Raw genomic sequence first — 102,232 nt, forward strand, 5'->3', positions numbered from 1 at the left:
GAACCCGGTGTCGCGCAGGATCTCCTGCAGGTACTCGGTCTGCGAGGCGTCGACCGTCCCGCCGCCGCCGAAGCAGCCGCAGTCGATCGAGATGCCGCGCGCCCAGGCCGAGGCGATCCCGGCGATGAAGCCGAGCAGCAGCAGCGCCGAGACGCCCGCGACCAGCCGGACACCGAGACCGATCAGCAGCAGCAGCGCGAGCGCCAGCTCCAGGAAGGGCAGGGCGTAGCCGACCGGTTTGACCAGCGATTCGGGCAGGATCTCGTAGGCGCGCACGGCCTGGGCCGCCTCGGCCGGGTCCGCGATCTTGGCCAGTCCGGCCCATCCCCAGACCACCGCCAGGCCCAGCCGGGCGGCGGTGCCGATCCATTGCGTCCAGGCCGGCCACGGGCGCCGGGCCACCGGCCCGGTCTCGCTGAGGTGCGCTGCCGGGCCGGTCATCGGGAAACCCCCCTCGGGAAACACGTTCACTTCCTGATGAACCGTAAGGGAGGAGGGGCGGTTCCTCCATATTCAGGAATTAAGCCGTATGGGTGACACCTGATGACGGTCTGCCCGAATATGTTCTAATGCCCGTTCGGATCGCAGCCCGGCGGACGCCCCGGGTCGTAGAGGTCCGGCCGGCCGTCGTGCGCCGAGCGCGTCGCCCGCACCACCGCGTCCACCCGGGCCGCCTCGGCACAGACGTACGCGTCCCGCTCGGCCCGCTCCGCGCCCCGCCTGGCCAGCGCCTGGCCGACCGCGGTGTCCGCCCCGACGGCCGCGGTCAGGGCCAGCACCGCGGCCGCCGCCCGCAGCAGGACGGCTCGCTGCAGACCCGGCACCGGCGGACCCCTTTCCGTTCGCTTCACGCCCCCGTACACGTGGTGCGTGCACTCGTCCCTCCACTCAACGCCGGTCAACCCCCCCTGATGCGTCGGGGCCGCACTGTTCACCCGTTCGGGTCCGGTCCGGGAACGCCGACGGCCCGCCGCCCCCGGGGAGGGGGCGGCGGGCCGTCACGAGCGGGTGCCTACCGGCGGCGGACCCCCTGGGCCAGCTCGCCGGCCAGGGCGCGGACGGCCGCCAGCGCGGCCGGCTCGTCCCCGTCGGCGTCCAGGATCCGCTGGACGAAGGCCGAGCCGACGATCACACCGTCCGCGAAGGCGGCCACCTCGGCGGCCTGGGCCGCGGTCGAGACGCCGAGGCCGACGCAGACCGGCAGCTCGGTGGTGGCCCTGGTCCGGGCGACCAGGTCCTCGGCGAGGTTGCCGACCCGGGCCCGGGTCCCGGTCACCCCCATCACCGCCGCCGCGTAGACGAAGCCGGAGCCCGCCGCGGTGACCTCGGCCAGGCGCTTGTCCTGGCTGCTCGGAGCGACCACGAACACGGTGTCGAGGCCGTGCTCGGCCGCCGCCTTGCGCCACTCCCCGGACTCCTCGACCGGCAGGTCCGGCAGGATGCAGCCGGCCCCGCCGGCGGCGGCCAGGTCGGCGGCGAAGCGCGCGGTGCCGTAGCGGTCGACCGGGTTCCAGTAGGTCATGACCAGCACCGCCGCCCCGGGGTGCGCGGTGGCCACCTCCTGGACGGTGCGCAGCACGTCCTTGATCTTCACGCCGGCCCGCAGCGCGATGTCGTCGGCGGTCTGGATGGTCGGGCCGTCCAGGACCGGGTCGGAGTGCGGCAGGCCGACCTCGACGATGTCGCAGCCGCCCTCGATCAGCGCGTTGACGGCGCGCACGCCGCCGTCCACGGTCGGGAAGCCGGCCGGCAGGTAGCCGATCAGCGCGGCGCGGTTCTCCGCCTTGGCCGCGGCCAGGACGTCACTGAGCTTCGAAGCCATGGTCACTTACCCCCGTTGCCGGCGCCGTCGCCCGCGTTGTCGGCAGCCTCGTGGTCGGCGGCCTTCTGGTCGGCGGCCGCGTTGCCGCCGGCCTCGTCGTACAGGCCGAAGTACTCGGCCGCGGTGTGCATGTCCTTGTCGCCGCGCCCGGAGAGCGAGACCAGGATGGTGGCCTCCGGCCCGAGCTCGCGGCCCAGCTCCAGCGCGCCGGCCAGCGCGTGGGCGCTCTCGATGGCCGGGATGATGCCCTCGGTGCGGGAGAGCAGCCGCAGGGCCTGCATGGCGGCGTCGTCGGTGACGGGGCGGTACTCGGCCCGGCCGGTGTCCTTCAGCCAGGCGTGCTCCGGGCCGACGCCCGGGTAGTCCAGACCGGCCGAGATGGAGTGCGACTCGATGGTCTGGCCGTCCTCGTCCTGCAGGACGTAGGTGCGCGAGCCGTGCAGCACGCCCGGGTCGCCCTTGGTGAGGGTGGCGGCGTGCTTCGGGGTCTCGGCGCCCTCGCCGGCCGCCTCGCAGCCGATCAGGCGCACCCCGGCGTCCGGGATGAACTCGTGGAAGATGCCCATCGCGTTGGAACCGCCGCCGACGCAGGCGACCACGGCGTCCGGCAGCCGGCCGGTCCGCTCCAGCACCTGCTCGCGGGCCTCGACGCCGATGACCCGGTGGAAGTCGCGGACCATCATCGGGAACGGGTGCGGCCCGGCCACGGTGCCGAACAGGTAGTGGGTGGAGTCCACGTTGGCGACCCAGTCGCGGAACGCCTCGTTGATGGCGTCCTTGAGGGTGCGGCTGCCGGAGGTGACGGCCACCACCTCGGCGCCGAGCATCCGCATCCGGGCGACGTTCAGCGCCTGGCGCCGGGTGTCGACCTCGCCCATGTAGATGGTGCAGTCGAAGCCGAACAGCGCGCAGGCGGTGGCGGTGGCCACGCCGTGCTGGCCGGCGCCGGTCTCGGCGATGATCCGGGTCTTGCCCATCCGGCGGGTCAGCAGCGCCTGGCCCAGCACATTGTTGATCTTGTGCGAGCCGGTGTGGTTCAGGTCCTCGCGCTTGAGCAGGACGCGCGCGCCGCCCGCCTCGGCGGAGAAGCGGTGCACATCGGTCAGCGGGCTGGGGCGGCCGGTGTAGTCCTTGAGCAGCCCGTCCAGCTCGGCCGCGAAGGCCGGGTCGGCCTTGGCCTTCTCGTACTCCTCGGCGACCTGCTCGACGGCGGCGACGAGCGCCTCCGGAATGAAGCGGCCCCCGTAGGCACCGAAGTAACCGCGGGCGTCCGGCACCTCGGCGCCGGGCAGGTAGTCCTTCTCGGACATGGTGGAGATCCTTCTCGCAGATGACGGCAGTGACGTCGGAACGGCTGGTTCAGCCGTGCGTCCCGCGCCATCGGCGACCCGGCACCTGCCCGGGCTCGCAGCCGATCACGTAGCGCACCCGCCTGCCCAGCACCCGGCGCGCGGGCGCGCGGCAGCCGCGCGGGCGGCAGCCGGGAGCGAGACGGGAGGCGAGTTTCATGGCGGCGGGGTCAGTCCTTGTGCCGGAGGGCGGGGTGGGCACCGGCCGCGACCAGGTCGGCCACGGTGGCGCGCGGGTCCCGGCCGGTCACCAGGGTCTCGCCGACCAGCACCGCGTCGGCGCCGAGGTTGGCGTAGGAGATCACGTCCAGCGGGCCGCGCACGCCGGACTCGGCGATCTTGACGATGCCGTCCGGGATCGCGTGGACCACGTTGCCGAAGGTGTTGCGGTCCACCTCAAGGGTCTTGAGGTTGCGGGCGTTGACACCGATGATCTTCGCACCGGCGTCCACCGCGCGGGCGATCTCCTCCTCGTCGTGCACCTCGACCAGCGGGGTGAGGCCGATCGACTCGGCGCGCTCGATCAGCGACACCAGGGCCGGCTGGTCGAGGGCGGCGACGATCAGCAGCGCGAGGTCGGCGCCGTGCGCGCGGGCCTCCCAGAGCTGGTAGGCGGTGACGATGAAGTCCTTGCGCAGCAGCGGGGTGTCCACCGCGGCGCGAACGGCGTCCAGGTCCGCGAGCGAGCCGCCGAAGCGGCGCTGCTCGGTCAGCACGCTGATCGCGGCGGCACCGCCGGCCGCGTAGTCGGCCGCCAGGGCGGCCGGGTCGGCGATCGCGGCCAGTGCGCCCTTGGACGGGCTGGAGCGCTTGACCTCGCAGATCACCCGCACACCGTCGCCCTTGAGCGCGGCGACGCCGTCCTTGGCGTCCGGGGCCTTGGCGGCGAGCTCCTTGAGCTCGTCCAGCGAGACCCGGGCCTGCCGCTCGGCGAGGTCCTCGCGGACCCCTTCGATGATCGTGTCGAGCACACTCACGCGAGCGCCCCCATCAGTTCTGCTAGTTCTGCTAGCGAGGAGCCGGACGGCCAATGGGCCCGCCGGCCCTTCGATGGTATCGGCACCGGGGAGCGCGGGGCGCATCCACCCGGCGCGCGTCTCGGGGTGCGGACGCCCCCACCCCGCCTCCCAACTGCGGCTTCACGGCGCCCACACGGCGCCGGGGCTCAGATCAGGGGCGGCGCCAGGCCCGCTCCGACCGGCAGATTGCGCACCACCGTGAACACCAGGAGCAACAGGCCGACCAGCACCCAGCGGCGGGCACCGAGCGCGATCCGGGGCGCCGCGCCGCCGGTCACCGCGGCCCACACCCAGCGCACCCAGAGCACGGCCAGCACCGCGAAGAGCAGCACCGCGGGCGCGTTGTCGTGCAGGGCGCCGCTGAGGTCGCCGTGGGCGAGGGCGTGCACGCAGCGCAACCCGCCGCACCCCGGGCACCACCAGCCGGTGGCGGTCAGGAACGGGCAGGCCGGGTAGTGGCCCGGGGCGTTCGGGTCCACCACCGCGAGGTACACGGTGGGGACGGTCACCGCGGCCAGGGCGGCCAGCGGCGGACCGAGCCGGCGCAGCACGGGCGGCCGGGCGGAGGCGAGGGGGGCGGCGTTCACGCCCCCGATTCTGCCGGTCCGGCGCGTCCCGTGGGCGAAACGAAACGACCCCGTCGAACGGACCGGACCGCCGGGAACGCGGAACGGCGGGCATGGCGCCCGCCGTTCGGCCGTACCAGGGGTGCGTCAGGCGGTGACGGCGGCGGCCGCGGCGACGCGCTCCTCGCGGGTCTCGACGTGCGGGCTGGGCTGCTTGCCCATGCCGGCCATCGACATGGCCTTGCCGACCACGCCGCCGATCACGACGACCGCCAGGCCGCCCCAGACCACCGGCACCGACGGGAGGATCATCGCCACGCCCGCGATCGCGAAGCCGACGAAGGAGATGGTCACGCCGGTCCAGGCGGCGGGGTTGTGGCCGTGTGCTGCTGCCGACATCTGCGGTGCTCCTTGGTTCTCCGGGGCCCTGCCGGGCCTGCGGGGCCCCTGGCGGGTTGACGTGTTCCATTGTGCCGGGCCACACACCGCCACCCCAAAGGGGGTGCTCGTCTATCGGGTCACACCGACGCGGCGGCCAGCACCGGCCGCGCGGTCGGTCCCGGTCAGACCGCGGTCGGGTCCTCACCCCGGTCCAGCGCCTTCCAGAGGTCCGCCGGGCTCTCCGCGGCCTTCACCGGCGCCTTCCGGGTCGGCGCGTCGTAGCGGCTTCCCATCGCCGGCCAGCTCCGCCCGTACCGGACGACCAGCAGCCCGGCCAGGGCCAGCAGCAGCCCGCCGGCCAGGGCCACCCAGGGCCAGCCGGTGTGGCCGACCTCCGTGGCGGTGGTGCCGGAGAGCGCCAGCTTGCGGGCCGCCTCGCTGTCCAGCGCGGCGCTGTCTCCCGCCCCGGCGGCCGCGGTCACGGCCGCCCCGAGGCCGGCCAGCAGGGTGAGCACACCGACCGCGATCCGTCCGGCGCCGCGCACCGCGAACACCGCCAGGGCCGCCGCCATCGCCACCAGGGCCAGCCCGCCGGGCAGTTCGGAGATCCGGCTGCCGGTGACGGACACCTCCAGCGTCCCGGCGGCCGAGCCGGCCACCCGGCCGTCGGCCCAGACCCGGCCGACGGCGGTGAGCACCAGCACCGCGCCCAGCAGGGTCAACAGCAGCATCAGGCCGAGCGTCCGCCGCCCGGCCTTCGCGGGGGCGGCGGAAACGGCTTCGGCACGGGACTGGCTAGGAACGCTCACCCGTCCACTATCCCCCGGCCGCCGCCCGGCTCCGCACCCGGGGTCGGCGACTCGACCGGGAAGTCGTCGGTCCGCAGCACCAGGGTCCGCCCCGCCAGCGGCAGGAAGAGATCGTTGCCGAACGGCACCCGCTCCGCCTCCCGGTAGGTGCCGCCCGGCTGCGGCGCGCTGTACACCGTGCAGGCCGCCGCCACCGGGTCCACCAGCACGTACAGCGGGATCCCGCACTCCGCGTAGAAGCGGTGCTTGCGGACGAAGTCGTCGTCCTGCTGGAACCGCGGGACGGCCTCCAGCACCGCCTCCAGGTCGCGCCACCCGAACCGGCCCCGGTCACCGGGGCGCGCGCCGGGGGCGACCAGGGCCACGTCCGGCGCGTAGCCGTACCGCGCGGACGGGAAGTCCACGACGGCCCGCGCGAGCACCGTGCCGCGCCCGGCCGACTGTTCCCCGGCCTGCGCGGCGACGGCCCGGGCAATCGCCTCCGACGCGGCCGTGCGCGGCGTCATGGTGACCTTCCCGGCGGTGATCTCCACCCGGTGGCCGGGCGGCAGCCGCACCCCCGCCAGGACGTCCCAGGCCGACCCGGTGAACTGCTGCCCGTCCGGCATCGTGGCCTCCCGGTCCCTAGAGCGTCGGCGTGCGCAGGGTGTTGGCGGTGGCCACGGCCCGCAGGACGGCGGCGGCCTTGTTGCGGCACTCGGTGTCCTCGCCGTGCGGGTCCGAGTCGGCGACCACGCCCGCACCCGCCTGGACGTAGGCGGTGCCGTCGCGCAGCACGGCGGTGCGGATGGCGATCGCGGTGTCGGAGTCCCCGGCGAAGTCCAGGTACCCGACGCAGCCGCCGTACAGACCCCGGCGGGTGGGCTCCAGCTCCTCGATGATGCGCATCGCGCGCGGCTTCGGCGCGCCGGAGAGCGTCCCGGCCGGGAAGCAGGCGGTCAGCACGTCGAAGGCCGTCCGGCCGGGCGCCACCTTGCCGGTGACCGTCGACACGATGTGCATGACGTGGCTGTACCGCTCGATCTGCATGAAGTCGACCACCTCGACGCTGCCCGGCTCGCAGACCCGCCCGAGGTCGTTGCGGCCCAGGTCCACCAGCATCAGGTGCTCGGCCCGCTCCTTCGGGTCGGCGAGCAGCTCGGCGGCCAGCTCGGCGTCCTCGTGCGGGGTGGCGCCGCGGTGCCGGGTGCCGGCGATCGGGTGCAGCATCGCCTCGCCCTCGGTGACCTTGACCAGGGCCTCGGGGCTGGAGCCGACCACGTCGAAGCCGCCCTCGGCGGCGCCGTCCGGGCCGGGGAAGCGGAACAGGTACATGTACGGGCTGGGGTTGGTGGTGCGCAGCACCCGGTAAACGTCCAGCGCGGAGGCCGGGCAGGGTGCCTCGAACCGCTGCGAGGGCACCACCTGGAAGGCCTCGCCGGCCCGGATCCGCTCCTTGATCTCCTCCACGACCGCCCGGTACGGCTCCCCGCCGAAGGGCGAGCGGACCTCCCCGGGACCGGACGGGGTGAAGGTGGCGAGCCCCGGGTCGACCGGCTTGAGCAGGTCGGCCTCCATCGTGTCGAGGCGGGCCACCGCGTCCGCGTAGGCCTCGTCGACGCCGCTGGCCAGGTCGTTGTGGTTGACCGCGTTGGCGATCAGCAGCACCGTGCCGTCGGCGTGGTCGAGCACCGCGAGGTCGGTGGCGAGCAGCATGGTGAGCTCGGGCAGCCGCAGGTCGTCCGGGTTGAGGTCGGGCAGCTTCTCCAGCCGGCGGACGACGTCGTAGCCGAGGTAGCCGACCAGGCCGCCGGTCAGCGGGGGCAGGCCGTCGTCGGTGCGGCGCGGGGTGTGCAGCGCCTCCAGAGCGGCGCGCAGCACCTGGAGCGGGTCGCCGCCGGTGGGGATGCCGACCGGCGGGGCGCCGAGCCAGTGGGCGTTGCCGTCGGCGTCGGCGGTCAGGGTGGCGGCGCTGCGCACGCCCACGAAGGAGTAGCGGGACCAGCTGCGACCCTGCTCGGCGGACTCCAGCAGGAAGGTGCCGGTGCGCTCGCCGGCGAGGCTGCGGTAGAGGCCGATCGGGGTGAGGCCGTCCGCGAGGAGCCTGCGGGTGACCGGGATGACCCGGGTGTCGACGGCAAGCTTGCGGAAGGCTGCGAGGTCCATGGCGGGCGGCACCTTCTGGTCGTGGTGAGCTGGGGAGGTCAGGCGAGCGGGAGCACGTCGGCGTCGAAGCAGGTGCGGTCGCCGGTGTGGCAGGCGGCGCCGCTCTGGTCGACCCTGACCAGCAGGGTGTCGCCGTCGCAGTCCAGCGCGACCGAGACGACCCGCTGGACGTGGCCCGAGGTGTCGCCCTTGACCCAGTACTCCTGGCGGCTGCGGCTCCAGTAGGTGCAGCGGCCGGTGGTGAGGGTGCGGTGCAGCGCCTCGTCGTCCATCCAGCCCAGCATCAGCACCTCGCCGGTGTCGTACTGCTGCGCGATGGCCGGGAGCAGACCGTCGGCGGTGCGCTTGAGCCGGGCGGCGATCCCGGGAGCCAGGGCGGTCGAGCCGGGGACGGCGGGTGTGGTGGACATGGGGCCATTGTGTCAGTCCGGCCCGGCCCGCCGGGCCGCCGTCCGGATCGCGGCCCGGCCCCCGGGGCGGCCGCGTCCGGGGGCGCGCCGGCCGGCACCGGCGGCGGGCGGGCGGCTCACGGCCGCTCGCAGCCCTCCGGCCAGATCCGGTGGACGAACAGTCCGGCCCGCCGGGCCAGTTCGGCGACCCGGGCCGGCTCGCTGCCGGGCTCGCCGTCCCAGACCGCGATCACCTCGTCGACCATGCCGACCAGGGCGCGCGCGGTGTCGTCACCGGGACCGCCGTGCTCGACGGCGGCGAGCCGGTGGATGGCGTTGGCCTCGTTCATCAGCCGCAGCCGGGTGCCCCGGTGCAGGTCGTCGGCGCGGCCCACCAGCGGTGCCCCGGCGGGGACGATCACCTCCAGCTTGCCGCCGTGGTCCAGCACGGAACGGGCGAACCAGCTCTCCGGGCCCTCGTCGGCGCAGGTGACGCCGACCAGTTCGTAGGCGCCGTAGGTGGTGATCAGCTTCCAGAGGTCCCCGCGGACCAGCATCTCGGTGATGCCCCCCGACAGGCCCCGGTGACCGGTGATTCCGACGCGCATCCGCAACTCCTGGGATCGTGTCGTGCCGGGGCGAGCCTAGCCGACCCCGGCGCGCCGACCCCGCGGCCGGCCCGCCGCACCGACCCGGTCTGCTCGTACGAGTTGTGCCAACCGGCTGCCACGGGGCCCCGGAGTGGGCCATTCTCGTGGCCATGACCTCCGAGCAGCCGCCCGAAGCCGCCGCCTCCCGTCCGTCGCGGGGCCTGGTCCTCGCCGTCTCGGCCGTGCTGGCCGTGCTGCTCGCGGTGGTGGCCACCGTGCTGCTCTGGCCGGAGAAGAAGCCCGCCGCGCTGCCGCCGCCACCCGCCCCCGCCACGACCACCGCGACACCCACGCCCACCCCGGCACCCACCCCGACGCCGACCAGGGTGGTGCCGTACACCTTCTTCCCGGTGGGCTCCTGCCTCGACCACCCGCAGCTGAACAAGACGGTCACCAAGCCGGAGGCGCGGCCCTGCGAGGGCGAGCACGACGGCGAGGCGATCGCCGACCTGCTGCTCCCGGACGGGCTGACCGGTGACAGCCAGATCAGCAAGGCGATGCGGGAGGGCTGCCAGGCGGCGCAGGCCGCCGCCGAGGCCCGCCAGGGCGGCGGCGGCCCGTACTACGGCTACCCGTTCGGCCCGTCCACGGCCTTCTACCAGCAGGGCTGGCGGGACTTCACCTGCACCCTGACGGCGAGCAACCGCCCGGGCGGCGTCCGGCTCTCCGGCCACCTGCGCTGACACCCGGCCCCGGGGCGACCGACCCCGGGGCGACCGGCCGCCCCCTAGGCTTGCCGCATGTCGAACCATGCCCTCGCCGAGCGCCACCGGCTGGCCGAACTCCTCGCCGCCGCCGGGCCGGACGCGCCCACCCTCTGCGCCGGGTGGACCACCCGGGACCTCGCCGCCCACCTGGTGCTCCGTGAACACCGCCCGGACGCCGCGGCCGGCATCCGGGTCGGCCCGCTGGCCGGCTGGACCCGCCGGGTGCAGAACGGCTACGCCGCGCGCCCGTACGAGGACCTGCTGCGCGCGTTCCGCGCCGGCCCGCCGCTGCTCTCACCGTTCGCCCTGCCGGGGGCCGACGAGGCGGCGAACACCGTGGAGTACTTCGTGCACGCCGAGGACGTCCTCCGGGCGGGCGAACCCTGGCAGGCCCGGCCGGTGCCGCCCGGGCGGGCCGAGGCGCTCTGGCGCCGCCTGCCGCTGCTCGCCCGGCTGGAGGCGGGCCGGCGCTCCCCCGCCCGCCTGGAGCTGCGCCGCCCGGACGGGCAGAGCCTGGCGGTCGGCCCCACCGGCGCGCCGACGGTGCGGATCACCGGCGAGCCGGGCGAGCTGCTGCTGTTCGTCCACGGGCGGGGCGCCCGCACCGAGCTGTCGGTGGACGGCCCGCCGGACGCCGTCGCCGCCCTGCACCACGTGCTCCCGCTGCCGCCGGTCCTCGCATAGCGCCAACGGGGAGGGCGGCCGCGGGAGCGGGCCCGCGACCGCCCCGGCTGCGGATGTCAGTGGTGGGGTGCAGACTCGCATCGGGCCGGGAAGAGGCGCGACCGCGCCTCCGGAAAGCCGCCCGGCCGTCTTTCCCGTCGAAGGAGCACCACCTCATGCTCACCACCGACTTCCCCACCGGCTCGCCCTGCTGGATCGACCTCGGCAGCCCGGACCCGGCCGCCGCCGCGGCCTTCTACGGCGCGGTGTTCGGCTGGACGTTCCAGGAGCTCGGCCCGGAGGCGGGCGGCTACGGCTTCCTCCAGGCGGACGGAAAGACCGTGGGCGCGATCGGGCCGCTCACCGAGGAGGGCGCGCGGTCCACCTGGACGACGTACTTCAAGACGCCGGACGCCGAGGCCACCACCAAGTCCGTCGAGCAGGCCGGCGGCACCGTCCGGGTCGCGCCGTTCGACGTGATGGACGCCGGGCGGATGGCCCAGCTGACCGACCCGCAGGGCGCCCGGTTCGCGATCTGGCAGGCCGGTACGACCGTCGGCCTGGACGCGGTCTCCACCGACAACGCGCTGGTCTGGTCGGAGCTGCACACCACCGACCAGGAGGCCGGCTTCGGCTTCTACCGGGCGGTGTTCGGCTGGCGCTCGGAGAAGTTCCCGGCCCCGGGGATGACCTACCTGGTGCTCTCCACCGCCGAGGGCGACCAGCAGGACACCAGCTTCGGCGGCATCGCCCCGGTCATGGGCGAGGGCCAACCGCCGTCCTGGACGCCCTACTTCGCCACCGAGCAGGTGGACGAGCTGGCGCGCCGCGCCCAGTCGGCCGGCGGCACGGTGCTGATGCCCGCCGAGGACGTCCCGGAGGTCGGCCGGATCGCCTGGCTGGCGGACCCGTTCGGCGCGCCGTTCGCGCTGATCAAGGGCGAGCCGCGGCAGGGCTCCTGAACGCCGCCGCCCGATGCCGCCCGGGACGCGGGCGGCACCGGGCGGCCGGACGTCAGCGGACCGGGTGCCCGGCCTCCCGCAGCGCGTCCTTGACCTCGCCGATCCGCAGGTCCCCGAAGTGGAAGACGCTGGCGGCCAGCACGGCGTCGGCTCCCGCCTCCACCGCCGGGGCGAAGTCGGCGAGCTTGCCGGCCCCGCCGGAGGCGATGACCGGGACGGCGACGCTCTTGCGCACGGCCCGGATCAGCTCCAGGTCGTAGCCGTCCTTGGTACCGTCCGCGTCCATCGAGTTGAGCAGGATCTCGCCCGCGCCCAGCTCGGCCGCGCGGCCCGCCCACTCGACGGCGTCCAGGCCGGTGCCCCGGCGCCCGCCGTGGGTGGTGACCTCGAAGCCCGAGGTGGTCTCGGTGCCCTCCGGGCAGCGCCGGGCGTCCACCGACAGCACCAGCACCTGGCGGCCGAAGCGCCGCGCGATCTCCCGGACCAGCTCCGGGCGGGCGATCGCCGCGGTGTTGACGCCCACCTTGTCGGCCCCGGCCCGCAGCAGCTTGTCCACGTCGTCGACGGCGCGGATGCCGCCACCGACGGTGAGCGGGATGAAGACCTGCTCGGCGGTGCGGCGGACCACGTCGTAGGTGGTCTCGCGGTCGCCGGAGGAGGCGGTGATGTCGAGGAAGGTCAGCTCGTCGGCACCCTCGGCGTCGTAGAGCTTGGCCATCTCGACCGGATCCCCGGCGTCGCGCAGGTTCTGGAAGTTGACGCCCTTCACCACCCGGCCGGCGTCGACGTCCAGGCAGGGGATGACACGTACGGCGAGGGTCACGGCTGTTTGCCTTCCAGAGTGCGTGCGAGCCCGGCGCGATAGGCGTCGAGTTCGACCTCGACCATCATCCGGGAGTCGATCAGGCCCCCGACCACCACCATGGTGGCCACCGGGCGGGCGGCGTCGAAGAGGGTGCGGTGGGCGCGGCCCACCTCCGAGGCGTCGCGGGCGTGGGTGATGTACATCCGGGTACGGACCACGTCGTCCGTCGTCAGTCCGTACGCGGCCAGGGCCTTGAGGCCGACGCCGAACGCGGCGAGGGTCTGCTGGTACGGGTCGCTCTCGTGCTCGACCTTCCCGTCCACCCAGGCGGTGGAGCCGGCCACGTGCACATGGTCTCCCGCGGCAACCGCCCGCGAGTAGCCGAACTCGTCCTCCCAGGGGGAGAACCCGGCCACCCGACCGCGTACGATCTGACGTTCCGTCATCCTGAAACCGCCTCCAGGGCCTCTTCGAGGGTGAACTTCTGCTCGTAGAGTGCCTTGCCCACGATGGCACCCTCGACACCCTCGCCGACGAGGGTGGCGATGGCGCGCAGGTCGTCCAGCGAGGAGACGCCGCCGGAGGCGACCACCGGCTTGTCGGTGGCGGCGCAGACGTCGCGCAGCAGCTGCAGGTTGGGGCCGGTCAGGGTGCCGTCCCGGTTGACGTCGGTGACCACGTAGCGGGCGCAGCCCTCGGCGTCGAGGCGGGCCAGCACCTCGAAGAGCTGGCCACCGTCGCGGGTCCAGCCGCGGCCGCGCAGGGTGGTGCCGACCACGTCCAGGCCGACGGCGATCTTGTCGCCGTGCTCGGCGATGACCTTGGCGACCCACTCGGGGCTCTCCAGGGCGGCGGTGCCGAGGTTGACCCGGGTGCAGCCGGTGGCGAGGGCCGCGGCCAGCGACTCGTCGTCGCGGATGCCGCCGGACAGCTCGACCTTGATGTCCAGCGCGGCGGTGACCTCGCGGAGCAGGTCACGGTTACTGCCGGTGCCGAACGCGGCGTCCAGGTCGACCAGGTGGAGCCACTCGGCACCGGCGTTCTGCCAGGCGAGGGCGGCGGCGAGCGGCTCGCCGAAGGAGGTCTCGGTGCCGGAGGCTCCCTTGACCAGGCGGACGGCCTGGCCGTCCCGGACGTCGACGGCGGGGAGCAGTTCGAGGCGGCTCATGATGGTGGCAACTCTCAGATCGTCAGAGGGTGTTGACCCAGTTGGTCAGCAGGGCGGCGCCGGCGTCGCCGGACTTCTCGGGGTGGAACTGGGTGGCCCAGAGCGGGCCGTTCTCGACGGCCGCGACGAACGGCTGCCCGTGCGTGGCCCAGGTGACCAGCGGGGCGTGCAGCCGCGCGCTGTGGACCTCCAGCTCCCAGCGGCGCACCCCGTAGGAGTGCACGAAGTAGAAGCGGGTGTCGGCGTCGAGACCGGCGAAGAGCCGGCTGCCCTCGGGGGCGTCGACGGTGTTCCAGCCCATGTGCGGGACGATCGGCGCGTCCAGCGGCTCGACGGTGCCCGGCCACTCGTCGCAGCCGGGGGTCTCCACGCCGTGCTCGACCCCCTTCTCGAAGAGGATCTGCATGCCGACGCAGATGCCCAGCACCGGGCGGCCCCCGGCGAGCCGGCGGCCGATGACCTGCTCGCCGCGGACGGCCTTCAGCCCGCGCATGCAGGCCTCGAAGGCCCCGACGCCGGGGACGAGCAGGCCGTCCGCGTCCAACGCGGTCTGGAAGTCCGACGTGACGGTGACGGTCGCGCCGGTGCGCTCGACGGCCCGCTGGGCCGAGCGGAGGTTGCCCGACCCGTAGTCGAGTACGACGACGTTCTTGCCCATGTTCAGGTGTCCAAGTCTCTCGGCTGTTCCGGACCGGCTCCGCACGGCGGTCTCCGTGGGGCGCTCTCCGTGCGGCGCCGGTCCGTACGACGTGCTGTCGGTACGGCGGCGCTAGAGGCGCATGAGGCCGGAGGCCAGGCAGAGCACCGAGCCGATGGCGAGCACCGCGATGACGCCCTTCGGGATCTTCTGCTTCCAGAACGAGATGACCCCGCCGGCCAGGAAGAGCCCGACGAAGAGGAGGACGATCGTGGCCTTGCTCACAGCGCACCCTTGGTCGACGGGAGGATGCCGGCCGCGCGCGGGTCGCGCTCGGCGGCGTAGCGCAGGGCCCGGGCCAGCGCCTTGAACTGGCACTCCACGATGTGGTGCGCGTTGCGTCCGTACGGCACGTGGACGTGCAGGGCGACCTGCGCCTGGGCCACGAAGGACTCCAGGATGTGCCGGGTCATGGTGGTGTCGTAGGTGCCGATCATCGGCGCCATGGTCGCCGGCTCGGTGTGCACCAGGTAGGGGCGGCCGGAGAGGTCCACGGTGACCTGGGCGAGCGACTCGTCCAGCGGCACCGTGCAGTTGCCGAAGCGGTAGATGCCGACCTTGTCGCCGAGCGCCTGCTTGAAGGCGGCGCCCAGGGCGAGGGCGGTGTCCTCGATGGTGTGGTGGGTGTCGATGTGCAGGTCGCCGTCGGTCTTCACGGTGAGGTCGAAGAGGCCGTGGCGGCCGAGCTGGTCGAGCATGTGGTCGTAGAACCCGACGCCCGTGGAGATGTCGGTCCGGCCGGTGCCGTCGAGATCGATCTCGACCAGGACCGAGGTCTCCTTGGTGGTGCGTTCAACGCGTCCGATACGGGACATACGGGGTTACAGCTCCTTGATCACGGTGGAGACGGCGTCCAGGAAGGCGTCGTTCTCGGCGGGGGTGCCGGCGGTGACGCGCAGCCACCCGGGGACGCCGTTGTCACGGACCAGGACGCCCTGGTCGAGGATGGCCTGCCAGACGGCGTGGGTGTCCGCGAAGCGGCCGAACTGGACGAAGTTGGCGTCCGAGTCGGTCACCTCCAGGCCCAGCCCGCGCAGCGCGTCGACCAGCCGGTCGCGCTCGGCCTTGAGCCGGCCGACGTACCCGAGCAGGGTGTCGGTGTGCTCCAGGCAGGCCAGCGCGGTCGCCTGGGTGACGGCCGACAGGTGGTAGGGCAGCCGGACCAGCTGGACGGCGTCCACCACGGCGGCGTCGGCCGTGAGGTAGCCCAGCCGCAGGCCGGCCGCGCCGAACGCCTTGGACATGGTGCGGGTGACCACCAGGTTGGGGCGGCCCTCCAGCAGTGGCAGCAGCGAGGCGCGGTGCGAGAACTCGACGTACGCCTCGTCCACGATCACCACGCTGGGCCCGGCGGCCTGCGCCGCCTCGTAGAGCCGCAGCACCACGTCGGCCGCGACGGCGGTCCCGGTCGGGTTGTTCGGCGAGCAGACGAACACGACGTTCGGCCGGTGCTCGGCGATGGCCTCGACGGCGGCGTCCACGTCGACCGTGAAGTCCTCGTTGCGCGGCCCCGAGATCCAGCCGGTGCCGGTGCCCCGGGAGATCAGGGCGTGCATCGAGTAGGAGGGCTCGAAGCCGAGCGCGGTGCGGCCGGGGCCGCCGAAGGTCTGGAGCAGCTGCTGCAGGATCTCGTTGGAGCCGTTGGCGGCCCAGACCTGCGCGCGGGCGCGCTCGAAACCGGTGGTCCGGGTCAGGTAGCCGGCCAGGCCGTCGCGCAGCTCGACCGCGTCCCGGTCGGGGTAGCGGTTGAGGCCGCGGGCGGCCTCGGCGACGCGCTCGGCGATCCGGGCCACCAGCTCCGCCGGCAGCGGGTACGGGTTCTCGTTGGTGTTCAGCTGGACGGGGACGTCCAGCTGCGGGGCACCGTAGGGGGACTGACCGCGCAGCTCGTCGCGGATGGGAAGGTCGTCGATCCTCATGCGCGGGGAACCGTCCAGTCGCTGTGCCAGTACTGCTCGTCTCGGACGAAACGTGCCTTGATGGCGTCACCGTGGCCGGGGAGGTCCTCGGCGTCGGCCAGGTTGACGACGTGCGCGGCGACGCCGGCCAGCGCCTCGCGGTCGTACTCGACGACCTGGACACCGCGCAGGAAGGTCTGCACGGACAGCCCGGCCGAGTGGCAGGCGCAGCCGCCGGTCGGCAGCACGTGGTTGGAGCCGGCGGCGTAGTCGCCCAGCGACACCGGCGTCCAGCGGCCGATGAAGATCGCGCCCGCGTTGCGGACCCGGGCCGACACGGCGTGGGCGTCCCGGGTCTGGATCTCCAGGTGCTCGGCGGCGTAGGCGTTGACCACCGCGAGCCCCTGCTCCAGGTCGTCGACCAGGATGATGCCGGACTGCCGGCCGCCCAGCGCCTCGGCCACCCGCGCGCTGTGCTTCGTCCGGGCGACCTGCGTCTTCAGCTCGGCCTCGACGGCCTCGGCCAGCTCGGGCGAGTCGGTGACCAGCACCGAGCCCGAGGTCGGGCCGTGCTCGGCCTGGCTGATCAGGTCGGCGGCGACGTCCACCGGGTCGGCGCTGTCGTCGGCGAGGACGGCGATCTCGGTCGGGCCGGCCTCGGAGTCGATCCCGATCCGCCCGGCGAAGTAGCGCTTGGCCGCGGCCACGTAGATGTTGCCCGGGCCGGTGACCATGGTGACCGGCTCGCACTCCTCGGTGCCGAGCGCGAACATCGCGACCGCCTGGGCGCCGCCGACCGCGTACACCTCGGTGACGCCGAGCAGCTCGCAGGCCGCCAGGATCGTCGGGTGCACCCGGCCGCCGAAGGCCTTCTGCGGCGGCGAGGTCACCGCGATGCCGGCCACCCCGGCCTCCTGCGCGGGCACCACGTTCATCACGACGGAGGACGGGTAGACGGCGAGGCCGCCCGGCACGTACAGGCCGACCCGGTCCACCGGCACCCAGCGCTGGGTGACCGTGCCGCCCGGCACGACCTGGGTGGTGTGCCCGGTACGGCGCTGGTCCGCGTGGACGAGGCGGGCGCGGCGGATCGACTCCTCCAGCGCGGCGCGGACCTTCGGGTCCAGCGCCGCCAGGGCCTCGGCGAGCTGCTCGGCGGGCACCCGGGTGGACTCCAGCCGCACGCCGTCGAAACGCTCCGTGATGTCGATCACCGCCGCGACCCCGCGATGACGCACGTCCTCGGCGATCGGGCGCACCTTCTCCAGGGCGGCCGCGACGTCGAAGTCGGCACGGGGCAGCAGGTCACGCGGGTCGTCGAGCGAGCCGCGCAGGTCGATTCGAGAGATCACGCCACCCAGTGTAAGGAGTGGCCGGAACCGGCGACCGCGCATTTCAGTCCGTGATACGAAGGGTGAGACAACCGGGGGAGACGGGGGAACGATGGCGGAGCGTGCTCCGGACGGCTGGACGCGGACCGAACAGGGTCTCTGGGAGGCGTTCCGCCAGGGCGAGGTGTACGACCTGCGGGCCGGCGCCATCGGCCCGGACAACGCCCCCTCCGCCGCCCCGCCCGACCCCCCGCGCGCCGCCGGACCGCGGTCCGGCGACCCCCTGGACGACCCCTTCGGCGGCGCGGTCTGGGGCCCCGGGCGCACGGTTCGCGCCGAGGTGCTGGCCCACCTGCTGCTGGACGGCCCGCCGGCCGCCCCCGGGCGGGTCGCCGCCCTGAAGCTGACCGGCGCCCGGGTCACCGGCCCGCTGGTGCTGGCCGGCGGCACCATCGGCCACTACGTCGAGGTGCACGACTGCCGCTTCGAGCGGAAGGTGCTGATATCCGAGGCCGACGCCGGCACCCTGCGCTTCGTCAGGTGCCTGATCCCCCGGCTGGAGGCCTCCCGCCTCACCACCTCCGGAGACCTGCACCTGGCCCGCTGCCGGATCGCGCAGGGCATCCGGCTCACCGACTCCCGGATCGGCACCGACCTGCTGCTCAACCAGGCCGTCCTGGGCGGTGACCGGTTCGGCCGGGCGCTGTCCGCCGACGGCATGGCGGTCAGCCAGGACTTCGAGGCCGACCGGCTGGAGTCCCGCGGCGAGATCAGCCTGCGGACCGTCCGGGTCGGCGGCCGGCTCTCGCTGCGCGGCGCCCAGCTGCACGCCCTCCCGCAGAACCCGGTCGCCCTCAACGCCGTCCGGCTCACCGTCGGCCACACCCTGTACCTCAGCGGCTCGATGGACGGCGGCTGGTTCTCCTCCGGTTCGTACTACGGCTCCGGCTACGGCCAGGTCGTCCCGGCCGGCACCCCCAGCACCCCGTTCCGCGCGCACGGCGCCGTCCGGCTCTCCGACAGCCGCTTCGACAGCGCCTGCCTGATCACCGACGCCGAGTTCCACCTGGGCCCGGAGGACGAGCTGGCGCTGCGCCGGATCCAGACCCCCGAGCTCCGCTTCACCTGCCGCACCCCGCCCACCGGCAAGGTCGCGCTCTCCCGCGCCCGGGTCGGCAACCTGGTCGACGCCCCCGACTCCTGGCCGCACGGCAGGCACCTCGGCCTCACCGGCTTCACCTACGAGTGCCTGCGCCCGGCCGCCCCCTTCGGCATCCGGCAGCGGATCGCCTGGCTGGAGGGGTCCGCGGTCGAGTTCCAGCCCGAGTCCTACGAGCAGCTGGCCGCCGCCCTGCGCCGCGACGGCGCCGACGACGACGCCCGGGAGGTGCTGTACGCCAAGCAGCGCCGCCGCCGGCAGACCCTGCCGCTGCCCGCCCGGCTCTGGGGCCGGATCCAGGACGTCACCGTCGGCTACGGCTTCCGCCCCGGCCGGGCCGCGCTCTGGTTACTGCTCGCCTGGGCGCTCGGCAGCGCCTACTTCGCCACCCACGAGCTCCAGCCGCTCAAGGCCGACGAGCGCCCGCACTGGAACCCGGTGCTGTACGCGCTGGGCCAGCTGCTGCCGGTCGTCGACCTCGGCCAGCAGGGCTGGAACCCCGGCGGCACCGCCCAGTGGGTCGCCTCCGGCCTGGTGGTCGTCGGCTGGGTGCTGGCCACCACCGTCGCCGCCGGGGCCAGCCGGATGCTCCAGCGGGGATAACCTCCGAGCGTACCCACCGCTCGGGGAACTACGCTGTGCGCCGTGACAGAACGGCTGCCGCTCTTCCCGCTGAACTCCGTGCTCTACCCGGGCCTGGTGATGCCCCTGAACATCTTCGAGGAGCGTTACCGCCGACTGGTCGCCGACCTGCTCGCCCTCCCCGAGGACCAGCCGCGGCGGTTCGGCGTGCTCGCCATCAAGGACGGCCGCGAGGTCGCGCCGGTCCGCCCCGAGGAGGGCCCGGCCGGGCCCTTGGACGGTCTGGGCACCGTCACCGGGGACCCTCTGGAGGCGCTGTACCACGTCGGCTGCGTGGCCGACGTGGCCTCGGCCCAGGAGCAGCCGGACGGCCGGTACGAGCTGCTGGTCACCGGCACCACCCGGTTCCGGCTGCGCTCGGTGGACACCGGCGGTCCGTACCTGAGCGGCGAGATCGAGCCGATCGAGGAGTTGCCCGGTGAGGGCGCCGGGGCGCTGGCCTCCGGCGTGGAGCGCGCCTTCCGGGCGTACCAGAAGCGGCTGGCCGGCGCCCGCGAGGCCAGCACCGTCGGCCGCCAGGAGCTGCCCGACGACCCGCAGGTGCTCTCCTACCTGGTGGCCGCCGCCTCGGTCTTCGGGACGTCGGTCAAGCAGGAGCTGCTGGCCTGCCCGGACACCACCCGGCGGCTGACCGCCGAACTGGAGCTGCTGCGCCGCGAGACGGCGGTGCTCAGCTGGCTGCCGTCGCTGCCCGCGGTGGATCTGACCCGCCAGTCGTTCAGCCCCAACTGACCCCGTCCACCGACGCGTCCGAAGAGGTCCCGATGGCCAGGAAGCCGAAGCAGGCCGGCGGGGGCACGCCCGCCACCGTCGCCCTGGAGGCCGCCGCGGTGGTGTTCACCGTGCACTCCTACCCGCACGACCCGGCCGCCGCCTCCTACGGCGGCGAGGCCGCCGAGGTCCTCGGGGTGGCGCCCGAACGGGTCTTCAAGACCCTGGTCGCCGAGGTCGACGGCGTGCTCACCGTGGGGGTCGTCCCGGTCGCCGGCCGGCTCGACCTCAAGGCGCTCGCGGCCGCCGTCGGCGGCAAGCGGGCCGCGATGGCGGACCCGGCGGCCGCCGAGCGCAGCAGCGGCTACGTCCTCGGCGGCATCTCCCCGCTCGGCCAGCGCCGCGCGCTGCGCACGGTGGTGGACGACAGCGCGCTCGGCCACGCCACGGTCTACGTCTCGGCCGGCCGGCGCGGGCTGGAGGTCGAACTGGCCCCGGCCGACCTGGTCGGCCTCACCGGCGCGGTGACCGCCCCGATCGGCCGCTGACCACCGGGGCGGCGGCCGCACCCGGAACCGCCCGCCCGGCCCGGTGCGCCGTCAGGGCGTGCGGTCCTGCGGCGGCCGGTCCGCCGGGTACGGCTGGTCCGCCGGGTACGGCCGGTCCGCCGGCTGCTCCCCGGCCGGGCGCTCCCCCGCCGGAGCCGGGTGGAACGACCCGCCCGGCAGCCCGTCCACGGGCCGCTGCACGCCGTACGGGCCCGCCCAGTACGGCGGCGGGTCCTCCTCGCGCTTGCCGAAGGCGGCCGACAGCGCCAGCAGCAGCACCATCGCGGCCATCGGCCAGGCCAGCAGCGCGCCGTAGGCCCCGAGGTCGATGTCGGCGTCGAAGTGGCCGCCGTTGCCGACCCGCCGGGCCTCGGCGACGAGGTCGCTCGCCGGGCCGAGCCGCCGGCCCAGCCCCCAGGCGCCCACCGAGGCCAGCAGACCGCCGGTCGCGAGGCCGATCGCCACCGCGATCCCGCCGCCGCGCCGCCGGGTGAACAGGAAGGCGCCGAGCGCGGTCACCAGGCCCATGCCCAGCCCGATCAGCACGAAGACGCTGTCGGCCCCGGCCCGCTGCTCGCCCTCCGGGTCGCCGTAGAGGATCTTGTTGCCGTCGACCACCAGCGGCACCTTCGGCGCCAGCCAGGCCCAGAGCACCGCCATCACCAGGCCCAGTGCCAGACAGGCCAGCACCGTGACCGCACCGACCTTCAGCTCGGGCAGCAGCCGCTCCAGCGGCGCCCGCCGGTCCGCGGCACGCAGCACGGCCTGGTCCACGGGCGGTGGCGCGTACGGGTTCGGGCCGGCGGCCGGACCAGGGGCGGCGGCGTCCGCGTCGGTGCCCTCGGCGGCACGCAGGGGATCCGGAGGTGTGTTCGGTACGGTCACGGGCCCATCGTTTCACGATCGCCGCCCGGACGGACCCGCCACCCGGACGGGGCGGGACGCCTAGCGCGTGGTGGCCCGCCGGTAGGCCCAGGTGGCCACCGCCAGCGACACCACGCCCACTCCCGCGCAGACCGCCAGGTTCGCCGCCACCGCCGCCCAGTCCGGGTCGGCCGCGAAGGTCCGGGCGAAGGCCTCCACGCCGTACGTGGAGGGCAGCAGGTCACGCAGCCAGAGCACCGGCCGCGGCAGGTGGTCCACCGGGAGCACCCCCAGCAGCAGCGCCGCCGACATGCCGAGCTGCCCCAGCATGGTGGCGATCTCCTGCTTGGGCGCCAGCAGCCCGCAGGCCGCGCCGAGCCCGGACAGCGCCGCCCCGGCCAGCGGCACCACCGCGAGCAGCACCCAGAGCTGTCCCATCGGGAGCCCGAACATCCACGCCCCGGCGACGGCCGTCACCAGGGTGCCCGGCAGCGTGAACGAGGCGTACGCGGCGGCCACGCCGAGGACCACCGAGGCCGCCGGGACGGGCAGCGTCGCGTAGTGGTCGAGACCGCCGCTGGCCCGCAGCCGGCCGAAGTACTGGGCCAGCAGGTTGAGCGCCACGAAGGCCACCACCAGGACGCTGGAGCCGGCCACCACCGACCGCGCGGCCGAGGTCTGCCCCGGGTCGACGACACCGCGCATCATCACCAGGATGCCGAGCGACTGGAAGGTCGCCACGAACAGCAGCGGGATGCGGGCCACCTTGGCCCGGGCCAGCTGCGCCCGGTAGACGGCCGCCAGCGCGGGCAGCAGTCGGGCGGCGGGGGCCAGCGGGGCGGGCCCGCCGTCGGCGACCCCGGCGGTCTGCGGCGGCACCGAGAGCAGGGTCACTTGGCCAGTCCTCCATGGCGGCCGCCCAGCTTGAGGTAGGCGTCCTCAAGGCTCGGGGTGGCCAGGGTGAAGTCGTCCAGCGCGGCGAAGGCCGGGCCGGTGGTGACGGCGGCGACCAGTTCACGGGCCCGCTCGGGGGTGGTGCGCACGGTCCAGCGCCGGCCGGTGCGCTCGGCCCGCTCGGCGAGCGCGGCGACGGCGGCGACCGCCATCGGCGCCTCGTCCCGCCAGACCAGGTCCAGCCGGACGTCGCCGTCCACCAGCGCCTTGAGCCCGCCGGGGGTGTCGCAGGCGATCACGCGGCCCTCGTCCACCACCGCGACCCGGTCCAGCACGGTCTCCGCCTCGATCACGTTGTGGGTGACCAGCAGCACCGTGGTCCGCCGCTCGGCCCGGCGGCGGTCGACGGCGCTCCAGACCGCCCGGCGGGCGACCGGGTCCATGCCGGTGGTCGGCTCGTCCAGCACCAGCAGCGGCCGCTCCCCCACCAGCGCGGCGGCGAAGCAGGCGAGCCGGCGCTGGCCGCCGGAGAGTTTGGCGAGCGGCCGGTGGGCGAGCGGTTCCAGGGCGAGTTCGGTGAGCACGTCGGCGGCCTCGGCGCGGGCGCGGGCGCGGCTGAGGCCGCGCAGCCGACCGGTGGTCTCGGCGGCCAGCGCGACGGTCAGCTCGTCCAGCGCGGTGGACTCCTGGCCGAGGTAGCCCAGCAGCCGGGCGGCCCGCTCGGGGTGGCGGACCACGTCGTGGCCGAGCAGCTCGATGGAGCCGGAGTCGGGCCGCAGCAGGCCGGTGAGCTGGCGGACCAGGGTGGACTTGCCGGCCCCGTTGGGCCCCAGCAACCCGAAGATCTCGCCCTGCCGGACGGTCAGGCTGATGCCGTCGTTGGCCCGGATGCCGGTGGCACCGGCGCCGCGCCCGGAGCGGTACGTCTTCACCAGGTCGCGTACGGCACAGCACGGCGAGGCCTCCCCGGGTACCCGCCCGGCCGTCTCGCTCATCCGCCCGCCTCGCTCCACCGAGCGGTCGCTTCGCGGACCGCGCCCCTGTCGGCGCTCCGCTCGTTGCCCTCGCTCACGAGCGAAGACTCTACGCGGTGGACACCACCAACCGGACAAGGGGGCCTGATCCCCCGAAACGGGAACGCCGCTCAGTCGTCGACGACGAGGTCCCCACCGGGCACCCGGCCCGCCAGCTCCTTCCAGAATCCCGCCCGGATGGCGTACCGGTCGTGCTCGTCGATCTGGTCGTCCTTGTGCGCGAGCAGCCCGAACCGGGCGGCGTAACGGAGCAGCTCGCCGTCGACGCGGTGCGGGATGCGCGGGTAGTCGGGCCAGAGCACGGTGAGCCGTTCGACGTCACCGAGCCGCTCCGTCCAGCGTCGGGCGAACACCTGGCCGACCTCGTGCGCGTCGCCGCCGATGGTGGTGATGTCCTCCTCGCGGTCGGCCCAGCGCTGCTCGGCGGTGGTCAGCTGGGCGAGGGTGGGCAGGCCGTCCCCGGCGGTGACGGCCGGCTCGGCGGCGGGCCGCTCGACCCAGCCCCGGTCGGAGGACCAGCGCAGCACCGGGCCGGTGGGCTGGGCCGCCGTCGCGGGCTGCGGGGCGGTGGCGCGCCCGGCGAGGTCCTTCGGCGTCGGGACGACCTTCAGCGCGGTGGCCGTCCCGGCGGAGCGCCCGTTCGCCACCGGCACCTCGACGGGCCCCGGCACGGCGGCGGGCCGGACCGCGGACGCCACCGCCGCGGGCGGGGCGGCCAGGATCTTGGCGATCTCGTGCCGCGGCCCGGGGGCGGGGAAGCCGGTGGAGGTGTCGCGCAGGCTGAACGAGCCCTCGATCCACTCCCGGTCGAGCACCCGCCGCTCGTCGGCCTCGCCGACCAGGTCCTCGGACTGGTTGAAGTCGCCGTCGGCGGCCTGCAGCGCCCACAGGTGGACGACCACGCCGTGCTCCTTGGCGGACATCATGCCGGGCAGCAGGTCCCCGTCGCCGGTGATCAGCACGACGTCGGCGCAGGCCCGGTTGCGGGCGAGTTCGGAGAGCTCGGCGTGCATCGCGGCGTCCACGCCCTTCTGCACCCAGCGGCCCTCGGCCCGGGTGAGGGCGCCGAGCCGGACGGTGACCCGCGGCAGGACCCTGAGCCGGCGGTGCTCCGGCATCGGGCGGCGGTCGGGGGCGGCGTCGAACCAGTAGATCCGCAGCAGCGGCAGCCCGGTCTCGGCCTCGGCGCGCTCGCGCAGGGCGGTGATGAGCGCGGTGTGGTCGACACTGACCCGGGAGCGGGACGGGTCACCGGCGAGCAGGCTGGCGGCGGCGCCCAGCAGGTAACCGGCGTCCACCAGGACGACACAGCGGTCCATCGCGCACCTCTTTTCGCTCGCCCTCGGGGTCCGGCGTCGCCGGTCGCGGCGCTGCCGGGTGGGCGCGGTCCGCCCGGCGCTCGGGCCCGGTGGGGTGAGGGGTGCCCGCAGCCGCCCGATCGTTGGGTCACCTTTACCCCTGGTTCGCCGACCGAATCTCGGTGGATGTCGCGGTCCGGCAACAGCCGGCGGCGGTGCGCCCGGGGCGCGGTCGGCGGGGACGGCGCCCCGGCCGGCGCCGGGGAAAGCGAAGCGGGCCCCGTCCGAGGACGGGGCCCGCCGGGTGCGACCGCGCGCTCAGCCCTTGAGCTCGGCGGCGACCAGTTCGGCCAGCTGGACGGCGTTGAGCGCGGCGCCCTTGCGCAGGTTGTCGTTGGAGACGAACAGCGACAGACCGTTCTCCACCGTCTCGTCGACGCGGATGCGGCCGACGAAGCTCGGGTCCCGGCCCGCGGCCTGGAGCGGGGTGGGGATCTCGCTCAGCTCGACGCCGGGGGCGCCGGCGAGCAGCTCGACCGCGCGCTCCGGGCTGATCGGGCGCTCGAAGCGGGCGTTGATCTGCAGCGAGTGGCCGGAGAAGACCGGGACGCGCACGCAGGTGCCGGCCACCTTCAGGTCGGGGATGCCGAGGATCTTGCGGCTCTCGTGGCGGAGCTTCTGCTCCTCGTCGGTCTCGTGGGAGCCGTCGTCGACGATGGAGCCGGCCAGCGGCAGCACGTTGAAGGCGATCGGGCGCTTGTACACCTTGGGCTCGGGGAACTCGACCGCGGAGCCGTCGTGGGCGAGCGCCGAGGCGCCGTCGACGACCTTGGCGGCCTGGTCCTGGAGCTCGGCCACACCGGCCACGCCGCTGCCCGAGACGGCCTGGTAGGTGGAGACGACCAGCGCGGCGAGGCCGGCCTCGTCGTGCAGCGGGCGCAGCACCGGCATGGCGGCCATGGTGGTGCAGTTCGGGTTGGCGATGATGCCCTTGGGGCGGTTCGCGATGGCGCCGGGGTTGACCTCGGAGACGACCAGCGGGACGTCGGGGTCGCGGCGCCAGGCCGAGGAGTTGTCGATCACGACGGCGCCGGCCGCGGCCGCCTTGGGGGCGAGGGCCTTGGAGGTGGAGCCGCCGGCCGAGAAGATCACGATGTCCAGGCCGGTGTAGTCGGCCGTGGCCGCGTCCTCGACGGTGATCTCGGTGCCCTGCCAGGGCAGCGTGCGCCCGGCCGAACGGGCCGAGGCGAACAGCCGCAGCTGCTCCACCGGGCCCACTCCTCCGGGGAGTCCTGCGCGCTCCGCCAGGATCTCGCGGACCACGCCGCCGACCTGGCCGGTGGCCCCGACAATGCCGATCTTCATTCCGACTACTCCTCTTGATGTCGCTGGTCACAGCCGCACTCCGCCCATCATGCCCTGTCACCCGGGCGGGGCGGCCGGGTATTCCACGGTGTGAGAGCTACTGGTCCAGACCAGTGGCCAGTTCGAGTGCCCGCGCCACCTCCGCCGGGCCCGCCGGCAGCAGTGGCAGCCGGACGTCCGGGGTGGGGATGCGGCCCTGTGCGTGCAGCACGCCCTTGACCACGGCGGGGTTGGGCGCGGCGAAGGCGGCCACCGTCAGCGCGGTCAGCCGGTGGCCCAGGGCGCGGGCCCGCGGCACGTCCCCGCGTTCCCAGGCGGCGGCCAGCTCGACGAACCGCGCGGTGGCCAGGTGGGCCGAGGCCAGGATGCCGCCGGCGGCGCCGAGCGCCAGCATCGGCGCGAGGAAGGCGTCCTCACCGGCCAGGACGGCGAACCCGGCGGGCGGGTCGGCCAGCAGCTCCACGGCGTCCTGGTCCAGCCCCCCGGTCGCGTACTTGACGCCCACCACGCCCGGCACGGCGGCCAGTTCGCGCAGCGCCCCGGCCGACAGCGGCTGCCCGGTCCGGTACGGGATGTGGTACACGACCAGCGGCACCGGACTCGCCCCGGCCAGCGCCCGGAAGTGCGCGACCGTACCGGCCTCGCCCGGGCGCACGAAGGCCGGCACGGTGACCAGCGCGGCCGCCACCCCCGGCACCCGCCCGACCCCGGCCAGCTCCTCGGCGGCCGCCCGGGTGCCGGCCCCGCCCGCGCCGACCACCAGCCGCGCGCCGCGGTCGGCGCAGACGGCCGCGCAGACCTCGGTCACCGCGCGCCGCTCGTCCGCGCTCAGGGTGGCCGGCTCGCCGGTGGTGCCGAGGGCGACCAGCCCGGCCGCGCCGCCGTCCAGCACCGAGCCGGCCAGCTTCTCCAGTGCGTCCAGCGCCACCGAGCCGTCCGCGGCGAACGGGGTGACCAGCGGGACGTAGATGCCCTTGAGGACCGTGTGTTCCATGCCCACGATCCTGTGCCCCCCGATCCCGCAGGTCCAGTTCACATGGGTGACGGTTCTCGTAAGCTGAGCCGATGCTCGATGTCCGACGCCTGCGTCTGCTGCGCGAACTCGCCCACCTCGGCACCATCGCCGCCGTCGCCGAAGCGCTCTCGTTCAGCCCTTCGGCGGTGTCCCAACAGCTGTCCGTCCTGGAGAAGGAGGCCGGTGTCCCGCTGCTGGAACGCACCGGGCGCCGGGTCGCGCTGACCCCGGCCGCGCTGGGGCTCGTCCGGCACGCCGAGGCGGTGCTGGCCCGGCTGGAACAGGCCGACGCCGAACTCGCCCACGCCAGACAGGGGCTGGCCGGCCCGCTCCGGATCGGCAGCTACCCCTCGGCGGCCCGGGCGGTGATCCCGGCGGTGCTCGCCGAGCTGTCCGGCTGGCACCCGGACCTGGAGCCGATGGTCACCGAGGTGGACCCGGCGGCCGTGGCGGCGGCGCTGCGCGCGGGCGAGCTGGACGTGGCGCTGGTGCACGAGTACGACCTGGTGCCGGCCGATCCGGAGCCCGGCCTGGCGGTGACCCGCCCGGTGTTCACCGAGCCGATGTACCTGGCCGCCCGGGCCGCCGGCACCGTCGCCGAGCAGCGCGACGCGCCCTGGATCATGTCGCCGCGGGGCACGCTCTGCCACAGCATGGCCGTCCGGGCCTGCGAGAGCGCCGGCTTCGCTCCCCGCATCCGGCACCAGATCGACGACTTCGCCACCGTCCTGGCCCTGGTGGCGGCCGGCCAGGGGGTGGCGCTGGTCCCGCGGCTGGGCACCGTGCGGACCCCGCCCGGCGTCGTGCTCACCCGGCTGCCGATGTACCGGCGCACCCGCGTCGCCTTCCGCGCGGGCGCGGGCTCGCACCCGGCGATCTCGGCCTTCGTCTCGGCCCTGCACACGGCCGTCCCGTCCGGCCTCGGCGGCACGGCGGCCTGAGCCATGAGACCTGGGGCGTACGGCCCGGCCCCGGGGGCCGGACCGGTCTCAGTTCGCCAGGCAGCTCGGACCGAGCAGTTGCTTGAGGTCCCCGAACAGCGCCGGGTCGGACTTCACCCGGTGCCGGTCCAGCCGCAGCACCGTGGTGCTGTGATCGCGCCGGAGGTGGACGTGCACCTCGGTGCTGCCCTTGTGGTGGGCCAGCACCTCGCCGAGCCGGGTCACCACCGCCGGGTTGAGCCGGCTCTCCGCGATGGTGAGGGTGATCGGCAGCTGGGCCGCGACGTTCGTCAGGTCCGGCACGGCCAGCTCCATGCCCATCAGCCGCGGCACGTCCTCCCGCTTGTCGAGCTTGCCGCGGACGAACACCACGGAGTCCTCGACGAGTTGGGAGGAGACCAACTGGTAGCTGGCGGGGAAGAACATGCAGTCGATCGAGCCGGCCAGGTCCTCGACGGTGGCGATCGCCCAGGCGTTGCCCTGCTTGGTCATCTTCCGCTGGAGCCCCGAGATGATGCCGCCGATGGTGACGATGGAACCGTCCGGCCGCTCCGCGAGGTCGGCCACCGCGCAGTCCGCCTTGTCGGCGAGCAGGTGCTCGATGCCGTGCAGCGGGTGCGAGGAGACGTAGAGGCCGAGCATCTCCCGCTCCTGGGTGAGCAGGAAGGCCTTGTCCCACTCCTCCTCGGAGAAGACCACGTCCAGGCCGAAGCTCGGCTCGTCGCTGACCGCGTCGCCGCCGCTCTGCCCGATCTCAGCGGAGCTGAAGAGGTCGAACTGGCCCTCGGCCTGCTTGCGCTTGACCCCAACGACGTTGTCGATCATCGGCTCGAACTGCGCGGTCAGCCCCTTGCGGGTGTGTCCGAGCGAGTCGAACGCGCCCGCCTTGATGAGGGATTCGACGGTCCGCTTGTTGCAGACCACCGACTCCACCTTCTCCAGGAAGTCGGGGAAGGCGGTGAACTTCCCCTTCGCCCTCCGGGTGCGGATCATCGACTCCACCACCGGCCCGCCGACGTTGCGGATCGCGGTGAGGCCGAACCGCACCAGGGTGTCCCCGTGCGGGGTGAAGTCGGAGTCCGACTCGTTGACGTCCGGCGGGAGCACCTGGATGCCCATCTTGCGGCACTCGTTGAGGTAGACCGCCGACTTGTCCTTGTCGTCCTTGACCGACGTCAGCAGCCCGGACATGTACTCGGCCGGGTAGTTGGCCTTGAGATACGCCGTCCAGTACGAGACCAGCCCGTACCCGGCGGTGTGCGCCTTGTTGAACGCGTAGCCGGAGAAGGGGACGAGGACGTCCCACACCGCCTGGATCGCCGCGTCCGAGTAGCCGTGCTCGCGGCAGCCCCGCCGGAACGGTACGAACTCGGCCTCCAGGATCTCCTTCTTCTTCTTGCCCATGGCCCGGCGCAGCAGGTCGGCCTGGCCGAGCGAGTAGCCGGCCAGGATCTGCGCGGCCTTCTGCACCTGCTCCTGGTAGACGATCAGGCCGTACGTCGGCTTGAGGATCTCCTCCAGGGGCTCCGCCAGCTCCGGGTGGATCGGGGTGATCTCCTGCTGGCCGTTCTTGCGCAGCGCGTAGTTGGTGTGCGAGTTGACGCCCATCGGACCCGGCCGGTACAGCGCGAGGACGGCGGAGATGTCCTCGAAGTTGTCGGGCTTCATCAGGCGCAGCAGCGACCGCATCGGCCCGCCGTCGAGCTGGAAGACGCCGAGCGTGTCGCCGCGGGCCAGCAGTTCGTAGGCGGGCTTGTCGTCCAGCGGCAGGTCGAGCAGGTTGATCTTGATGCCCTTGTTCCGCTCGATCGCCTTGACGGCGTCGTCCATGATCGTCAGGTTGCGCAGGCCGAGGAAGTCCATCTTGAGAAGGCCGAGGCCCTCACAGGTGGGGTAGTCGAACTGGGTGATGGTGACGCCGTCGGTGTGCCGGGTCCAGACCGGGATGTGGTCGGTGAGCGGCTCGGAGGACATGATGACGCCGGCCGCGTGCACACCGGGCTGGCGGATCAGGCCCTCGATGCCGCGCGCGGTGTCGACCACCTTGCGGACGTCCGGGTCGTTCTCGTACAGCCCGCGGATCTCGCCGGCCTCGCCGTAGCGCGGGTGCGAGGAGTCGGTGATGCCGGAGAGCGGGATGCCCTTGCCCATGACGTCCGGCGGCATCGCCTTGGTGATCCGGTCACCCATCGCGTAGGGGTAGCCGAGGACCCGCGAGGAGTCCTTGATGGCGGCCTTCGCCTTGATGGTGCCGTAGGTGACGATCATGGCGACCTTGTCGGAGCCCCACTTCTCCGTCACGTACCGGATCACGTCGCCGCGCCGGCGCTCGTCGAAGTCGATGTCGACGTCGGGCATGGAGACGCGCTCGGGGTTGAGGAAGCGTTCGAAGATCAGGCCGTGCGGGATCGGGTCGAGGTCGGTGATGCCCATCGCGTAGGCGACCAGCGAGCCGGCCGCCGAGCCGCGGCCGGGACCCACCGCGATGCCCTGGCTCTTCGCCCACATGATGAAGTCGGCGACCACCAGGAAGTACGCCGGGAACCCCATCTGGACGATGGTGTCCATCTCGTACTCGGCGAGTGCGCGGTGCTCGTCGTCGTACCCGCCCGGGAACCGCCGGTCCATGCCCTTCCACACCTCGGACCGGAAGAAGTCCGCCTCGGACGCGAAGCCCGCCGGGATGGGGAAGCGCGGCATCAGGTTCTTGAACTCGAACATGCCCTCGATGTCGACCCGCGAGGCGACCAGCAGCTGGCTGTTGCGGCAGCCCTCCTGCCAGGCGTCCGAGGAGTCCAGCGCGTACATCTCGGCGGCCGACTTGATGTAGTAGCCGGTGCCGTCGAAGCGGAAGCGGTCCGGGTCCGAGAGGTTCTTGCCGGTCTGGACGCAGAGCAGCAGGTCGTGCGCGCCGGCGTCGGACTCGGTGGTGTAGTGCGAGTCGTTGGTGACCACCGGCGGGATGTTCAGCTTCCGGCCGATCTCCAGCAGCCCGTCGCGGACCCGCTTCTCGATGTCCAGGCCGTGGTCCATCAGCTCCAGGAAGTAGTTCTCCCGGCCGAGGATCTCCTGGTACTCGGCGGCGGACCTGAGCGCCTCGTCGAACTGGCCGAGCCGCAGCCGGGTCTGCACCTCGCCGGAGGGGCAGCCGGTGGTGGCCATCAGGCCGGCCGCGTGTTCGGCGATGATCTCCTTGTCCATCCGGGGCCACTTCACCAGCCAGCCCTCGGCGTAGGAGCGCGAGGTCAGCTTGAAGAGGTTGTGCAGGCCCTGCTTGTTCCGGGCCCAGATGGTCTTGTGGGTGTAGGCGCCGGACGCCGAGACGTCGTCCCGCTTCTGGTGCGGCTGGCCCCAGAGAACGCGCTTGGTGTTGGTGCGCGCCTCCGGCGCGACGTACGCCTCGATGCCGATCACCGGGGTGATCCCGGCCGCGGTGGCCTGCTTGTGGAACTCGGCCGCGCCGTACATGTTGCCGTGGTCGGTCATCGCGACATGGGTCTGGCCCAGCCGCTCGACCTCCTTGAAGAGCTGCTTCAGCCGGGCGGCCCCGTCCAGCATCGAGTACTCGGTGTGGACGTGCAGATGCGCGTACGGCTGGTCGCTCAAGGCGGGGCCTCCGGAGGCTGGTGCTGGCTGGCTGGCCGGCGAACGCACAGGTCACAGAGGTGCCTGGAAACATATGAGGCCCGAGCCGCTTCACCAGGGCCCGGACCAGCTCTCACGCGTTCACGCCCCTACTCTAGCTGCGGCCACAGAAATGCCGGGCCGCCCACCACGCCGCAAAAGGACCCTCCCATGTCCCATCCGCGACCCACCGCCGACCACCGCGCCGAGACCGTCCTGAGCGTCTTCGACACGGCCTTCGGCGACCTGCTCGCCAAGGACCCGGCGGCTTTCCGGGTGAAGTTCCGCAAGATGGCCGCCTCCGCCTTCGCCTTCTACCGGGGCACCGCCGGGCTCTACTACGCGGACCTCGCCGAGGGCCCGTTCGCCGGCTACGGCGCCTCCTTCCTGGACGGGCGCACCAGCCGGGTCTGGATCCACGGCGACCTGCACGCCGAGAACTTCGGCACCTACCTGAACGCCGAGGGCCGCCTCGTCTTCAACGTCAACGACTTCGACGAGGCCTACGTCGGCGCCTTCACCTGGGACGTCCAGCGCCTGGCCGCCTCGCTGGCCCTGATCGGCTACGCCAAGGCACTGTCCGACACCACGATCACCGAGCTGGTCACCGCCTTCGCCACCGCCTACCGGGCCCGGATCGCCGCCCACGTCTCCTCCGGCGACGCCGACCCCTTCACCCTGGACACCGCCACCGGCCCGATCCTGGACACCCTGCGCCGGGCCCGGCTGCAGACCCGGGTCGCGCTGCTGGAGTCGGAGACCGTCGTCGAGGGGTACGAACGCCGCTTCCGCACCGGCGGCGGCGCGATCGAGCTGGACGAGCCGACCCGGGCCGAGGTGCTGGAGGCCTTCGCGGCCTACCTCACCACGCTGCCGCCCGCCTCCCGCACCCGCCCGGAGTCGCTGCGGGTCAAGGACGTCGTCGGCCGCCGCGGCATCGGTATCGGCAGCGCCGGCCTGCCCTCCTACAACCTGCTGCTGGAGGGGCACACCGACGCGCTGGAGAACGACGTGATCATCTACATGAAGCAGGGCCAGTCGCCCGCCGTCGCCCGGCACGTCACCGACCCGGCGATCGCCGGCTACTTCGAGCACGAGGGCCACCGCACGGTCATCTCCCAGCGCGCCCTCCAGGCCCACAGCGACCCGTGGCTCGGCCACACCACCCTGCGCGGGCGCGGCCAGCTGGTCGCCGAGGTGTCGCCGTACTCCACCGACCTCGACTGGACCGACCTCAACGAGCCGGCCGACCTGCTCGCCGTCACCGAGTACCTCGGCCGGGCCACCGCCACCATGCACGCCGCCGCCGACGAGTCCTCCAGCGGCCACACCCTGGTGCCGTTCTCCACCGAGCACGCCATCGACGCCGCCATCGCCCGCGACGAGGCCGGCTTCACCGCGATGCTGGTCGACTTCGCCCACGCCTACGGCGCCCGGGCCCGCCAGGACCACCAGCTCTTCGTCGACCTCTACCGCAACGGCCGCATCCCCGGCCTGTAGGCCCTACCGGGTCAGGGCCGCCAGCCGCGCCCCGGCGGCGGCCCTGACCCCCCGCTCCTCCACCGCGTCGTCCCGCAGGTACGCCAGCCGCGCCCGGACGTCCGGCCCGTCCGGCGCGTGCGCGATCCCCAGCAGCCGGGCGTCGTCCTCGCAGTCCCAGAGGCACTCCACGTACACCGCGTCCAGGCCCGTCGGATCGATGGCGGCCAGCGCCTCCAGATAGCCGGCGCGCTCGGACGAGTGCGGCGTCCACAGCCAGAACCGCCGCAGCAGCGAGACCGCGTCCTTGGCCTCCGGCCCGAACCGCGCCAGCCCGCGCGCCGTGTCCAGCGGCCCGCACCACCGCCGCTCCACCCAGTCCCGCTCCAGCGCGGCTACCAGCTCCGCCGCCTCCCCCCGCGCCCCCGGGTCGTCCGGCCGCCCGCCCGGCCGGGCCGGACAGCCCGCGCCGACCGGCCCCGCCCCGGCACCGGCGGCCGGGGCGTGCCCGGCCGGCGCCGGCCCGCCGGGGGCCAGCAGCCCCAGGACGCGGGCGGCCCGCCCGGAGGCCTCCCCTCCCCCGCCGAGCAGCTCCGCCACCGGCTCCACCGGCAGCTCCAGGTCCCGGACGAGCCGGGCCAGGTAACGGGCCCGGTCGTCGGCCCGCCGGTCCCACCGCCAGTCCCACCGGACGCACCCGTACACCAGCGCGGCGGCGGCCGACGGGTCCTCCGCCGCCATCCGCGCGCCCAGTCCCCGGCCGCGCTGCAGCAGTCCCGGCAGCGTCGCCGCCGGCGCGTACGCGTCCGCGCGCACGGTCGTCATCCCCGTCCTCCTCCGGAACCGCCCGCCCGCGCGGGGCTCTCAGGCCGCCGACTCGTCCAGCTCGGCCAGGAAGTCCAGGGCCACCGCCCAGGTCCGCTCGGCCGCCTCGGCGTCGTAGTCCGGCAGCTCCGGGTCGGTGAACACGTGGCCCGCGCCCCGGTAGCGGTGCACCTCCACGTCCGCACCGGCCTTGCGCAGGCCCAGGTACCAGGCGTTCAGCCAGTCCTCCGGCTCGAACGGGTCCGGCTCGGCGATGTGCAGCTGGACCGGGACCGAGGTGGCCGCGCCCTCGCGGATGTCGGAGGTGCCGTGCAGGAGGAGCAGGCCGAGGGCCTTCTCGTCGGCCAGGGCGAGGTTCTGGGCGAGCGAGCCGCCGAGCGAGAAGCCGGCGTAGACGAGCGCGGCTCCGGAGCCCAGCAGCGGGGCGGCGGCGCCGACGGCCCGGCGCAGCAGTTCGTCGCTGCCGAGCTCCTCCTTGTACGCCATGCCCTCCTCGACGTCGTCGAAGGTCTTCCCGTCGAACAGGTCCGGGGTGTGCACGGTGTGCCCGGCGGCCCGCAGCCGGTCGGCCGCGGCGTGGACGGCCGGCCGCAGTCCGTAGACGGAGTGGAGGAGCAGGATCTGGGCCACGGTGGGACTTCCTTGCAGCGGTGGTCGGGGGTGTCCCCATCATCGCTCATGACCGCGGGGTGGCCGCGCGCACCCGCACCGGTGGCGGGACGTCACACGCCGGTGAATCGGCGACAAACAGTCAGTTCAACATATGGAACGCATCATTACCGCCCGGTAGCCTGTCCGCCGTGACTGACCTTGTCGATGACATGACCGCCGCCCGCCCGCACCGTCGCCAGGTGCTGAAGGCCACCGCGATAGCGGCCGGCGCCGCAGCCCTGCCGCTCGCACTCGGTACCGCGGCCTCGGCCGCCACCGCCCCCCAGTTCCTCCACGGCGTCGCCTCCGGCGACCCGCTCCCCGACGGCATCCTGCTCTGGACCAGGGTCACCCCGACCCCCGACGCCGTCCCCGGCTCCGCCGCCGGCCCCGACACCGAGGTCCGCTGGGAGCTCGCCACCGACAAGGGCTTCACCCGGATCGCGGCGAGCGGCACGGTGACCGCCACCGCCGCCGCCGACCACACCGTCAAGGCCGACGTCCGCGGCCTGGCCCCGGACACCCTCTACTGGTACCGGTTCACGGCCGGCGCCACCGTCTCCCCGGTCGGCCGCACCCACACCACCCCGGCCGCCGACGCCGCCCTCGCCCGCCTGCGGCTCGGCGTCGCGTCCTGCGCCAACTGGGAGGCCGGCTACTTCTCCGCGTACCGCCACCTCGCCGCCCGCGGCGACCTGGACGCCTTCCTCTTCCTCGGCGACTACATCTACGAGTACAAGACCGGCGAGTTCTGCGCCCGCGGCACGGTCGTGCGTCCGCACGCCCCCGCCCACGAGATCCTCACCCTGGCCGACTACCGCACCCGGCACGGCCGCTACAAGACCGACGAGGACCTCCAGGCGCTGCACGCGCAGGTCCCGACCATCGCGATCTGGGACGACCACGAGTTCGCCAACGACGCCTGGTCCGGCGGCGCCGAGAACCACACCCCCGGCACCGAGGGCGACTGGGCCGACCGGATGGCCGCCGCCAAGCAGGCCTACTTCGAGTGGATGCCGGTCCGTCCGTCGATCGCCGGCACCACCTACCGCCGCCTGCGCTACGGCAAGCTGGCCGACCTCCACCTGATGGACCAGCGCTCGTTCCGCTCGGAGCAGGTCAAGGTCGGCAACGGCGACGTCGACTCGGCCGACCGCAGCATCACCGGCCGCGCCCAGATGGACTGGCTGAAGGCCGGGCTCGCCGCCTCCGACACCACCTGGCGGCTGATCGGCAACGAGGTGATGATCTCCCCGGTCGCCTTCTTCTCGCTGCCGGACTACCTGCTGCGCCCGCTGGCCAAGCTGCTCGGCCTGCCCGGCGAGGGCCTCGCGGTCAACACCGACCAGTGGGACGGCTACACCCACGACCGCCGCGAGCTGCTCGGCCACCTCACGTCGAACGGCATCACCAACACCGTCTTCCTGACCGGCGACATCCACTCCGCCTGGGCGTCGGACGTCCCGCACGAGGCCGCCACCTACCCGCTCTCCGGCAGCGCGGCCACCGAGTTCGTGGTCACCTCGGTGACCTCGGACAACATCGACGACGTCCTCAAGGTCGCCCCGCAGACCCTCTCGCTGGTGGCCGCCGCCGCGATCAAGTCGGCCAACCCGCACGTCAAGTGGGTCGACCTGGACTCGCACGGCTACGGCGTCCTGGACATCACCCCGGGCCAGACGCAGATGGACTACTACGTGCTGTCCGACCGCACCCGCAAGGACGCCACCACCAAGTGGACGCGCTCCTACCGCACCAAGTCCGGCACCCAGCAGATCGAGCGGGTCTACTCGCCCGTCAAGTGACCGCCCCCTGAGGGGTGCGCTCCCGGCGCACCCCTCAGGACACCACGTCCTTGCGGGCGAACCCGCGGAAGGCCAGCGCCAGCAGCACCACCGCGTAGGACAGCGACAGCGAGACGCCCTGCACCATGCCGCCCCACTCCAACTGCGGCTGCAGGGCGTCCGCCCAGGCGTACTGCCAGTGCGCGGGCAGCCATTCGCGCAGGTCACCGAGGGCGGTGACGGCGTCCAGCACCCCGGTGACGATCGAGGCGAACACCGCCCCGCCGACCGCGCCCAGCGGCGCGTCGGTGGCGGTGGAGAGCCAGAACGCCAGCGCCGCGATCACGACCTCGCTCAGGAACACGAACGCGACCGCGATCGCCAGCCGCGGCAGCGCCTCCCCCGCCGACAGGCTCGCCCCGGCCGGCAGTTCGAGGTCCCCCCAGCCGTACGCGGCGGTGCCGACGAGCAGCCCGATCGCCGGCAGCAGCACCACGGCGGCCGCCGAGAAGGCCAGCCCCACCGCGAACTTGCGGGCCAGCAGCCGGGCCCGGGGCACCGGCGCGGCCAGCAGGTAGCGCAGCGAGGACCAACTGGCCTCCGAGGCCACGGTGTCCCCGCAGAACAGCGCGACCGGGATCACCAGCAGGAAGCCGGTGCCCATGAAGAGCAGGGTGGTCGCGAAGTTCGGGCCGGAGGCGGTGGCCAGCTCGATGAAGCTGGTCCGGTCGGCCCGGCCCGGCGTGCCGCCGATCTGGAACGCCGCCAGGATGACGAACGGCATCGCGGCCAGCACCCCGCCGATCACCAGGGTCCGCCGGCGCCGCAGCTGGCGCATGGCCTCGACCCGTAGCGGCAGCGTCCGCCCGGCCCGGTAGCCGGGCGCGTGGTCCGGTGACACAACGGCGCTCACGCCGTACCTCCGATCAGCGACAGGAACGCGTCCTCCAGCCGGCGGTGCGGCCCGGCCCGCTCCACCGGCACCCCCAGGCGCACCAGTTCGGCCAGCAGCCGACTGGCCGTCATGCCGTCCAGCCGCACCAGCAGCCCGCCCTCGACCGCCTCCGCCGAGCCGACCCCGGCCAGCGCGGCCGTCTTGTCGGCGGCCGCCGCCAGCTCGTCCGGCCCGAACGAGGCGGGCGTGCCGATCAGCAACTGCTCGCCCGCGCCGACGATCTCGGCGACGGCGCCGGCGGAGACCAGCCGGCCGCGGTCCATCACCACCAGGTCGGTACAGCTCTGCTCGACCTCCGCCAGCAGGTGGCTGGAGACGATGACGGTCCGCCCGGCGGCGGCGTAGCGCACCATCACCTCGCGCATCTCGCGGATCTGCGGCGGGTCGAGCCCGTTGGTCGGCTCGTCCAGGATCAGCAGGTCCGGCAGTCCGAGCATGGCCTGGGCGATGGCCAGGCGCTGCCGCATGCCCTGCGAGTAGGTGCGCACCGCGCGGTCCAGTGCCTCGCCGAGTCCGGCGATGGCGAGCGCCTCCGCCAGGTGCGCGTCCGCCTCCGGGCGGCCGGTGGCCTGCCAGTACAGCCGCAGGTTGGCCCGGCCGCTGAGGTGCGGCAGGAACCCGGCGCCCTCGACGAAGGCGCCGACCCGCGAGAGCACCGGGGCGCCGGGGCGCACCAGGTGGCCGAAGATCCTGATCTCACCGGCGTCGGGCCGGATCAGGCCCATCAGCATCCGCAGGGTGGTGGTCTTGCCCGCGCCGTTGGGACCGAGCAGTCCGAGCACCTGGCCCTGTTCCACCCGGAAGCCCACGTCCCGGACGGCGTACCGGTCGGTGGCGCCCTTGTAGCGCTTGCCGAGCCCGGTGATCTGCAGCGGCACCCCGGCCAGCGCCGGGTCGTAGACCGGCCCGCGGCCGGCCCGGCCGCGGCGGCGCAGCCGCGGCACCAGCAGCAGCGCGGCCGCCACCGCGACGGCGACCAGCGGCAGCACCCAGGTCCGGGCGGGCAGCGGCGCGGCCTCGGTGACCAGCTCCTCGACGGTCGGCACGGTGAGCGGGCCGGCCAGGGCCGCCCGGTAGACGGCCGGTTCGGCCGGCGAGGCGTACGCCAGGTCGGTGGCGGCGAGCACCAGCCGCAGCCGGTGCCCGGCGGCGAAGGTGTGGTCCACCGCGGGCAGCGCCACCGTGACGGTCCTCCCGTCGGGGGCGTCCGCGCCGGTGACCCGGAGCGGGGCGGACAGTTGCTGCGGCAGGCTCTGCTTGCCGTCCGGCGCGACGTCGTACAGCTTGGCGAAGAGCACCGCGTCCGGCCGGTCGGCCCGGACCGTCACCGGGACCGTCGGCTGCCCGGTGAGGTGCAGTTCGCCGTCCAGCGGGGCCGAGTCGAAGCCGGCGTACTGGCCGGGGAAGTCGAGCGAGAGCCCGGCCCCGAGCGCGGCCGCCTGGCTGAGCGCGCCGATGCCGGGCAGCGCGGAGATGTTGGGCGGGGCGCCGCCCGGCGGGTTGGCGAAGGTCTGCTCGGCGCCGGCCGCGCCGCCGGTCAGCTCCAGCTGCCGCGCGCCGGTGCCCGCCAGGCCCGGGTAGGCGTCGACGGAGGCGCCGCGCAGCACGGCCTGGAACCCGGTGGAGTCCACCCCGCCGGTGCGGGTGACCCGGAACGCCGGGCCGGTGCCACCGCCCGCGCCGGCCGGGTCCGCACCGCTCGGGGCCCCGGTGCCGGGCGCCTTCAGGAACCGGTCGAACCAGGCCCCGACCCGGTCGTCCACCCGGGCGCTGGTGTCGGTGCCGCCGTCGTGGCCGCCCGCGAACCAGTCCACCGCGACCGGCGCGCCGTTGGCCGCGACCGCCCGGGCGATCGCGTCGCCCTGGTCGAGCGGGAACAGCGAGTCCTGCTGGCCCTGGACGACCAGGGTCGGCGCCTTGAGCCGCCCCGCCACCGAGGACGGACTGGAGCGCTCCAGCAGCGCCACGGCCTCCGGGTCGGCGTGACCGGCGGTCGCGACCCGGTCGTACATCCGGCAGAGCTCGTCCAGGAAGCGGCCGCAGCCGACCGCCGCGTCCGCCGACCCGCCCGGAGCCTGCCCCGGCCCGGTACCGCCGCGCGGCGCCTCGCCCGAGGGGCCGAGGTCCCCCGCCGACCCGGTGGTGAAGAAGATGCCGGCCCAGAGCTTCTTGAACACGCCGTCCACCGCGCCGGAGCCCCGCACGCCCTGGGGGAACAGCGCGTCGGCCAGGTTCCACCAGGTGATCTGGCTGGCCACGGCGTCGATCCGGCTGTCGTACGCGGAGCCGAGCAGCGCGACCGCCCCGCCGTAGGAGGCGCCGGTGATGCCGACCCGCGGGTCGCCCGGCCCGTCCAGCCGCACCTCGGGCCGCTGGGCCAGCCAGTCGACCAGGTGCCGGACGTCCTCGACCTCGCGGTCCGGCGCGTTGAGGCCGATCCGGCCGCCGGAGTGGCCGAAGCCGCGGGCCGACCAGGTCAGCACCGCGTAGCCCTGCCGGGCGAGCTGCTGGGCCCGCTCGCGCTCGCCCTCCTTGGAGCCGCCGAAGCCGTGGGCGAGCAGGACCGCCGGGCGCGGACCGGTCCCGCTGGTGAAGAACGAGGTGTCCAGCTGGACCCGGCCGGTACCGCCGGGGGTCTCCGGCATGCTGAGGAAACGATCCTCCTGCCGGACCGTCGCGTCCCCGCCCGCCGTCACGGCCACCGCCGTACCGGCCCCGACCACCGCCACCAGGGCCACCACGCCGGCCAGCACCCTGCGTCCGGCCGCCGCCTCGCGGCCGCGCCACCGGCGCCACGCCCCACCGAGCTTCATGGTCGGTGATCGTATCCGCCGCGCCGGTAGGCGTCCGATAAGGTCACCCGGGCCGAGCCGGACCGAATCGCCCGATTCACCCGACTACGCCCGGGTATCGTACGCACATCCCGCCTCACCACCCCACGACGAGGTGCCCGTGCTCCGGCCGCTGATCGCCCTGCTCGCCGCCATCGCCGCCACCCTGGTGATCGGCTGGATCGTCGACCAGGTGCTCCAGCGCGTCGCCGCGAGCCACCCGGACGCCGCGGTCTGGCCGCTGCTGCGCCGCTGCCGCGTCCCCCTGCAGCTCGTGGTCGTGTCGGCCCTGCTGCTCGCCGCCGCACCGCTGGAGCGGATCTTCCACCAGCACGACGACAACCTGCACCACCTGGTCCTGCTGTTCCTGCTCGGCTCCGTCGGCTGGCTCGCCGTCCGGGTGGTGGCGGCCGTCCTGGAGGCGGTGCTCGGCCGGTACGAGACGGTCGCCGACGACCCCGCCCGGTTGCAACGGGTGCAGACCCAGATCAGCATGCTCCGCCGGGTGGCCGACGCCGTGATCGTCGTGGTCACCGTCGCCATGATGCTGCTGACCTTCTCCGCGATGCGCACCATCGGGGCCGGTCTGCTCGCCTCCGCCGGCATCGTCGGCATCGTGGCCGGCATCGCGCTCCAGGGCACCCTGAGCAACTTCTTCGCGGGCCTGCAGATCGCCTTCGGCGACACCGTCCGGATCGGCGACACCGTGGTGGTCGACGGCCAGCAGGGCACCGTCGAGGAGATCACCCTCTCCTACCTGGTGATCCGGCTCTGGGACTACCGCCGCCTGGTCGTCCCGGTCTCGTACTTCGTCAACAAGCCCTTCGAGAACTGGACCCGGCGCGACCCCGGCCTGCTCGCGGTGGTCGTCCTGCACGTCGACCACACCACCCCGGTGGACCGGCTGCGCGCCGCCCTGTACGAGCGGCTGGAGCGCAACCCGCGCTGGGACGGCACCGAATGGGCGCTGCACGCCACCGACACCACCCCGAGCACCCTGGTGGTCCGTGCCACCATGACCGCCCGCACCCCCGACGACGCCGCCCTGCTGCGCTTCGACATCCGCGAGCAGCTGGTCGCCTACCTGCGCGACGAGCACCCGGGCGCGCTCCCCCGCCTGCGCACGGAGGAGCACCCGGGACGGGCCTAGGCCCCGGCCCGGGACACGTCCTGGAGGACCCGGGTCATGGTCCGGTGCGGGATCCCGGCGTCGTCGTAGACCGGCCCCTCGGCCGTGTAGCCGAGCCGCTCGTAGAAGCCCAGCGCCTGCACCTGCGCGTGCAGCTCGACCTCACGGGCGCCCCGCCCGCGGCCGGCCGCCTCCACCGCGCGGACCAACTCGGCGCCCAGCCCGGTGCCGCGCGCCGCCTTCACCACCGCGAGCCGGCCGAGCAGCACCCGGCCCGCCGTCCCGCCGGTGAGGGCGAGCGCCTGCGGGCCGTGGATCAGCCGGGCCGTACCGAGCGGCTCGCCCGCCGGGCCGACCGCCAGCAGGTGCTCGGAGGTCGCGTCGAGGTCGTCGTACTCCAGCTCCTCCGGTACGCCCTGCTCGGCGATGAACACCGCGTGCCGGACACCCCGCACCAGCGCCAGGTCGTCCTCGCCCTCGGCCACCCGGATCCGCGCCGCGAACGCGCTCATCTCAGCTCTCCGACGCGATGACGTCCAGGGCCTTGCGCAGGTCCTCCGGGTACTCGCTGGAGAACTGCACCCACTCGCCGTCGGCCGGGTGCTCGAAGCCGAGCGAGACCGCGTGCAGCCACTGCCGGGTCAGCCCGAGCCGCTTGGCCAGCGTCGGGTCGGCGCCGTAGGTGAGGTCACCGACGCAGGGGTGGCGCAGCGCCGACATGTGGACCCGGATCTGGTGGGTCCGGCCGGTCTCCAGCTTGATGTCCAGCAGCGAGGCGGCCCGGTAGGCCTCGATCAGGTCGTAGTGGGTGACGGACGGCTTGCCCTCGCGGGTGACCGCCCACTTCCAGTCGGAGCTGGGGTGGCGCCCGATCGGCGCGTCCACGGTGCCGCTCATCGGGTCCGGGTGGCCCTGGACCAGGGTGTGGTACTTCTTCTCGGTCACCCGGTCGTGGAACTGCCGCTTGAGGTCGGTGTAGGCGCGCTCGGACTTGGCGACCACCATCAGCCCGGAGGTGCCCACGTCGAGCCGGTGCACGACGCCCTGGCGCTCGGCGGCGCCCGAGGTGGAGATCCGGTAGCCGGCGGCGGCCAGGCCGCCGATCACGGTCGGACCGGTCCAGCCGGGGCTGGGGTGGGCGGCGACGCCGACCGGCTTGTCGACGAGCACGATGTCCTCGTCGTCGTGGACGATGCGCATGCCCTCGACGTGCTCGGCGACGATCCGCACGGGAGCGGCGGGGGCCGGGATCTCGACCTCCAGCCAGGAGCCGGCGGTGACCCGGTCCGACTTTCCGGCCAGGGCGCCGTCGAGCGTCACCTTGCCGTCGGCGGCCAACTCGGCGGCCTTCGTCCGGGAGAAGCCGAACATCCGGGCGAGGGCGGCGTCGAGACGCTCGCCCTCAAGGCCGTCGGGTACGGGGAGGCTGCGGATCTGCGCTGCGGTACTCACCCGTACGAGTATGCCGGACGCCGGAGCCGCCCCTTACGCGGTCGGACCCGGCCGGTCCCGGTCCGCGTCACCCGCACCGGCCTCGCCCTTGCCGCTCGCGCCCTTGTCGGCCGGCTGGTGGACGGTGCCGTCCGGGTTGCTGCCGCGGAAGGAGAGCAGCACCACCAGGATGCCGCCGCAGACGATCGCCGAGTCGGCGAGGTTGAAGACCGCGAAGTGCTGGACGGAGATGAAGTCCACGACGTGGCCGCGGAACGCGCTCGGCGAGCGGAACAGCCGGTCGGTCAGGTTGCCCAGCGCCCCGCCGAGCAGCAGCCCGAGCGCGATCGCCCACGGGAGGCTGTACAGCCGGCGGGCGATCCGCCAGATGACCACGATCACCGAGGCCGCGATCACGGTGAAGACGATGGTCAGCGCCTGCCCCATGCCGAAGGCGGCACCGGAGTTGCGGATCACCTGGAAGGTCACCACGTCGCCGATCACCTTGATCGCCGCGTGGTTCTCCAGCCGGGCGACCACCAGCAGCTTGGTCCCCAGGTCGATCAGGAAGGCGACCAGCGCGACGCCCAGCAGGACACCGATCCGCCGGCGCCCCTTGGGCGCCTCCCGCTCCACCGGAGCGGTCACCTCACCGGGCTCGGCCACGGCCTCCTCCAGGGCTTCGGCGGGGGTCGGGACGGACTCGTCCCGCGTCTGGGGGGAACCTTGCGTACTGATGATCCGCTCCGCTGCCGATGAGGGTCCCCCGGGGCCGAAGGTCGGGGGAGAGTGGGCCGGTGGTCGCCGGCCTCGACGAGTCAGGCGACGTTACGGGGTCGAGCGTACGGCAAGCCCGACCCCCCGCGTCGCCCCGGTCAGCGGCGTTCCTGCTTGGCCTTGCACTGGACGCAGAGCGTCGCCCGGGGGAAGGCCTGCATCCGGGCCTTGCCGATGGCCTGACCGCAGGACTCACAGGTCCCGAAGCCGACGCCCTCCAGCCGGCCGAGCGCCCGCTCGACCTGGGCGAGGCTGTCCCGGGCGTTGTTGGCCAGCGCCAGCTCGCTCTCCCGGGAGATGTTCTTCGTCCCGGCGTCCACCTGGTCGTCGCCGGCGCCGTCGTTGGAGTCACGCATCAGCCCGGTGATCGCGGCCTCGGCGGCCCCGATCTCGTTCCGCAGCCGGTCCAGCTCGGTGATCAGCTCGGCGTGCAGCTCGTGCACCTCCTCCGAGGTCCACGCGTCCTCGCCCGGACGGACGGGCAGCTCGGCCGGGTCCACCGACTCGGCGCCACCGCGGGCCGCGACCGCGGCCTGGACGCGGGTGCGGCCGGGGGCCACGAGCGCGGAATCGTTGCTGGTCTTGTGCCGTGCGGTAGTGGTCACGGTCCCCTCCCCTGGTTCGCCTGCCACAGCCTTGCGAGCCCGCTTGGTGACGGTACCCGCGCCGGTTGCCTCATCAGCCATGGCTTCGACCCCATCTACGAACGAATCGAGCCGCCGGTTCCCGGCGGCCTCCAGTGCCGGAACGATAATCCCCATCAAAACCGGTCACAACCTGACATACCGACGCCTCACAATGATCCCACCCAGGCAGCCGTCACAGCCGCCCCGCCCCGCGCGCTGACCAGAGTTGTGCCCAGAACACCCCCGCCTAACCGCCTCCGCGCGCCGTCGCGGCGGCGGCGAAACCGACTTGCGACTGCCGATAGACTGGGCCCGCAAGGCGCAGATGGGACGAGTACCGACGTACGCAGCCACCAGCGACCCGGGGACGGTGCGAGCCCGGGGGTGTGCACGGCGGGAAGATCACCCCGGAGCCGCCGGAAGAACGGCAGCTGGGCACCGCCCGGCAGCCCGGTAGACCCGGCAGCAAGCCCAAACAAGAGGGTCGCAGCAGCACCGCGGCCAAGGAGGGTGGTACCGCGGGGCGGCAGGCCGCCTCGTCCCTCCGTCGGATCCAGCCCATATCCGTCGGAGGTTTGACACCCGCGATGACCACCTACAACGCCGTCCCCGCGCAGGTCGACCTGCCTGCCCTCGAACACCAGATCCTGTCCTTCTGGCAGGACAGCAAGATCTTCCAGCGCAGCCTGGAGCAGTCCGAGGGCCGCCCCGAGTGGGTCTTCTACGAGGGCCCGCCGACCGCCAACGGCATGCCCGGCGCCCACCACATCGAGGCCCGCGTCTTCAAGGACGTTTTCCCCCGGTACCGCACCATGAAGGGCTACCACGTCGCCCGCAAGGCCGGCTGGGACTGCCACGGCCTCCCGGTCGAGCTCGCCGTCGAGAAGGAGCTGGGCTTCTCCGGCAAGCAGGACATCGAGGCGTACGGCATCGCCGAGTTCAACGCCAAGTGCCGCGAGTCGGTGACCCGCCACACCGACGCCTTCACCGAGCTGACCAGCCGGATGGGCTACTGGGTCGACCTCGACGACGCCTATCGGACGATGGACCCGTCCTACGTCCAGTCGGTCTGGTGGTCGCTCAAGCAGATCTTCGACAAGGGCCTGCTGGTCCAGGACCACCGGGTCGCCCCCTGGTGCCCGCGCTGCGGCACCGGACTGTCCGACCACGAGCTGGCCCAGGGCTACGAGACCGTCGTCGACCCCTCGGTCTTCGTCCGCTTCCCGCTCACCTCGGGCCCGCTGGCCGGCGGGGCCGCGCTGCTGGTCTGGACGACCACCCCGTGGACCCTGGTCTCCAACACCGCCGCCGCCGTCCACCCCGAGGTCACCTACGTGGTGGCCACCGACGGCACCGAGCGGCTGGTCGTCGCGGAGCCGCTGCTGGCCAAGGCGCTCGGCGAGGGCTGGGAGGCCACCGGCGAGTCCTTCACCGGCGCCGAGATGGAGCGCTGGGCGTACCGCCGCCCCTTCGACCTGGTCGAGATCGAGGACGCGCACTACGTCCTCAACGCCGACTACGTCACCACCGAGGACGGCACCGGCATCGTCCACCAGTCCCCCGCCTTCGGCGCGGAGGACCTCGCGACCTGCCGCCGCTACGGCCTGCCCGTGGTCAACCCGGTGCTGGCCGACGGCACCTTCGCCCCCGAGGTCCCGCTGGTCGGCGGCCAGTTCTTCAAGAAGGCCGACGAGGCCCTGGTCGCGGACCTCAAGGAGCGCGGCCTGCTCTTCCGCCACCTGCCGTACGAGCACAGCTACCCGCACTGCTGGCGCTGCCACACCGCGCTGCTCTACTACGCGCAGCCGTCCTGGTACATCCGGACCACCGCCGTCAAGGACGCGATGATCCGTGAGAACGAGGCCACCAACTGGTACCCGGAGACGGTCAAGCACGGCCGCTTCGGCGACTGGCTGAACAACAACATCGACTGGGCGCTCAGCCGCAACCGCTACTGGGGCACGCCGCTGCCGATCTGGCGCTGCGAGGAGGGCCACCTCACCTGCGTCGGCTCGCTGGCCGAGCTCTCCGAGCTCACCGGCACCGACCAGAGCGGCCTCGACCCGCACCGCCCGTACATCGACGACGTCACCTTCGCCTGCCGCGAGTGCTCCGGCACCGCCACCCGGGTGCCCGAGGTGATCGACGCCTGGTACGACTCCGGCTCGATGCCCTTCGCGCAGTACGGCTACCCGCACCAGAACAAGGAGCTGTTCGAGAAGCGCTACCCGGCGCAGTTCATCTCCGAGGCGATCGACCAGACCCGCGGCTGGTTCTACACGCTGATGGCCGTCGGCACCCTGGTGTTCGACAAGAGCAGCTACGAGAACGTCGTCTGCCTGGGCCACATCCTGGCCGAGGACGGCCGCAAGATGTCCAAGCACCTGGGCAACACCCTGGACCCGATCCCGCTGATGGACCAGCACGGCGCGGACGCGGTGCGCTGGTTCATGGCGGCCGGCGGTTCGCCCTGGTCGGCCCGCCGGGTCGGCCACGGCACCATCCAGGAGGTGGTCCGCAAGACCCTCCTCACCTACTGGAACACCGTCGCCTTCCAGGCCCTGTACGCCCGCACCGCCGGCTGGGCGCCGTCCGCGGGCGACCCGGCCCCGGCGCTGCGCCCGCAGCTGGACCGCTGGGTGCTCTCCGAGCTGAACACCCTGGTCCGCGAGGTGGACGCGGCCTTCGAGGCCTATGACACCCAGCGCGCCGGCAAGCTGCTCTCCGGCTTCGTCGACGACCTCTCCAACTGGTACGTGCGCCGCGGCCGCCGCCGCTTCTGGCAGGGCGACGCCGCCGCGCTCGCCACCCTGCACGAGGCGCTGGAGACGGTCACCCGGCTGATGGCCCCGCTCACCCCCTTCATCGCCGAGCGGGTCTGGCAGGACCTCGTCGTCCCGGTCGTCCCGGACGCCCCGGCCTCGATCCACCTGGCCACCTGGCCGGAGGCGGACGAGGCGCTGATCGACGCCGACCTCTCGCGCCACATGACGCTGGTGCGCCGGCTGGTCGAGCTGGGCCGGGCCACCCGCGCCGAGTCCGGCGTGAAGACCCGTCAGCCGCTCTCCCGCGCGCTGATCGCCGCCCAGGGCTGGGAGGAGCTGCCGGCCGATCTGCGCGCGCAGATCGCCGAGGAGCTCAACGTCTCCACCCTGGAGTCGCTGGCGGAGGTCGGCGGCTCGCTGGTCGACACCACCGCCAAGGCCAACTTCCGCGCGCTGGGCAAGCGGTTCGGCAAGGGCGTCCAGGACGTGGCCAAGGCGGTCGCCGCCGCCGACGCCGCGCAGCTCGCCACCGAGCTCCGGGCGACCGGCAGCACCGGTGTGGAGCTGAACGGCGAGCGGATCGAGCTGGGCCCCGACGAGGTGATCATCACCGAGACCCCGCGCGAGGGCTGGGCGGTCGCCAACGAGTCCGGCGCCACCGTGGCGCTCGACCTGGCGATCAGCCCGGAGCTCAAGCGGCTCGGCACCGCCCGCGACGCGATCCGCCAGATCCAGGAGGCCCGGAAGAACTCCGGCCTGGAGGTCTCCGACCGGATCGTGCTCCGCTGGCGGGCGGCCAACGAGGAGACCGCCGAGGCGATCGCCGAGCACGGCCCGCTGGTCGCCGAGGAGGTGCTGGCCACCGACTTCGCGGCCGGCGCCGCCGACTGGGAGTCCGAGACCTTCTCGGACGAGGGCCTCGGCCTCGCCTTCCAGCTCCGCAAGGCCTGATCCCGTCGGGCCTGATCCGTCGGCCCGACCGCGACACCCCGAAGCCGCCGCCACCCCACCCGGGTGGCGGCGGCTTCGCCGTTGTCCGGAGCCGCCTCCGCGGCTCCCGTCCGGTCCCGCTCCGGGCACGCACGAGGGCGCCCCCGTCATGACCCGGAAGTCACGGCAGGGGCGCCCTCGAAATGCCTGGCTACAACCTCAGTTGTCGCCGTCCTCGTCGATCAGGAACCCGCGCATCGGCGCCGGCGCCTGCTGCATCGGCTGCGGCGGCTGCGGACGGACGGCCGCCATCGGCTGCGTCATCCCGGCCGGCTGCATCTGCTGGGCACCGGAGTTGCCGCCGGACTGCCCGCCGAAGCTCGGCGCACCGTTGTTGCCGCCGAAGGAGCTCTGGCCGCCGAACGAGGGCTGGTTCCCGCCGAAGGACGGCTGGTTGCCCCCGAAGCTCGGAGCGCCCCCGCTCATCGCGGACGCACCGGCCGGAGCCATCGACGACGCGGCCGGCGGCAGCGAGGCGGTGGCCGGGATGCGCGGCGGGGCGAGCGAGTCGTCCGCCTGCGACTCCAGCTGGCGCAGCTGGGTCTCCAGGTAGGACTTCAGACGCGTGCGGTACTCACGCTCGAACGCCCGCAGGTCCTCGACCTTGCGCTCCAGCGTGGCGCGCGCGGACTCCAGCGAGCCCATCGCGACGCGGTGCTTCTCCTGCGCGTCCCGCTCCAGGGCGTCGGCCTTGGCACGGGCGTCCCGCTCCAGGCCCTCGGCCCGGCTGCGCGCCTCGCCGACGATCTTGTTGGCCTCGGAACGGGCCTCCGAGATCGCCTGGTCGGCGGTCTGCTGGGCGAGCGCCAGCACGCGGGCCGCGCTGTCGCCACCGGGGCCCTGCTGCGGCTGCTGCTGCTGCATCGGAGCGCCGAGCGGGCCGCCCATCTGCTGCTGCTGGCCCATCGGGCCGCCCATCTGCTGCATCTGCTGCTGGCCCATGCCCTGGCCCATCGGGTTGCCCATCTGCTGCGGGCCACCGGGACCGCCCATGGGCTGGAGCATCTGACCGCCCATCGGCTGCACCAGCTGCTGCTGGCCGCCCATGGTCTGGTTCATCTGCTGCTGCGGGCCGCCCATCGGGCCGCCCTGGCCGGCGGGGAGCTGCGGGGCGCCGGACGGCAGGCCGAGGGGCTGATTGCCCATCTGCTGCTGCTGCTGGCCGCCCATCTGCTGCGGACCACCGGGGCCGCCCATCTGCTGCGGACCGGGGCCCTGCTGCTGCCCGGGGACCGGCGGGCCGGATATGGCGGCCGGCACCGGGGCGCCGGGACGCGAGTCCTGCGGCGGCTCCTTGCGCATGTTGGCCTGGTTCTGCGCGGCGGCACGGGTCGCGGCGGCCAGCTTGGCACGCAGGTCCTCGTTCTCGCGGAGAAGTCGGGTCAGCTCCGCCTCGACCTCGTCGAGGAAGGCATCGACCTCGTCCTCGTCATAGCCTTCGCGCAGGCGGACGGTCGTGAACTGCTTGTTCCGAACGTCCTCGGGGGTCAATGGCATCTCTTCACCTCAACGTGATCGTCGGCACACCGGCATCCTGTCGCATCGCTCACCTACGACTAGGGCCGCACAAGCGAGATCAGGACATACACAATGATCATCAGTACGAAGAAGGACAGGTCGAGCGCCACGCCCCCGAGACGCAACGGCGGAATGAACCGCCGAAGAAGCTTGAGCGGCGGATCCGTGACAGTGTACGTGGCCTCCAGGACCAGGACCATGGCCTTGCCGGGCCGCCACGAACGTGCGAACTGGAAGACCCAGTCCATCACCAGCCGCGCAAGCAGAAACACCAGGAAGACGGTCAGCGCGTAATAGAGCACCGCCCACACGATCCCCATCGCGCTTCCCTCTCCCCGGTTCTCGGCCCTTCGGCCGTGCCGCCTGTCACTAACTCACTGTCGATCAGATCCACACGTAAAGTCGTGGCCGGGTCAGCTCTGGTTGAAGAACCCACCCTCGGCGATCCGAGCCTTGTCCTCCGCCGTGACATCGACGTTAGCAGGCGACAGCAGGAACACCTTCTGTGTCACGCGCTCGATACTGCCGTGCAGACCGAAGACGAGTCCAGCGGCGAAGTCTACGAGCCGCTTGGCATCGGTGTCGTCCATCTCGGTCAAATTCATGATCACCGGGGTGCCGCCACGGAACTGTTCCCCGATCGTACGGGCCTCGTTGTAGGTCCGGGGGTGCAACGTGGTGATGCGGTAGGGCTCTCGTTCGTTCACTACCTTGGGCATGATCACCGGGGCGCTCTTCTCCAGGTTGTGGCGGCGTTCGGGTGTGATGGACGACACTGGGGCCATCCTCGGGGTCTCCTGCCGGATCGGGACCGCGGCCGGCACCGGCTGCGGCGTGATCGAGGAGACCGGGGCGGGTGCCGCGGCGGGCCGGGGGATGTCCTCCGTCCGCCCCGTTCGGATCGGCTCGGGGTCCGCGTCGTAGTCGTCGTCGGGGTCGTAACCCTGGCCGTCGTACGTCTCGTCCTCCACGAGGCCGAGGTAGACCGCCATCTTGCGCATTGCGCCGGCCATGCTCCTGTCTCCTCCGCTCATGCCCACCTCGCTGCGCTCGGTGGTCGCTTCGCGAACGCGCGCCTCTCGATGGCCGCTCGCCCTGCTCGCTCCGTGGTGGACCGACTCCGTACCGACGACCGGACCCGGGGGCCCCGCCTGCGGATTCCGCGGTCCGCCCACGACGAGCCGTCAGGCCGACGGCCGGTCAGAACTCGTGGGTGGGTGCCGCGGAGCTGCGATCCACGGTTCGCTAGCGCTCTGGAAAGCTGCTAGTTTCTGTCCTATTTTGTCCTGCAGTCTGATCTACTACCCGGTGACGTTACCTGAGGGGTGACCGCACTCCGAGTACCGCCGTTCCGACGCGCACATGTGTCGCCCCGGCGGCAACGGCCTGCTCGAGGTCACCGCTCATTCCCGCGGAAACCATGGTGGCAGCAGGATGGGCCGTCCGTACGGCGGTTGCGATTTCCGCCAGCCGCGCGAAGGCCCGGGCCGGGTCCCCGGCCAGCGGCCCGGACAGCGGAGCGACGGTCATCACACCGTCCAGTCGCAGCCCGGGCGCGTCGGCGATCGCGTCGGCCAGTGCCCCGACCTCCGCCGGGGCGACCCCGGCGCGGCCCTCGCCCTCGCCATCCTCCTTCTCCAGCGCGACCTGCACCAGGCAGCCGAGCTCGGGCCGCTCGGCCTTGAGCACCGCCGCGGAGAGCGACTCCACCAGCCGCGGCCGGTCCACCGAGTGCACGTGGTTCGCGTACCGGACCACCGAGCGGACCTTGTTGGTCTGCAGCTGGCCGACGAAGTGCCAGTCCAGCGGAAGGTTTCTGCACTGCTCCGCCTTGGGCGCCGCGTCCTGGTCGCGGTTCTCCGCGACATCGGTGACGCCCAGGGCCGCCAGCAGTGCGCTGTCCAGTGCCGGGTAGGTCTTGGTGACGACCACCAGCCTCACCTCGTCACGTGCCCGCCCCGCGGCCGCGCAGGCGTCGGCGATCCGGCGCTCGACGACGTCGAGGTTGATCCCGAGTTCCTCGTAGCGGGCCCGCTGGCCCTCCGTCAGGGCGGCCAGGAATTCCGCACCGCCCGGGAACGGTCCGTAGATGTCGTTCGTCATGAGTGATCAGAGCCCAACCAGACGTAGCTCGCGAGCCGGCCTGTGCGCTGCTCGCGGCGATAGGAGTAGTGATCGGCGGATTCGAGGGTGCAGACCGATGATCGCACCAACTCGGTGACCCCCGCAGCGGCCAGCTGGGCCGCCACTCCCTCCGCGACGTCCAGGGCCGGGGTGCCCCAGGAGGTCTCGGCGTGCGCGGCCGGCACCAGCTCGGCCACCTCGGCACGCATCCGGGCCGGCACCTCGTAACAGCGGCCGCAGACCGCGGGCCCGGTCGCGGCGGTGATCCGCCCCGGCTCGGCCCCCAGCTCCACCATCGCCCGGACCACCGCCGGCACCACCCCGGCCGCGAGGCCGGGCCGGCCCGCGTGGGCCGCGCCCACCACACCCGCCACCGGATCGGCCAGCAGCACCGGCGTGCAGTCCGCGGTCAGCACCGCCAGCGCCAGCGGCCGGTCGGTGACCACCGCGTCGACGGTCGGCGCCTCCCCCTCGGGCTGGCGCCGCGTCACCACCGCCACGTCCGCGCCGTGGACCTGGTTCATCCAGACCACGTCCGCCGGGTCGAGGCCCAGCGCACCGGCCGCGATCGCCCGGTTGCGCCGGACGGCGGCCGGGTCGTCCCCCACCGCGCCGCCGAGGTTCAGCTCCCCGTACGGCGAAGTGCTCACCCCGCCCCACCGGTCGGTGAAGGCGAAGTGAGCACCGTTGCGTACTGCGTGATCGACCACTGCTTACTTCAGGAAGTCCGGCACGTCGAGCTCCTCGGCGGGGCTCTCCACGTACGGCTGGCGGACCGGCTGCACCTGCGGCGGCACCGGAGCGGCGGTCGCGGTCGCCGGGCTCTCCGCCGAACGCGCCGGGGACTCGCCCTCCGACCGGGCCGTGACCGAGCCGATGCTCCCGTACGAGGGCCGGCCGACCGGACGCTCGGGGGCGGCCGCGGGCGGCGGCGTGGCCTTGACCACCGGGTCGCGGACGATCGCCGGGGGCTGGCCGCCGTCGAAGCCGGCCGCGATCACGGTGACCCGCACCTCGTCGCCGAGCGCGTCGTCGATGACCGCGCCGAAGATGATGTTGGCCTCGGGGTGCGCCGCCTCGCTGACCAGCTGGGCGGACTCGTTGATCTCGAACAGGCCGAGGTCGGAGCCACCGGAGATGGAGAGCAGCACGCCGCGGGCGCCGTCGATCGAGGCCTCCAGCAGCGGCGAGGAGATCGCCATCACGGCGGCCGCCTTGGCGCGGTCCTCGCCCCGGGCCGAACCGATGCCCATGAGCGCCGAACCGGCCTCCGACATGACGGACTTGACGTCGGCGAAGTCCAGGTTGATCAGACCGGGAGTGGTGATCAGGTCGGTGATGCCCTGGACGCCCGAGAGCAGCACCTGGTCGGCGGAGCGGAACGCGTCCAGCACGCTGACCTGGCGGTCCGAGATGGACAGCAGCCGGTCGTTGGGGATCACGATGAGGGTGTCGACCTCTTCGCGCAGGCCGGCGATGCCGTCCTCGGCCTGGTTGGCGCGACGGCGGCCCTCGAAGGTGAAGGGGCGGGTGACCACGCCGATGGTCAGTGCGCCGAGCGAGCGGGCGATGTTGGCGACGACCGGCGCGCCGCCCGTGCCGGTTCCACCACCCTCACCCGCGGTCACGAAGACCATGTCGGCCCCCTTGAGGACCTCCTCGATCTCCTCGCGGTGGTCCTCGGCGGCCTTGCGGCCGACCTCGGGGTTGGCGCCGGCGCCGAGGCCCCGGGTGAGTTCACGGCCCACATCGAGCTTGACGTCGGCGTCGCTCATCAGGAGGGCCTGCGCATCGGTGTTGATCGCGATGAACTCGACGCCCTTGAGACCGACCTCGATCATCCGGTTGATGGCGTTGACACCACCGCCGCCGATACCGACGACCTTGATGACTGCGAGGTAGTTCTGCGGTGCTGCCACGTCGAAGGCCTCTCGCCTCGAATTTCCGGGTCGGCCGGCCCCGGTGGGGTGCCGAACCGACGGATGTCGATGGGTAGGGAGCCTGGTTTCTGACTGAATGTCCGAAATGCCGACCGCCGACCCCAACCCTAAACTTGACCTTTAGGGTTAGTCCTGTGCCTCCGTCACATCACCAGGAAACACAGTCTGGTGACACAGGACACTAGGTGGCCCCGGGCACGTGTTTCAACGAACACGCCGAGCTTCCCTTTTTCTTTTGAGCCTATGTGATCATCAACCGGCTTATGAAACCGGGGTGACCACCAAGGGTCGGGCCGTCACCGAAAGGCGTCAACCCCTCCCCCAGAGAGAGAACCTACCGGATCATCCCGACACCGCCGGCGCCTCCGGCGCACTGACGTCGAAGTTCGTACCCTTCTGACTCATCAGTGCCACCAGCACCCGCGCTTTTCGATCGATCTGCTCCGGACTCCCCCAGCGCACCGTGGCACCCCCGCTGAGCTGCAGCTGGATGTCGTCGTAGGAGTGCACCAGCACCGCCCCGGCCCGCTGCCGGACCTCGGCCGGCAGGCCGGCGGCCACCGCCACCGCCCCCTGCACCAACTGCGGACGGGTGATCACGGAAGCCACGTCGTTCGCCTGCTGACTGAGCCGCAGTTCGACCACCGGCACTCCCGCCGGTGCGGCGTCCTCGGTGGCGAAGCTCACGCCACTCGCGTCCATCTGGGTGAATCGGCCGTCCTCGCCCTTGACGGCGGCGACCGCTGTGCGCTGGGTGATCTTCACCCGCAGGGTGTGCGGCCAGCCCCGCCAGACCTCGGCCCGGGCCACCCGCGGGATCGCCTCCACCCGCCGGGTGGCGTCGTCGAGGTCCACCCGGGCCAGCGGGCCGGCGCCGACCGTGCCGATCGCCGCACGGACCTGGTCGACCGTCAGCTTGTCGTCCTGCACCCCCTGCACCGCGACGCTGCGCACGTCCAGCACCGAGGAGAGGAAGACCAACCAGGCCAGCACGCCGAACACCGCGGCTCCGAGCGCGGCCAGCACCGCCACGCCCCGCCGGGAGAGCCGGAGCCGGGGCGAGTGCTCCTCGTCCCCGAACTCCACCTCCTCCTGCGGGTACCCACCGCCGGACCGGCGGCCGGGAGGTGCTCCCGGACCGCCGGCCGGCGGTGGAACGGCGCGACGGCCGTCAGCCACGACGGCGGCCACCCCTGGCGGCCTCGATCGCCTCGTACACCATGCCGACCAGCAACTCGTCGGCGTCCCGGCGGCCGAACTCGGAGGCGGCCCGGCTCATGTCCCAGAGCCGCTGCGGGTCGGTGAGCACCGGCAGCACGTTCTGCAGCACCCACTCCGGGGTCAGTTCCGCGTCGTCGACCAGCAGGCCGCCGCCGGCCTTGACCATCGGCTGGGCGTTCAGCCGCTGCTCGCCGTTGCCGATCGGCAGCGGGACGAAGGCGGCCGGCAGGCCGACCGCCGCCAGCTCGGCCACCGTCATGGCACCGGCCCGGCAGAGCATCAGGTCGGCCGCGGCGTAGGCGAGGTCCATCCGGTCCACGTACGGCACCGCGCGGTAGGGCGGCATCCCGGGGATGTCGTCCACCTGCGGCAGCTCGTTCTTCGGGCCTACGGCGTGCAGGATCTGCACGCCGTACTGCTGCAGCCGGGGCGCGATGGCGGTGACGGTCTCGTTGAGCCGGCGCGCGCCCTGCGAACCGCCGGAGACCAGCAGGGTGGGCAGCCGCTGGTCGAGGCCGAAGTAGTGCCGGGCCTCGGGGCGGGCCGCGTTGCGGTCCAGGGTGGCGATGGTCCGGCGCAGCGGGATGCCGATGTACCGGGAGTCGCGCAGCTTGCTGTCCGGCGTGGAGACCGCGACGAAGTCGCTGTACCGGGCGCCGATCTTGTTGGCCAGGCCGGGCCGGGCGTTGGCCTCGTGGACCACGATCGGCACCCCGGCCCGCTTGGCGGCCAGGTAGGCCGGCATGGCCACGTAGCCGCCGAAGCCGACCACGGCGTCCGCGTTGACCCGCTCGATGATCTCCTGGGCGGCCCGGACGGTCCCGCGCAGCCGGCCCGGGACGGTGATCAGCTCGGGGGTGGGCTTGCGGGGCAGCGGAACGGCCGGGATCAGCTCCAGTTGGTACCCGCGCTCGGGTACCAGCCGGGTCTCCAGGCCGCGCTCGGTGCCCAGGGCGGTGATCCCGATGGACGGGTCGTGCCTGCGGAGGGCGTCCGCGAGGGCGAGGGCCGGCTCGATGTGACCGGCGGTCCCCCCGCCGGCGAGTACGACATGCACCGAAATTCACCGCTCCCTGCGTGCCGGCACCGGGGCCGGGCGCGCTGTGGTTCGTCGTCGTGGCAGCACCCGGGCCAGTCGTCTCCTGACCCGGGAGTTCTTGCTCCGGGCGGCCAGGGCCGCCTTCGCGCCCGAGGTGCTGCGTGCGAGGCACAGCAGTACACCGATCGCGGACATGGCCGACAGCATGGCGGAACCGCCGTAGGAGAACAGCGGGAGCGGGACGCCCGCGATGGGCAGCAGTCCCAGCGCCGACCCCAGGTTGATCACGGCCTGCGCCATGATCCAGGTGGTGGCGGCTCCCGCGGCGTACCTGACGAAGGGGTCCTTCGTACCGATGGCCACACGGATACCCGCGTAGCCTAGTGCCGCGAAGAGACCGATCACCGACAGCGTCCCCACCAGGCCCAGTTCCTCGCCCGTCGTGGCGAAGATGAAGTCGGTGTGCGCCTCCGGCAGCTGGCCCCATTTCTCGACGCCGGCGCCGAGGCCGGAACCGAACAGGCCGCCGAGCCCGAACGAGTACACACCGTGCAGGGCCTGGAAGCAGGCGCCGGCCGGATCGAGTTTGGTCACGCCGATGCAGGAGAGCCGTTCGGCCCGGTGCGGGACGGTGACCACCAGGGCGGTGCAGACCACGACGGCGACGCCGAGGGTGGCGACGAACAGCCGCATCGGGGCGCCGACCATCCAGAGCAGGCCGAAGAGCATGGCCACCAGGATCATCGAGGTGCCCATGTCGCCGCCGAGCATGATCAGCGCGAGCAGCAGCAAGGCGCCGGGCACCAACGGGACCAGCAGGTGCTTCCACTGGTCGAGGGTGCCGTTCCGCTGCTTGCGGGCCAGCAGGTCGGCCCCCCAGAGCACCAGGGCGAGCTTGGCGAACTCGGACGGCTGGAACTGGAAGAACCCCAGGTCCAGCCAGTTCCGGTTGCCGTTGACCTCCACCCCGACGCCGGGGATCGCGACCAGCGCGAGCGCGCCGATCACGCCGAACATCACGGGGTAGACGATCACCCGCAGCACCGCGACCGGGACCAGGGCGAACCCGACCAGCAGCGAGAAGCCGAGCAGCACCGCGACCAGCTGCTTGAAGAAGTAGAACTGGGTCGAGCGGTGCTGGCCCAGCGCCAGGATCTGCGAGGCCGAGAAGACCATCATCAGGCCGAGCACCACCAGCAGCAGCGTCGCGCCGATGATCAGCAGATAGGGCGTCAGCGGTCGGTCCAGGGCGTACCGCAGACGGGCCCTGAAGGCCTGCAGACGGGCCACCGGACCGGCCGACTTGTAGGCGGTCGTGGTGGCCGAGATCACCCGCCACGGATCGGCGGGGCCCTTTTCCGGCACACCGGAACCGCCCACCCTGCCCTGCCCCGCCACCACACGCTCCCCTCTTCTTACGGCTCGGCTCGGCTCCGGGCCGCTCGACCCGGCGCCGACGGTCGTCGCTCCGACGCCCCTCGGGGCGCCCTCGCTCCTCCCTTTCGGCACCGGCGCGGCCCTTCGGCTCGCTCGCCCGTGCACGGGTGGGCCGGCGGCCGTTGCCGTGCGCCGCTGTGCCGCCTCAGCTGTCCGCGAGCTCCCGGACCCGCGCGGCGAAGAGGTCGCCGCGCTCGCCGTAGTTGGTGAACATGTCCATCGAGGCGCAGGCCGGTGCCAGCAGCACCGTGTCACCCGATCGGGCGAGCGAGGCGGCCGTGCGGACCACCTCGGCCATCGCCACCGCGCCAGTCTGGCCCTCGGCCGCCTCGATCACCGGGACATCCGGCGCGTGTCGCGCCAGCGCCTCCCTGATCACCGCGCGGTCCTCGCCGATCAGCACCACCGCGCGCAGCCGCTCGGCCGCGCCCCGGACCAGGTCGTCGAACTCGGCACCCTTGGCGAGGCCGCCGGCGATCCAGACCACCGGCCGGTACGCGGCCAGCGAGGCCGCGGCGGCATGGGTGTTGGTGGCCTTGGAGTCGTCGATGTAGGTGACTCCGCCGACCACGGCGACCTCGGAGATCCGGTGGGCGTCCGGGCGGAAGGCCCGCAGCCCCTCCCGGACGGCCGCGGCGTCCACCCCGTACGCCCGGGCGAGGGCGGCGGCGGCGAGGGCGTTGGCGATGTTGTGCGGGGCCGGCGGGTCGACGTCCGCGACCGAGCCCAGCTCGGCGGCGTTCTTGGTCCGGTCCGGCACGAAGGCGCGGTCCACCAGCAGGCCGTCGACGAGGCCGAAGTTCGACGGGCCGGGCGAGCCGAGGCCGAAGCCGATCGCCCGGCAGCCCTCCTCGACGTCGGCCTCGCGGACCAGCGCCTCGGTGGCCGGGTCGGCCAGGTTGTACACGCAGGCGACGACGTTGCCCTGGTAGATCCGGCCCTTGTCGGCGGCGTACGCCTCCATCGAGCCGTGCCAGTCGAGGTGGTCGGGCGCCAGGTTGAGCACGGCCGCCGCGTAGGGGCGCAGCGACGGCGCCCAGTGCAGCTGGTAGCTGGAGAGCTCGACGGCGAGCACGTCGTACGGCTCCTCGGCGAGCACCGCGTCCAGCACCGAGACCCCGACGTTGCCGACGGCGGCGGTGCGCCGGCCGGCCGCGGTGAGGATCGAGGCGAGCATCTGGACGGTGGTGGTCTTGCCGTTGGTGCCGGTGACGGCCAGCCAGGGAGCCGGCTCGCCGGTGGTCACCAGCGGCCGGCGCAGGCGCCAGGCCAGTTCGACGTCGCCCCAGACCTCGACACCGGCCGCCTCGGCGGCGGCGAACAGCGGGCTGCTGGGCGGCCAGCCCGGCGAGGTGACGACCAGCCGGGTGCCCTCGGGCAGGCTGTCGCCGTCGCCGAGGCGGACGGTGACGCCCTGCTCCCGCAGTTCGGCGGCGCGGGCCTCCAGGCCCGGGCCGGAGCCGCCGTCCACGACGGTGACCAGCGCGCCGAGGCCGTGCAGCACCCGGGCCGCGCTGATGCCGGAGACACCGAGGCCGGCGACGGTGACCGGCAGGGAGGTCCAGTCGGGTCCGGTCATCCCGTCACCCATCCCGCGTAGAAGAGGCCGAGGCCGACCGCCACGCAGAGGCCCTGGATGATCCAGAACCGGACCACGATCAGGACTTCGGTCCAGCCCTTGAGTTCGAAGTGGTGCTGCAGCGGAGCCATCTTGAAGACGCGCTTCCCGGTCATCCGGAAGGAGCCGACCTGGATGATCACCGAGAGGGTGATGATCACGTAGAGGCCGCCGAGCAGTGCGAGCAGCAGCTCGGTGCGCGAGCAGATCGCCAGACCGGCCAGGGCGCCGCCGAGGGCGAGCGAGCCGGTGTCACCCATGAAGATCTTGGCGGGCGAGGTGTTCCACCAGAGGAAGCCGAAGCAGGAGCCCATCAGGGCGGCGGCGACCACCGCGAGGTCCAACGGGTCGCGGACGTCGTAGCAGCTGGAGGTGGCCGAGATCGCGTAGGCGCAGCTCTGGCCGTACTCCCAGACGCCGATGAAGGTGTAGGCGCCGAAGACCATCACCGAGGCGCCGGTGGCCAGGCCGTCCAGACCGTCCGTCAGGTTCACGCCGTTCGACATCGCGGCGATCATGAAGTAGGCGAAGATGACGAACAGCACCGGGCCGATCGACCAGCCGAAGTCCCGGACGAAGGAGAGGTGCTGGGAGGCCGGGGAGAGCCCGCGGTCGTCGCTGAACTGCAGCGCCAGGATCGCGAAAGCGAGGCCCACAGCCGACTGGCCGAAGAGCTTCGCCTTGGCCCGCAGACCGAGCGAGCGGCGCTTGACGACCTTGATGTAGTCGTCCAGGAAGCCGACCAGGCCCAGGCCCACCGTCAGGAAGAGCACCAGCAGACCGGAGGCGGTCGGGGACTCGCCCGTTATCGCCTTGGTCGCGAAGTAGGCGATCAGCGTCGCCAGGATGAAGGCGATGCCGCCCATGGTGGGCGTGCCCTTCTTGCTGTGGTGCGCCTTGGGGCCGTCGTCGCGGATGTACTGGCCGTAGCCGCGCTTGGCGAGCAGCTTGATCAGGGCCGGGGTCCCGAGCAACGAGAGGACGAGGCCGATCATGCCGGAGAAGAGGATCTGCTTCATTACTCGGCCGCACCGTCCGCGAGCAGTGCCTCGGCCACCTTCTCCAGCCCCACCGAACGGGAAGCCTTCACCAGGACCACATCCCCCGGCCGAAGCTGACTGCGCAGCAGTTCGACCGCCGCGTCCGCGTCGGACACCAGCACCGACTCCTCACCCCACGAACCTTCGTTCCTAGCGCCCAGTTCCATGCAAGCCGCCTCGCGTCCGCCGACCGCCACCAGCTTGGTGACGTCCAGTCGTACCGCGAGCCGCCCGATGGCGTCGTGCTCGGCCAGGCTCTCCTCGCCGAGCTCCCGCATCTCGCCGAGCACCGCCCAGGTGCGACGGCGCTCCGGGCCGCGTCCTCCGATCGAGACCAGCGCTCGCAGCGCGGCCCGCATCGAGTCGGGGTTCGCGTTGTAGGCGTCGTTCACGACGGTGACACCATCGGCCCGGTCGACGACCTCCATGCGCCAGCGGGACAGCGCACCCGCCTCGCTCAGCGCTTCGGCGGTGTCATCGACGGACATCCCGAGCTCCACCGCCACCGCTGCGGCGGCGAGGGCGTTCGAGACGTGGTGCTCACCGTACAGGCGCAGCTGCACGGGTGCGGAACCGGCCGGGGTGGTCAGCGTGAACGATGGCCGTCCGGTGGAGTCGAGGCGAACATCCTGTGCCCGGACGTGCGCCTCCCGGGACTCCCCGAAGTACACCACCCGGGCCTTGGTACGGGAGGCCATCGCCCGTACCAGCGGGTCGTCGACGTTGAGGATCGCCGCGCCGTCCGCCGGCAGTGCCTCGACCAGTTCGCCCTTCGCCTCGGCGATCGCCTCCTGGGAGCCGAACTCGCCGACGTGCGCGGTGCCGACGTTCAGCACCAGGCCGATCCGGGGCGGGGTGATCGAGGTGAGGTACTCGATGTCGCCCTTGTGCCGGGCGCCCATCTCCATCACCAGGTGCCGGGTGCCGGCCTCGACCCGCAGGGCGGTCATCGGGTGCCCGATCTCGTTGTTGAGCGAGCCGGGCGGGTAGACGGTCTCGCCGAGCCGCTGGAGCAGCTGGGCGATCAGGTCCTTGGTGCTGGTCTTGCCGGCCGAACCGGTCAGCGCGACCACGGTGGTGGACTCGGCGCGGGCCACCACCGTCCGGGCCAGCTTGCCGAGCGCGTCCACCACGCTGTCGACCAGGACGGCGGGCACCCCGACCGGGCGGGAGGCGAGCACCGCGACGGCGCCGGCGGCCACCGCCCGCTGGGCGTAGTCGTGGCCGTCCACGTGCTCGCCGGCGAAGGCCGCGAACAGGCAGCCGGGGCGCACCTTGCGGGAGTCGACCTCGACCGGGCCGGTCACCGGGGTGTCGGGGTCGGCGCCGTCCAGGGTTCCTCCGACGGCCGCGGCCACCTCGGCGAGGGTCAGTGCGATCACGGCTGCTCCACTCCTGCGGTACCCCGGGCGGCCGTGGTCCGCGTGATCGAGTCCCGCAGTACCTCCCGGTCGTCGAAGGGGCGGATCTCGTCTCGTACGTACTGGCCGAGCTCATGGCCCTTGCCGGCCACCAGCACGGTGTCACCGGCCTGGGCGCGGGCCACCGCGAGGTGGACCGCCTCGGCCCGGTCGGGCACGACCAGGACGGTGCCGCGCTCGGCCTCGGGCACCGAGGCGGCGCCCGTCAGCATGGTGGCGAGGATCGCCAACGGGTCCTCGCTGCGGGGGTTGTCGCTGGTCAGCAGGGCGGTGTCGGCGAGCTCGGCGGCGATGGCGCCCATCGGGGCGCGCTTGTGCGGGTCGCGGTCGCCACCGCACCCGACCACCACGTGCAGCCGCCCCTTGGTGACCTCGCGCAGCGAGGCCAGGACCGCCCGCAGGGCGTCCGGCTTGTGGGCGTAGTCGACCACCGCGACGAACGGCTGTCCGGCGTCCACCCGCTCCAGCCGGCCCGGTACACCGGGCACCGCGGCGATCCCGGCGACGACCTGCTCCAGCGGCAGCCCGGCGGTCACCAGCAGGGTGATCGCGGCCAGCGCGTTGGCGACGTTGAACGGTCCCGGCAGCGGGACGGACGCGTCGGCCTCGGCGCCGTCGGGGCCGAGCACCCGGAAGGTCGACCCGACCGGGCCGAGCTGGACGTCCACCGCCCGCCAGTGCGCCTCGGGCGCGCCGGTGGCGGAGAAGGAGGTGACCGGGATCTTCGCCTCGGCGATCAGCCGGCGCCCGTAGGCGTCGTCCAGGTTGGCCACGCCCAGGCGCGACTTGCCGGGCTGGAAGAGCCGGGCCTTCGCCTGGAAGTAGTCCTCCATGTCCGGGTGGAAGTCGAGGTGCTCGGGCGTGAGGTTGTTGAACAGCGCGACGTCGTAGGCCACCCCGTCGGTACGGCCGAAGACCAGCGCGTGACTGGAGACCTCCATGGTCACCGCGTCCGCGCCGCGCTCGCCCATCACGCCGAGGATCGCGTGCAGGTCGGTGGCCTCGGGGGTGGTCCGCTCGCTCTTGATCCGCTCGTCGCCGACCCGCATCTCGACGGTGCCGATCACCCCGGGGCTGCGCCCGGCGCCGCGCAGGCCGCCCTCGACCAGGTAGGAGGTGGTGGTCTTGCCGTTGGTGCCGGTCAGCCCGATCATCAGCAGCCGGTCGGCGGGCCGGCCGTAGACCGCGGCGGCCAGTTCGCCCATCCGGGCCCGCGGCCGGTCGACCACCAGCAGCGGCAGGCCGGTGCCGGCCGCCAGTTCGGCGCCGGCCGGGTCGGTGAGCAGCGCCACCGCGCCCGCCGCGGCCGCCTGGGCCGCGAAGGCGGCGCCGTGGTGGTTGGCGCCCGGGAAGGCCACGTAGACATCGCCCGGGCGCACCGCGCGGGAGTCGTGGGTGACGCCGGTGACCGGGCCCCCCTCAACCGGCGCGAGGCCGAGCAGTCGGGCCAGCTCGGCGAGCGGCTGGGCCTGCGCGCGGACGGGGCGAGGCGGGCTCACGGTGATTTGATCGGGTTTCGGCACGGCGGGAAGGCTATCCGCCGAAGGGTGTCCAGGGCCAAACCGGCCCCGCGCCGTGCCGTCGTCCCACCCGGCCCGCTCCTTGCTCATGGTCGATCACGGCTTCCACTCGACGGGCAGATTGGGTGCCTCGCTGCCGCTCGGCGGCACCTGCAGGGTCTTCAGGGTGAACTCCATCACCTGCTTGAACACCGGGCCGCAGAGCTGGCCGCCGAAGTGGCCGTTGACCGGGTCCTGGATCACGCAGGAGACGGTGACCCGGGGGGCGTCGGCGGGCGCGAACCCGATGAACGAGGCGGTGTAGCCGCGGTAGCCGCCGGTCTTCGGGTCCACCCGGTTGGCGGTGCCGGTCTTGCCGGCCACCCGGTAGCCCGGGATCGCGGCCTTGCCGCCGGTCCCCTGCTCGTCCGAGACGACCGACTCCAGCATCTCGGTGAGCGTCTTGGCGGTCTGCTCGCCGACCACCCGGGACTGCGCGCCGGGCGCGGCCGGGGTGAAGCGCCCGTCCGGGGCGGTGGTGCCCTGCACCACGCTGGGGGCCACCCGCACCCCGCCGTTCGCGATGGTGGAGAACACCGAGGTCGCCTGCAGGGCGTTCACCGACAGGCCCTGGCCGAACGGGATGGTGTACTGCTTCGAGGCCTTCCAGTCCTCCGGCTTGTCCAGGATGCCGGGGGTCTCGCCGGGGAAGCCGAGGCCGGTGGACTGCCCGATGCCGAACCTGCGCAGGTAGTCGTTGAGCACCTTGTTGGCCTCCGGCTGGGTCGCCCCGAGCGTCTGGGCGGCCTCGATGGTGCCGATGTTCGAGGACTTGGCGAGCACCCCGGCCAGCGTCAGGTACCAGGTGTCGTGCGGGATGTCGTCCTTGAACGCCACATCGCCGCGGACCAGCGGGTACGGCACGGTGACCTTGGTGTCCCAGGTGGCCTTGCCGGTGTCCAGGACGGCGGCCATGGTCATCAGCTTGGCGGTGCTGCCCGGCTCGTAGGCGTCCTGCAGGGCCGGGTTGCCGAGCTGGGAGGACTTGGCGGTGCTCAGGTCGTTGGGGTTGAAGCCGGGCGAGGTGGCCATCGCCAGCACCTGGCCGTTCTTCACGTCCTGGACGATGACGTAGCCCTTCTCCGCCCCGGCGTTGGCGACCTGGTCGGTGATGGCGCGCTGGGCGGCCCACTGGATGTCCCGGTTGATGGTCAGCCGCAGGTCGGTGCCGGGTACCGCCGGGTCCAGCGAGCCCCCGGCGGTGGGCACCAGCCGGCCGCCCGCCTGGGCGTAGCTGCTGTGGCCCTCCTTGCCGGCCAACTGCTTCTGGTACTGCTGCTCCAGGCCGCCGGCGCCCTCGCCCTCGGCGTTGACGAACCCGACCAGGTTGGCGGCCAGCCCGTCCGACGGGTAGACGCGCTTCTGGGTGTCCCGGTTGAAGACGCCGGCCAGCGGGTTGACGCACTCGTTGTCCACCCTGGTCCGGCCGCCCTCGTCCACGGCCTTGTTCAGCAGGCGCTTCTGGGCCTGGCAGGTCTTGGAGTTCGCCTGCTTCTCCAGGCCCGACTTGAGGTCGCTGATCTGGTTCTTGACGTCCGGGCTCTGCTGGGCCGCGAGCCGCTTGTAGCGGGTCTTGGGGGTGTGCAGGTCCGCCGCGAGCTTCTCCTTGGACTGGCCGAGGATCGGTGCCAGCAGCGCGGCCGCCTGCTCGGGGGCGTCCGGGATGCCGGCCGCCCCCTGGGTGAACATGGCCGGGTCGGCGGTGATGTCGTACGCGTCGACGGTGGTGGCCAGTGCCACGCCGTCGGCGGACGTTATCGAGCCGCGCTCGGCGGTGATCGGGATGCTCAGGTAGCGGTTGGTGTTGGCGTCGGCGGCCAGTGCGTCCGAGTCCAGCAACTGGAGCTGGACGAGGCGGCCGGCGAAGACCGAGAACACCAGGGAGAGCGCCACCGTGACCACCCGCAGCCGGCGGCGCGGGTCGGCCAGCCGGATCGCCCTGGACTGCGGGCGCTGCGGCGGGCGGGACTTCGGGCGCGGACGGACCGGCGGGCGGCCCTCCGGGCGGCGCTGCTGCGGGGTCCGGGCCGGGCGGCCGGCCGCCTTCGGGTCCCGGGCCCCGGCCGGCTGCGGCTTCGGGGGCTGGGCCTTCGGGGCCTGCGCCTTGGCGGACTGGGGTTTCGGGGGCTGCTTCGACCGGGCGGGCTGCGGCTTGGCAGGCTGGGCCTTCGCCGGTTGGGCCTTGCCGGCCTGGCCGCGCGGGGTCTGCCGCGGTGCGGCGCCCTTGGCGACGGGCCGGCGGCCACCGGCGCCGCCGGTCCCGCCGGTGGGCTGTCGGGGCTCGCTCACGCGCCCACCTCGCTACGCTCGCTCATGCGCTCCCCAATGACCCGCTCGGCGGGCGCTCCGCAGCACGCGCACCCTCTGATGACTCGTTCGCCGCGCCCGCTCATCGGCCCGTACCTCCGGTCGCGGCCGGCGAACCGGCGGGAGCGGGCACGGCCGGAGCGGCCGGGTTGATCTGGACGGTGGTGTCACCGCCGGGCGCGGGCGCCGCCGGGGCACTCGGCTGGGCGCTCGGCGACGGCTGGCGGCCGGGCCACGGCTCGGCGGTGGACCGTTTCACCGGGGGGCTGTCCTGGGCCGGTCCGGGCGTGCCGAGCACCTTGCCGCCGTTCGGGACGTCCAGGAAGGCCATCCCCCCGGCGGGCACCATGCCCAGCTCGGCGGCCCGGCGCGCGAGCGCGTCCGGCGCGGAGTTCTGGTCGATCTGGTGCTGCAGCCCCTGCTGCTCGTCGGTGAGCACGGTGGTCTGGCGCTGCAGTTTGGAGAGCTCGAACGAACCCTCGTTGAGCGCGGTGTTCAGCGCCAGCAGCCCGAGCAGTCCGGCCGCGAGCAGGACCACGACCAGGACCGCGAACGGCGTCCTCCCCCGTACCGGGCGCCGCCCGGGCCGGACCGTGATCCGCGCCCTGCCGCCCTGCCCGGGGAGCACCGCGCTCCCCGCCCCGCCTCCGGCCACCGGCCCCACGCTGTTCCTCCGCCCTTCGGACCCCGCCCCGTGAACCTGGTCAGCCCCGGGTGCTCCGGTCCCTGATCCTCTCCGCCACCCGCAGCCGCACGGGCGCGGCGCGCCGGTTCTCCTCGATCTCCTCCTCGGTGGCCAGCTCGGCACCGCGGGTGATCAGCTTCAGCCAGGGCTGGTGCTCCTCCGGGACGAACGGCAGCCCGGGCGGGGCGGTGGTGGTCGCGCCGGCCGCGAGGTACTGCTTGACCAGGCGGTCCTCCAGCGACTGGTAGGACATCACGACGATCCGCCCGCCGAGTGCCAGGGCGTCCAGCGCGCCCGGGATCGCCCGGTCCAGCACCTCCAGCTCGCCGTTGACCTCGATCCGCAGCGCCTGGAAGGTGCGCTTGGCCGGGTTCCCGCCGGTGCGGCGGGTGGCGGCCGGAATGGCGTTGCGCACCAGATCGACCAGACGCGCGCTGTTGGTGAACGGTTCCTTCTCTCGCTCGCGCAGGATCACCGAGGCGATCTTCCCGGCGAACCGCTCCTCGCCGTACACCTTCAGGATCCGGGCCAGCTGCCCGTGGCTGTAGGTGTTCAGCACCTCGGCCGCGCTCAGGCCCCGGGTCTGGTCCATCCGCATGTCCAGCGGGGCGTCCTGGGAGTAGGCGAAGCCGCGCTCGGCCTCGTCCAGCTGCATCGAGGAGACGCCGAGGTCGAACAGGACGCCCTGCACCCGGGGGATGTCCAGGCGCTCCAGCACCTCGGGGATCTCGTCGTAGACGGCGTGCACCAGGGTGGCCCGGTCGCCGAACGGGGCCAACCGCTCGGCGGAGAGCTTCAGGGCGGCCGGGTCACGGTCGACGGCGACCAGCCGGACGTCCGGGAACTGGGTCAGCAGGGCCTCACTGTGCCCGCCGAGCCCCAGCGTGGCGTCCACCACCACCGCGCCGGGGCCCGAGATCGCCGGGGCCAGCGCGTCCATGCACCGCTGCAGCATCACGGGGACGTGCTTGGGGGCCGGATCGTTGGTGCTCATGCGCGGTGGCGCCCTTCTTCGGTGCGGAGCAGCCCGACGTCCGGGAGCTCCGACCATTTTGGCCCACTGTGTGCCGGAGTCGGCGCCTGGGGCGCCGGGTGGCCGCCGCCGGTGGCCGGGACGCGGCCCGTGGTCCCCGCCCGCTCAGGGGGAAGATCGTGACCGCCCGGCGCCGGGGAAGGTGCGCCAGGTGGCACGGAGCGGGTGGAGGCCACCGGCCGCGTCGGCCGCCGCACCGGCCGGAATCGCCCGGTTGACGGGGCCCGGCGGGTGTGCTCCACTGCGCCGCAACTCTATCGCGGACACCCCGTCAGTCAATGGTCCGCTCCGGCGCACCACCCGGGCGGCGGTATGGATCACCGCAGGTCGTGGCCGTCCGGCGGGCCGGCGGGGGCATCACTCGGGGCTCGTCCGGCCCGGCCGCGCGCCCCGGCCCGGACGAGGGGGGACAAACCGGCCCGGAACACCCCGACGGCCCCGCCCCGCCCCCGCCCGGTTGTCGATATGCGCTCGGTCACAGCCGGTCGCTCTGTAGCCCTCGGCCCCACCACGGACAGCCAAATCGCACTAACGTCTTCAGCATGACAGTGACCCCCGACCGGCCCACGCCGACAGCCGCTGCCGACACCACCGGACCGAACATCATCGACCGCTTCGTGGCGGCCAACCGCGAGTACGCGGTGACCTTCCGCGACGGCGGCATGGACGCCCGCCCCGTCCAGCGCATCGCCGTGGTGGCCTGCATGGACGCCCGACTCGACCTGTTCGCCGCGCTCGGCCTCGAACTCGGCGACGCCCACGTCATCCGCAACGCCGGCGGTGTCGTCACGGACGACACCATCCGCTCGCTCACCATCAGCCAGCGCGCCCTGGGCACCCGCTCGGTGGCGCTGATCCACCACACCGGCTGCGGTCTGCTCGGCCTCACCGAGGACTTCCGGCGCGAGCTGGAGCTGGAGGTCGGCCAGCGGCCGCAGTGGGCGGTCGAGGCCTTCGTCGACCTCGACAGCGACGTCCGCCAGTCCATGCAGCGGGTCCGCACCTCGCCCTTCCTGCCGCACACCGACGACGTCCGGGGCTTCGTCTTCGACGTCCACACCGGGCTGCTCCGCGAGATCGCCTGACCCACCCCGTCCCCACCGGCCGCCGCCGGCCCGGCCAACGTCGTCCGGGCCCCGGCCGGCGCTCCCCCGGCCGCGAGCGGGTGCCCGCCCCCACCGCTTCCCGGGCGCTTTCGGCCGGGTGGTGACTTCTGGCCACCGCCCGGGGGAGAATGCGCCTGCCGGTCGGACCCCGAACCACCTGGGGCGGCCAGCCGCAGGCCCCACCAGGGCACCGGCTCCCGCTACGGAACCGCTCCCGGAGGAGCCGCGTCCAGCATGGGGTGGGGGCCCGCCTCGGGGTGAGGCGGGCGCAGTGTGCCAGGGAGCGTACGGGTGACGAGCTACAACGATCAGGCCGGTCACGAAGGTCGCGCGGGGGGCGACCAGGAGGCACGGGGATACCGCCCGGTCGGCCTGCCCGAGCTCGCCGCCGTGGTGGACCGCGTCCGGGCCAACATCGAGAGCGTGATCGAGGGCAAGCCGGAGGTCGTCCGGATCGCGCTGACGGTCATGCTCGCCGAGGGCCACCTGCTGCTGGAGGACGTGCCCGGCGTCGGCAAGACCATGCTGGCCAAGGCGCTGGCCCGGTCCGTCGACTGCACGGTGCGACGCATCCAGTTCACTCCGGACCTGCTGCCCTCCGACGTCACCGGCACCAACATCTTCGACCAGCACGAGCGCGACTTCGAGTTCCGCCCGGGTGCGATCTTCGCCCAGATCGTGGTCGGCGACGAGATCAACCGGGCCTCGCCGAAGACCCAGTCCGCACTGCTGGAGTCGATGGAGGAGCGCCAGGTCACCATCGACGGCACCAGCTACGAGCTGCCCTCGCCGTTCATGGTGGTCGCCACCCAGAACCCGGTCGAGATGGAGGGCACCTACCCCCTCCCGGAGGCCCAGCGGGACCGCTTCATGGCCCGGATCTCGATCGGCTACCCGAGCCCCGAGGCCGAGTTCGCGATGCTCGACGTGCACGGCGGCGCCAGCCCGCTGGAGGACCTCCAGCCGGTCGCGCACGCCGCCGACATCCTCAAGCTGATCGACCTGGTGCGCACCGTGCACATCGCCGACCCGGTCCGCCGCTACGCCGTCGACCTGGTCGGCGCCACCCGCACCAGCCACGAACTGCGCCTGGGCGCCTCGCCGCGGGCCACCCTGCACCTGGTCCGGGCCGCCCGCGCCGCCGCCGCGCTGGACGGACGCGACTACGTCACCCCGGACGACATCCAGCGCCTGGCCGTCCCGGTGCTCGCCCACCGCCTGATGCCGACCGCCGAGACCCAGCTGAGCCGGCGCACCGCCGAGCAGATCGTGGCCGACCTGGTCGCCCGGCTGCCGCTGCCGCGCCCGCAGGGCCAGGCCGGCCCGGCCCTGCGGAGGGGCTGAGGTGGGACCGTCCGACGCACCGTCGGGCCTGCGCGCCGGCCTGAACGGCCTCACCACCCGGGGCCGCTCCTTCCTCGCCGCCGGGGCCACCTCGGTGGTCTGCGCCTACCTGCTCGACCAGGACGCGCTGCTGCGGGTCGGCGTCCTGCTGGCGGCGCTGCCGCTGGCCGCCGCGCTGCTGCTGGCCAACACCCGCTACCGGGTGGCCAGCGGACGCCGGCTCAGCCCGCGCCGGGCCGTCGCCGGCCACGAGGCCCGGGTCCACCTGCGGGTGGACAACGTCTCCCGGGTGCCCACCGGCCTGCTGCTGCTGGAGGACAAGGTCCCGTACGTCCTCGGGCCGCGCCCGCGGTTCGTGCTGGACCGGGTCGAGGCGCACGGGCACCGCGAGGTCTCCTACCGGGTCCGCTCCGACCTGCGCGGCCGCTACCCGCTCGGCCCGCTCCAGCTGCGCCTCTCCGACCCGTTCGGGATGTGCGAGGTGAACCGGTCGTTCACCGCCTCCGACGTGCTCACCGTCGTGCCGCAGGTGCAGCAGCTGCCGCAGGTGCGGCTCAGCGGCGAGTGGGTCGGCCAGGGCGAGAGCCGCAGCCGCACCCTGGCGCTGGCCGGTGACGACGACGTCATCCTGCGCGAGTACCGGCACGGCGACGACCTGCGCCGGGTGCACTGGAAGTCCACCGCCCGGTACGGCGAGCTGATGGTCCGCCGCGAGGAGCAGCCGAAGAAGGCCCGGGCCACCGTCCTGCTGGACACCCGCGAGACGGGCCACCGGGGCAGTGGCCCGGCGTCCTCCTTCGAATGGGCGGTCAGCTGCGCCGCCTCGGTCGCCGCGCACCTGCTGGAGCGCGGCTACCAGACCCGGCTGCTCACCGACACCGGCCACTGCGTGCCCGGCCCGGACGCCGGCGGCGGCAACACCGTCGCCGACGCCTCCGGCCTGATCCTGGACGCGCTCGCGGTGGTCGACCTCTCCGACGGTGGCGGGCTCTCCCGCGCCGAAGAGCCCCTGCGCAACTCCGGCGAGGGCCTGCTGGTCGCCGTCCTCGGCGAGCTGGACGAGGCCCAGACCGCCCGGCTGGCCCGGCTGCGGCGCCGCACCGGCGGCGCCGTGGTCTTCCTGCTGGACACCGGCACCTGGTCCGGTCTGCGGATGCTCGCGCCGGAGACCGGCGGGGACGAGTTCCGCGCCCGGGTGCGACAGCTGCGCGAGGCCGGCTGGACCGTCCTGCCGGTCCGCGCCGGGGACTCCGCGCCGGATCTCTGGCAGGCCGCCGACCGGACCGAGTCGCCCTCCCCCTACCGAGATGAGGCCGGCGCGTGACCACCCGGGCCAAACTGACCGCGTACTCGGCGCTGGCCACCGCCCTGGCCGCGCTCTGCCTGACCCCGCTGCTGACCACCAAGGGCTGGATCACCCACGCCTACCTGGTGATCGCCGTGGTCGCGGCGGCCGGCGCGGGCCTGCGCCGGACCCCGTTCTACCGCTGGACGGTGCCGCTCGGACAACTGCTCGTCCTGTTCGTCCTGCTGCTGATCGGCTTCGCCGGCTCCACCGCCCTGTGGGGCGGCCTGCTGCCCGGCACCCAGTCGGCGCACACCCTCGCCCAGGTCCTCGGCCGCGGGCTGGACGACATCCGGGAGTACGCCATCCCCGCGCCGCCCGAACCGGGCCTGCGGCTGATCCTGGTCGGCTCCGTCGGCCTGATCGCCATCGCGGTGGACACCGTCGCGGTCACCTACCGGCGTTCCGCGCTGGCCGGCCTGCCGCTGCTGGCGCTCTACTCGGTCGGCAACGGGCTGGCCGGCGACGGCGGCAGCTGGGTCTGGTTCGGGCTGGCCGCCGCCGGCTACCTGGTGCTGCTCTTCGCCGAGGGGCAGGACCGGGTCTCCCGCTGGGGCCGGGTCTTCCGCGGCACCTCGCGCGAGGGCGTGAGCTCCGGCACGCTCAGCCAGGGCGGCCAACGGATCGGCGTCCTGGCGCTCGCGCTGGCCCTGCTGGTGCCAGCCTTCCTGCCGCGCTGGGAGGGCGGCCTGGTCCACACCGGCCGGACCGGCGGCGCGGCCGCCGGCGGCGCGGGCGGTGTCACCACCCTCGATCCGCTGGTCACCCTGGAGGCGGCCCTGGCCACCCCCAGCAACGTCGAGCTACTCACCTACCGGATGGACAGCAGCCTCGCGGACACCGCGTACCTGCGCACCGGCTCGCTGGACCAGTTCGACGGCACCGCGTGGAAGCTCAGCAACCCCTCGGTGAGTGAGCTCAAGGGCACCTTCGCCCCGCCCGAGGGCCTGGCGAACGCCGACATCCCCACCCAGACGGGCGACTTCCAGGTCACCGACAAGCTGGAGTCGGGCTGGCTGCCCATGCCCTACCCGGCCTCCGGCGTCAGCGTCCCCGACCCCGGCGCCTGGCGGGTGGACACCCTCACCGGCACCGTGCTCCCGGCCCGGGACAAGGCGATCAAGAACCTGCGCTACAAGGCCACCGCCTACGACGTCCGGCCCACCGCGGCCGAGCTGCGCCGCGCGGCCGCGGCGCCGTCCAGGCTCGTCGAGCACTACACCGAGCTGCCCAAGGACCTTCCCCCGGTGGTCCGGGAGAAGGCCCAGGAGGTCACCCGGAACGCGTCCACCCCGTACGACCGGGCGCTCGCGCTGCAGGACTGGTTCACCAGCTCCGAGTTCAGCTACAACACCAAGATCAAGGCAGGCACCGGCAGCACCGCGATCGCGGACTTCCTGCGCGACCGCAAGGGCTTCTGCGTGCACTTCGCCTCCACCATGGCGGCGATGTCGCGCACCCTGGGCATCCCGTCCCGGGTCGCGGTCGGCTTCACCCCGGGCGACGCCAAGGGCGGCGACCGCTACTCGGTGAACGGGCTGATGTACCACGCCTGGCCCGAGCTCTACTTCCAGGGCTTCGGCTGGCTGCGCTTCGAGCCCACCCCGAGCCGTGGCGTGCAGCCCTCCTACACCGAGCCGGTCGCCGCGCCCGCCACCGCGCCGACCCAGCAGCCGACCGCCGCCGCGCAGAGCACCGCGCCGGTCGCGGCGCCCTCCAGCAGCAGCGACTGCGACCCCAAGCTGCGCCGAATGGGTGAGTGCGGGGACCAGGGCAAGGCCTCGGCCGGGGCCCGGCAGGACTCCTGGCTGCTGTCCTGGCAGGTGCTGACCACCCTGGCCGCGGTGCTCGTGGTGCTCGCCCTGCTGCTCACCCCGATGCTCTGGCGGGGGCTGCTGCGCCGCCGTCGGCTCGGTACCGGCGGGCGCCGCCGGCCCGGCGGGGACGGCCCGGGCGGGCCGACCGACGCCCAGGTGCTGGCCGCCTGGGAGGAGCTGGTCGACTCCGCCTGGGACCTCGGCATCCCGCCGGACGAGTCGCGCACCCCGCGCGCCGCCGCCCGCCGGATCTCCGAGGCCGCCGAGCTCGACGAGGCCTCCGCGGCCGCCGCCGGGCGGGTGGCCCTCGCCACCGAGCGGGTGCTCTACGCCCGCTCCGCCGAGGTGTCCGCGCCGCTGGCGGCGGACGTCCGGACCGCCCGGGACGGCCTGCGGGCCGGCGCCGGCCGCCTCGGCCGGACGAAGGCGGTGCTGCTGCCGCCGTCCTCGGCCAAGCTCTGGTGGCGGCTCTCGGAGACGCTCCTGGCCGCCCGGGCCGCGACCCGCGACCGGATCTCCCGGGCGGCCGCGCCGCTGCGCCGGGGCCGGGACCGGCTGCGCCGCCACAAGAGTGGGGACGGCGAGGCGTCCTGACACCGGGCGCGCACGGAACGCCGACACGGGGCGCACACGAAACGCGAGGGCGGGCAGTCGGATCGACTGCCCGCCCTCGCGGCGTTCCCCGGTGCGGCCGGTGGCTCAGAAGCCGCCGGTCTGCTCGTCCCGGCGGCGCTGCCAGCGCTGCTCCACCCGGTCCATCACCCCCGCCTTGCGGCGCGGTGCCGCGGCCGGGCGGGGCCCGGAGGCCTGGCCCGCGGGGCCGCGCCGCCAGCCGGTCACGGCGAAGACGGCGCACCCCAGCATCACCAGGAACCCGACCACGCTCACCCAGATCTGGTCCGGGACGACCATGCCGCCCATCAGCAGGGCGATACCCACCACGAAGCCGCCGACAGCCAGGTAGACCCGCCGACGGGTGTAGGTACGCAGCCCGGTTCCCTCGAGCACCGTCGCGAATTTGGGATCTTCGGCATACAGCGCTCGCTCCATCTGGTCGAGCAGTCGCTGCTCGTGCTCCGAGAGCGGCACGGAGTCCTCCTACTCGTCGGTCGCCGGTGCGACCGGTCCGCCGCCCCGGTCGGGGAGGCAAAGTCCAATCAGCCTTCAGAACACGCGGTCGGACGCCTGTACGGGGGCCCAGGCCCGTGTCGTCCATATGCCCCATGCATCCGGCTGTCATGCTTTCCGGCTTTACCCAGATCATACGGTCCACGGGCCCGTTGCGGGGTGGTCGGCCACGCGTGGGCCGGGCCGCCCCGGGCGGTCCCGGCCGCACAGTGCTCAACGCCGCCGGGGCCGGACAAGTGCCCGAGCGGGTGGAATCGGCCGGGACCTGGGGAGCTTCGATGCGGACCGTGCGGAGACCGGTCGGAGAACCCGGGGAGAAGGCGAGGTCAGGCCAGGGTGGCCAGCAGGTGGAGCTGGGTCGCCACGGCGTGGAAGGCCGGCTGCTCGGCGGCGGCCTGCTCCAGCTTGAGCAGCGCCTCCAGCGCGCCCGGCTCGGCGTCCACCAGCACACCGGGCACCAGGTCGGCGAAGACCCGGACGCCGTGCACCGAGTCCACCCGCAGGCCCGCCCCGGCGGCCAGCCGGTCGAGCTCCGCGCCGGTGAACCGGCGCGGCATCGGGTCGCTCGCGCCCCAGCGCCCGTCGGAGGCCGCCAGGACGGTGCGGGCGTCGTCGAAGTGGCCCCCGAGCGCGCGGGCCAGCACCGCGCCGTTGCGGTTGGCGGCCAGCAGGCTGACGAAGCCGCCGCGGCGCAGGGTGCCGGCCAGGCTGCCGAGCGCCTCGGCCGGGTCGTCCACGACCTCCAGCACGCCGTGGCAGAGCACCGCGTCGACGGTGCCGGGGGCGACCAGCTCGGGCAGCGTCTGGGTGTCGCCCTGGACGGCCCGGACCAGGTCGGTGACGCCGGCCTCGGCGGCCCGGCGCTCCAGCGCGAACAGCGCGTCGGGGCTCGGGTCGACCACGGTCACCCGGTGGCCGAGCCGGGCGACCGGCACCGCGAAGTTGCCGGTGCCGCCGCCGGTGTCGACCACGTCGAGCACGGGCTGGTCCAGCTCGGCCGCCCGCTTCTCCAGGGCTGCCCGCACCACCTCCCACACCACGGCGGTACGCAGGGCGCTGCGGGGACGCGTCGGGTACAAGGTCGGGCTCCTTGGCACGTGCAGATCGATCAGGATGCCTCCACCTTAGACCGGGCCGGGGGCCGGGCCGCGCCGCTGGTCACCGCCGGGAGGCCGGGTCGTGGCCGTCGTCCCGGCCGTCGTCCAGCGGCAGCCGCGGGGCGGGCGGCGCCGGACGCAGGCCGAGCAGCCGTTCGACCAGGCGCAGGAAGAGCGCGGAGTTGCGGATCAGGTCGTCGGCGTCGCGGGCCGAGGCGGCGCCCCTGATCCCGGCCTCGGCGGCGGCCCGGCGGCGGGCACCGGCCGCGAAGTACACCGCCCACTCGGCGAGCTCCGGGGCGATCTCGGGCAGCACCTCCCAGGCACTGCGGATGGCCTGGCGGCGCCGGGGGCTCTTCTCCGGCCGGCCCCGCACCGCGAGCACCGCCGCGACGGTGCGCAGCGCGGCGAGGTGGGCGGCGGCGTACCGCTCCAGCGGGTCCTCCCGGAGTCGGGCCCCGGCGAGGGTGCGGTGCGCGTCGGCGAGCAGGTCGAGTGCGGCGGGCGGAGCGGCGACCCGGCGCACCACCGGGTGGACGTCTCCGGTGGCGGGGCGGTGCGCGTCGGGGCGGTGGGCGGCGGAGTGGAGGCGGGCGGTGACGGGCTCAGGACGGCTGATGGTCATGGTCTCCCCCGGTCCGAGGCAGCGTACGGACCGGGTGGTCCGTGCTCCTCCATCGTGACCGGCACCACTGACAACGGGCCGTACGCCGGCCCCGCGGTCCGGCCGCGGACACGCGGGCGGGCGGCGGCCCCGCGCCCCACCGCCCCGCGCCCCTGCCGAAGCGCCGTCCCCCACGGTCGCCGCTTCGGCGCCCCCTCCGGGTCGCCGGTCCCCCCTGACCACGCTCCGCCGCCCCGTGTCGGCGGTGCGCGGCCTGCGACCGGCTCCGGTGCGGACCCACCGGTGACGTCCGCGGCCCCCGTGCCCGCTGGACGGCACCTGTCCGCCGCCCCGGGGCACGGCGCCCGACGCGCCGCTGTCCCGGTGCCACTACTTTCCCGTCTCCGCAGGTCGGAGGCCATCCGTTCAGCTACTCAACCGGGAATCTGAGTATCCGTACTCAGTCCCGCCGGGGCGGGAACCGGCGGCCGCCCGGCCGGCGTCCCGGTACGGTACGGCGAGCCGGGCGGATCCCGGCGGTGCCACGAGGAGGAACGGATGACGATCGTTCCGCTGATCTTCACCAGCGGACTGGCGAGCGGGATCAACGCGTACGCGGTGGTGCTGCTGCTCGGCCTGCTGGGCCGGTTCGCCGGGGCCGAGTCGGTGCCGGCCGTGCTGGAGCGCACCGATGTGCTGATCGCCGCCGGGGTGCTGTTCCTGCTGGAGGCGGTGGCCGACAAGATCCCGTACGTGGACAGCCTGTGGGACACCGTCCACACCGTGATCCGCCCGGTCGCGGGCGCCACCGTGGGCGCGCTGCTGGCGAGTGCCGACCCGGGCTCGCTGGGCGAGGTCGCGGCAGGGGCGATGGGCGGGACCACCGCACTGGTCAGCCATCTGGTGAAGGCCTCGCTGCGGATGGCGGTCAACACCTCGCCCGAACCGGCCAGCAACATCGTGGTGAGCCTGGCCGAGGACGTCTCGGTCGCCGGGCTGGTCACGCTGGCGATCTTCCATCCGTGGGCGGCCGCCTCGATCGCCGCCGTCCTGCTGGCCGTCGGCCTGCTGCTGGTCTGGTTCGCGGTCAGCCGGATCCGCCGCTTCCGGGACCGCCGCCGCGAGCGCCGGGCCGCCCGGGCCGCGGGCGTACGGCCGGCGCGGGGGGTGCCCGTACCCCGGCCGTAGGATGCGGTCCATGGCACGGATCGTCATCATCGGCGCAGGAATGAGCGGGCTCGCGACGGCCTCCCGGCTGGCGACCCTCGGCCACCGGGTGACGGTCTGCGAGGCGAGCGGGACGTACGGCGGCATGGTCGGCCGGTACGAGCGCGACGGCTTCGCCTTCGACACCGGGCCCGGGCTGCTCACCCTGCCGGCCGTCTACCGCGACCTCGCGCTGAAGACCGGCCGGGAGCCGTTGGAGGAGCTGGTCGAGCTGGCCCCGGTGGACCCGGAGAGCCGGCACCTGTTCCCCGACGGCACCGACCTGCTGCTGCCCAACGCCTCCCGCGGCGGCGTGATCCAGGCCCTGGACGCGGCGTTCGGGGCCGGCTCGGGCGCCCGCTGGGCCGGGGTGATGAACCACGGCCGCACGGTCTGGGAGGCCACCCGCCGCCCGCTGCTGGAGGAGCCGCTGCCGGCCGACCCCACGCCGCTGCACACCGACCCCTACCCGGCGCCGCCCCGCAAGGGCCTGGCCCGGATGTTCCGCCCCCGGCCCCGGACGCTCGCCGATGTGGCCGCCGGCGAGCTGGGCGGCCACCCGGGGCTGACCGCCCTGCTGGAGGAGTACGCGCTGCGCTTCGGCCTGCACGCGGGCACGGCCCCGGCGAGCGCCACCGTGCTCCCCTACATGGAGCAGTCCTTCGGCGTCTGGTACGTCAAGGGCGGCATCCGGGCGCTGGCCGACGCGGTGTACCGGCGCTGCGAGCAGCGCAAGGTGGAGTTCCGCTTCGACACCGAGGTCACCTCGGTGGTCACCGAGGACGGGCGCGCCCGCGGGGTCGACACCGCGGCCGGCCGGATCGACGCCGACCTGGTGATCTCCTCGATGGACGCCCGGGTGCTGTTGGGCCGCGGCATCGCCGAGTACCCGGGCGGCGGCGACCCGGCGCTGTGGGGTGAGCACGAGGAGCCGAACGGGCGGTTCACCGTGCTGCTCGCGCTGCGCGGGGCCCGGCCCGCGGCGGCCGCGCACCGCACGGTGGTCCATGCCACCGACCCGGGCGCCGAGTGGAACGCCCTGACGCTCGGCGCGGACCTCTGCGAGCGCCCGACGGTGCAGGTCCTGCGGCCCGACGATCCGTCGCTGCGGCCGGACGACGACCACGAGAGCGTGGTGCTCACCGCGACCGTCCCGGGCCAGGGTGACGTCGACTGGACGGAGCCCGGCCTGGCCGACCGCTACGCGGACCGGCTGCTGGAGCACGTCGACGCGGCTGGCCTCGGCCTGCGCGGGCGCGTCCTGTGGCGGGTGGTGCGCACGCCCGAGGACACCCGCCGGGAGACCGGCGCCTTCATGGGCGCCGTCCCCCGCCCCGCCCTGGCCGGGCACGGCGGGCACTGGCTCCAGAGCGCCAACGAGTCCCCCGTCCCCGGCCTCTACCTGGTCGGCGGCGCCGCGCACCCCGGCGGCGGGCTGGCCCGGGTCGGCATGTCGGCCTGCATCGCGGCCAACCTGGTCGGCCCGGCCTGAGCGGCCTGCCGGGCGGGGCTCAGCCCTGCTGCTGCCAGGTGGGCTGCTGCTGGTAGCCGTAGTCGTAGCCGGGCTGCTGCGGGATCCCGGGCTGAGCCTGCTGTGCCTGCTGGCCCTGCTGCTGGTCGAACTGCTGCTGGGGCTGCTGCCACTGCTGCTGTGCCTGCTGGCCCTGCTGCGCCTGCTGGTCGTAGCCGTACTGGTCGGGCTGCTGCTGGCCGTGCTGCTGCTGGTAGGCGCCGTACGCGTCCACCTGCTGCTGCTGGTACCCGGCGTACGGGTCCGGCTGCTGCTGGTAGGTGCCGTAGCCCTGGTCGTAGGCGAAGGCCGGCTGCTGCTGGGTCTGCCACTGCTGCTGGGCGTTCGCGTCCCAGGCGGGCTGCTGCTGCGGGGCGTCGTAGCCGGCCTGGTAGGCCTCGGCGTACTGGTCGGGCTGGGCCTGCGGGACGGGCTGCTGCTGCTCGTAGTAGCCGGGGGCGTAGACGCCGTCCGCGGCGAGCTCCTGCATCTCGAAGGCGGCGGTCTGCTCGACGGCCGGGACCTCCTCGGCCACCGCGACCGGTGCCGGGCTCTCCTCGACCGCGCTGACCGTGCCGATCCGGTCGGCCGCCACGGCGGTGGCCACCGCCGCGCCACCGGTCAGCGCGCCCAGCAGGGGCACCTTCGCCAGTGGGCCGGGCAGGCCGCCGTCGGCCCGGCGCAGCGACCAGCCGGCCGCGTAGCCGCGCTTCACGGAGAGGGTGACGAGGGTCTGGCCGGCCGCGAACAGCGCGGCGCCCGCGCCGATCACCACGACCGAGCCGGCCGCCATCCCGGCGGCCACCCCGAGGAAGCCGGCCAGGGCGAGGGCGCGCCAGTGCACCGGGGCGCGGTTCTGCAGCAGCAGCTCGGCCAGCAGCCACAGCGCCACCGCCGCCAACGCGGCGTACAGCAGCAGGTATCCGATGCCCATCCGCCCGCATACCTCCAGCAGTCGCGTGCCCGCGCGCGCCGCGCGTGTGCGGCGACTGTACCGGTTGAACGGCCCGGGTACCGCATCGCGTTCCCGGGCCGCCCGAGGGCCGGGCGGTCCGGGAACGGCGGCCGATCAGCGCTGGTGCAGGCCGAGGTTCTGGTAGATCTCCAGCGTCGCGGTCGAGTGGTTGAGCGTGATGAAGTGCAGCCCGGGAGCGCCCTCCGCCAGCAGCCGCTCGGACATCGCGGTGGCGTGCTCCATGCCGATCGCGCGCAGCGCCGCCGGGTCGTCGATCGCGGCCCGCAGCCGCCGCTCCAGGTCGGCCGGGAAGGCCGACCCGCTGAGCTGCGGGAAGCGCTCCAGCTGCTTGGCGTTGGTGACCGGCATGATCTCCGGGATGATCGGCGCCTCGCAGCCGGCGGCCGCGACCCGGTCGCGCAGCCGCAGGTAGTCGTCGACCTCGAAGAACATCTGGGTGATCGCGTAGTCGGCCCCGGAGCGGAACTTCGCCACGAAGTGCCGGATGTCCTCGTCCCAGTCGGTCGAACGCGGGTGCATGTTCGGCGAGGCGGCGACGCCGACGCAGAAGTCGCCGATCCCCTTGATCAGCTCCACCAGCTCGTAGGCGTAGGTGACACCGTCCGGGTGGCTGACCCACTCGCCGGTCGGGTCGCCGGGCGGGTCGCCGCGCACGGCGAGGACGTTGCGGACACCCTGGTCGGCGTACTGGCCGATGATGTTGCGCAGCTCGGCGACCGAGTGGTCCACCGCGGTCAGGTGGGCCACCGGGGTCAGAGTGGTCTCGGTGGCGATCCGGCCGACCATGTTGACCGTCCGCTCGCGCGAGGAGCCGCCGGCTCCGTACGTCATGCAGACGAAGTTGGGGTCGAGCGGTTCGAGGCGGCGGATGGCGTCCCAGAGGCGCTGCTCACCGACCTCGGTACGCGGGGGCATGAACTCGAAGGAGAAGGACCGCTTGCCGGCCGCCAGCAGCTCGCGGACCGTCGACGCGCGGTCTGTTCTGGTGGTAGCGATGCCGAGTGCCATGCTGGCAGGTTAACCGTCGGTCGAAGGGCACGGACAACTCGGTTCCAGCTATTGAGACAATCGACGGACAGCGTTCCGCTTTCCACCCGCGGGGGCGTCGGAGTCGCGTCCGTACAGCTGTTCGCGTCCGTCCGGCTACGCTTGCCGCACCCCCAGCGAAACCTCCGGAGCCTCATCGTGACCTCGTCCAGCAACCGGCCGGCCAACCCGATTGACGTGGAGGACGTGCGCGAGCGCGTCAACGCCGCCCTCGCGGGGTTCATGGACGGCCAGTCGGCCCTGCTGGGGAAGATCTCCCCGCAGCTGGCACCCGCCGTCGAGGCACTGCGGGACTTCCTGCTGGACGGTGGCAAGCGGCTGCGCCCGGCGTTCTGTTACTGGGGCTGGCGCGGCGCCGGCGGCAGCGGCCGCGGCGAGGGCATCGCGCACGCCGCGGCCGCCCTGGAGCTGCTGCAGGCCAGCGCGCTGGTCCACGACGACCTGATGGACCGCAGCGACACCCGGCGCGGCCTGCCCTCCGTCCACCGGCGCTTCGAGGCGCTGCACCGCGCGAGCGGCTGGCGCGGCGACCGCGAGCAGTTCGGCGCCTCGGCGGCGGTGCTGCTCGGTGACCTGCTGCTGATCTGGTGCGACGAGCTGTTCCTGCGCTCGGGACTGGAGCCGGCCGCCGTGCTGGCCGCCAAGCCGGCGTTCGACCTGATGCGCACCGAGGTCATGGTCGGCCAGTACCTGGACGTCCTGGAGCCGGTCGCCGGCGACTCCACCGACGAGGGCGCGCTGGACCGGGCGCAGACCGTGCTGCACTACAAGTCGGCCAAGTACACGATCGAGCGGCCGTTGCAGGTCGGCGCGCTGCTGGCGGGCGCCGGTCCGGAGCTGGTCGAGGCGTACGGGGCGTTCGGCCTGCCGCTGGGCGAGGCGTTCCAGCTGCGGGACGACCTGCTCGGCGTCTTCGGGGACCCCGCGGTCACCGGCAAGCCCGCCGGCGACGACCTGCGCGAGGGCAAGCGGACGCTGCTGGTCGCGCACGCGATGCGGGGGCTGCCCGCCGCCGACGCCCGTCACCTGGACGAACGGCTCGGCGCGCCGGACCTGGCACCCGAGGAGGTGGCCCGGCTGCGCGAGCTGGTCGGGCGCAGCGGCGCGCCCGAGCGGGTGGAGCGGCGGATCGAGGAGCTGATGCGGCAGTCGCTGGCCGCGCTGGCGGCGGCGCCGCTGGCCGACGAGCGGGCCCGCGAGGTGCTGCTGGCGCTGGCCGAGGCCGCCACCGTCCGCAAGTACTGATCCACCTGTCCGAAAACGGGCGGACCGGGAAGTACCGGGGACGGCGGCGGCCGTCCGGTCAGAGCGCGCGCAACCGCCGGGCGAAGGCGGCGGCCGCCGCCTTCGGGTCGTCCGCCGCCGTGATGGCGCGCACCACCACGACCCGGCTCGCACCGGCCGCCAGCACCTCGTCCAGGTTGTCGAGGCCGATGCCGCCGATGGCGAACCACGGCCGGTCGGTGGTCCGCCCCGCCGCGTAGGAGACCAGGCCGAGGCCGGGCGCGTGGCGGCCCGGCTTCGTCGGGGTGGGCCAGACCGGGCCGGTGCAGAAGTAGTCCACACCGGGCTCGGCGACCGCCGCGTCCACCTCGGACTCGGCGTGGCAGGAGCGCCCGATCAGCACGTCCCCGCCGAGGATCGCCCGGGCGGCCAGCACCGGCAGGTCGTCCTGCCCGAGGTGCAGCACGTCCGGCCGGGCCGCGTGCGCGACGTCGGCGCGGTCGTTGACGGCGAGCAGCTTCCCGTGGCGGCGGCAGGCGTCGGCGAAGACCTCCAGGGCCGCCAGCTCCTGCTTGGCCTCCAAGCCCTTGTCGCGGAGCTGGACGATGTCCACCCCGCCGGCCAGCGCCGCGTCCAGGAAGTCCGCGAGGTCTCCCTGTTCGCGGCGGGCGTCGGTGCAGAGGTACAGCCGGGCGTCGGCGAGCCGCCGGCGCGGTGTGTCCGCCGCCATCAGATCAGCATCGCCTGGGCGCGGCGCTTCACCTCGGTGCCGCGGTTCTCCTGAAGCGCCTGGATCGGGCTGCCGGGCAGCGACGGGTCCTCGGTGAAGAGCCACTCCAGGATCTCCACGTCGTTGTACCCGCAGTCGCGCAGCACCGTCAGCGTGCCGGACAGGTGCTTGACCAGCCCCGGGCCGTCGATGAACGCGGCCGGTACCTGGAGCGACTTGTTCGGACCGCGCCGGACGGCGATCAGCCCGCCGTGCTTGACCAGGTCACGCACCTCGGTGACCCGGACCCCCCACTGCTCCGAGATGTCGGGCAGGTACATCCACTCGGTGACCAGGGACTCAATCTTGCTTTCGATCTCACTCACGTCACCAGACTGCCACCTCCACGGCCCGCCGCGCACCAGGCGTCCGTCCGGACTACCCCGCGACGGCCGACTTCAGCGCCACCGCCGGGTCCGCCGCCCGGACCGGATCGAGCACCGCGGCGCGCTCGACCAGCCGGCGGCCCTGGGTGAGATCGCGCGGGCGGTCCACGGTCAGCAGGGCCCTCAGCACGCCGTCGCGCAGCCACAGCACCGCCCAGGACGGGTCCTGCGGGGAGCCGCGCCGGATCAGCTGTTCGCCCTCGCCGTGCCGCCCGGCGTACTGAACCATCCGACCGAACTGCTCCGACCAGAAGTACGGAACCGGGTCGTACGGCAGGTCCGCGCCGAGCACGGCGGCGGCGGCCGCCCCGCCGGACTGCAGCGCGTGGTCCCAGTGCTGGACGGTCAACCGGGCGCCGGCCCGGACCGACGGGTAGCTCACGCAGTCGCCGGCCGCGTAGACGCCGGGCAGGTTCGTGCGCAGCCGCTCGTCCACCAGGACGGCGCCGGCCTCGTCCAGCGCGACTCCGGAGCCGGCCAGCCAGCCGGTGGCCGGGCGGGCCCCGATGCCGACCACGACCTCGTCGGCGGGCAGGTGGGAGCCGTCCGCCAGCAGCACCGCGCCGGCCTCGACCGCGGCGACCCCCACCCCGCAGCGCAGCTCCACGCCGGCCTCCGCGTACCAGGCCGCCATCGCGTGGCCGATCCCGGCCGGCAGCACGCCGGGGACGGGCGCCGGGCCGGCCTCCACGACGGTGACCTCGCACCCGGCCGCCCGGGCGGCGGTGGCCACCTCGGCGCCGATCCAGCCGGCGCCGACCAGCACCAGGCGCAGGCCCGGGCGGAGCAGGGCACGCAGCGCCAGCGCGTCGTCCAGGGTGTGCAGCAGGTGGGCCCGCTCGGCTCCGGGCAGGGCGCGCGGGGCCGCGCCGGTGGCGATCACCAGGGAGTCGTACGGCAGGTCCCCGCCGTCGGTGCGCAGCACGCCGGGGGTGAGCCCGGTGGCGCGGCGGCCGGTGAGCAGCTCGACGCCCAGCCGGGCGAAGTCCAGGTCGAGCGGGGTGGCGTCGGCCTTGCCGAGCAGCACCTCCTTGGAGAGCGGCGGCCGGTCGTACGGCGGGTGCGGCTCCTCGCCGACCAGGACGATCCGCCCCCGCCACCCGCCCTGCCGCAGGCCCGCGGCGCAGTGCGCCCCGGCCAGCCCCGCCCCGACCACGACCGCCTGATCCGTCCCGCTCAGCTCTGCCACGCCCGTCACTGTACTGGCGCCCGCCGGGGGCGCCGGAGGGCCGTCCGCCACCCCACCCCGGCCCCGCCGCCCACCCCGCCGTCCACCCCTCGTACGCGCCTTCAGCGGCGATGACCCCCGGAGTTATGGTGGGGGCACCATCACGGGAGCCCGGCGGACCGGGCTGAGAGGCGGGCTGACACGGCCTGCGACCGTCCGAACCTGATCCGGGTCATACCGGCGAAGGGAGAGCAGCGACTTTGACACGCTTGGCAGCAGGAACCCACGCCGACGTGCTGGTCGTCGGCGGCGGCATCATCGGCCTCGCCGTCGCCTGGCGGGCGGCCCGGCTGGGGCTGCGGGACATCGCGGTGGTCGACCCGGACCCGGGCGGCGGCGCCGCCCGGGTCGCGGCCGGCATGCTCGCCCCCGTGACCGAGCTCCAGTACGGCGAGGAGCCGTTGCTGCGCCTCGGCATGGCCTCCAACGAGCGCTACGCGGCCTTCGCCGCCGAGCTCACCGAGGCCTCCGGCGGCCAGGACACCGGCTACCGCCGGTGCGGCACCCTGGCCGTCGCCCTCGACTCCGACGACCGCGAGGAGCTGCGCGAGCTGCACGCCTTCCACCGGCGGCTCGGCCTCGACTCGCGGTGGCTGACCGGCCGGGAGGCCCGCAAGCTGGAGCCGATGCTCGCCCCGGGCGTGCGCGGCGGCCTGCACGTCACCGAGGACCACCAGGTGGACGGCCGTCGGCTGGCCAAGGCCCTGGTCCTCGCCTGTGAGCGGGCGGGCGTCCGGCTGCACCGCGCCGAGGCCACCGAGCTGCTGGTCGAGGACGGCCGGGCCGTCGGCGTCCGGCTGGGCGACGCGCGGACCCTGACCGCCGACCGGACCGTGCTCGCGGCCGGCCCCCGCAGCCATCTGCTGCCCGGCCTGCCCGAGGGCGTGCTGCCGGCGATCCGCCCGGTGAAGGGCCAGATCCTGCGGCTGCGGATCCCCCCGGCCTACCGCCCGTTCCTCTCCCGCAACGTCCGCGCGGTGGTGCGCGGCCAGCACCTCTACCTGGTACCGCGGGAGAACGGCGAGCTGGTGATCGGCGCGACCAGCGAGGAGCAGGGCTACGACACCACCGTCACCGCCGGCGGGGTGTACGAGCTGCTGCGCGACGCCCACGAGGTGGTCCCCGGTATCACCGAGCTGCCGCTGGTGGAGACCTCCGCCGGGCTGCGCCCGGGCTCGCCGGACAACGCGCCGCTGCTCGGGCCGACCGCCCTGCCCGGTCTGGTCGCCGCCACCGGCCACTACCGCAACGGCGTCCTGCTCACCCCGGTGACGGCCGACCTGGTCGCCGAGTACCTGGCCACCGGCAGCACGCCCGCGCTCGCCGAGCCGTTCTCCCCCACCCGCTTCACCACGAAGGTCCCCGCATGAGCGAGATCGAACTCACCGTCAACGGCGAACCCCGACGGGTACCCGCCGCCACCACCCTGGCCGAGGTGGTGACCACCCTCAGCCGGGCCAACTCCGGTGTCGCCGCCGCGCTCAACGAGGCCGTGGTGCCGCGCGGTTCCTGGCCCCTGACGCGGCTGGCCGCGGGCGACCGGGTCGAGATCCTCACCGCCGTCCAGGGGGGCTGACCATGGCCGACGACGTGTTCGCCATCGCCGGGACGGCCTTCGGCTCGCGCCTGATCATGGGCACCGGCGGCGCCCCCAGCCTGGAGGTCCTGGAGCAGGCGCTGCGGGTCTCCGGCACCGAGCTGACCACCGTGGCGATGCGCCGGGTCGACGCCACCACCCAGGGTTCCGTGCTGGACGTGCTGACCCGCAACGGCATCCGGGTGCTGCCCAACACGGCCGGCTGCTACACCGCCGGCGAGGCCGTGCTGACGGCCCGGCTGGCCCGCGAGGCGCTCGGCACCGACTGGGTGAAGCTGGAGGTCATCGCCGACGAACGGACCCTGCTGCCCGACCCGATCGAGCTGCTGGACGCGGCCGAGACGCTGGTCGACGACGGCTTCACCGTCCTCCCCTACACCAACGACGACCCGGTGCTGGCCCGGAAGCTGGAGGACGTCGGCTGTGCGGCGATCATGCCGCTGGGCTCACCGATCGGCTCCGGCCTGGGCATCCGCAACCCGCACAACTTCCAGCTGATCGTGGAGAGCGCCCGCGTCCCGGTGATCCTGGACGCGGGCGCCGGCACCGCCTCGGACGTGGCCCTGGCGATGGAGCTGGGCTGCGCCGCGGTGATGCTGGCCTCGGCGGTGACCCGGGCCCAGGAGCCGGTGCTGATGGCCGACGCGATGCGGCACGCCGTCGAGGCCGGCCGGCTCGCCCACCGGGCCGGCCGGATCCCGCGCCGCTTCCACGCCGAGGCCTCCTCGGCGATGGCCGGGCGGGCCGATCTGGACACCCGCGAGCGCCCGGCGTTCTGAGCCGGCGGCGCCCCGGCGGTGTCACAGGCCGGGCACAGACCGCCCCGGGAGCGGTGTCTCCCGGGGCCGGTACCGGCCCCGGGCCCTAGACTCGCCAGGTGGACATGGCACTGCACGACCCGCTGATCGGTACTCTGCTCGACGGCCGGTACCGGGTCGAGGAGCGCATCGCGGCCGGCGGGATGTCCACCGTCTACCGGGGCACCGACACCCGGCTCGACCGGGTCGTGGCGGTCAAGGTGATGCACCCCTCGCTCGCCGGCGACCAGGACTTCACCGGCCGGTTCATCCGCGAGGCCAAGGCGGTGGCCCGGCTCGCGCACCCCAATGTGGTCAATGTCTTCGACCAGGGCGCGGACGGCGCCAACGTGTTCCTCGCGATGGAGTACGTGCCCGGCGGGACCTTGCGCGACCTGCTCCGCGACCGGGGTGCCCTGTCCATCCGGGCCGCCCTGGACATCCTGGAGCCGGTGCTCGCCGCACTCGGCGCCGCCCACCGGGCCGGCCTGGTGCACCGCGACGTCAAGCCGGAGAACGTGCTGATCACCGACGGCGGCCTGGTCAAGGTCGCCGACTTCGGCCTGGTCCGGGTACTGAACGCTGGCGACGGCGCGGCGAGCTCCGGCACCGCGACCACCGGCACCGTCCTCGGCACCGTCTCCTACCTGGCCCCCGAACAGATCCGTCCCGGCGCCGGGACGGACCAGCGGGTGGACGTCTACGCGGCCGGCATCCTGCTGTACGAGATGCTCACCGGCCACCGCCCGCACACCGGCGAGAACCCGGTCCAGGTCATGTACCGCCACCTGCACGAGGACGTCCCGGCGCCCTCGCTGACCGTGCCGAGCGTCGTCCCCGAACTGGACGCGATAGTGGCCGGGGCCTGCGCGCGCGACCCGCGGGCCCGCCCGTACGACGCGGTCGAGCTGCTGGCCGCCCTCCAGCGGGTCCGCCGCGCGCTCACCCCGACCCAGCTGGACGCCGAGCCGCCGGCCTCCACCCGGCCCAGCCCGCGGTACCCGACCAGCGAGCCGACCTCGGTGATCCGGCCGGCCGTCGCGGCGCCCCCGGTCGAGCGCACCAGTGTGCTGGACGTCCCGCCGGAGGTGATGGAGCAGCTGCTCACCGAGCCGCGCCCCTACGACGAGCCGCCGCCGGTGCGCACCCGGCGCCCGGGCCGGTGGCGCCGCCTCCCGCGCAAGCCGCTGATCTGGACGAGCGTCCTGACGGCCGTGGTGCTGCTGGTCGGCGGCACCACCTACGCGCTCTCCGGCGCGCTGTACGCGACGGTGCCCGGCGTGATCGGCAAGGACCGCGCCGAGGCGCAGCGGGTCCTGGACGGCGCGGGGATGCACGGGCGGTTCACCGAGGTGTACAGCGAGAGCGTCCCGGCCGGACAGGTCATCTCCACCGACCCCGGGGTCGGCGCGCGGGCCCGCAAGAGCGACACCGTCGCCGTCACCGTCTCCCGGGGGCCGAAGCGGATCGCCGTGCCCGACCTGGTGGGCCGGCCCGCCGAGCAGGCCGCCGCCGCCCTGGCCGGGGCCCAGCTCGCCCGCGGCAGTGTCACCGAGACGTACCACGACACCGTGCCGGAGGGCTCGGTGATCAGCAGCTCGCCGGTGGCCGGGCAGCAGGTGGCGGAGAACACCCCGGTCTCGCTGGTGGTCAGCAAGGGCATGGTGCCCGTCCCGGACGTCACCGGGATGTCCAAGGACGACGCGGCGAAGGCGCTGCAGGCCGCCGGTTTCGCGATGCAGAGCAGCGGCGTCAACCTGTTCGGCACCGGCAAGGTCTCCAGCCAGTCCCCCGCGGCGGGCGAGCGCCGCCCGCAGCGCTCCGTGGTGACGGTCAACTTCCCCTTCCTCTAAGGATTTTGCCCAGGCTTGGGGTCACCCGGCGTAGCGTGGAACCAGGCCTGCCCGGCCCCGCCTGCCACGGTCAGGAGGGCTGCGGCGCCGGGATCTCCGGACGGGGCTGCGCGGCGGCCGGTACCCGAGGATGTGGTCGTGATGGGCGGACCAGCCGTCGACGGCTTGAGGGAGCGTGTCCGGGGCGCGGTGATCACCCCCGCGGACGAGGGCTACGAGCAGGCCCGCCGGGTCTACAACGGCATGGTGGACCGCCGGCCGGCGGCGGTCGTCCGGGTGGCCAACACCGGGGACGTGATGGCCGCCGTCGACTTCGCCCGGGAGAACGCGCTGGAGCTCGCGGTGCGCGGCGGCGCCCACAGCGCGCCCGGCTACGGCACCTGCGACGACGGCCTGGTGATCGACTTCGCCGACCGGCGCGGTGTCCGGATCGACCCGGTGGGCCGGACGGCCCGCTGCGAGGGCGGCGTCACCTGGGGCGACCTCAACGACGCCGGGTACGCCTTCGGCCTCGGGGTGACCGGCGGGATCATCTCCACCACCGGCATCGCCGGGCTGACCCTCAACGGCGGCTTCGGCCACCTCGCCCGGGGACTCGGGCTGAGCTGCGACAACCTGCTCTCGGCCGACGTGGTCACCGCGGACGGGAGGTTCCGGACGGTGAGCGCGGAGCAGGAGCCGGACCTCTTCTGGGCGCTGCGCGGCGGCGGCGGCAACTTCGGCGTGGTGACGTCCTTCGAGTACCGGCTGAGCCCGGTCAAGGACGTGGTCGCCGGGCCGTTCGTCTACGAGCTGGAGCACGCGGCCGAGGTGCTGCGGTTCTACCGCGAGTACGTCCGGGAGGCCCCCGAGCAGCTGGGCCTCTTCCCCGGGTTCCACCTCGCGCCGCCGCTGCCGTTCATCCCGGAGGACCGGGTCGGCGACCCGTTCATCCTGCTGGTGCCGTGCTGGTCCGGGCCGCCGGAGCGGGCCGAGGCGGTGCTGGCCCCGCTGCGGGACGCGGCGCCGGTGGTCGCCGAGGGGGTGGGTCCGGTGCCGTACCCGGCGTTCGGGGCCGCCTTCGACCCGCTGCTGCCGCCCGGTCTCCAGCAGTACTGGAAGGGCGTCTTCGCGAGCGAGCTGACGGACGGGGCGATCGCCGTGCACACCGAGCACGGCCCGCTGGTGCCCACGGTCCACTCGGCGGTGCACATCTACCCGATCAACGGCGCCTGCCACCGGGTGCCGGCCGCCGCGACGGCCTTCGCGCACCGGGAGGCGACCTTCGCCACCGTGATCGTCGGGGTCTGGCCGGACCCGGCCGACGACACGGCGAACACCGCGTGGGTGCGCGACTACTACGACGCGCTCGCCCCGCACTCCGACGAGGGCGGCTACATCGGCTTCATGGACCACGACGACCAGCACCGGATCGAGGCCAACTACCGGGGCAACTACGCCCGCCTGGCGGAGCTGAAACAGCGGTACGACCCGGGCAACCTGTTCCACCTGAACCAGAACATCCGGCCCTGACCGTCCCGCCCGTCCCGGCTACCGCAGCGGGCCGTCGCCCGGCTCCTCCTGGTAGGAGAAGCGCTGCTCGCGCCACGGGTCGGCCAGGTTGTGGTAGCCGCGCTCCTCCCAGAAGCCGCGCCGGTCCGCCCGCATGTACTCGACCGCCCGCACCCACTTGGGCCCCTTCCAGGCGTAGAGGTGCGGGACGACCAGGCGGACGGGGAAGCCGTGCTCGGCGGTGAGCGGCTCGCCGTTGCGGTGGGTGGCGAAGAGCGTCGCCGGGTCGGCGAAGTCGGCCAGCCGCAGGTTGGCGCTGTAGCCGTACTCGGCCCAGACCATCACATGGGTGACACCGGGCGCCGGAGGCACCCGCTCCAGCACGACGGAGGCCGACACGCCGGTCCACTCGCTGCCGAGAATCGAGAACTTGGTCACGCAGTGGAAGTCGGCGCGGACGGTCGTGCGGGGCAGCGTGTTGAAGCCGGCGAAGTCCCACCGGTGCTTCTCCGCCGAGGCGGTGGCACCGAACACCTGGAAGTCCCAGGTCAGCGGCTTGAAGCGGGGCACGGGCCCGTAGTGCAGGGCGGGCCAGCCGCGTTGCGTCCGCTGGCCCGGAGGGAGCCTCGGGTCAGACGGCGGAAGTGGTTCTTGTTCGGACTGACCCATGGCTCCATGGTGACAGACGGCGGACAACGCCCGACGCACGCCCCTTTCGGGCATCGCACGCCCCGCCCGGACGGCTCATTGAACGCCCAAATCGGATATTCCGACACATGTCCTACTGAGTGTGAACTTACTGGAATTTCGCCCCGGCGCGGTGCCAGGATGCGTGCAGCCGGTGGGTACGGCCGTGATTCCCGGACGCGAAGCAGGAAGGCACCGCCATGAAGGGCGACGCAGAGGTCATCGAATTCCTCAACGAGCAGCTCACCGCCGAGCTGACCGCCATCAACCAGTACTTCCTGCACGCGAAGATGCAGGAGAACTTCGGCTGGACGAAGCTCGCCAAGTACACCCGCCACGAGTCCTTCGACGAGATGAAGCACGCCGAGACCCTCACCGACCGGATCCTCTTCCTGGACGGGCTGCCCAACTACCAGCGGCTCTTCCACGTCCGGATCGGCCAGACCGTCAAAGAGATGTTCGAGGCCGACCGGCAGGTCGAGGTCGAGGCGATCGACCGGCTGAAGCGCGGGATCGTGGTGATGCGGGCCAAGAACGACGTCACCTCGGCGAACATCTTCGAGGACATCCTGGCCGACGAGGAGCACCACATCGACTACCTCGACACCCAGCTGGAACTGCTGGAGAAGCTCGGGGAGGCGCTCTACCTGGCCCAGCTGATCGAGCAGCCGGAGTCCTGACCCCCCGGCCGTGCCCTCAGGCCGCGCGCAGCGACCGGACCGGCAGCGCGGCCGGGGCCTGGGCACCGCCCTGCGGGGCGGCCTCCGCCTCCGAGTCGGCGAGCCCCAGCTTGGCCGCCAGCCGGGCGGTCGGGCAGGGCCGCGCGCCGTGCTCGCCGAGCAGCGCCTGGATCCGGCGCACGCAGGAGCCGCAGTCGGTGCCGGCCCTGCAGCCCCGCGCGATCTGGCGCGGGGTGTTGGCACCCGCGTCGATCTCCTTCTTCACCTGGGCCTCGGTGACCGCATGGCACATGCACACGTACATCGCGGCTCTCCCGGGGTGGCGTGGCGACTGGCTCGAATCGATCTTGACTAAGGCATGCCTTAGCTCACTAAGCCTCACCTTACCCGGCGATCCGGGCAGGAAAAAGCCCCTCCGGGCTCGGGAATCCCGAATCCGGAGGGGCTTTCGTCACATCGGGGCCGGCCGCGGGGCCCGCCGGGACGCGAAGGCTCAGTTGCCGCCGCGGTACATCTCGGCCACCAGGAAGGCCAGGTCGAGCGACTGGCTGCGGTTGAGCCGCGGGTCGCAGGCCGTCTCGTAGCGCTGGTGCAGGTCGTCGACCAGCACCTCGTCGCCGCCGCCGACGCACTCGGTGACGTCGTCGCCGGTCAGCTCCACGTGGATGCCGCCCGGGTGGGTGCCCAGTCCGCGGTGCACCTCGAAGAAGCCCTTGACCTCGTCGAGCACGTCGTCGAAGCGGCGGGTCTTGTGGCCGCTGGAGGCCTCGAAGGTGTTGCCGTGCATCGGGTCGCAGATCCAGACCGGCTGCGCGCCGGAGGCGGTGACCTTCTCCACCAGGGTGGGCAGGTGCTCGCGGATCTTGCCCGCGCCCATCCGGGTGATGAAGGTGAGCCGGCCGGGCTCGCGCTCCGGGTCCAGCTTCTCGATCAGGGTGAGCGCCTCGTCGACCGAGGTGGTCGGGCCGAGCTTCACCCCGATCGGGTTGCGGATCTTGGACGCGAACTCGATGTGCGCGTGGTCCAGCTGACGGGTCCGCTCACCGATCCAGACCATGTGGCCGGAGACGTCGTACAGCTCGCCGGTCCGCGAGTCCACCCGGGTCAGCGCGGTCTCGTAGTCGAGGATCAGCGCCTCGTGCGAGGAGTAGAACTCGACGGTCCTGAACTCCTCCGGCGCCACGCCGCAGGCGTTCATGAACGCCAGCGCGTTGTCGATCTCGCGGGCGAGCTGCTCGTAGCGCTGGCCGGCCGGCGAGTTGCGCACGAAGTCCTGGTTCCAGGCGTGCACCTGGCGCAGGTCGGCGTACCCACCGGTGGTGAAGGCGCGGACCAGGTTGAGCGTCGCGGCGGAGGCGTTGTACATCCGCTTCAGGCGCTCCGGGTCCGGGTTGCGGGACTCGGGGGTGAAGTCGAAGCCGTTCACCGAGTCGCCGCGGTAGACCGGCAGGGTCACGCCGTCGCGGGTCTCGGTCGACTTGGAACGCGGCTTGGAGTACTGGCCGGCGATCCGGCCGACCTTCACCACGGGGACGGAAGCGGCGTACGTGAGTACGGCGGCCATCTGCAGCAGGGTCTTCAGCTTGTTGCGGATGTGCTCGGCCGAGACACCGTCGAAGGCCTCGGCGCAGTCACCGCCCTGCAGGAGGAACGCCTCACCACGCGCGACGGCACCGAGCCGGGCGCGCAGCTGGTCGCACTCGCCGGCGAAGACGAGCGGCGGATAGGAGGCGAGCTCCGCAAGGGTCTTGCGCAGAGCCTCGTGGTCCGGCCATTCAGGCTGCTGCGCCGCGGGCAGGGACTGCCAGGGGTGGGGATTCGTCACGGTCACACGGCAAGGCTACGGGGTGGGACAACCGATTTGTGACCGCCGCTCGCTGGGTGAGACGCGTGGTGGACAATCGTGTGAGGCGTCTCACGCCGCCCGCCGGATCCGCTACTCTCGACCCATGAACGCGCCGCACACCTCCTCCTGGTGGTGGGTCGACCCCTTGGGTGGCCCACAGATCCCGCGTTCCTAGACGAACACGACGGCCGCCCCTCGGGGCGGCCGTCGGCGTTTGCGCGGACGGCCCTCCCGGGAGCGGAACCCCGAGCACCACACCCCGCCCTCCCCGGAAGGAAGCCGCCACCGTGACCACCGCAGCCGACCTGCTCGCCCGCCTCACCGGCCCCGACGCCCCGGCCTTCGCCCTGCTGCACCGCCGCGCCCCCCGGCTCGCCCCGGACACCGTCGAGGTGCTGCTGGGCACCGTCGACAGTCACGAACGCCTCGCCGACCTGCCGGTGCGCGACGGCGTGCCGGCCGACGGCCCGGTGCACGACCTGCTCGCGCTCGTCCCGTTCCGGCAGATCCGCGAGCGCGGCTTCGAGGCGGTGGACGACGCCACCCCGCTGCAGGCCCTCGCGGTGACCGAGCAGTACGCCCTCCCGCTGGCCGAGCTGCTCCCGGCGCTCCCGCGGGTACCGGTCGCGCTGACCGACGGCGCCTTCGACATCGACGACCAGGAGTACGCCGACATCGTGCGCCGGGTGATCAGGGACGAGATCGGACGCGGCGAGGGCGCCAACTTCGTGATCCGGCGCGACTTCACCGCCACCCTGGAGGACTACTCCCCCGCGCTCGCGCTGACGCTCTTCCGCCGGCTGCTCGAACAGGAGCGCGGCGCCTACTGGACCTTCCTGGTGCACACCGGGGAACGCGTCCTGGTCGGCGCCTCCCCCGAGGTGCACGTCCGGCAGAGCGGCGGCACCGTCGTGATGAACCCGATCTCCGGCACCTACCGCTATCCGGCCGCCGGCTCCGACATCGACTCGCTGCTCGCCTTCCTCCGCGACCCCAAGGAGCTGGAGGAGCTCACCATGGTGGTCGACGAGGAACTCAAGATGATGTGCACCGTGGGCGACCTCGGCGGCCAGGTGCTCGGCCCCCGGCTGAAGGAGATGTCCCACCTCGCGCACACCGAGTACGAGCTGCGCGGGCGCACCTCGCTGGACGTCCGGGAGGTGCTGAAGGAGACCATGTTCGCCGCCACCGTCACCGGCAGCCCGGTCCAGAACGCCACCCGGGTGATCAGCCGCTACGAGCGCGGCGGGCGCGGCTACTACGCCGGCGCCCTCGCCCTGATCGGCCGCTCGGCCAGCGGCGGCCAGCAGCTGGACTCCCCGATCTGCATCCGCACCGCCGACATCGACCCGGCCACCGGCCGGCTGGTGGTCCGGGTCGGCGCGACCCTGGTCCGCCACTCCGATCCGGAGTCCGAGGTCGCCGAGACCCACGCCAAGGCCGCCGGAGTGCTCACCGCGATCGGCGCCCGCCCGGCCGCCGCCCGGGTGCCGAACCCCACCGGCCCGCGGCTCGGCGACGACCACCGGGTCCAGGCCGCGCTGGACGCCCGGCGCGCCGACCTCGCCCCGTTCTGGCTGCGGATGCAGGAGCCGGCCCGGGTCACCCGGGCCGAGCCGACCCTGGTGGTGGACGGCGAGGACACCTTCACCTCGATGCTCTCCCACCTGCTGACCTCGCTCGGGCACCGGGTCAGCGTGGTCCGGTTCGACGAGTCCGGCCTGCGCGAGCGGGTCGCCGCCCACCCCGGCCCGCTGGTGCTCGGCCCCGGCCCGGGCGACCCGGCCGCCGCCGACGACCCCAAGATGGCCGTGCTGCGCCCGATCGTCGCCGACGCGCTCGCCGCCGTCCGCTCCGGCGCCCGCACCGCGCCGCTGCTCGCCGTCTGCCTGAGCCACCAGCTGCTCGCGGAGGTGCTCGGCCTGCCGCTGGCCCGCAAGGCGGTACCCCACCAGGGCGCGCAGGAGACGGTCGAACTCTTCGGCGCCCGGCAGACGGTGGGCTTCTACAACACCTTCACCGCGCGCTGCTCGGACGAGGACGCCGCCCGGCTCGCCGCCGAGGGCGTCGAGGTCTCCCGGGACGAACTGACCGGCGACGTCCACGCGCTGCGCGGCCCCGGCTTCGCCGGCCTGCAGTTCCACCCGGAGTCGGTGCTCACCCGGGACGGCGTCGGGATCGTCGCCGAGCTGCTCCGGGCGGCCGCCGGCATCCGCGGCTGAGCCCCCGGCAGAGGCCCCGGGTGGGGCGCGCCGGACGGCACGCCCCACCCGGACCACCGCGGCGGTCGGGTCAGATCTCGTCGTCCAGACCCTGCTCGATCGCGTACCGGACCAGCTCGACCCGGTTGTGCAACTGGAGCTTGCCGAGGGTGTTCTGGACGTGGTTCTGCACCGTGCGGTGGGAGAGCACCAACCGGTCGGCGATCTGCCGGTAGGACAGGCCCTTGGCGACCAGCCGCAGCACCTCGGTCTCCCGCGCGGTCAGCTGCGGGGCGGCGGGGGCCGTCGCGGCGGCGGGCTCGGCCGCCAGCCGGCGGAACTCGCCGAGCACCAGGCCGGCCAGGCCCGGGGTGAAGACCGCGTCGCCGACGGCGGTCCGGCGCACCGCGTCCAGCAGTTCCTCGCGGCCGGCCGACTTCACCAGGTAGCCGGTCGCACCGGACTTCACCGCCTCCAGCACGTCCGCGTGCTCACCGCTCGCGGAGAGCACCAGGACGCGCACCGAAGGGTCCTGGGCGACCACCTGACGGCACGCCTCGGCGCCGGACAGGCCGGGCAGGTTGAGGTCCAGCACCACCACCTGCGGGGCGCAGGCCCGGGCCCGGCGGACGGCCTCCTCGCCGTCCCCGGCGGTGGCCACCACGTCCAGCCCGGCCTCGGCGAGATCGCGCGAGACGGCGTCGCGCCACATCGGGTGGTCGTCCACCACCATGACCCGGACCGGCCGGTCCGGCGACCGGCCGGCCGTCGACTGATCAGTCATCAGCACCCTTCCTGGGGACGCGCAGTTCGACCTCGACACCTTCGCCGGGCACCGAGTACAGCTCGGCCGTGCCGCCGAGGTCCAGCAGCCTGCCGCGGATCGACTGCGAGACGCCGAGCCGGCCCGCCCGCTCCGCCTCACCGAGCCGGCCGGGCGGGAAGCCCGGACCGTCGTCGCGGACGCTGACCGTGACGGCCTGCGGCTCGTCCTCCAACAGGATCCAGGCGTGCGCCCCGGGCCCGGCGTGCCGGCGGACGTTGTCCACCGCGGCGCCGACGGCGGCGGCCAGCTCGCCGGCCTCCGGTCCGGGCAGCAGCACCGGGGTGCCGGGGGCGGAGAGCGTGATCCGCTCGTCCGCGTAGGGGCCGAGCAGGGTGCGGAGGTCCTGCGGCTCCAGCGGCGCACGCTGGGCGGGCAGCGGGCCGCCGCTCATCAGGGCCCGCAGCGCGCGCTCCTGCTCGCCGGCCAGCCGGCCGAGCTCGGCGAAGTCCGCCCCCCGGCCGGTGCCCTGCTCGCCGCCGCGGCGCTGGACCAGGGCGAGCACTTGGAGCACCCCGTCGTGGATGTCCCGGGACAGCCGCTCGCGCTCCCGGTTCGCGGCCTCGACCTGGAGCGCCCGGGTCAGCGTCGCCTCGCTGGCGCGGGCGAGTTCGATGACGTAACCGATCGCGCAACCGGCCACCATCAGCAGCACGATGTTGTGGATGTTGTCGCCGGTCGGACCGCCGTGACCGAGGATGTTGGCCACGCCGATGACCGACCCGGCCGCCGCCGCCCAGCGCCAGCCGCCCCGGCCCGCGAAGCCCAGGACGGTGCCGGCCGCCCAGATGGTGGGCAGGGTGGGCGCGCCGTGGCCGATCCGGGCCGGGTCGTCGATCAGCCCGCTCATCACGATGCCGGTGACGACGAGGGTGAGGTCGGTGCCGAGCACGTACCAGGTGCAGCGCTGCGGTCCGGCGAAGGCACGGGTACTGGCCAGCGTCCACAGCGTCAGCGCGCCGAGGTAGATCCAGCCGGCGACGGGGTGCAGGAACTCCAGGTAGGAGTTGAGGTAGCGCAGCACCGCGTAGCAGAGCGCGAGCACCCGGAAGAACGAGATGGCCCGCCAGAGCGGCAGTTCGACGGACATGCCGCCGGCCGCGACCGCTCCGCCGACCGCCCCGGCTCTGCTGCCGTCCGTCATCTCCGCGCCCCTCCCCCGGGCGGGCGTGGCCCAGGGCTCGTCGCCCTAGGCCGGCCCGCTCTCCTTCTGGTCCTGCTCAGCGGCCTTCTGGGCCTTCTCCGCTTCGGCCTTCTCAGCCTTGGCGGCGGCCTGCTCGGCCTTCTGGACGGCCTTGCGCTCGGCGTCGGCGCGCTTCTTGTCGTCGGCGATCTGCCGCTTGGCGGCGGTCGCGTAGATGTCCACGTACTCCTGGCCGGAGAGCCGCATGATCTCGTACATCACCTCGTCCGTCACCGAACGGAGGATGAAGCGGTCGTTCTCCATGCCGTGGTAGCGGGAGAAGTCCAGCGGGCGGCCGATCCGGATACCGGGACGGGTACCGAAGTTGGGGACGACCTGGCCGGGCGGCTGCACCTTCTCGGTGTCGATCATCGCGACCGGGATCACCGGAGCCCCGGTGGCCAGCGCGACGCGGGCCAGACCGCCGACCTTGCCGCGGTACAGCTTGCCGTCGGGCGAGCGGGTGCCCTCCGGGTAGACGCCGAACAGCTCACCGCGCTCCAGCACCGCGATGGCGCTGCGGATCGCCGCCTCGCCGGCGCCGCGCACGCCCGAGCGGTCCACCGGCAGCTGGCCGACGCCCTTGAAGAAGGCCGCCGTCAGCTTGCCCTTCAGGCCCGGCGTGTTGAAGTACTCCGCCTTGGCGATGAAGGTCACCCGCCGCTTGATCAGCGCGGGGAAGAAGAAGGAGTCCGAAAAGGAGAGGTGGTTGCTCGCGATGATCGCGGCACCCTCGGTGGGGATGTTCTCCTCACCCTCGATCCACGGCCGGAAGAAGATCCGAAGCAGTGGCGCGACGATCATCTTCATCAGTCGGTAGAACAACCCGGGCCTCCTGTTATGCGGACCGGTCGATCCTAATGCCCCGCGGCCACCGCCCGCGCCCCGCCCCGCCCCGCCGGGGTGTCCGGCAGGTCCGGCACGGGGTGTACGACGCGTGCGGGCGCGTGGGACGATGCGGTTTCCGCAGCCCGCCGTTCCGCCGTACCCCGTGCCAACGCGCCGCCGCCCGCGAAGGAGCCCGTCATGCCGCTGCTGCCCGGTGCCGAACCGTACCGCCACCGGGGCGGGCCGGTGGGCGTCCTGCTCTGCCACGGGTTCACCGGCTCGCCGCAGTCGCTGCGCCCGTGGGCCGAGGAGCTCGCGGCGGCCGGGTTCACCGTCTCGCTGCCGCTGCTGCCCGGCCACGGCACCCGCTGGCAGGACATGCAGGTCACCCGCTGGGAGGACTGGTACGCGGAGGTCGAGCGGGAGCTGCTGGCGCTGGCCGCCGAGTGCGAGCGGGTCTTCGTCCTCGCGCTGTCGATGGGCGGGGCGCTGGCCCTGCGGCTGGCCGCGCTGCACGGCCCGGTGGTGTCCGGACTGGTGCTGGTCAACCCGTCCGTGCGTTCCGACAACCCCGCGAGCGTGCTGCTCCCGGTGCTGCGCCACCTGGTGCCGAGCCTGCCCGGGATCGCCGGTGACATCGCCCGGCCGGGCTCGGCCGAGGTCGGCTACGACCGGACGCCGCTGCACGCGGCCTGGTCGCTGGCCCGGCTCTGGAAGGACGTCCAGCGCCGGCTCCCGCAGGTGACCCAGCCGGTGCTGCTCTTCCACAGTCCGCAGGACCACGTGGTCTCCCCGGCCAACTCGGAACTGGTGCTGGCCCGGATATCCTCGACCGACGTGACGGAGCGGTTGTGCCAGCGCAGCTACCACGTCGCGACGCTGGACCACGACGCGGCGGAAATATTCGCGGCCGGCCAGGACTTCATCCGACGGCTGGCTCCCGCACACGCGGCGGGCGTCACCCGGGTCGAATCCGACGATCACCAAGGCTGAAGGGCCGGAAGTGCACGAGAGCAGCACGGCGGGCGGCGAGGACGAGGCGCCCCGCGAGGACGCGGAGAACACGAAGGCGGACGCCGCGAAGGCCGAGGCCGCCAAGGCCGACGGGGTGAAGGCGGACGGCGTGAAGGCCGAGGGCGTGAAGGGCGGGGGCGCCACCGGGGAGGCCGCGGAGGCCGCCCCGGCACCGGAACCGCCCCGGGTGCGGCGTGCGCCCGAGCGCAGCCAGGCCGAGCAGGACGAGATCTTCGCCGCCCTGGTCGCCCAGTTCGACGACCCCGTCGACCTCAACAACCCGAAGTGGCCCGAGGTCGAGGACCTCCGGGCGCGCGGCGACGTCAAGGGCGGCTTCAAGGAGGGCGCCGACCGGCACGCCGACCCGGACGACCTCGCCGACCTGGCGCCGCAGCCCCGGCCGCGCTCCACCCGGCCGGTGATGCCCGCCGCCGGCTCGGGACCGCGCGACTTCGAGCTGACCGAGGAGACGGACGAGGGTCACTTCGTCCCGCCGGAGCCGCCGCCGCTGCCCGCCGCCGACGTCACCGCCAAGTTCGCCTGGCTCGCGGTGCTCGGCGGGCCGGCCCTGCTGCTGTTCGACGCGGTGGTCTGGCGCGAGGTGTCCGGCTGGCCGGCCTGGGTCGGCGTGACCGCCTTCCTCGGCGGCTTCGTCACCCTGGTGGCCCGGATGAAGGAGCGCGACGAGGACGAGCCGGAGGACCCGCACGGCGGCGCCGTCGTCTGACGCCGGCCCCGGCCCCCTCCCCCCGGTCGCCCGGGCAGGCGGGGGGCCGGTCCTGCGGGACGCCCCGCGTCCGCCGTGGAGCGGCGGACGCGGGGCACCACCGGAGTGGATCAGGCGAAGGTGTTGGTGCTCCAGATCGCACCGCCGACGCCCTCGCCGCCCTCCTTCTTGTAGATGACGAGGTTGCCGTCGTCCTGGAGCTTCATGAACGCGCCCGCGCTCCACCAGGTGGCGGAGTTCCACACCGAGCCGACGCCGTTGCCCTGGCCCGCCGGGTAGACGACCGCGTTGCCGTCGCTCTGCATGACGAAGTACCCGGAGGTGCTGGTGTACGTGCCGGTGCCCCACAGGTAGGCGCCGTCGCTCTTGCGGTACACGGCGAGGTTGCCGTCCCGCTGCATGATCAGCACGGTCGACCTGGCCTCGGCCCACTGCGCGGACCAGACCGGCTGGCCGGAGGTGATGGTGTTCCCGATCCGGGTCGAGCCGGAGCCCCACACCGCGTTGCCCGCGAGCGGGCCGCCGTCCTTCTTGTAGACGACGAGGTTGCCGTCGTCCTGGAGGCTCAGGTAGTTGCCCCCCGAGGTCCAGGTGGCGGTGTTCCAGATCGGCCGGTTGTCGGCCGTGTAGACGACGAAGTTGCCGTCGGGCTGCAGCCAGGCGTAGGCGCCGGGGTTGCCGCCGGTGCCGGTCGCCCAGATCACGCCGTTCGGGATGCCCTTGTGGGTGATGGTCAGGTTGCCGTCCGACCCCATGGTCAGCTGCAGGTCACGGCCCGCGAGGGTCTGGCCGGAGGCCAGCTTGGTGTCGGGCGCGAGCAGGGCCTGGTCGGTCGAGGAGCTGTCGGCGATCCACTGGCGGATGTCGTCGACCCGGGTCTCGACCGCGTCGGTGCGGGTCTCGGTGGAGCCGAAGCAGCCGCCCTGCCAGGAGAGGCTGTGGACGCCCGCCAGGACGGCGGTGGTGCCGTTCTCCTTGAAGGTCGGGCCGCCGGTGTCGCCCTTGCAGATCGCGCCGGTGGCCGGGGCCTTGGGGGCGATGGTGACGGTGGTCGCCGCGGCGGACTTCACCGTGACGGCCGCGCTGTGCAGTCGGGTCGGCACCCACTCGTCGCCGGTGCGGCCGTAGCCGGTGGCGCGCAGCGTGTCGCCGACCGCCGGGGCGGCGGTGGCGAGCGCCACCGGGGTGACGCCGAAGACCGGGCTGGCCAGCCGGGCCAGCACGAGGTCGCGGTCCGCGCGGGGCTTGAGGTCGACCACCTCGACGGACTTCCCGGCCGTGCCGCCCAGGTCGGCGCGGCCGACGGTGGCGACGGTCTTGTCCGCCGGCCGTCCGGCGGTCACGGTCGAGGGGTTGGCCGGGTCGGCGGCGAAGCAGCTGGCGGCGGTGATCAGCCAGGTGGGATTGATCAGGGCCGCGGAGCAGGAGCGCTTGCCCTCGCCGATGTCGAGCTTGGCCGAGAAGGAGTAGCCGCCGTCGGCCACCGGGTCGCCCGCGACGGCACCGGCGGGCACCGTGCCGAGGATCAGCAGGCCGGCGGTGGTGGTGGTGAGGAGGCTGGTCATCCACGCGGCACGTGGACGCTTGAGCTGCATCTGTCGATCACCTTTGGTCAGAGGTGGGAGAGGGGATCGGGGGGCGACGGCATGGGCGTACCCGCCCGGACGGACCGATGCCCGGGCATGCGGACCGGGCCGGCCGGAGCGGGGTGTGCGGAATCGCCGTACGGCGGCCCGAGGGAGTACGTCGCCGTCGGGCAGCGGGGGACGGCGCCTGGAGCGGCGCGCGTCCGGTGGTCAGGCCGACGCGGGCGCGGTCGCGCGCGTCAGCTCCGGTGACACCTCGGTGTCCGGCGGTCGCCTGCCGATATCTGCGTTCATCACGCCAAAGCCCCCGTTTTCTGGCACGCCGATCAGCGATGTGGAAGGACCACAGCCCCCATCACCGGATCGATCTTCACACAAATACCACCCCTGGGACCGTCGACGGCAGGTCACCACTGAAATTTCGCCGCCAACCGGTGTGAAATGCCCCGTACATGACGATTGTTCAGATCGGCTGAACCCCAGGAGGACCGGAAGTTCACCAGCGCGCGGGGGCGCACGGGCGGCACCGGTGCCGGCACGGCGACGGAGCGGCCCCCGGCCCCGGCGGTCAGCCGGCCGGGAGTTCCAGGACGGCGAGCACCGGCAGGTGGTCGGTGGCGGCCCGCAGATCGGCCTCGGTCACGCCTGGCAGACCGTGCGGCACTCCGCAGGCGAGCACCCGGACGCCGGGGGTGGCGAAGACGGCGTCGATCCGCTGGTAGGGGTTCTCCGGGACGGACGTGAAGGTGCCACCCCAGGGCGCCGCGAGGTGGCCGTCCTGCAGCCGGCCGGCCAGCAGCTGCCAGCCGGTGCCGTCCGGGTGCTCATTGAAGTCCCCTGCCACGACGCCGAGTTCGGCGAACCTCAGCTGGTCGAGCAGCAGCTCGAACTGGCCGTACCGCTCCTCGGCGTCCAGGCTCAGATGGCAGCTGGTGACGGTGAGGGGCGCCGAGCCGGTCACCCGGACCAGCGCGCTCGCGAAGCCTCGCGCGTGCAGCCCGCGGGTCTTGGGCAGCAGTCGGTCGTGGACGGCGAGCAGATCCACGCCGAGCCGGCCGAGCAGCAGCGGACCGGCGGCGGTCCGGCCGCCGCCGGCCAGCACCACGGTGCCGGTCTGCCGCGCCAGCCAGGCCGCCTGCCCCTCGGGGCGCCAGTAGCGCGGCGACTCCTGAACGCAGACCACGTCCGGTTCGCAGGCCCGGATCACCCGGACGAGGGCATGCCGGTCGTCACGCAGCGAACGGATGTTGTAGCTGAGCAACCGCAGCCGCCGCGGTCCGGGCGGCGGCAGGTCGGTCGGTCCGGCGGTCATGGCGGTCCTCCCCGTTCGTCCGGTGACGACCGTACGACAGCGGGCCGCCGGACGGGGGCGGAACACGACGGCGGCGGGGGGGGGGGGGGGGGGGGGGGGGGGGGGGGGCCCGCCGCCGCCCGGCGGGCCGGGGGGGGGGGCGCCCCGGGGCGCCCGCCCCCCCCCCCCCCCCCCGCGCC

At 73.7% G+C, this 102,232-nt stretch carries 95 protein-coding genes and 1 riboswitch (1 of these 96 cut by a window edge); of the genes, 27 read left to right on the forward strand and 68 right to left on the reverse strand.

What is annotated here, in order from left to right; all coding sequences use genetic code 11:
* The 13 genes from ACIQTO_RS06150 to ACIQTO_RS06210 all read right to left on the reverse strand — a co-directional run.
* Positions 1-441 carry the 5' portion of a MauE/DoxX family redox-associated membrane protein gene (locus ACIQTO_RS06150; protein WP_402383511.1) on the reverse strand. 72 nt of this gene lie to the left of the window's left edge, so the window shows 441 of its 513 coding nt (coding positions 1-441); it begins with the start codon at positions 439-441; the stop codon falls past the left edge of the window.
* Positions 442-566: 125 nt separating this feature from the next.
* A complete protein-coding gene (locus ACIQTO_RS06155; protein ID WP_402383514.1) occupies positions 567-824 on the reverse strand; it encodes a hypothetical protein in 258 nt (85 codons plus the stop codon).
* A gap of 188 nt (positions 825-1,012) precedes the next feature.
* Positions 1,013-1,822 (reverse strand): tryptophan synthase subunit alpha, encoded by an 810-nt coding sequence (trpA, locus tag ACIQTO_RS06160; protein ID WP_380573599.1) that lies wholly within the window; start codon positions 1,820-1,822, stop codon positions 1,013-1,015.
* A gap of 2 nt (positions 1,823-1,824) precedes the next feature.
* Positions 1,825-3,132, reverse strand: a complete 1,308-nt coding sequence (gene trpB, locus ACIQTO_RS06165) for a tryptophan synthase subunit beta (RefSeq protein ID WP_402383518.1) — start codon at positions 3,130-3,132, stop codon at positions 1,825-1,827.
* Between the two features lie 49 nt (positions 3,133-3,181).
* The gene (gene trpM / locus ACIQTO_RS06170) at positions 3,182-3,331 is read right to left on the reverse strand and encodes a tryptophan biosynthesis modulator TrpM (RefSeq protein WP_380573601.1); all 150 of its coding nucleotides are present in this window, start codon (positions 3,329-3,331) and stop codon (positions 3,182-3,184) included.
* 10 nt (positions 3,332-3,341) lie between these two features.
* Positions 3,342-4,148, reverse strand: coding sequence for an indole-3-glycerol phosphate synthase TrpC (gene trpC / locus ACIQTO_RS06175; protein ID WP_402383521.1), 807 nt, complete (start codon positions 4,146-4,148; stop codon positions 3,342-3,344).
* Positions 4,149-4,336: 188 nt separating this feature from the next.
* Entirely contained in the window at positions 4,337-4,777 is a 441-nt protein-coding gene (locus tag ACIQTO_RS06180) for a DUF2752 domain-containing protein (RefSeq protein WP_402383524.1), read from the reverse strand.
* A gap of 126 nt (positions 4,778-4,903) precedes the next feature.
* Positions 4,904-5,155 (reverse strand): HGxxPAAW family protein, encoded by a 252-nt coding sequence (locus tag ACIQTO_RS06185; RefSeq protein ID WP_402383527.1) that lies wholly within the window; start codon positions 5,153-5,155, stop codon positions 4,904-4,906.
* A 164-nt stretch (positions 5,156-5,319) separates the two neighbouring features.
* Positions 5,320-5,946, reverse strand: a complete 627-nt coding sequence (locus ACIQTO_RS06190; protein ID WP_402383529.1) for a TIGR02234 family membrane protein — start codon at positions 5,944-5,946, stop codon at positions 5,320-5,322.
* Positions 5,943-6,554, reverse strand: a complete 612-nt coding sequence (locus ACIQTO_RS06195; RefSeq protein WP_402383532.1) for a Uma2 family endonuclease — start codon at positions 6,552-6,554, stop codon at positions 5,943-5,945. The genes ACIQTO_RS06190 and ACIQTO_RS06195 overlap by 4 nt, the downstream gene beginning before the upstream one ends.
* 16 nt (positions 6,555-6,570) lie before the next feature.
* Positions 6,571-8,091: an anthranilate synthase component I gene (locus ACIQTO_RS06200; protein ID WP_402383535.1), complete on the reverse strand. Its 1,521-nt coding sequence runs from the start codon at positions 8,089-8,091 to the stop codon at positions 6,571-6,573.
* A gap of 38 nt (positions 8,092-8,129) precedes the next feature.
* The gene (gene hisI / locus ACIQTO_RS06205) at positions 8,130-8,501 is read right to left on the reverse strand and encodes a phosphoribosyl-AMP cyclohydrolase (protein ID WP_402383537.1); all 372 of its coding nucleotides are present in this window, start codon (positions 8,499-8,501) and stop codon (positions 8,130-8,132) included.
* Between the two features lie 116 nt (positions 8,502-8,617).
* Entirely contained in the window at positions 8,618-9,088 is a 471-nt protein-coding gene (locus ACIQTO_RS06210; protein WP_402383540.1) for a hypothetical protein, read from the reverse strand.
* Positions 9,089-9,240: 152 nt separating this feature from the next.
* Here ACIQTO_RS06210 and ACIQTO_RS06215 point away from each other — a divergent pair, with 152 nt between their 5' ends.
* The 3 genes from ACIQTO_RS06215 to ACIQTO_RS06225 all read left to right on the forward strand — a co-directional run bounded on the left by ACIQTO_RS06215 (position 9,241) and on the right by ACIQTO_RS06225 (position 11,462).
* The gene (locus tag ACIQTO_RS06215; RefSeq protein ID WP_402383542.1) at positions 9,241-9,813 is read left to right on the forward strand and encodes a hypothetical protein; all 573 of its coding nucleotides are present in this window, start codon (positions 9,241-9,243) and stop codon (positions 9,811-9,813) included.
* A gap of 57 nt (positions 9,814-9,870) precedes the next feature.
* Entirely contained in the window at positions 9,871-10,521 is a 651-nt protein-coding gene (locus ACIQTO_RS06220; protein WP_402383545.1) for a TIGR03085 family metal-binding protein, read from the forward strand.
* Positions 10,522-10,676: 155 nt separating this feature from the next.
* Complete coding sequence (locus ACIQTO_RS06225; RefSeq protein WP_402383548.1) at positions 10,677-11,462, forward strand: VOC family protein; 786 nt, start codon at positions 10,677-10,679, stop codon at positions 11,460-11,462.
* Positions 11,463-11,514: 52 nt separating this feature from the next.
* On the opposite strand, the gene hisF is transcribed toward ACIQTO_RS06225, so the two are convergent.
* The 8 genes from hisF to hisD form a co-directional block, all read right to left on the reverse strand.
* A complete protein-coding gene (hisF, locus tag ACIQTO_RS06230) occupies positions 11,515-12,285 on the reverse strand; it encodes an imidazole glycerol phosphate synthase subunit HisF (RefSeq protein WP_402383551.1) in 771 nt (256 codons plus the stop codon).
* On the reverse strand, positions 12,282-12,713 hold the full coding sequence (locus ACIQTO_RS06235; RefSeq protein ID WP_402383554.1) for a RidA family protein: 432 nt from the start codon (positions 12,711-12,713) through the stop codon (positions 12,282-12,284). The genes hisF and ACIQTO_RS06235 overlap by 4 nt, the downstream gene beginning before the upstream one ends.
* Complete coding sequence (gene priA / locus ACIQTO_RS06240; protein WP_402383556.1) at positions 12,710-13,435, reverse strand: bifunctional 1-(5-phosphoribosyl)-5-((5-phosphoribosylamino)methylideneamino)imidazole-4-carboxamide isomerase/phosphoribosylanthranilate isomerase PriA; 726 nt, start codon at positions 13,433-13,435, stop codon at positions 12,710-12,712. The genes ACIQTO_RS06235 and priA overlap by 4 nt, the downstream gene beginning before the upstream one ends.
* Before the next feature lie 22 nt (positions 13,436-13,457).
* A complete protein-coding gene (gene hisH, locus ACIQTO_RS06245) occupies positions 13,458-14,093 on the reverse strand; it encodes an imidazole glycerol phosphate synthase subunit HisH (protein ID WP_402383559.1) in 636 nt (211 codons plus the stop codon).
* 111 nt (positions 14,094-14,204) lie between these two features.
* Complete coding sequence (locus ACIQTO_RS06250; RefSeq protein ID WP_380573621.1) at positions 14,205-14,357, reverse strand: hypothetical protein; 153 nt, start codon at positions 14,355-14,357, stop codon at positions 14,205-14,207.
* On the reverse strand, positions 14,354-14,947 hold the full coding sequence (hisB, locus tag ACIQTO_RS06255) for an imidazoleglycerol-phosphate dehydratase HisB (RefSeq protein WP_402383562.1): 594 nt from the start codon (positions 14,945-14,947) through the stop codon (positions 14,354-14,356). The genes ACIQTO_RS06250 and hisB overlap by 4 nt, the downstream gene beginning before the upstream one ends.
* Positions 14,948-14,953: 6 nt before the next feature.
* Complete coding sequence (locus ACIQTO_RS06260; protein ID WP_402383565.1) at positions 14,954-16,051, reverse strand: histidinol-phosphate transaminase; 1,098 nt, start codon at positions 16,049-16,051, stop codon at positions 14,954-14,956.
* Entirely contained in the window at positions 16,048-17,382 is a 1,335-nt protein-coding gene (gene hisD, locus ACIQTO_RS06265; RefSeq protein WP_402383568.1) for a histidinol dehydrogenase, read from the reverse strand. Before hisD ends, ACIQTO_RS06260 begins: the two co-directional genes overlap by 4 nt.
* Before the next feature lie 91 nt (positions 17,383-17,473).
* Between hisD and ACIQTO_RS06270 the strand changes: the two genes are divergently transcribed.
* Genes ACIQTO_RS06270 through ybaK form a run of 3 tightly spaced genes read left to right on the forward strand, consistent with a single transcriptional unit; the run spans position 17,474 to position 20,421 of the window.
* Positions 17,474-19,123 (forward strand): oxidoreductase, encoded by a 1,650-nt coding sequence (locus ACIQTO_RS06270; protein WP_402383571.1) that lies wholly within the window; start codon positions 17,474-17,476, stop codon positions 19,121-19,123.
* Between the two features lie 42 nt (positions 19,124-19,165).
* Positions 19,166-19,894, forward strand: coding sequence for an LON peptidase substrate-binding domain-containing protein (locus ACIQTO_RS06275; protein WP_402383573.1), 729 nt, complete (start codon positions 19,166-19,168; stop codon positions 19,892-19,894).
* Positions 19,895-19,926: 32 nt separating this feature from the next.
* Entirely contained in the window at positions 19,927-20,421 is a 495-nt protein-coding gene (ybaK, locus tag ACIQTO_RS06280; RefSeq protein ID WP_402383576.1) for a Cys-tRNA(Pro) deacylase, read from the forward strand.
* A gap of 51 nt (positions 20,422-20,472) precedes the next feature.
* Here the strand turns inward: ybaK and ACIQTO_RS06285 are convergent, their stop codons facing one another.
* From ACIQTO_RS06285 to ACIQTO_RS06310, 6 genes are all read right to left on the reverse strand, one after another.
* Entirely contained in the window at positions 20,473-21,306 is an 834-nt protein-coding gene (locus ACIQTO_RS06285) for a hypothetical protein (protein WP_402383579.1), read from the reverse strand.
* Positions 21,307-21,366: 60 nt separating this feature from the next.
* Positions 21,367-22,179 carry an ABC transporter permease gene (locus ACIQTO_RS06290; protein WP_402383581.1) on the reverse strand — a complete coding sequence of 271 codons (813 nt, stop codon included), beginning with the start codon at positions 22,177-22,179 and terminating at the stop codon, positions 21,367-21,369.
* On the reverse strand, positions 22,176-23,174 hold the full coding sequence (locus tag ACIQTO_RS06295; protein ID WP_402383584.1) for an ABC transporter ATP-binding protein: 999 nt from the start codon (positions 23,172-23,174) through the stop codon (positions 22,176-22,178). Before ACIQTO_RS06295 ends, ACIQTO_RS06290 begins: the two co-directional genes overlap by 4 nt.
* A gap of 149 nt (positions 23,175-23,323) precedes the next feature.
* The gene (locus ACIQTO_RS06300) at positions 23,324-24,532 is read right to left on the reverse strand and encodes an NYN domain-containing protein (RefSeq protein ID WP_402383587.1); all 1,209 of its coding nucleotides are present in this window, start codon (positions 24,530-24,532) and stop codon (positions 23,324-23,326) included.
* A gap of 297 nt (positions 24,533-24,829) precedes the next feature.
* Positions 24,830-25,876, reverse strand: coding sequence for an aspartate-semialdehyde dehydrogenase (locus tag ACIQTO_RS06305; protein ID WP_402383590.1), 1,047 nt, complete (start codon positions 25,874-25,876; stop codon positions 24,830-24,832).
* A 97-nt stretch (positions 25,877-25,973) separates the two neighbouring features.
* Complete coding sequence (locus ACIQTO_RS06310) at positions 25,974-26,870, reverse strand: dihydrodipicolinate synthase family protein (protein WP_402383592.1); 897 nt, start codon at positions 26,868-26,870, stop codon at positions 25,974-25,976.
* A 71-nt stretch (positions 26,871-26,941) separates the two neighbouring features.
* On the opposite strand from ACIQTO_RS06310, the gene ACIQTO_RS06315 reads away from it, so the two are divergent.
* Positions 26,942-27,832: a LysR substrate-binding domain-containing protein gene (locus ACIQTO_RS06315; protein WP_402383595.1), complete on the forward strand. Its 891-nt coding sequence runs from the start codon at positions 26,942-26,944 to the stop codon at positions 27,830-27,832.
* Between the two features lie 48 nt (positions 27,833-27,880).
* Here the strand turns inward: ACIQTO_RS06315 and dnaE are convergent, their stop codons facing one another.
* Positions 27,881-31,438 carry a DNA polymerase III subunit alpha gene (gene dnaE / locus ACIQTO_RS06320; RefSeq protein ID WP_402383598.1) on the reverse strand — a complete coding sequence of 1,186 codons (3,558 nt, stop codon included), beginning with the start codon at positions 31,436-31,438 and terminating at the stop codon, positions 27,881-27,883.
* Between the two features lie 189 nt (positions 31,439-31,627).
* Between dnaE and ACIQTO_RS06325 the strand changes: the two genes are divergently transcribed.
* Positions 31,628-32,956, forward strand: coding sequence for a DUF2252 domain-containing protein (locus tag ACIQTO_RS06325; protein ID WP_402383601.1), 1,329 nt, complete (start codon positions 31,628-31,630; stop codon positions 32,954-32,956).
* A 3-nt stretch (positions 32,957-32,959) separates the two neighbouring features.
* Here the strand turns inward: ACIQTO_RS06325 and ACIQTO_RS06330 are convergent, their stop codons facing one another.
* Positions 32,960-33,760 carry a hypothetical protein gene (locus ACIQTO_RS06330; protein ID WP_402383603.1) on the reverse strand — a complete coding sequence of 267 codons (801 nt, stop codon included), beginning with the start codon at positions 33,758-33,760 and terminating at the stop codon, positions 32,960-32,962.
* Between the two features lie 39 nt (positions 33,761-33,799).
* Entirely contained in the window at positions 33,800-34,390 is a 591-nt protein-coding gene (locus ACIQTO_RS06335; protein ID WP_402383606.1) for a dienelactone hydrolase family protein, read from the reverse strand.
* Between the two features lie 191 nt (positions 34,391-34,581).
* Between ACIQTO_RS06335 and ACIQTO_RS06340 the strand changes: the two genes are divergently transcribed.
* Entirely contained in the window at positions 34,582-36,216 is a 1,635-nt protein-coding gene (locus ACIQTO_RS06340; RefSeq protein ID WP_402384256.1) for an alkaline phosphatase D family protein, read from the forward strand.
* 34 nt (positions 36,217-36,250) lie between these two features.
* Here the strand turns inward: ACIQTO_RS06340 and ACIQTO_RS06345 are convergent, their stop codons facing one another.
* Positions 36,251-37,108, reverse strand: a complete 858-nt coding sequence (locus ACIQTO_RS06345; protein WP_402383608.1) for an ABC transporter permease — start codon at positions 37,106-37,108, stop codon at positions 36,251-36,253.
* Positions 37,105-39,963 carry an alpha/beta fold hydrolase gene (locus ACIQTO_RS06350; RefSeq protein ID WP_402383610.1) on the reverse strand — a complete coding sequence of 953 codons (2,859 nt, stop codon included), beginning with the start codon at positions 39,961-39,963 and terminating at the stop codon, positions 37,105-37,107. Before ACIQTO_RS06350 ends, ACIQTO_RS06345 begins: the two co-directional genes overlap by 4 nt.
* Positions 39,964-40,102: 139 nt before the next feature.
* On the opposite strand from ACIQTO_RS06350, the gene ACIQTO_RS06355 reads away from it, so the two are divergent.
* Complete coding sequence (locus ACIQTO_RS06355) at positions 40,103-41,131, forward strand: mechanosensitive ion channel family protein (protein ID WP_402383612.1); 1,029 nt, start codon at positions 40,103-40,105, stop codon at positions 41,129-41,131.
* On the opposite strand, the gene ACIQTO_RS06360 is transcribed toward ACIQTO_RS06355, so the two are convergent.
* From ACIQTO_RS06360 to ACIQTO_RS06375, 4 genes are all read right to left on the reverse strand, one after another.
* The gene (locus tag ACIQTO_RS06360; protein WP_402383615.1) at positions 41,128-41,622 is read right to left on the reverse strand and encodes a GNAT family N-acetyltransferase; all 495 of its coding nucleotides are present in this window, start codon (positions 41,620-41,622) and stop codon (positions 41,128-41,130) included. The two genes, ACIQTO_RS06355 and ACIQTO_RS06360, sit on opposite strands and share 4 nt — an antisense overlap.
* Before the next feature lies 1 nt (position 41,623).
* Positions 41,624-42,562, reverse strand: coding sequence for an RluA family pseudouridine synthase (locus ACIQTO_RS06365; RefSeq protein WP_402383618.1), 939 nt, complete (start codon positions 42,560-42,562; stop codon positions 41,624-41,626).
* A 33-nt stretch (positions 42,563-42,595) separates the two neighbouring features.
* Complete coding sequence (gene lspA, locus ACIQTO_RS06370; RefSeq protein WP_402383621.1) at positions 42,596-43,207, reverse strand: signal peptidase II; 612 nt, start codon at positions 43,205-43,207, stop codon at positions 42,596-42,598.
* Between the two features lie 209 nt (positions 43,208-43,416).
* Positions 43,417-43,923: a TraR/DksA family transcriptional regulator gene (locus tag ACIQTO_RS06375; protein WP_402383624.1), complete on the reverse strand. Its 507-nt coding sequence runs from the start codon at positions 43,921-43,923 to the stop codon at positions 43,417-43,419.
* 608 nt (positions 43,924-44,531) lie between these two features.
* Between ACIQTO_RS06375 and ileS the strand changes: the two genes are divergently transcribed.
* On the forward strand, positions 44,532-47,660 hold the full coding sequence (ileS, locus tag ACIQTO_RS06380) for an isoleucine--tRNA ligase (protein ID WP_402383627.1): 3,129 nt from the start codon (positions 44,532-44,534) through the stop codon (positions 47,658-47,660).
* A gap of 198 nt (positions 47,661-47,858) precedes the next feature.
* On the opposite strand, the gene ACIQTO_RS06385 is transcribed toward ileS, so the two are convergent.
* The 16 genes from ACIQTO_RS06385 to rsmH form a co-directional block, all read right to left on the reverse strand.
* Positions 47,859-49,196 carry a DivIVA domain-containing protein gene (locus tag ACIQTO_RS06385; protein WP_402383630.1) on the reverse strand — a complete coding sequence of 446 codons (1,338 nt, stop codon included), beginning with the start codon at positions 49,194-49,196 and terminating at the stop codon, positions 47,859-47,861.
* A 59-nt stretch (positions 49,197-49,255) separates the two neighbouring features.
* Positions 49,256-49,537, reverse strand: coding sequence for a YggT family protein (locus tag ACIQTO_RS06390; RefSeq protein WP_238740330.1), 282 nt, complete (start codon positions 49,535-49,537; stop codon positions 49,256-49,258).
* Positions 49,538-49,630: 93 nt separating this feature from the next.
* Positions 49,631-50,230, reverse strand: a complete 600-nt coding sequence (locus ACIQTO_RS06395) for a cell division protein SepF (RefSeq protein WP_329487250.1) — start codon at positions 50,228-50,230, stop codon at positions 49,631-49,633.
* Positions 50,231-50,531: 301 nt separating this feature from the next.
* Positions 50,532-51,320, reverse strand: a complete 789-nt coding sequence (locus ACIQTO_RS06400) for a YggS family pyridoxal phosphate-dependent enzyme (protein WP_402383635.1) — start codon at positions 51,318-51,320, stop codon at positions 50,532-50,534.
* The gene (pgeF, locus tag ACIQTO_RS06405; RefSeq protein WP_402383637.1) at positions 51,317-52,051 is read right to left on the reverse strand and encodes a peptidoglycan editing factor PgeF; all 735 of its coding nucleotides are present in this window, start codon (positions 52,049-52,051) and stop codon (positions 51,317-51,319) included. The genes ACIQTO_RS06400 and pgeF overlap by 4 nt, the downstream gene beginning before the upstream one ends.
* Positions 52,052-52,054: 3 nt before the next feature.
* A complete protein-coding gene (gene ftsZ, locus ACIQTO_RS06410) occupies positions 52,055-53,260 on the reverse strand; it encodes a cell division protein FtsZ (RefSeq protein WP_402383640.1) in 1,206 nt (401 codons plus the stop codon).
* A 363-nt stretch (positions 53,261-53,623) separates the two neighbouring features.
* On the reverse strand, positions 53,624-54,367 hold the full coding sequence (locus tag ACIQTO_RS06415; RefSeq protein ID WP_402383643.1) for a cell division protein FtsQ/DivIB: 744 nt from the start codon (positions 54,365-54,367) through the stop codon (positions 53,624-53,626).
* A gap of 85 nt (positions 54,368-54,452) precedes the next feature.
* Positions 54,453-55,559, reverse strand: a complete 1,107-nt coding sequence (murG, locus tag ACIQTO_RS06420; RefSeq protein WP_402383645.1) for an undecaprenyldiphospho-muramoylpentapeptide beta-N-acetylglucosaminyltransferase — start codon at positions 55,557-55,559, stop codon at positions 54,453-54,455.
* 6 nt (positions 55,560-55,565) lie between these two features.
* Entirely contained in the window at positions 55,566-56,873 is a 1,308-nt protein-coding gene (ftsW, locus tag ACIQTO_RS06425; RefSeq protein WP_402384259.1) for a putative lipid II flippase FtsW, read from the reverse strand.
* A gap of 250 nt (positions 56,874-57,123) precedes the next feature.
* Positions 57,124-58,557 carry a UDP-N-acetylmuramoyl-L-alanine--D-glutamate ligase gene (gene murD / locus ACIQTO_RS06430; protein WP_402383648.1) on the reverse strand — a complete coding sequence of 478 codons (1,434 nt, stop codon included), beginning with the start codon at positions 58,555-58,557 and terminating at the stop codon, positions 57,124-57,126.
* Complete coding sequence (gene mraY / locus ACIQTO_RS06435) at positions 58,554-59,615, reverse strand: phospho-N-acetylmuramoyl-pentapeptide-transferase (protein ID WP_402383650.1); 1,062 nt, start codon at positions 59,613-59,615, stop codon at positions 58,554-58,556. Before mraY ends, murD begins: the two co-directional genes overlap by 4 nt.
* A complete protein-coding gene (murF, locus tag ACIQTO_RS06440; protein ID WP_402383653.1) occupies positions 59,615-61,018 on the reverse strand; it encodes a UDP-N-acetylmuramoyl-tripeptide--D-alanyl-D-alanine ligase in 1,404 nt (467 codons plus the stop codon). The genes mraY and murF overlap by 1 nt, the downstream gene beginning before the upstream one ends.
* The gene (locus ACIQTO_RS06445; RefSeq protein ID WP_402383656.1) at positions 61,015-62,667 is read right to left on the reverse strand and encodes a UDP-N-acetylmuramoyl-L-alanyl-D-glutamate--2,6-diaminopimelate ligase; all 1,653 of its coding nucleotides are present in this window, start codon (positions 62,665-62,667) and stop codon (positions 61,015-61,017) included. The genes murF and ACIQTO_RS06445 overlap by 4 nt, the downstream gene beginning before the upstream one ends.
* A gap of 6 nt (positions 62,668-62,673) precedes the next feature.
* Positions 62,674-64,905, reverse strand: a complete 2,232-nt coding sequence (locus ACIQTO_RS06450; RefSeq protein ID WP_402383659.1) for a penicillin-binding transpeptidase domain-containing protein — start codon at positions 64,903-64,905, stop codon at positions 62,674-62,676.
* Positions 64,906-65,005: 100 nt separating this feature from the next.
* Entirely contained in the window at positions 65,006-65,578 is a 573-nt protein-coding gene (locus tag ACIQTO_RS06455; RefSeq protein WP_402383662.1) for a cell division protein FtsL, read from the reverse strand.
* A gap of 49 nt (positions 65,579-65,627) precedes the next feature.
* Positions 65,628-66,602, reverse strand: a complete 975-nt coding sequence (gene rsmH, locus ACIQTO_RS06460; RefSeq protein ID WP_402383665.1) for a 16S rRNA (cytosine(1402)-N(4))-methyltransferase RsmH — start codon at positions 66,600-66,602, stop codon at positions 65,628-65,630.
* A gap of 581 nt (positions 66,603-67,183) precedes the next feature.
* Here rsmH and ACIQTO_RS06465 point away from each other — a divergent pair.
* The 4 genes from ACIQTO_RS06465 (at position 67,184) to ACIQTO_RS06480 (ending at position 72,847) form a co-directional block, all read left to right on the forward strand.
* Positions 67,184-67,726 (forward strand): beta-class carbonic anhydrase, encoded by a 543-nt coding sequence (locus tag ACIQTO_RS06465; RefSeq protein WP_402383667.1) that lies wholly within the window; start codon positions 67,184-67,186, stop codon positions 67,724-67,726.
* 312 nt (positions 67,727-68,038) lie between these two features.
* Positions 68,039-69,091, forward strand: coding sequence for an AAA family ATPase (locus ACIQTO_RS06470; protein WP_402383670.1), 1,053 nt, complete (start codon positions 68,039-68,041; stop codon positions 69,089-69,091).
* 1 nt (position 69,092) lies between these two features.
* Positions 69,093-70,415: a DUF58 domain-containing protein gene (locus ACIQTO_RS06475; protein ID WP_380573671.1), complete on the forward strand. Its 1,323-nt coding sequence runs from the start codon at positions 69,093-69,095 to the stop codon at positions 70,413-70,415.
* Complete coding sequence (locus ACIQTO_RS06480) at positions 70,412-72,847, forward strand: transglutaminaseTgpA domain-containing protein (RefSeq protein WP_402383673.1); 2,436 nt, start codon at positions 70,412-70,414, stop codon at positions 72,845-72,847. The genes ACIQTO_RS06475 and ACIQTO_RS06480 overlap by 4 nt, the downstream gene beginning before the upstream one ends.
* A gap of 105 nt (positions 72,848-72,952) precedes the next feature.
* On the opposite strand, the gene ACIQTO_RS06485 is transcribed toward ACIQTO_RS06480, so the two are convergent.
* From ACIQTO_RS06485 to ACIQTO_RS06495, 3 genes are all read right to left on the reverse strand, one after another.
* The gene (locus ACIQTO_RS06485) at positions 72,953-73,342 is read right to left on the reverse strand and encodes a DUF3040 domain-containing protein (RefSeq protein ID WP_402383676.1); all 390 of its coding nucleotides are present in this window, start codon (positions 73,340-73,342) and stop codon (positions 72,953-72,955) included.
* A gap of 365 nt (positions 73,343-73,707) precedes the next feature.
* On the reverse strand, positions 73,708-74,460 hold the full coding sequence (locus ACIQTO_RS06490; RefSeq protein WP_402383679.1) for a methyltransferase domain-containing protein: 753 nt from the start codon (positions 74,458-74,460) through the stop codon (positions 73,708-73,710).
* Between the two features lie 79 nt (positions 74,461-74,539).
* Entirely contained in the window at positions 74,540-75,103 is a 564-nt protein-coding gene (locus tag ACIQTO_RS06495; RefSeq protein ID WP_402383681.1) for an SAV_6107 family HEPN domain-containing protein, read from the reverse strand.
* 537 nt (positions 75,104-75,640) lie between these two features.
* Between ACIQTO_RS06495 and ACIQTO_RS06500 the strand changes: the two genes are divergently transcribed.
* Complete coding sequence (locus ACIQTO_RS06500) at positions 75,641-76,270, forward strand: DUF4126 domain-containing protein (RefSeq protein ID WP_402383683.1); 630 nt, start codon at positions 75,641-75,643, stop codon at positions 76,268-76,270.
* A 10-nt stretch (positions 76,271-76,280) separates the two neighbouring features.
* Entirely contained in the window at positions 76,281-77,780 is a 1,500-nt protein-coding gene (locus ACIQTO_RS06505; RefSeq protein ID WP_402383686.1) for a phytoene desaturase family protein, read from the forward strand.
* 19 nt (positions 77,781-77,799) lie between these two features.
* On the opposite strand, the gene ACIQTO_RS06510 is transcribed toward ACIQTO_RS06505, so the two are convergent.
* Positions 77,800-78,732 carry a hypothetical protein gene (locus ACIQTO_RS06510; RefSeq protein ID WP_402383687.1) on the reverse strand — a complete coding sequence of 311 codons (933 nt, stop codon included), beginning with the start codon at positions 78,730-78,732 and terminating at the stop codon, positions 77,800-77,802.
* 135 nt (positions 78,733-78,867) lie between these two features.
* On the reverse strand, positions 78,868-79,782 hold the full coding sequence (metF, locus tag ACIQTO_RS06515; RefSeq protein WP_402383690.1) for a methylenetetrahydrofolate reductase [NAD(P)H]: 915 nt from the start codon (positions 79,780-79,782) through the stop codon (positions 78,868-78,870).
* A 177-nt stretch (positions 79,783-79,959) separates the two neighbouring features.
* On the opposite strand from metF, the gene ACIQTO_RS06520 reads away from it, so the two are divergent.
* Complete coding sequence (locus tag ACIQTO_RS06520; protein ID WP_402383692.1) at positions 79,960-81,066, forward strand: polyprenyl synthetase family protein; 1,107 nt, start codon at positions 79,960-79,962, stop codon at positions 81,064-81,066.
* A 58-nt stretch (positions 81,067-81,124) separates the two neighbouring features.
* Here ACIQTO_RS06520 and thiE read toward each other — a convergent pair whose 3' ends face one another.
* Genes thiE through ACIQTO_RS06535 form a run of 3 tightly spaced genes read right to left on the reverse strand, consistent with a single transcriptional unit; the run spans position 81,125 to position 83,398 of the window.
* Entirely contained in the window at positions 81,125-81,775 is a 651-nt protein-coding gene (gene thiE, locus ACIQTO_RS06525) for a thiamine phosphate synthase (RefSeq protein WP_402383694.1), read from the reverse strand.
* Positions 81,775-82,140, reverse strand: a complete 366-nt coding sequence (locus ACIQTO_RS06530) for an Rv2175c family DNA-binding protein (protein ID WP_402383697.1) — start codon at positions 82,138-82,140, stop codon at positions 81,775-81,777. The genes thiE and ACIQTO_RS06530 overlap by 1 nt, the downstream gene beginning before the upstream one ends.
* A 52-nt stretch (positions 82,141-82,192) precedes the next feature.
* Positions 82,193-83,398 (reverse strand): NAD(P)/FAD-dependent oxidoreductase, encoded by a 1,206-nt coding sequence (locus tag ACIQTO_RS06535; RefSeq protein WP_402383700.1) that lies wholly within the window; start codon positions 83,396-83,398, stop codon positions 82,193-82,195.
* 123 nt (positions 83,399-83,521) lie between these two features.
* A riboswitch (TPP riboswitch) is annotated at positions 83,522-83,634 on the forward strand.
* 3 nt (positions 83,635-83,637) lie between these two features.
* On the opposite strand from ACIQTO_RS06535, the gene thiO reads away from it, so the two are divergent.
* The 5 genes from thiO (at position 83,638) to ACIQTO_RS06560 (ending at position 89,187) form a co-directional block, all read left to right on the forward strand.
* Positions 83,638-84,798, forward strand: a complete 1,161-nt coding sequence (thiO, locus tag ACIQTO_RS06540) for a glycine oxidase ThiO (protein WP_402383703.1) — start codon at positions 83,638-83,640, stop codon at positions 84,796-84,798.
* Entirely contained in the window at positions 84,795-85,004 is a 210-nt protein-coding gene (thiS, locus tag ACIQTO_RS06545) for a sulfur carrier protein ThiS (protein WP_329487278.1), read from the forward strand. The genes thiO and thiS overlap by 4 nt, the downstream gene beginning before the upstream one ends.
* Positions 85,005-85,006: 2 nt before the next feature.
* Positions 85,007-85,804: a thiazole synthase gene (locus tag ACIQTO_RS06550; protein ID WP_402383706.1), complete on the forward strand. Its 798-nt coding sequence runs from the start codon at positions 85,007-85,009 to the stop codon at positions 85,802-85,804.
* 104 nt (positions 85,805-85,908) lie between these two features.
* Positions 85,909-87,675, forward strand: coding sequence for a Stk1 family PASTA domain-containing Ser/Thr kinase (gene pknB, locus ACIQTO_RS06555; protein ID WP_402384262.1), 1,767 nt, complete (start codon positions 85,909-85,911; stop codon positions 87,673-87,675).
* Between the two features lie 141 nt (positions 87,676-87,816).
* Positions 87,817-89,187, forward strand: a complete 1,371-nt coding sequence (locus ACIQTO_RS06560) for an FAD-binding oxidoreductase (RefSeq protein WP_402383709.1) — start codon at positions 87,817-87,819, stop codon at positions 89,185-89,187.
* 18 nt (positions 89,188-89,205) lie between these two features.
* Here ACIQTO_RS06560 and ACIQTO_RS06565 read toward each other — a convergent pair whose 3' ends face one another.
* Positions 89,206-89,835 (reverse strand): sulfite oxidase-like oxidoreductase, encoded by a 630-nt coding sequence (locus ACIQTO_RS06565; RefSeq protein WP_402383711.1) that lies wholly within the window; start codon positions 89,833-89,835, stop codon positions 89,206-89,208.
* Between the two features lie 218 nt (positions 89,836-90,053).
* Here ACIQTO_RS06565 and bfr point away from each other — a divergent pair, with 218 nt between their 5' ends.
* Positions 90,054-90,533, forward strand: a complete 480-nt coding sequence (gene bfr / locus ACIQTO_RS06570; protein ID WP_360184482.1) for a bacterioferritin — start codon at positions 90,054-90,056, stop codon at positions 90,531-90,533.
* Between the two features lie 16 nt (positions 90,534-90,549).
* Here the strand turns inward: bfr and ACIQTO_RS06575 are convergent, their stop codons facing one another.
* Together ACIQTO_RS06575 and ACIQTO_RS06580 are read right to left on the reverse strand one after the other, a co-directional pair.
* Positions 90,550-90,837, reverse strand: coding sequence for a bacterioferritin-associated ferredoxin (locus ACIQTO_RS06575; RefSeq protein ID WP_402383714.1), 288 nt, complete (start codon positions 90,835-90,837; stop codon positions 90,550-90,552).
* 189 nt (positions 90,838-91,026) lie between these two features.
* Positions 91,027-92,364, reverse strand: a complete 1,338-nt coding sequence (locus ACIQTO_RS06580; RefSeq protein ID WP_402383717.1) for a class II 3-deoxy-7-phosphoheptulonate synthase — start codon at positions 92,362-92,364, stop codon at positions 91,027-91,029.
* 302 nt (positions 92,365-92,666) lie between these two features.
* Between ACIQTO_RS06580 and ACIQTO_RS06585 the strand changes: the two genes are divergently transcribed.
* Positions 92,667-94,601 carry an anthranilate synthase family protein gene (locus ACIQTO_RS06585; protein WP_402383720.1) on the forward strand — a complete coding sequence of 645 codons (1,935 nt, stop codon included), beginning with the start codon at positions 92,667-92,669 and terminating at the stop codon, positions 94,599-94,601.
* A gap of 70 nt (positions 94,602-94,671) precedes the next feature.
* Here the strand turns inward: ACIQTO_RS06585 and ACIQTO_RS06590 are convergent, their stop codons facing one another.
* From ACIQTO_RS06590 to ACIQTO_RS06600, 3 genes are read right to left on the reverse strand one after another with little or no spacing between them, the layout of a single operon-like run.
* Entirely contained in the window at positions 94,672-95,364 is a 693-nt protein-coding gene (locus tag ACIQTO_RS06590) for a response regulator (RefSeq protein WP_402383722.1), read from the reverse strand.
* The gene (gene macS, locus ACIQTO_RS06595; protein WP_402383725.1) at positions 95,357-96,547 is read right to left on the reverse strand and encodes a MacS family sensor histidine kinase; all 1,191 of its coding nucleotides are present in this window, start codon (positions 96,545-96,547) and stop codon (positions 95,357-95,359) included. The genes ACIQTO_RS06590 and macS overlap by 8 nt, the downstream gene beginning before the upstream one ends.
* A 45-nt stretch (positions 96,548-96,592) precedes the next feature.
* Positions 96,593-97,411, reverse strand: coding sequence for a lysophospholipid acyltransferase family protein (locus ACIQTO_RS06600; protein WP_402383726.1), 819 nt, complete (start codon positions 97,409-97,411; stop codon positions 96,593-96,595).
* Between the two features lie 201 nt (positions 97,412-97,612).
* Here ACIQTO_RS06600 and ACIQTO_RS06605 point away from each other — a divergent pair, with 201 nt between their 5' ends.
* Together ACIQTO_RS06605 and ACIQTO_RS06610 are read left to right on the forward strand one after the other, a co-directional pair.
* Complete coding sequence (locus ACIQTO_RS06605; RefSeq protein WP_402383728.1) at positions 97,613-98,407, forward strand: alpha/beta hydrolase; 795 nt, start codon at positions 97,613-97,615, stop codon at positions 98,405-98,407.
* 10 nt (positions 98,408-98,417) lie between these two features.
* On the forward strand, positions 98,418-99,155 hold the full coding sequence (locus ACIQTO_RS06610; RefSeq protein ID WP_402383731.1) for a hypothetical protein: 738 nt from the start codon (positions 98,418-98,420) through the stop codon (positions 99,153-99,155).
* 110 nt (positions 99,156-99,265) lie between these two features.
* On the opposite strand, the gene ACIQTO_RS06615 is transcribed toward ACIQTO_RS06610, so the two are convergent.
* Both ACIQTO_RS06615 and ACIQTO_RS06620 read right to left on the reverse strand, forming a co-directional pair.
* A complete protein-coding gene (locus ACIQTO_RS06615) occupies positions 99,266-100,750 on the reverse strand; it encodes a trypsin-like serine protease (protein WP_402383736.1) in 1,485 nt (494 codons plus the stop codon).
* A 559-nt stretch (positions 100,751-101,309) separates the two neighbouring features.
* A complete protein-coding gene (locus ACIQTO_RS06620) occupies positions 101,310-102,053 on the reverse strand; it encodes an endonuclease/exonuclease/phosphatase family protein (RefSeq protein ID WP_402383739.1) in 744 nt (247 codons plus the stop codon).
* Positions 102,054-102,232 lie beyond the last annotated feature (179 nt).

It is taken from the genome of Kitasatospora sp. NPDC091207, from assembly GCF_044768625.1.
Lineage (GTDB): Bacteria > Actinomycetota > Actinomycetes > Streptomycetales > Streptomycetaceae > Kitasatospora.

Excerpts from the sequence above, each read along its gene's own strand:
- trpA (WP_380573599.1), bottom strand. The coding sequence starts at position 1,822 with ATGGCTTCGAAGCTCAGTGACGTCCTGGCCGCGGCCAAGGCGGAGAAC.
- trpB (WP_402383518.1), bottom strand. The coding sequence starts at position 3,132 with ATGTCCGAGAAGGACTACCTGCCCGGCGCCGAGGTGCCGGACGCCCGC.
- trpM (WP_380573601.1), bottom strand. The coding sequence starts at position 3,331 with ATGAAACTCGCCTCCCGTCTCGCTCCCGGCTGCCGCCCGCGCGGCTGC.
- ACIQTO_RS06185 (WP_402383527.1), bottom strand. The coding sequence starts at position 5,155 with ATGTCGGCAGCAGCACACGGCCACAACCCCGCCGCCTGGACCGGCGTG.
- ACIQTO_RS06195 (WP_402383532.1), bottom strand. The coding sequence starts at position 6,554 with ATGCCGGACGGGCAGCAGTTCACCGGGTCGGCCTGGGACGTCCTGGCG.
- ACIQTO_RS06200 (WP_402383535.1), bottom strand. The coding sequence starts at position 8,091 with ATGGACCTCGCAGCCTTCCGCAAGCTTGCCGTCGACACCCGGGTCATC.
- hisI (WP_402383537.1), bottom strand. The coding sequence starts at position 8,501 with ATGTCCACCACACCCGCCGTCCCCGGCTCGACCGCCCTGGCTCCCGGG.
- ACIQTO_RS06210 (WP_402383540.1), bottom strand. The coding sequence starts at position 9,088 with ATGCGCGTCGGAATCACCGGTCACCGGGGCCTGTCGGGGGGCATCACC.
- ACIQTO_RS06215 (WP_402383542.1), top strand. The coding sequence starts at position 9,241 with ATGACCTCCGAGCAGCCGCCCGAAGCCGCCGCCTCCCGTCCGTCGCGG.
- ACIQTO_RS06220 (WP_402383545.1), top strand. The coding sequence starts at position 9,871 with ATGTCGAACCATGCCCTCGCCGAGCGCCACCGGCTGGCCGAACTCCTC.
- ACIQTO_RS06225 (WP_402383548.1), top strand. The coding sequence starts at position 10,677 with ATGCTCACCACCGACTTCCCCACCGGCTCGCCCTGCTGGATCGACCTC.
- ACIQTO_RS06235 (WP_402383554.1), bottom strand. The coding sequence starts at position 12,713 with ATGACGGAACGTCAGATCGTACGCGGTCGGGTGGCCGGGTTCTCCCCC.
- priA (WP_402383556.1), bottom strand. The coding sequence starts at position 13,435 with ATGAGCCGCCTCGAACTGCTCCCCGCCGTCGACGTCCGGGACGGCCAG.
- hisH (WP_402383559.1), bottom strand. The coding sequence starts at position 14,093 with ATGGGCAAGAACGTCGTCGTACTCGACTACGGGTCGGGCAACCTCCGC.
- hisB (WP_402383562.1), bottom strand. The coding sequence starts at position 14,947 with ATGTCCCGTATCGGACGCGTTGAACGCACCACCAAGGAGACCTCGGTC.
- ACIQTO_RS06260 (WP_402383565.1), bottom strand. The coding sequence starts at position 16,051 with ATGAGGATCGACGACCTTCCCATCCGCGACGAGCTGCGCGGTCAGTCC.
- ACIQTO_RS06270 (WP_402383571.1), top strand. The coding sequence starts at position 17,474 with ATGGCGGAGCGTGCTCCGGACGGCTGGACGCGGACCGAACAGGGTCTC.
- ybaK (WP_402383576.1), top strand. The coding sequence starts at position 19,927 with ATGGCCAGGAAGCCGAAGCAGGCCGGCGGGGGCACGCCCGCCACCGTC.
- ACIQTO_RS06295 (WP_402383584.1), bottom strand. The coding sequence starts at position 23,174 with ATGAGCGAGACGGCCGGGCGGGTACCCGGGGAGGCCTCGCCGTGCTGT.
- ACIQTO_RS06300 (WP_402383587.1), bottom strand. The coding sequence starts at position 24,532 with ATGGACCGCTGTGTCGTCCTGGTGGACGCCGGTTACCTGCTGGGCGCC.
- ACIQTO_RS06305 (WP_402383590.1), bottom strand. The coding sequence starts at position 25,876 with ATGAAGATCGGCATTGTCGGGGCCACCGGCCAGGTCGGCGGCGTGGTC.
- ACIQTO_RS06310 (WP_402383592.1), bottom strand. The coding sequence starts at position 26,870 with ATGGAACACACGGTCCTCAAGGGCATCTACGTCCCGCTGGTCACCCCG.
- ACIQTO_RS06315 (WP_402383595.1), top strand. The coding sequence starts at position 26,942 with ATGCTCGATGTCCGACGCCTGCGTCTGCTGCGCGAACTCGCCCACCTC.
- ACIQTO_RS06325 (WP_402383601.1), top strand. The coding sequence starts at position 31,628 with ATGTCCCATCCGCGACCCACCGCCGACCACCGCGCCGAGACCGTCCTG.
- ACIQTO_RS06330 (WP_402383603.1), bottom strand. The coding sequence starts at position 33,760 with ATGACGACCGTGCGCGCGGACGCGTACGCGCCGGCGGCGACGCTGCCG.
- ACIQTO_RS06340 (WP_402384256.1), top strand. The coding sequence starts at position 34,582 with ATGACCGCCGCCCGCCCGCACCGTCGCCAGGTGCTGAAGGCCACCGCG.
- ACIQTO_RS06350 (WP_402383610.1), bottom strand. The coding sequence starts at position 39,963 with ATGAAGCTCGGTGGGGCGTGGCGCCGGTGGCGCGGCCGCGAGGCGGCG.
- ACIQTO_RS06360 (WP_402383615.1), bottom strand. The coding sequence starts at position 41,622 with ATGAGCGCGTTCGCGGCGCGGATCCGGGTGGCCGAGGGCGAGGACGAC.
- ileS (WP_402383627.1), top strand. The coding sequence starts at position 44,532 with ATGACCACCTACAACGCCGTCCCCGCGCAGGTCGACCTGCCTGCCCTC.
- ACIQTO_RS06385 (WP_402383630.1), bottom strand. The coding sequence starts at position 49,196 with ATGCCATTGACCCCCGAGGACGTTCGGAACAAGCAGTTCACGACCGTC.
- ACIQTO_RS06390 (WP_238740330.1), bottom strand. The coding sequence starts at position 49,537 with ATGGGGATCGTGTGGGCGGTGCTCTATTACGCGCTGACCGTCTTCCTG.
- ACIQTO_RS06395 (WP_329487250.1), bottom strand. The coding sequence starts at position 50,230 with ATGGCCGGCGCAATGCGCAAGATGGCGGTCTACCTCGGCCTCGTGGAG.
- ACIQTO_RS06400 (WP_402383635.1), bottom strand. The coding sequence starts at position 51,320 with ATGACGAACGACATCTACGGACCGTTCCCGGGCGGTGCGGAATTCCTG.
- murD (WP_402383648.1), bottom strand. The coding sequence starts at position 58,557 with ATGACCGGACCCGACTGGACCTCCCTGCCGGTCACCGTCGCCGGCCTC.
- mraY (WP_402383650.1), bottom strand. The coding sequence starts at position 59,615 with ATGAAGCAGATCCTCTTCTCCGGCATGATCGGCCTCGTCCTCTCGTTG.
- ACIQTO_RS06445 (WP_402383656.1), bottom strand. The coding sequence starts at position 62,667 with ATGAGCAAGGAGCGGGCCGGGTGGGACGACGGCACGGCGCGGGGCCGG.
- rsmH (WP_402383665.1), bottom strand. The coding sequence starts at position 66,602 with ATGAGCACCAACGATCCGGCCCCCAAGCACGTCCCCGTGATGCTGCAG.
- ACIQTO_RS06465 (WP_402383667.1), top strand. The coding sequence starts at position 67,184 with ATGACAGTGACCCCCGACCGGCCCACGCCGACAGCCGCTGCCGACACC.
- ACIQTO_RS06495 (WP_402383681.1), bottom strand. The coding sequence starts at position 75,103 with ATGACCATCAGCCGTCCTGAGCCCGTCACCGCCCGCCTCCACTCCGCC.
- ACIQTO_RS06500 (WP_402383683.1), top strand. The coding sequence starts at position 75,641 with ATGACGATCGTTCCGCTGATCTTCACCAGCGGACTGGCGAGCGGGATC.
- ACIQTO_RS06505 (WP_402383686.1), top strand. The coding sequence starts at position 76,281 with ATGGCACGGATCGTCATCATCGGCGCAGGAATGAGCGGGCTCGCGACG.
- ACIQTO_RS06510 (WP_402383687.1), bottom strand. The coding sequence starts at position 78,732 with ATGGGCATCGGATACCTGCTGCTGTACGCCGCGTTGGCGGCGGTGGCG.
- metF (WP_402383690.1), bottom strand. The coding sequence starts at position 79,782 with ATGGCACTCGGCATCGCTACCACCAGAACAGACCGCGCGTCGACGGTC.
- thiE (WP_402383694.1), bottom strand. The coding sequence starts at position 81,775 with ATGGCGGCGGACACACCGCGCCGGCGGCTCGCCGACGCCCGGCTGTAC.
- thiS (WP_329487278.1), top strand. The coding sequence starts at position 84,795 with ATGAGCGAGATCGAACTCACCGTCAACGGCGAACCCCGACGGGTACCC.
- ACIQTO_RS06550 (WP_402383706.1), top strand. The coding sequence starts at position 85,007 with ATGGCCGACGACGTGTTCGCCATCGCCGGGACGGCCTTCGGCTCGCGC.
- pknB (WP_402384262.1), top strand. The coding sequence starts at position 85,909 with ATGGCACTGCACGACCCGCTGATCGGTACTCTGCTCGACGGCCGGTAC.
- ACIQTO_RS06560 (WP_402383709.1), top strand. The coding sequence starts at position 87,817 with ATGGGCGGACCAGCCGTCGACGGCTTGAGGGAGCGTGTCCGGGGCGCG.
- ACIQTO_RS06565 (WP_402383711.1), bottom strand. The coding sequence starts at position 89,835 with ATGGGTCAGTCCGAACAAGAACCACTTCCGCCGTCTGACCCGAGGCTC.
- bfr (WP_360184482.1), top strand. The coding sequence starts at position 90,054 with ATGAAGGGCGACGCAGAGGTCATCGAATTCCTCAACGAGCAGCTCACC.
- ACIQTO_RS06575 (WP_402383714.1), bottom strand. The coding sequence starts at position 90,837 with ATGTACGTGTGCATGTGCCATGCGGTCACCGAGGCCCAGGTGAAGAAG.
- ACIQTO_RS06590 (WP_402383722.1), bottom strand. The coding sequence starts at position 95,364 with ATGACTGATCAGTCGACGGCCGGCCGGTCGCCGGACCGGCCGGTCCGG.
- macS (WP_402383725.1), bottom strand. The coding sequence starts at position 96,547 with ATGACGGACGGCAGCAGAGCCGGGGCGGTCGGCGGAGCGGTCGCGGCC.
- ACIQTO_RS06605 (WP_402383728.1), top strand. The coding sequence starts at position 97,613 with ATGCCGCTGCTGCCCGGTGCCGAACCGTACCGCCACCGGGGCGGGCCG.
- ACIQTO_RS06615 (WP_402383736.1), bottom strand. The coding sequence starts at position 100,750 with ATGCAGCTCAAGCGTCCACGTGCCGCGTGGATGACCAGCCTCCTCACC.
- ACIQTO_RS06620 (WP_402383739.1), bottom strand. The coding sequence starts at position 102,053 with ATGACCGCCGGACCGACCGACCTGCCGCCGCCCGGACCGCGGCGGCTG.